The organism is Knoellia sinensis KCTC 19936 (genome assembly GCF_000768705.1).
Classification (GTDB): domain Bacteria; phylum Actinomycetota; class Actinomycetes; order Actinomycetales; family Dermatophilaceae; genus Knoellia; species Knoellia sinensis.
Map to the genome: position 1 here is coordinate 172258 of NZ_AVPJ01000006.1, position 86015 is coordinate 258272.

The 86015-nt window shown below is 67.6% G+C and carries 89 protein-coding genes and 1 tRNA gene (1 of these 90 running past the window's edge); 56 read left to right on the forward strand and 34 right to left on the reverse strand.

What is annotated here, in order from left to right; all coding sequences use genetic code 11:
• The 8 genes in view from sufD to N802_RS10050 are tightly spaced (at most 27 nt apart) and all read left to right on the forward strand, a layout consistent with a single transcriptional unit that may run on beyond the window.
• Nucleotides 1-131 carry the final stretch of a Fe-S cluster assembly protein SufD gene (gene sufD / locus N802_RS10015; protein ID WP_035915541.1) on the forward strand. Its footprint begins 1054 nt before the window's first position, so only the last 131 of its 1185 coding nucleotides appear in the window; the start codon falls outside the window, past its left edge; its stop codon occupies nt 129-131.
• Nucleotides 128-484 (forward strand): non-heme iron oxygenase ferredoxin subunit, encoded by a 357-nt coding sequence (locus N802_RS10020; RefSeq protein ID WP_035915544.1) that lies wholly within the window; start codon nt 128-130, stop codon nt 482-484. The genes sufD and N802_RS10020 overlap by 4 nt, the downstream gene beginning before the upstream one ends.
• Before the next feature lie 3 nt (nt 485-487).
• Nucleotides 488-1267, forward strand: coding sequence for a Fe-S cluster assembly ATPase SufC (gene sufC, locus N802_RS10025; protein WP_035915546.1), 780 nt, complete (start codon nt 488-490; stop codon nt 1265-1267).
• A 22-nt stretch (nt 1268-1289) separates the two neighbouring features.
• The gene (locus N802_RS10030; RefSeq protein WP_035915549.1) at nt 1290-2576 is read left to right on the forward strand and encodes a cysteine desulfurase; all 1287 of its coding nucleotides are present in this window, start codon (nt 1290-1292) and stop codon (nt 2574-2576) included.
• Nucleotides 2576-3049 carry a Fe-S cluster assembly sulfur transfer protein SufU gene (gene sufU, locus N802_RS10035; RefSeq protein WP_035915554.1) on the forward strand — a complete coding sequence of 158 codons (474 nt, stop codon included), beginning with the start codon at nt 2576-2578 and terminating at the stop codon, nt 3047-3049. Before N802_RS10030 ends, sufU begins: the two co-directional genes overlap by 1 nt.
• Nucleotides 3046-3375 (forward strand): metal-sulfur cluster assembly factor, encoded by a 330-nt coding sequence (locus tag N802_RS10040; protein WP_035915558.1) that lies wholly within the window; start codon nt 3046-3048, stop codon nt 3373-3375. The genes sufU and N802_RS10040 overlap by 4 nt, the downstream gene beginning before the upstream one ends.
• A gap of 9 nt (nt 3376-3384) precedes the next feature.
• Nucleotides 3385-3918: an acVLRF1 family peptidyl-tRNA hydrolase gene (locus N802_RS10045; protein WP_035915559.1), complete on the forward strand. Its 534-nt coding sequence runs from the start codon at nt 3385-3387 to the stop codon at nt 3916-3918.
• A gap of 27 nt (nt 3919-3945) precedes the next feature.
• On the forward strand, nt 3946-4305 hold the full coding sequence (locus N802_RS10050) for a hypothetical protein (RefSeq protein WP_035915561.1): 360 nt from the start codon (nt 3946-3948) through the stop codon (nt 4303-4305).
• Between the two features lie 49 nt (nt 4306-4354).
• Here the strand turns inward: N802_RS10050 and ypfJ are convergent, their stop codons facing one another.
• A complete protein-coding gene (ypfJ, locus tag N802_RS10055; protein ID WP_035915564.1) occupies nt 4355-5266 on the reverse strand; it encodes a KPN_02809 family neutral zinc metallopeptidase in 912 nt (303 codons plus the stop codon).
• A gap of 133 nt (nt 5267-5399) precedes the next feature.
• Here ypfJ and abc-f point away from each other — a divergent pair, with 133 nt between their 5' ends.
• Entirely contained in the window at nt 5400-6998 is a 1599-nt protein-coding gene (gene abc-f / locus N802_RS10060) for a ribosomal protection-like ABC-F family protein (protein ID WP_035915566.1), read from the forward strand.
• A gap of 2 nt (nt 6999-7000) precedes the next feature.
• On the opposite strand, the gene N802_RS10065 is transcribed toward abc-f, so the two are convergent.
• Nucleotides 7001-8386, reverse strand: a complete 1386-nt coding sequence (locus N802_RS10065) for a TrpB-like pyridoxal phosphate-dependent enzyme (protein ID WP_035915569.1) — start codon at nt 8384-8386, stop codon at nt 7001-7003.
• Nucleotides 8387-8628: 242 nt separating this feature from the next.
• Between N802_RS10065 and N802_RS10070 the strand changes: the two genes are divergently transcribed.
• Both N802_RS10070 and N802_RS19450 read left to right on the forward strand, forming a co-directional pair.
• Complete coding sequence (locus N802_RS10070) at nt 8629-10515, forward strand: ABC transporter ATP-binding protein (protein ID WP_035915810.1); 1887 nt, start codon at nt 8629-8631, stop codon at nt 10513-10515.
• A 111-nt stretch (nt 10516-10626) separates the two neighbouring features.
• Nucleotides 10627-11271: a hypothetical protein gene (locus tag N802_RS19450; RefSeq protein ID WP_052109762.1), complete on the forward strand. Its 645-nt coding sequence runs from the start codon at nt 10627-10629 to the stop codon at nt 11269-11271.
• Between the two features lie 129 nt (nt 11272-11400).
• Here N802_RS19450 and N802_RS10080 read toward each other — a convergent pair whose 3' ends face one another.
• Nucleotides 11401-12186, reverse strand: a complete 786-nt coding sequence (locus N802_RS10080; protein WP_035915814.1) for an SURF1 family cytochrome oxidase biogenesis protein — start codon at nt 12184-12186, stop codon at nt 11401-11403.
• A 32-nt stretch (nt 12187-12218) separates the two neighbouring features.
• Here N802_RS10080 and moaA point away from each other — a divergent pair, with 32 nt between their 5' ends.
• Nucleotides 12219-13229: a GTP 3',8-cyclase MoaA gene (gene moaA, locus N802_RS10085; protein ID WP_035915573.1), complete on the forward strand. Its 1011-nt coding sequence runs from the start codon at nt 12219-12221 to the stop codon at nt 13227-13229.
• An 8-nt stretch (nt 13230-13237) separates the two neighbouring features.
• On the opposite strand, the gene N802_RS10090 is transcribed toward moaA, so the two are convergent.
• Complete coding sequence (locus tag N802_RS10090) at nt 13238-13453, reverse strand: hypothetical protein (protein ID WP_425402474.1); 216 nt, start codon at nt 13451-13453, stop codon at nt 13238-13240.
• Nucleotides 13450-13746: a DUF3099 domain-containing protein gene (locus tag N802_RS10095; protein WP_035915578.1), complete on the reverse strand. Its 297-nt coding sequence runs from the start codon at nt 13744-13746 to the stop codon at nt 13450-13452. Before N802_RS10095 ends, N802_RS10090 begins: the two co-directional genes overlap by 4 nt.
• Nucleotides 13747-13833: 87 nt before the next feature.
• On the opposite strand from N802_RS10095, the gene fabG reads away from it, so the two are divergent.
• The 5 genes from fabG (at nt 13834) to N802_RS10120 (ending at nt 20018) form a co-directional block, all read left to right on the forward strand.
• Entirely contained in the window at nt 13834-14547 is a 714-nt protein-coding gene (fabG, locus tag N802_RS10100) for a 3-oxoacyl-ACP reductase FabG (RefSeq protein ID WP_035915582.1), read from the forward strand.
• A gap of 47 nt (nt 14548-14594) precedes the next feature.
• On the forward strand, nt 14595-15353 hold the full coding sequence (gene fabI / locus N802_RS10105; RefSeq protein WP_035915584.1) for an enoyl-ACP reductase FabI: 759 nt from the start codon (nt 14595-14597) through the stop codon (nt 15351-15353).
• Between the two features lie 28 nt (nt 15354-15381).
• The gene (locus N802_RS10110; RefSeq protein ID WP_052109764.1) at nt 15382-17580 is read left to right on the forward strand and encodes a tetratricopeptide repeat protein; all 2199 of its coding nucleotides are present in this window, start codon (nt 15382-15384) and stop codon (nt 17578-17580) included.
• Between the two features lie 90 nt (nt 17581-17670).
• Entirely contained in the window at nt 17671-19131 is a 1461-nt protein-coding gene (locus tag N802_RS10115; protein ID WP_035915588.1) for an APC family permease, read from the forward strand.
• Nucleotides 19128-20018 (forward strand): universal stress protein, encoded by an 891-nt coding sequence (locus N802_RS10120; protein ID WP_035915591.1) that lies wholly within the window; start codon nt 19128-19130, stop codon nt 20016-20018. Before N802_RS10115 ends, N802_RS10120 begins: the two co-directional genes overlap by 4 nt.
• A 38-nt stretch (nt 20019-20056) precedes the next feature.
• Here the strand turns inward: N802_RS10120 and cphA are convergent, their stop codons facing one another.
• From cphA to glgC, 5 genes are all read right to left on the reverse strand, one after another.
• Nucleotides 20057-22984, reverse strand: a complete 2928-nt coding sequence (gene cphA, locus N802_RS10125; RefSeq protein ID WP_245613904.1) for a cyanophycin synthetase — start codon at nt 22982-22984, stop codon at nt 20057-20059.
• A 109-nt stretch (nt 22985-23093) separates the two neighbouring features.
• On the reverse strand, nt 23094-23951 hold the full coding sequence (locus N802_RS10130; RefSeq protein WP_035915593.1) for a cyanophycinase: 858 nt from the start codon (nt 23949-23951) through the stop codon (nt 23094-23096).
• A gap of 19 nt (nt 23952-23970) precedes the next feature.
• Nucleotides 23971-25206, reverse strand: coding sequence for a phosphoserine phosphatase SerB (gene serB / locus N802_RS10135; RefSeq protein ID WP_035915597.1), 1236 nt, complete (start codon nt 25204-25206; stop codon nt 23971-23973).
• A gap of 9 nt (nt 25207-25215) precedes the next feature.
• A complete protein-coding gene (locus N802_RS10140) occupies nt 25216-26031 on the reverse strand; it encodes an LLM class F420-dependent oxidoreductase (RefSeq protein WP_035915600.1) in 816 nt (271 codons plus the stop codon).
• Nucleotides 26028-27281 carry a glucose-1-phosphate adenylyltransferase gene (gene glgC / locus N802_RS10145; protein ID WP_035915602.1) on the reverse strand — a complete coding sequence of 418 codons (1254 nt, stop codon included), beginning with the start codon at nt 27279-27281 and terminating at the stop codon, nt 26028-26030. Before glgC ends, N802_RS10140 begins: the two co-directional genes overlap by 4 nt.
• Nucleotides 27282-27359: 78 nt before the next feature.
• Between glgC and glgA the strand changes: the two genes are divergently transcribed.
• Entirely contained in the window at nt 27360-28550 is a 1191-nt protein-coding gene (gene glgA, locus N802_RS10150) for a glycogen synthase (RefSeq protein ID WP_035915603.1), read from the forward strand.
• Here glgA and N802_RS10155 read toward each other — a convergent pair.
• On the reverse strand, nt 28529-29305 hold the full coding sequence (locus N802_RS10155) for a hypothetical protein (RefSeq protein WP_035915604.1): 777 nt from the start codon (nt 29303-29305) through the stop codon (nt 28529-28531). The two genes, glgA and N802_RS10155, sit on opposite strands and share 22 nt — an antisense overlap.
• A gap of 42 nt (nt 29306-29347) precedes the next feature.
• On the opposite strand from N802_RS10155, the gene N802_RS10160 reads away from it, so the two are divergent.
• From N802_RS10160 to N802_RS10185, 6 genes are all read left to right on the forward strand, one after another.
• Entirely contained in the window at nt 29348-30130 is a 783-nt protein-coding gene (locus tag N802_RS10160; RefSeq protein WP_035915606.1) for an ABC transporter ATP-binding protein, read from the forward strand.
• 73 nt (nt 30131-30203) lie between these two features.
• On the forward strand, nt 30204-30656 hold the full coding sequence (locus tag N802_RS10165; protein ID WP_035915608.1) for an NfeD family protein: 453 nt from the start codon (nt 30204-30206) through the stop codon (nt 30654-30656).
• Between the two features lie 15 nt (nt 30657-30671).
• Complete coding sequence (locus tag N802_RS10170; RefSeq protein WP_052109766.1) at nt 30672-31766, forward strand: SPFH domain-containing protein; 1095 nt, start codon at nt 30672-30674, stop codon at nt 31764-31766.
• Nucleotide 31767: 1 nt separating this feature from the next.
• Nucleotides 31768-32559, forward strand: a complete 792-nt coding sequence (locus N802_RS10175) for a sulfite exporter TauE/SafE family protein (protein WP_035915610.1) — start codon at nt 31768-31770, stop codon at nt 32557-32559.
• Entirely contained in the window at nt 32556-33278 is a 723-nt protein-coding gene (locus tag N802_RS10180; protein WP_052109768.1) for a sulfite exporter TauE/SafE family protein, read from the forward strand. Before N802_RS10175 ends, N802_RS10180 begins: the two co-directional genes overlap by 4 nt.
• 24 nt (nt 33279-33302) lie before the next feature.
• Nucleotides 33303-34112 carry a TrmH family RNA methyltransferase gene (locus N802_RS10185; RefSeq protein ID WP_035915617.1) on the forward strand — a complete coding sequence of 270 codons (810 nt, stop codon included), beginning with the start codon at nt 33303-33305 and terminating at the stop codon, nt 34110-34112.
• A 14-nt stretch (nt 34113-34126) separates the two neighbouring features.
• Here the strand turns inward: N802_RS10185 and N802_RS10190 are convergent, their stop codons facing one another.
• Genes N802_RS10190 through N802_RS10205 form a run of 4 tightly spaced genes read right to left on the reverse strand, consistent with a single transcriptional unit; the run spans nt 34127 to nt 36273 of the window.
• Nucleotides 34127-34606: an NUDIX hydrolase gene (locus tag N802_RS10190; RefSeq protein ID WP_035915619.1), complete on the reverse strand. Its 480-nt coding sequence runs from the start codon at nt 34604-34606 to the stop codon at nt 34127-34129.
• A complete protein-coding gene (locus N802_RS10195) occupies nt 34603-35118 on the reverse strand; it encodes a pyridoxamine 5'-phosphate oxidase family protein (protein WP_035915621.1) in 516 nt (171 codons plus the stop codon). Before N802_RS10195 ends, N802_RS10190 begins: the two co-directional genes overlap by 4 nt.
• Before the next feature lie 16 nt (nt 35119-35134).
• Entirely contained in the window at nt 35135-35512 is a 378-nt protein-coding gene (locus N802_RS10200; protein WP_035915824.1) for a DUF3037 domain-containing protein, read from the reverse strand.
• Nucleotides 35512-36273: a HipA family kinase gene (locus tag N802_RS10205; protein ID WP_035915827.1), complete on the reverse strand. Its 762-nt coding sequence runs from the start codon at nt 36271-36273 to the stop codon at nt 35512-35514. Before N802_RS10205 ends, N802_RS10200 begins: the two co-directional genes overlap by 1 nt.
• A gap of 56 nt (nt 36274-36329) precedes the next feature.
• Between N802_RS10205 and N802_RS10210 the strand changes: the two genes are divergently transcribed.
• Both N802_RS10210 and N802_RS10215 read left to right on the forward strand, forming a co-directional pair.
• Entirely contained in the window at nt 36330-37856 is a 1527-nt protein-coding gene (locus N802_RS10210) for a protein kinase domain-containing protein (RefSeq protein WP_052109770.1), read from the forward strand.
• A gap of 29 nt (nt 37857-37885) precedes the next feature.
• Nucleotides 37886-38776 (forward strand): bile acid:sodium symporter family protein, encoded by an 891-nt coding sequence (locus N802_RS10215; RefSeq protein WP_035915624.1) that lies wholly within the window; start codon nt 37886-37888, stop codon nt 38774-38776.
• A gap of 59 nt (nt 38777-38835) precedes the next feature.
• Here N802_RS10215 and N802_RS10220 read toward each other — a convergent pair.
• A tRNA-Leu gene (locus tag N802_RS10220) sits at nt 38836-38920 on the reverse strand.
• A gap of 103 nt (nt 38921-39023) precedes the next feature.
• Between N802_RS10220 and N802_RS10225 the strand changes: the two genes are divergently transcribed.
• Nucleotides 39024-40352 carry a M20/M25/M40 family metallo-hydrolase gene (locus N802_RS10225; protein ID WP_035915626.1) on the forward strand — a complete coding sequence of 443 codons (1329 nt, stop codon included), beginning with the start codon at nt 39024-39026 and terminating at the stop codon, nt 40350-40352.
• A gap of 20 nt (nt 40353-40372) precedes the next feature.
• Here the strand turns inward: N802_RS10225 and N802_RS10230 are convergent, their stop codons facing one another.
• Entirely contained in the window at nt 40373-40558 is a 186-nt protein-coding gene (locus tag N802_RS10230; RefSeq protein ID WP_035915628.1) for a DUF5703 family protein, read from the reverse strand.
• Nucleotides 40559-40596: 38 nt separating this feature from the next.
• Between N802_RS10230 and N802_RS10235 the strand changes: the two genes are divergently transcribed.
• The 3 genes from N802_RS10235 to N802_RS10245 are packed head-to-tail and all read left to right on the forward strand — an operon-like array spanning nt 40597 to nt 42976.
• On the forward strand, nt 40597-40980 hold the full coding sequence (locus N802_RS10235) for a hypothetical protein (protein ID WP_035915630.1): 384 nt from the start codon (nt 40597-40599) through the stop codon (nt 40978-40980).
• Nucleotides 40981-41027: 47 nt separating this feature from the next.
• Nucleotides 41028-42098, forward strand: a complete 1071-nt coding sequence (locus N802_RS10240; RefSeq protein ID WP_035915632.1) for an LLM class F420-dependent oxidoreductase — start codon at nt 41028-41030, stop codon at nt 42096-42098.
• Nucleotides 42095-42976: an undecaprenyl-diphosphate phosphatase gene (locus N802_RS10245; RefSeq protein WP_084072111.1), complete on the forward strand. Its 882-nt coding sequence runs from the start codon at nt 42095-42097 to the stop codon at nt 42974-42976. The genes N802_RS10240 and N802_RS10245 overlap by 4 nt, the downstream gene beginning before the upstream one ends.
• Before the next feature lie 37 nt (nt 42977-43013).
• Here N802_RS10245 and N802_RS10250 read toward each other — a convergent pair whose 3' ends face one another.
• Nucleotides 43014-43997 carry a magnesium and cobalt transport protein CorA gene (locus N802_RS10250; RefSeq protein ID WP_035915835.1) on the reverse strand — a complete coding sequence of 328 codons (984 nt, stop codon included), beginning with the start codon at nt 43995-43997 and terminating at the stop codon, nt 43014-43016.
• Nucleotides 43998-44026: 29 nt separating this feature from the next.
• Between N802_RS10250 and N802_RS10255 the strand changes: the two genes are divergently transcribed.
• Genes N802_RS10255 through mshC form a run of 8 tightly spaced genes read left to right on the forward strand, consistent with a single transcriptional unit; the run spans nt 44027 to nt 49854 of the window.
• Entirely contained in the window at nt 44027-44719 is a 693-nt protein-coding gene (locus N802_RS10255) for an MSMEG_4193 family putative phosphomutase (protein WP_035915837.1), read from the forward strand.
• Nucleotides 44720-44761: 42 nt separating this feature from the next.
• A complete protein-coding gene (locus N802_RS10260; RefSeq protein ID WP_035915634.1) occupies nt 44762-45454 on the forward strand; it encodes an energy-coupling factor ABC transporter permease in 693 nt (230 codons plus the stop codon).
• Nucleotides 45451-45780: a PDGLE domain-containing protein gene (locus N802_RS10265; protein WP_035915636.1), complete on the forward strand. Its 330-nt coding sequence runs from the start codon at nt 45451-45453 to the stop codon at nt 45778-45780. The genes N802_RS10260 and N802_RS10265 overlap by 4 nt, the downstream gene beginning before the upstream one ends.
• Before the next feature lies 1 nt (nt 45781).
• The gene (gene cbiQ, locus N802_RS10270) at nt 45782-46543 is read left to right on the forward strand and encodes a cobalt ECF transporter T component CbiQ (protein WP_035915639.1); all 762 of its coding nucleotides are present in this window, start codon (nt 45782-45784) and stop codon (nt 46541-46543) included.
• Entirely contained in the window at nt 46540-47271 is a 732-nt protein-coding gene (locus N802_RS10275; RefSeq protein WP_035915641.1) for an energy-coupling factor ABC transporter ATP-binding protein, read from the forward strand. Before cbiQ ends, N802_RS10275 begins: the two co-directional genes overlap by 4 nt.
• Nucleotides 47272-47281: 10 nt before the next feature.
• A complete protein-coding gene (locus N802_RS10280; RefSeq protein ID WP_035915643.1) occupies nt 47282-47791 on the forward strand; it encodes a DUF3090 domain-containing protein in 510 nt (169 codons plus the stop codon).
• 7 nt (nt 47792-47798) lie between these two features.
• A complete protein-coding gene (locus tag N802_RS10285) occupies nt 47799-48587 on the forward strand; it encodes an SCO1664 family protein (RefSeq protein WP_035915646.1) in 789 nt (262 codons plus the stop codon).
• A 22-nt stretch (nt 48588-48609) separates the two neighbouring features.
• Nucleotides 48610-49854: a cysteine--1-D-myo-inosityl 2-amino-2-deoxy-alpha-D-glucopyranoside ligase gene (gene mshC, locus N802_RS10290; protein WP_035915650.1), complete on the forward strand. Its 1245-nt coding sequence runs from the start codon at nt 48610-48612 to the stop codon at nt 49852-49854.
• 61 nt (nt 49855-49915) lie between these two features.
• Here mshC and N802_RS10295 read toward each other — a convergent pair whose 3' ends face one another.
• Nucleotides 49916-50761, reverse strand: a complete 846-nt coding sequence (locus N802_RS10295; RefSeq protein WP_035915652.1) for a PAC2 family protein — start codon at nt 50759-50761, stop codon at nt 49916-49918.
• A 47-nt stretch (nt 50762-50808) separates the two neighbouring features.
• On the opposite strand from N802_RS10295, the gene N802_RS10300 reads away from it, so the two are divergent.
• A complete protein-coding gene (locus tag N802_RS10300) occupies nt 50809-51516 on the forward strand; it encodes an HAD family hydrolase (protein WP_035915653.1) in 708 nt (235 codons plus the stop codon).
• Here N802_RS10300 and N802_RS10305 read toward each other — a convergent pair.
• From N802_RS10305 to N802_RS10315, 3 genes are all read right to left on the reverse strand, one after another.
• The gene (locus N802_RS10305) at nt 51445-52290 is read right to left on the reverse strand and encodes a RecB family exonuclease (RefSeq protein WP_035915656.1); all 846 of its coding nucleotides are present in this window, start codon (nt 52288-52290) and stop codon (nt 51445-51447) included. The two genes, N802_RS10300 and N802_RS10305, sit on opposite strands and share 72 nt — an antisense overlap.
• A gap of 131 nt (nt 52291-52421) precedes the next feature.
• Nucleotides 52422-53225: a MerR family transcriptional regulator gene (locus N802_RS10310; RefSeq protein ID WP_035915658.1), complete on the reverse strand. Its 804-nt coding sequence runs from the start codon at nt 53223-53225 to the stop codon at nt 52422-52424.
• A gap of 117 nt (nt 53226-53342) precedes the next feature.
• Complete coding sequence (locus N802_RS10315; protein ID WP_052109771.1) at nt 53343-54602, reverse strand: MFS transporter; 1260 nt, start codon at nt 54600-54602, stop codon at nt 53343-53345.
• A 141-nt stretch (nt 54603-54743) separates the two neighbouring features.
• Here N802_RS10315 and N802_RS10320 point away from each other — a divergent pair, with 141 nt between their 5' ends.
• Complete coding sequence (locus N802_RS10320) at nt 54744-55253, forward strand: MarR family winged helix-turn-helix transcriptional regulator (RefSeq protein WP_052109804.1); 510 nt, start codon at nt 54744-54746, stop codon at nt 55251-55253.
• A 5-nt stretch (nt 55254-55258) separates the two neighbouring features.
• Here N802_RS10320 and N802_RS10325 read toward each other — a convergent pair whose 3' ends face one another.
• From N802_RS10325 to metH, 3 genes are all read right to left on the reverse strand, one after another.
• Nucleotides 55259-55591, reverse strand: coding sequence for a hypothetical protein (locus tag N802_RS10325; protein WP_052109773.1), 333 nt, complete (start codon nt 55589-55591; stop codon nt 55259-55261).
• A 161-nt stretch (nt 55592-55752) separates the two neighbouring features.
• Complete coding sequence (locus N802_RS10330) at nt 55753-57387, reverse strand: helix-turn-helix transcriptional regulator (RefSeq protein ID WP_035915660.1); 1635 nt, start codon at nt 57385-57387, stop codon at nt 55753-55755.
• Nucleotides 57388-57506: 119 nt separating this feature from the next.
• Nucleotides 57507-61370 (reverse strand): methionine synthase, encoded by a 3864-nt coding sequence (gene metH / locus N802_RS10335; protein WP_245613905.1) that lies wholly within the window; start codon nt 61368-61370, stop codon nt 57507-57509.
• Between metH and N802_RS10340 the strand changes: the two genes are divergently transcribed.
• Genes N802_RS10340 through arc form a run of 3 tightly spaced genes read left to right on the forward strand, consistent with a single transcriptional unit; the run spans nt 61369 to nt 65189 of the window.
• Nucleotides 61369-62469, forward strand: coding sequence for a site-2 protease family protein (locus tag N802_RS10340; RefSeq protein ID WP_035915661.1), 1101 nt, complete (start codon nt 61369-61371; stop codon nt 62467-62469). The two genes, metH and N802_RS10340, sit on opposite strands and share 2 nt — an antisense overlap.
• 11 nt (nt 62470-62480) lie before the next feature.
• Complete coding sequence (locus tag N802_RS10345; RefSeq protein ID WP_035915663.1) at nt 62481-63491, forward strand: tRNA (adenine-N1)-methyltransferase; 1011 nt, start codon at nt 62481-62483, stop codon at nt 63489-63491.
• Nucleotides 63492-63524: 33 nt separating this feature from the next.
• Nucleotides 63525-65189 carry a proteasome ATPase gene (gene arc, locus N802_RS10350; RefSeq protein WP_035915666.1) on the forward strand — a complete coding sequence of 555 codons (1665 nt, stop codon included), beginning with the start codon at nt 63525-63527 and terminating at the stop codon, nt 65187-65189.
• Between the two features lie 105 nt (nt 65190-65294).
• Here arc and N802_RS10355 read toward each other — a convergent pair whose 3' ends face one another.
• The 4 genes from N802_RS10355 to N802_RS10370 form a co-directional block, all read right to left on the reverse strand.
• Nucleotides 65295-66365: a hypothetical protein gene (locus N802_RS10355; RefSeq protein ID WP_035915668.1), complete on the reverse strand. Its 1071-nt coding sequence runs from the start codon at nt 66363-66365 to the stop codon at nt 65295-65297.
• Nucleotides 66366-66514: 149 nt separating this feature from the next.
• Nucleotides 66515-66862 carry a DUF3054 domain-containing protein gene (locus tag N802_RS10360; RefSeq protein ID WP_035915670.1) on the reverse strand — a complete coding sequence of 116 codons (348 nt, stop codon included), beginning with the start codon at nt 66860-66862 and terminating at the stop codon, nt 66515-66517.
• Between the two features lie 7 nt (nt 66863-66869).
• Complete coding sequence (locus tag N802_RS10365; RefSeq protein ID WP_035915673.1) at nt 66870-67859, reverse strand: ribose-phosphate diphosphokinase; 990 nt, start codon at nt 67857-67859, stop codon at nt 66870-66872.
• A gap of 9 nt (nt 67860-67868) precedes the next feature.
• Nucleotides 67869-68849 (reverse strand): alpha/beta hydrolase, encoded by a 981-nt coding sequence (locus N802_RS10370; protein ID WP_035915677.1) that lies wholly within the window; start codon nt 68847-68849, stop codon nt 67869-67871.
• Between the two features lie 61 nt (nt 68850-68910).
• Between N802_RS10370 and dop the strand changes: the two genes are divergently transcribed.
• Genes dop through prcA form a run of 4 tightly spaced genes read left to right on the forward strand, consistent with a single transcriptional unit; the run spans nt 68911 to nt 72327 of the window.
• A complete protein-coding gene (dop, locus tag N802_RS10375; RefSeq protein WP_035915680.1) occupies nt 68911-70437 on the forward strand; it encodes a depupylase/deamidase Dop in 1527 nt (508 codons plus the stop codon).
• Between the two features lie 53 nt (nt 70438-70490).
• Nucleotides 70491-70682 carry a ubiquitin-like protein Pup gene (locus N802_RS10380; protein ID WP_035915683.1) on the forward strand — a complete coding sequence of 64 codons (192 nt, stop codon included), beginning with the start codon at nt 70491-70493 and terminating at the stop codon, nt 70680-70682.
• Nucleotides 70679-71521 carry a proteasome subunit beta gene (prcB, locus tag N802_RS10385; protein ID WP_035915685.1) on the forward strand — a complete coding sequence of 281 codons (843 nt, stop codon included), beginning with the start codon at nt 70679-70681 and terminating at the stop codon, nt 71519-71521. Before N802_RS10380 ends, prcB begins: the two co-directional genes overlap by 4 nt.
• Complete coding sequence (gene prcA / locus N802_RS10390) at nt 71518-72327, forward strand: proteasome subunit alpha (protein WP_035915689.1); 810 nt, start codon at nt 71518-71520, stop codon at nt 72325-72327. Before prcB ends, prcA begins: the two co-directional genes overlap by 4 nt.
• A gap of 4 nt (nt 72328-72331) precedes the next feature.
• Here prcA and N802_RS10395 read toward each other — a convergent pair whose 3' ends face one another.
• Entirely contained in the window at nt 72332-73021 is a 690-nt protein-coding gene (locus N802_RS10395; RefSeq protein ID WP_035915690.1) for a dienelactone hydrolase family protein, read from the reverse strand.
• Nucleotides 73022-73085: 64 nt separating this feature from the next.
• Entirely contained in the window at nt 73086-73721 is a 636-nt protein-coding gene (locus N802_RS10400) for a peroxiredoxin (RefSeq protein WP_035915692.1), read from the reverse strand.
• Between the two features lie 150 nt (nt 73722-73871).
• On the opposite strand from N802_RS10400, the gene pafA reads away from it, so the two are divergent.
• Genes pafA through N802_RS10415 form a run of 3 tightly spaced genes read left to right on the forward strand, consistent with a single transcriptional unit; the run spans nt 73872 to nt 76664 of the window.
• The gene (gene pafA / locus N802_RS10405; RefSeq protein WP_035915694.1) at nt 73872-75233 is read left to right on the forward strand and encodes a Pup--protein ligase; all 1362 of its coding nucleotides are present in this window, start codon (nt 73872-73874) and stop codon (nt 75231-75233) included.
• Nucleotides 75234-75290: 57 nt separating this feature from the next.
• Nucleotides 75291-76235 carry an FKBP-type peptidyl-prolyl cis-trans isomerase gene (locus N802_RS10410; protein ID WP_035915697.1) on the forward strand — a complete coding sequence of 315 codons (945 nt, stop codon included), beginning with the start codon at nt 75291-75293 and terminating at the stop codon, nt 76233-76235.
• Between the two features lie 42 nt (nt 76236-76277).
• On the forward strand, nt 76278-76664 hold the full coding sequence (locus tag N802_RS10415; protein ID WP_035915699.1) for an FKBP-type peptidyl-prolyl cis-trans isomerase: 387 nt from the start codon (nt 76278-76280) through the stop codon (nt 76662-76664).
• Here the strand turns inward: N802_RS10415 and N802_RS10420 are convergent.
• Nucleotides 76651-77754, reverse strand: a complete 1104-nt coding sequence (locus tag N802_RS10420) for a DUF3866 family protein (RefSeq protein ID WP_425402476.1) — start codon at nt 77752-77754, stop codon at nt 76651-76653. The two genes, N802_RS10415 and N802_RS10420, sit on opposite strands and share 14 nt — an antisense overlap.
• Nucleotides 77755-77786: 32 nt before the next feature.
• On the opposite strand from N802_RS10420, the gene N802_RS10425 reads away from it, so the two are divergent.
• The 6 genes from N802_RS10425 to N802_RS10450 are packed head-to-tail and all read left to right on the forward strand — an operon-like array spanning nt 77787 to nt 84667.
• The gene (locus tag N802_RS10425; RefSeq protein WP_035915702.1) at nt 77787-78776 is read left to right on the forward strand and encodes a helix-turn-helix transcriptional regulator; all 990 of its coding nucleotides are present in this window, start codon (nt 77787-77789) and stop codon (nt 78774-78776) included.
• Entirely contained in the window at nt 78776-79747 is a 972-nt protein-coding gene (locus N802_RS10430) for a helix-turn-helix transcriptional regulator (RefSeq protein ID WP_035915705.1), read from the forward strand. Before N802_RS10425 ends, N802_RS10430 begins: the two co-directional genes overlap by 1 nt.
• Nucleotides 79748-79781: 34 nt before the next feature.
• The gene (tatA, locus tag N802_RS10435; protein ID WP_035915708.1) at nt 79782-80081 is read left to right on the forward strand and encodes a Sec-independent protein translocase subunit TatA; all 300 of its coding nucleotides are present in this window, start codon (nt 79782-79784) and stop codon (nt 80079-80081) included.
• 11 nt (nt 80082-80092) lie between these two features.
• Nucleotides 80093-80932: a twin-arginine translocase subunit TatC gene (tatC, locus tag N802_RS10440; RefSeq protein ID WP_245613906.1), complete on the forward strand. Its 840-nt coding sequence runs from the start codon at nt 80093-80095 to the stop codon at nt 80930-80932.
• Nucleotides 80929-81831, forward strand: a complete 903-nt coding sequence (locus tag N802_RS10445; protein ID WP_084072117.1) for a diacylglycerol/lipid kinase family protein — start codon at nt 80929-80931, stop codon at nt 81829-81831. Before tatC ends, N802_RS10445 begins: the two co-directional genes overlap by 4 nt.
• A gap of 10 nt (nt 81832-81841) precedes the next feature.
• Nucleotides 81842-84667, forward strand: coding sequence for a DEAD/DEAH box helicase (locus N802_RS10450; RefSeq protein ID WP_035915716.1), 2826 nt, complete (start codon nt 81842-81844; stop codon nt 84665-84667).
• A gap of 27 nt (nt 84668-84694) precedes the next feature.
• Here N802_RS10450 and N802_RS10455 read toward each other — a convergent pair whose 3' ends face one another.
• Both N802_RS10455 and N802_RS10460 read right to left on the reverse strand, forming a co-directional pair.
• Nucleotides 84695-85687 (reverse strand): 5'-3' exonuclease, encoded by a 993-nt coding sequence (locus N802_RS10455; RefSeq protein ID WP_035915719.1) that lies wholly within the window; start codon nt 85685-85687, stop codon nt 84695-84697.
• Nucleotide 85688: 1 nt separating this feature from the next.
• Nucleotides 85689-85949, reverse strand: a complete 261-nt coding sequence (locus N802_RS10460) for a hypothetical protein (protein ID WP_035915721.1) — start codon at nt 85947-85949, stop codon at nt 85689-85691.
• Nucleotides 85950-86015 lie beyond the last annotated feature (66 nt).

Below are 86015 nucleotides of genomic sequence, written 5' to 3' on the forward strand. Positions count from 1 at the left end.
TCGACGAGGACACCGCCCGTCGTCTTGTCGTGCGCGGCTTCTTCGCCTCGATCGTCGGCCGGATCGGTGTGCCCGAGGTCGAGGAGCACCTCATGGAGGCGATCGACCGCGAGTTGGAGGCGACCGCATGAGTGAGGTCACCGAGTCGACGGCCGGGACGACCGCGGACTTCGTGAAGGTCTGCACCCTCGACGAGCTCCCCACCGTGGGGGCGGCAGCAGCCGACATCCACGGTCGCATCGTGGCCATCGTCCGCACCGAGGACGGCGACGTCCACGCAGTCGATGACACCTGCAGCCATGCCAACGTCTCGCTCTCCGAGGGCGAGCTCGACGGCTGCACCTTGGAGTGCTGGCTGCACGGCTCCCGTTTCGACATCCGCACCGGCGACCCGTCCGGCCCACCTGCCACGGCGCCCATCGCCGTCCACACCGTCAAGATCGAGGGCGACGACGTCTATGTCGCCCTGAACCAGGAGAACTGATTCATGAGCACCGTTGAGAGCAGCACCCTCGAAATCCGTGACCTTCACGTCACCGTCGAGACCGAGCAGGGCACCAAGGAGATCCTCCGTGGCGTCACGCTCACCATCAACTCCGGTGAGACGCACGCGATCATGGGCCCCAATGGCTCGGGCAAGTCCACGCTGGCCTACTCCATCGCCGGCCACCCCAAGTACACGATCACCAGCGGCACCGTGACGCTCAACGGCGAGGACGTCCTCGAGATGAGTGTCGACGAGCGCGCCCGCGCCGGGCTCTTCCTCGCCATGCAGTACCCCGTCGAGGTTCCCGGCGTCACGGTGAGCAACTTCCTGCGGACGGCCAAGACCGCCATCGACGGTGAGGCGCCCAAGCTCCGCACGTGGGTCAAGGACCTCAAGCAGTCGATGAGCGACCTCAAGATGGACGCAGCCGTCGCCGAGCGTGGTGTCAACGAAGGCTTCTCCGGTGGTGAGAAGAAGCGCCACGAGATTCTCCAGATGGAGCTGCTCAAGCCCAAGATCGCGATCCTCGACGAGACCGACTCCGGTCTCGACGTCGACGCCCTGCGCATCGTCTCCGAGGGTGTCAACCGCGCCAAGGAGTCAACCGGCGCCGGTGTCCTGCTGATCACGCACTACACGCGGATCCTGCGCTACATCAAGCCCGACTTCGTGCACGTCTTCGTCGACGGCAAGATCGCCGAGGAGGGTGGCCCCGAGCTCGCCGACCGCCTCGAGGCCGAGGGCTACGACCGCTTCCAGAGCGCCAACGCCACGTCCTGAGCTGAGAACCGAGGCTGTTCGTATGACCGCTGAGCCGTTCACCACAGAGGAAGTCGCCCGCATCCGGGCGGACTTCCCGATCCTCGCGCGCACAGTGCGCGCCGGGGCGCCGCTCGTCTACCTCGACTCGGGTGCGACCTCGCACAAGCCGGTCCAGGTCCTCGACGCGGAGCGAGACTTCTACGAGCGCCTGAACTCCGCACCACACCGCGGGGCGCACGCGCTCTCGGAAGAGGCGACGGCAGCATACGAAGGTGCGCGCGAGCGCATCGCCGCGTTCATCGGTGCGCAGGCTCAGGACGTCGTCTTCACCAAGAACGCGACGGAGGCACTCAACCTGGCCGCCTACGCGTTCTCCAACTCGCCGCACCCGGGCATCCCGGGCAGCGAGCGGTTCACGCTCGGTGCGGGAGACGAAGTGCTCGTCACCGAAATGGAGCACCACGCGAACCTCGTCCCGTGGCAGGAACTGTGCCGGCGCACGGGCGCGACGTTGCGCTGGATCCCCGTCACCGACGAGGGACGACTCGATCTGGCGACCCTGGATGAGCTCGTCACCGAGCGCACCAAGGTCGTCGCGGTCGTCCACGCGTCAAACGTCCTCGGCACCCTGAACCCGATCGAGACCATCGTCGAGCGCGCCCACGAGGTCGGCGCCCTGGTCGTCCTCGACGCCTGCCAGTCCGTGCCACACCTGGCCATCGACGTCGCCGACCTGGGCGTGGACCTGCTGGCCTTCTCGGGCCACAAGATGTTCGGGCCCAGCGGAATCGGTGTCCTCTGGGGCCGACGTGAACTCCTCGAGGCCATGCCGCCGTTCCTCACCGGCGGTTCGATGATCGAGACCGTCCGCATGGAGGGCAGCACCTATGCGCCCCCGCCGCAGCGGTTCGAGGCGGGTGTGCCGATGACGGCCCAGGCCATCGGTCTGGCTGCCGCAGTCGACTACATCAACGAGCTCGACATCAAGCGCATCCACGCGCACGAGTTGGCTCTCGTGGACCGACTGCTGGCCGGTCTCGCGACGCGGCCCTGGGTCACCGTCGTCGGCCCGACCGACCTCGAGAGCCGTGGCGGCACGGTCGCGTTCGTCGTCGATGGCGTCCACGCTCACGACGTCGGTCAGGTGCTCGACAACGCCGGCGTCGCCGTCCGCGTCGGTCACCACTGTGCTTGGCCGCTGCACCGTCGGTTCAAGGTGGCGGCGACGACGCGAGCCAGCTTTGCGGCATACAACACCGTCGACGAAGTCGACGCCCTCCTCGAGGCGCTCGACCGCGTCCCGCAGATCTTTGGAGTGGCCAGCTGATGGACCTGTACCAAGAGCTCATCCTCGAGCACTCGAAGCGCCCGCAGCACGCGGGCCTGCGAGAGCCGTTCGAGGCCGAGGTGCACCACGTCAACCCCACCTGTGGCGACGAGGTGACGATGCGCATCCACGTCACCGGCGAAGGCTCCGAGGCCATCGTCGAGGACATCTCCTACGACGCCCTCGGGTGTTCGATCAGCATGGCGTCGACGTCGATCCTTGCCGAGGAGAGCATCGGCCGTCCGCTGACCGAGGTCCTCACGACCTACGAGGCGATGAAGGCCATGCTCACCTCCAAGGGTGAGGACCCGGGCGACGAGGAGGTCATCGGTGACGGGGTCGCCCTCTCCGGTGTCGCCCAGTACCCCGCACGCGTCAAGTGCGCCCTCCTGGGATGGATGGCGTTCACCGATGCGTTGCACCAGAGCGGTCGCCAGGCCGCATTGACCCAGCTTGAGGAAGGAACGTCATGAGCGAGACCACCAACGCACCGGCCAACGTGGCCGACGTCGAGGAGGCCATGCGCGACGTCGTCGACCCCGAGCTCGGCATCAACGTCGTCGACCTCGGCCTCGTCTACGGCATCACCGTCGACGGCCAGAACCACGCCGTCATCGACATGACCCTGACGTCCGCGGCCTGCCCGCTCACCGACGTCATCGAGGACCAGACCGCGCAGTCGCTCGAGGGTCTCGTGTCGTCCTACCGCGTCAACTGGGTCTGGATGCCACCGTGGGGCCCGGACAAGATCACCGACGACGGTCGCGAGCAATTGCGAGCCCTCGGCTTCAACATCTGACCAAGGGCGATGAGCCGCACGGCCCGTCTTGTTGAAGTCGCGCCCGAGCGGTATGCCGCGTGGCGCGAGCGCTTCGACGCCGCCAATCCCGACGGCCCCCAGCGGGTCGTCGGGATCTCGCGTTTCGACGACCCCCACCTCGCCGTCGTGCTCATCAGGCGCGGCGGGTATGCCGTCGCGCACGTTCACGAGTCGTCTCTCGTCGCGCACAAGGTCGGGACCCGTCACGTCCAGTCGCGCACGGCCGCCGGGGGGTGGTCGCAACAGCGGTTCGCCCGTCGCCGCGGCAATCAGGCCGACGAACTCGTTCGAGCGGTTGCGGAGCACACCACGAGAATCGTGCCGGACGGCATACCGACTGCTCTGGTCGTCGGTGGGGACAAGTCACTGGTGAGGGACGTGCTCAGCGACCCGCGTCTGTCGTGGCTGGGGGAGTTGCCGCGCCGGGAGTTCCATGACATCGGTGACCCGCGCCGGGCCGTGCTCGACGAGGTCGTGCGGCGCGCGCGAGCCGTGCAGGTCGCCATCGACGACGGCCCGTGACCCGGGCGCTGGGGACATGATGGGGTGATGGCGAAATACACCGTGAATCGCAAGGCGGTGCGTCACTGCCGCGACCTCATCGCCGAGGGCAAGGTGGAGCTCGACAGCGACTGGGGTCGAGTCCAACCCGATGCCGACACCCAGAACGCCTTCCTCGAGGAACATGGCTGGTCTGACTACTCCGTCTGGCACCTCGGACTCACCGAGGGCGCTCACGACGAGACCAAGGCGCGCCACGCGTTCGTCTTCGGGGACTTCCGGAAGGTTCACCGCAGCGCCCTCATCGCCTGCGTCTACCGGGCCTCGGAGTGGCGGCACAAGGACGTGGAACTCGCGGCGCACCGATTGCTCCAGGAACTCGACAAGGCCTTTCCGGGCGACGACTGAGCCGCCGCGTCCGAGGACGCAGCGGCTCAGTGGGGACGAGTTGACCTGGTCAGGAGACCCGGTCGACGTTGAAGGTGTTGCACTGGTTGAGGTCACCCTTGCTGTAGCCCTGAAGGAACCACCGCTGGCGGGCCTCGGCCGAGCCGTGGGTCCAGGCCTCGGGGCTGACCTGACCCTGGGTCTTCTCCTGAATGCGATCGTCTCCGACCGCAGCAGCGGCGGAGAGGGCGCTCTTGATGTCCTCTTCGGTGAGCTCCTTGAGGAACGGCTTGCCATCGGCACCGGGGGTGGTCGAGGCGTGCTTGGCCCAGACACCGGCCAGGCAATCGGCCATGAGTTCAATCCGGACGGCGCCACTGTTCGGCCCTGACGGGTCCTGCTGCGCGCGTCCGAGGAGGCCGAGCTGGTCCTGGAGCGCGTGACCGTACTCGTGCGCGACGACGTACTCCTGAGCCAGCGCACCGCTGTCCGCACCGAACTGCTGGGTCAGGATCGAGAAGAAGTCGGCGTCGATGAAGACCCTCTGATCCAGCGGGCAGTAGAAGGGCCCGACCTGGTTGCTCGCCGTGCCGCACTGCGACTGCGTCGAGCCCGTGTAGAGCACGGTCTTGGTCGGCTGCCACTGCTTCTGGTAGCGGGGGAGTTCAGCGGTCCAGAAGGCCTGCACCGAGTTCACCGTGCCGATGACGCGGCATTGGACATCGGCGTTGGCGTCGGCGCCCGTCTTGCACTTCTCGAACTCCTCGCCGCTGGCCGTGGTGCCGTCGACCTGCTCCTGGCTGGTTCCCGTGGTGCCGCCGCCCGAGGGCAGGTCCGAAGGATTGATCCCGAAGATGAGCGCGATGATCAGCATGATGATGCCGCCGATTCCGCCACCGACGGCAATCCCTCCGGGTGCGCCACCGCCGCCACCGGACTCGACCTGTGAGGTATCGAGGCTGACGTCGTCGTTGAAGCTCATCTGTGGGCCTCCCGGTGGTGGGCGATTTTTCGTGCCTGACGCGGCGCAACCTAGACTAAACGTCCGAAGGCCCGCGGTGCGTCAGCGGTGCGCCTCTCTCCACCCGAAGTTCCCCCACCCACGAAGGACACCTGTGCTGACTGCTGCCTCGATCGAGCTGCGGGCGGGGTCGCGCCTCCTCCTCGACGGAGCGACCTTCAGGGTCGCAGCAGGCGACCGGATCGGCCTCGTGGGTCGCAACGGCGCGGGCAAGACCACGCTCACCAAGGTGCTGGCCGGCGTGGGCCAGCCGGCAGCGGGCAGCGTGCAGAGCACGGGCGAGGTCGGCTACCTGCCCCAGGACCCTCGCACTGGCGACCTGCACGTCACGGCCCGCGACCGCATCCTCTCGGCGAGAGGCCTCGACCGCATCGTCCGCGACCTGCGCGCAGCAGAGAGGGCGATGTCGGAGGAGACGGGCGAAAAGCTCGACAAGGCGATGCGTCGCTATGCCCGCCTCGACGCCGAGTTCGAGTCCGCCGGGGGCTATGCCGCCGAGTCCGAAGCTGCGTCGATCGCTTCCGCGCTGTCCCTGGAGGAGCGGCACCTCGACCAGACCTTGGCCACCCTGTCGGGTGGTCAGCGCCGACGCATCGAACTCTCCCGCATCCTCTTCTCAGGTGCGGAGACGCTGCTCCTCGATGAGCCGACGAACCACCTCGACGCAGACTCCATCGTGTGGTTGCGCGACCACCTCAAGGGCTACAAGGGCGGGCTCATCGTCATCTCGCACGACGTCGACCTGCTCGACACGGTCGTCAACAAGGTGTTCCACCTCGATGCCAACCGATCCGAGCTCGACATCTACAACCTCGGGTGGAAGGCCTACCTGCAGCAGCGCGAGACGGATGAGCGACGCCGGAAGCGCGAGCGCATGAACGCCGAGAAGAAGGCGTCGGTGCTCATGGCGCAGGCGGACAAGATGCGCGCCAAGGCGACCAAGACCGTTGCGGCGCAGAACATGGCCCGTCGTGCCGAACGACTGCTTGCCGGTCTGGAGTCCGAGCGGGCGAGCGACCGTGTGGCCAAGCTCCGGTTCCCGGATCCTTCACCGTGTGGCAAGACCCCTCTTCGGGCCAGTGGGCTCTCGCGTTCGTACGGATCACTGGAGATCTTCACGGACGTCGACCTCGCCATCGACCGTGGCTCCCGCGTCGTCGTGCTCGGGCTCAACGGCGCCGGCAAGACCACCTTGCTGCGGATGCTCGCGGGCGTCGATGCCCCTGACACGGGGCAGGTCGAGCCGGGCCATGGCCTGAAGATCGGCTACTACGCCCAGGAGCACGAGAATCTCGACGTCGACCGGTCGGTGCTCGACAACATGAAGTCCGCAGCTCCTGCGCTCGGCGAGACCGAGGTCCGCAAGGTCCTGGGTTCATTCCTTTTCACCGGCGATGACGTCGACAAGCCTGCGGGGGTGCTCTCGGGCGGTGAGAAGACTCGTCTGTCGCTCGCGCTCCTCGTCGTCTCGTCCGCCAACGTGCTCCTGCTCGACGAGCCCACCAACAACCTCGACCCGGCCTCACGTGAGGAGATCCTCGGCGCGCTGCGCACCTACAAGGGTGCCGTCGTCCTCGTGACCCACGACGAGGGCGCGGTCGACGCACTCGAACCGGAGCGGATCCTGCTGCTGCCAGACGGTGTGGAGGACCTCTGGGGTCCCGACTACAAGGACCTTGTCACCCTCGCCTGATCTCAGACGAGGACCTGCGGCAGTCGGCTCAGAGCCTGCGCCACGGACTCCTGGAGCTCGGAGTCCTCCCAGGTGTGGTCGGTGAGGGATCCCGTGAGGTAGGCGTCGTAAGCAGCCATGTCCACGTGACCATGACCCGACAGGGCTGTGAGGATGACCGGCGACTCACCGGCCTCCGTCGCCGCGTTGGCGGCGTCGACGGTGGCGGCGAGCGCGTGCGTGGCCTCCGGCGCCGGGATGATGCCTTCGCTGCGCGCGAAGAGGACTCCGGCAGCGAAACAGTCCTGTTGTCCCTTGGCGACCGCCTCCATGAGGCCCTCCTCCACGAGGTGGGAGATGAGCGGGCTCATGCCGTGGTAGCGCAACCCACCGGCGTGGATGGGGTCGGGAATGAAGTCGTGGCCGAGGGTGTGCATCTTCATCATGGGGGTGAGTCCGGCCACATCGCCGAAGTCATAGGCGTAGACACCTTGGGTCAGGGTCGGACAGGAGGCGGGTTCGACCGCGCGGATGACCGGTCCGGCACCTCCAGCCGCCAACGTCTCGCGAATGAAGGGGAACGTGAGGCCACCGAAGTTCGACCCGCCGCCGGTGCAGCCGACAATGAGGTCGACCGACTCGTCGATCTTGGCCAGCTGGAGCAGGGCTTCCTCACCGATGATCGTCTGGTGCAGCAGGACGTGATTGAGGACTGATCCCAATGCGTAGTTGGCGTTGGGGTCACCAGCGGCCGCCTCAACCGCCTCGCTGATGGCCACCCCCAGAGACCCGGGGGAGTCCGGGTGCTCGGCCAGTACCGCCCGCCCGGCCTCGGTGAGGTCCGACGGGCTGGGATGGATCGTGCCGCCGAAGGTCTCGATCATCATCTTGCGGTAGGGCTTCCCGTCGTAGGAAGCACGTACCTGCCACACCTCGCACTCAAGACCGAACTGAGCGCAGGCGAACGCCAGGGACGTGCCCCACTGGCCGGCCCCCGTCTCGGTCGTGAGCTTCTTGATGCCGGCCTTGGCGTTGTAGTAGGCCTGCGGCACAGCGGTGTTCGGCTTGTGTGACCCCGCAGGCGAAACGCCCTCGTACTTGTAGTAGATGCGCGCCGTGGTGCCGAGCGCCCGCTCCAGGCGGTGCGCCCGGAAGAGCGGCGACGGCCGCCAGAGGCGGTAGACGTCCTGGACCTCCTCGGGAATGTCGATGTAGCGCTCGGTGGAGACCTCCTGGAGGATGAGGTCCATCGGGAAGATCGGGGTGAGGTCGGCGGGTCCTATGGGTTGTCCGGTCCCCGGGTGCAGCGGGGGAGGTGGAGGTGTGGGGAGATCCGCCAAGATGTTGTACCAACGCGTCGGCATCTCGCTCTCGTCGAGCACGACCTTGTGTTGCGGGACCTGAGCCACGGCATTCCCCTTCGTCCTGGGTCGCGCCAGTGCGACCAGAGGTCATCGTCGCTGGCTGACCTGCGGGCGGCGAGAGGCGTCCCACATCGCGGAGACATCGAGGACGGTCTCGGGAATGCGGTGTCGGTGGGGAGTGGTTGAGTCGAGATGGCGCGAGGTGAGTGATTTGACCTCACGCGCACTTGAGGATCGAGGATGACGGACATGACGAGACCCCACGAGTCGACGACGGCGGCGGCACGATGAGCATGGCCGGATGGCAGGCGATGCAGAGTCTGAGCAAGGACTCCAGTGTCAAGACCAAGGACCTGGCACCGGGGACGGCTCGCCGAGTGCTGACGTATGCCCGCCCCTATCGAGGGATCATCACCGGATTCCTCACCCTCGTGGTGATCGACGCCATGCTGATCGTCGCGACGCCGCTGCTGCTCAAGAGCCTCATCGACGACGGGATCTATCCCCAGGACAGGGGCGTCGTGATCCGGCTGTCACTGATGGTCGCCGGTATCGCCGTGGTCAGCGCCCTGGTGACCCTGGTGTCACGATGGCTGTCGTCTCGCATCGGTGAGGGTCTCATCGTCGACCTCCGGACCCAGGTCTTCTCCCATGTGCTGCGTCAGCCGATCGCCTTCTTCACTCGCGCGCAGACCGGGGCGCTGGTGTCGCGCCTCAACAGTGACGTCATCGGAGCCCAGCAGGCGTTCACCTCCGTTCTGTCGAGCGTCGTGAGCAACGCTGTCTCCCTCGTGCTCATTATCGGCGCCATGCTCGTCCTTTCCTGGCAGCTCACCCTCGCCTCGCTCATCCTCGTCCCGCTCTTCCTCCTCCCGGCCCGCACGATGGGCGGTCGGCTCGCGTCTCTTGCGCATGATCAGATGGGTCTCAATGCCGACCTTGGCACTCGGATGACGGAGCGCTTCAACGTTGCCGGCGCCCTGCTCGTCAAGATCTACGGCAACCCGGAGGTCGAGAACAGCGAGTATGCCCAGCGAGCCACGAGGGTCCGGGACATCGGCGTCCGGATCGCCGTCAACCGATCCATCTTCTTCGTCGGGCTCACCCTCGTCGCGGCGTTGGCTACCGCCCTGGTCTATGGCTTCGGTGGTGTCATGGCGGTCGAGGGTGCCCTGTCGGTCGGGACGTTGATCGCGCTCACAGCTCTCCTGGCCCGGCTCTACGGCCCCCTCACGACCATCTCCAACGCTCGGGTCGACGTCATGACCGCGCTCGTCTCCTTCGAGCGGGTCTTCGAGATCATCGACCTCGAGCCACTCGTCGCGGAGGCACCCGACGCAACGCCCATCCCGGCCGGCCCGGTGCGGGTGGACCTCGACCACGTGGGCTTCGCCTACCCGTCGGCCGACGCCATCTCCCTGAGTTCGCTCGAGTCCTCGGCCACAGGTGATCGGTCCGCGGGCGACACGGTCCTGGAGGACATCGACGCGACCATCGAGCCGGGGCAGTTGGTCGCTCTCGTCGGACCCAGCGGTGCTGGCAAATCCACTCTCACCTCACTCGTCGCGCGCCTCTACGATCCCACCAGCGGAGCTGTTCGTCTCAATGGCTCCGATCTGCGCACCGTCACCCTCGAGTCGCTGCGCGACACCGTCAGCGTGGTGACCCAGGAAGCCCACTTGTTCCACGACACGATTCGGGCGAACCTCCTGTATGCCGCGCCCGCGGCCACCGAGGCCGAGATGGAGGCTGCACTGCGCGCCGCTCGTGTGTGGGACCTCGTGGACCGACTTCCGGCGGGTCTGGACACCGTCGTCGGTGATCGGGGCCATCGCCTCAGTGGGGGAGAGAAGCAACGGATCGCCATCGCGCGGCTGCTGCTCAAGGGCCCTCGCCTCGTCGTTCTCGACGAGGCGACCGCACACCTCGACAGTGAGAGCGAGGTGGCCGTCCAGCGAGCCCTGGATGCCGCTCTCGCGGGTCGCACGGCGCTTGTCATCGCGCACCGCCTTTCGACGGTCCGACACGCCGACGTCATCCTCGTCCTTGATGGCGGTCGCATCGTGGAGCGTGGCACGCACGCCGAACTGTTGGCCTCCGGAGGGCTCTACTCCGACCTCTACACAACACAGTTCGCCGAAGGCCCGACCGTCTCGGTCAGGTCCGGGACCTGAACTCACCAGCGACCCATCCACGCACACGCCCCGACCAAGGTGGCAGGATTCCGGTTCGGGTGGCGCGGCCTGCGCCGCCGTCTGGGGAATCATCTTGGGAGGAAGTCACACATGCCACGTCACATCGCGCGTCGTCTGTCCGGCGCAGCCGCCGGGTTGGCGCTCGTGGGTGCCTCGGGGATCGCCTTTGCCACCGCGGCGCAGGCAGACCCGAACGCGAACATCACCATCTGTCACGCCACGGGGTCCGCATCGAACCCGTTCGTCGTCATCAAGGTCGACGCCGCGTCGATCGTCAAGCAGGGGCACGACCAGCACCAGAACCGGCGCGACGTCATCCCTCCGTTCACCTATGTGGCGGAGAACAGCGGTGCCACGGTGTCGTACCCCGGCCTGAACTGGCACGACAACTGGGAGACCAACGGCGAGGGCGTCGCCATCACGAAGCCGAAGAAGACTGACTGTGTCGCCCCGGGTGGCACGACGCCTCCGGGTGGCACGACGCCTCCGGGTGGGACGACGCCTCCGGGTGGGACGACGCCTCCCGGTGGCACAACCCCTCCGGGTGGGACGACGCCTCCGGGTGGCACAACCCCTCCCGGTGGCACGCCAGCTCCCACCGGCCCGATCGTCGAGACCGACATCGTTGACGACTCCGGGGTGAGCCTCGGTCTTGTCGGAGGCGGGGCTGCGCTCCTGCTCGCTGGTGCCGGCGCGGCAGCCGCGGTGGCGCGTCGTCAGGGTATGCACTCCTGATCCTGCATTGACCCCTGCGGGGGCCATCGGATCGCTGCCCTCGTCCCGGATGCAGATCCGGGACGAGGGCAGCCCCGTCCCGGATCTGCACACGCGAGGGGGATGTTCACGCGGGGGGGGCGACGACGCCTAGAAGTCCTCCTCGTCCCAGATGCGCACCTTCTTGGGCTTCGCGGGACGGTCAGGATCGGCTTCGCGCTGCTCACGGCGCAGCCCGAGCCAGATGAGGATGAGGCCCACGGGCATCGAGAGCCACCACTGGAAGGCGTAGGCCTGGTGCGGCCCCAGACTGCGGTCGGGCTCCGCGAGCCGTTCCGGTCGAGGAGGCGTGGAGCCATCGGGGAGTCGTTCGGCGTCGAGAGTGACATAACCGTTCAGCAGTTCTCGGTCCCAGGCGCGCTCGAGGTCGGGAAGGGCGATGCTCGCCACCTGCCCTGCCGGGAGGGACTTGTCCTGGGTGCTCTCCAGTGGACGTACCCACCCCACCACCGTGACGTCCCCCTCGGGTGGCGGAGCCACTTCAGGGACAACCGCGGCCCCGCGGTCCGAGTTTGCGACCCAGCCGCGGTCGACCACCACGGTCTGCCCGTCCGCGAGTTCGAGGGGTGCCAGCACCTCGTATCCGAAGACACTGTGGTTCGGTCGGTTGCGCACGAGCACCTGTGGTCCGGCATACCGACCCGTCGTCGTCACACGCGTCCAGTCGTCCGACCCGCGGTCCACTGGACGGTCGGTGAGGATGCTGGTCGCCGGCACGGGGTCCGCGCGGTAGTGCGCGTCGAGCAGGGCGTTGCGCTCCACCTTGAACTCGTGGCGGCCGTACTGCCAGTGGCCCAACTGGTAGGCCGCGAAGGCAAAGACGATGGAGAGTGCGAGAGCGCCCAGCCAACGCGGGGTGAGCAGACGCCGTAACACGGACGTCACGGTACCCGGCATACGCTGGGGTCATGTCCACAGCCCTGCCTGCGCCACGACTGGTCGACCGTTTCGGTCGAGTCGCGCGTGACCTGCGGGTCTCGGTGACGGACAGGTGCAACCTCCGGTGTCGCTACTGCATGCCGGCCGAGGGACTGCCGTGGATGGCCAAGCCCGAGATGCTCACCGATGACGAGCTCGTCCGCCTCGTCGGCATCTTCGTGGGTCTCGGTGTCGAGCAGGTCCGTCTCACGGGCGGCGAACCCCTTCTGCGGCGTTCTCTCACTGATGTGGTGGCACGCATCGCCCAACTCCAGCCGAGGCCGCGCATCGCCATGACGACGAACGGTGTCGGTCTGGTGCGACTCGCCGCACCCCTGGCAGCAGCCGGCCTGGACCGGGTCAATGTCAGCCTCGACACGGTCGACCCCGTCGAGTTCGCCGACCTCACACGCCGAGACCGGCTGGCCGACGTCGAGGCAGGACTGAGCGCGGCTCGCGATGCAGGACTGGTGCCCGTCAAGGTCAATGCCGTCGCGATGCGCGGCATCAACGACCACTCTGTGGCCGACCTGCTCGCGTGGTGCCTGGAGCGCGGATACGAGCTCCGCTTCATCGAGCAGATGCCGCTGGACGCCCAGCATGGGTGGGATGCTTCCGACATGGTCGGTGGCGACGAGGTCCGGGCCCGACTGTCCGAGCGCTTCGCCCTGACTCCGCTCCCAGCCACTGACCGGGGGAGCGCGCCTGCCGAGCGGTTCCTCGTGGACGGCGGTCCGGCCACCGTCGGCATCATCGCCAGCGTCACCGCGCCCTTCTGCGGGGCCTGCGACAGGACGAGGCTCACGGCAGACGGTCAAGTCCGCAACTGCCTGTTCTCGCAGCGCGAGACCGACCTGCGTGGCCCCATGCGTGACGGGGCCTCGGACGACGAGCTGGCGGCCCTGATCACGGGGGAGATGTGGCGCAAGGCCAAGGGCCATGGCATCGGGACGCAGGGCTTCGTCCAGCCTCTCCGCCCCATGAGCGCGATCGGCGGCTGAAAGGCGGATCAGCCGGCGTCGGGCGGAATGGCGTCGACAGACACCGTGTCGCACAGGAAGCCGCGGAGCGAGAGGAAGTCGCCGAGGCTGACCCGGTGATCCTCACAGGCCAGCCACACCTTGCGTCGGTCCTGCGTGTGCAGCTTCGGGTTGTTCCAGAGGAGTGCCCACAGCGCCTCCTGGCGGCAGGCTTTCGCACTGCAGACCATGTCTGAGCGGGTCACTTCTCGAGCTGCTCACGGTGGGGTGTTCGAGGAGTCACGGGCGACAGTCGCCCGGCTGTGCGTGGGGCGCGTGCGTTGGCGAAAACCACGGCGATGTAGGGCAGCACCACGGCCAGGAAGACACACGTCCATCGCACCCAGCCCTGTGTGACGACGGCGAGGAAGAAGCAGGTCGTGCGGATCCCCATGGTGACGAGGTAGTGCTTCATCCTCGCGTTGATGTCGTCGTCAGCCTTCGACCGCACACTCGTCACCGACTGCACCGCCGGCTCACCTCGCCGCGTCGTGCTCACACCCCCACTGTACGTCCGGTTCCTGAGCGTCCAGGAGGGACATGGCGATGCTGGCTACCCACGGGTAGTCCACTAGCGTCAGGCGCCATGAGCCAGCCACGCAACGTCCTCGTCACCGGCGGCAACAGGGGCATCGGTCAGGCCATCGCAGAGGCGTTCGTCGCGGCTGGAGACACCGTCGTCGTCACCTCCCGAAGCGGCGAGGCACCCGACGGACTCACTGCAGTCACCTGTGACGTCACTGACACCGCGTCCGTTGATGCGGCGTTCGGCGCGGCGGAGGAGATCTTCGGGGGTCCTGTCCACGTGCTCGTCGCCAACGCGGGGATCACCAAGGACGGCCTCCTCATGCGCATGAGCGACGACGACTTCGACTCCGTCATCGATACCAACCTCGCGGGCGCCTTCCGGTGCGTCCGGCGTGCCAGCACCGGGATGATCAAGGCCCGCAACGGCCGGATCATCCTCATCTCCAGTGTGGTCGGCCTGTATGGAGGCCCCGGTCAGTCCAACTACTCCGCGAGCAAGGCTGGACTCGTCGGCCTGGCTCGCTCGGTGACCCGAGAACTCGGCGGTCGAGGAATCACCGCCAACGTCGTGGCACCCGGATTCATCGAGACGGACATGACCGCAGCGCTCCCGGAGGAGACCCAGAAGGCCTACAAGGCCGGCATACCGGCTGGTCGTTTTGCGCAGGCCACCGAAGTGGCGGCTGCGGTGCGCTTCCTCGCGTCCGATGACGCGGCCTACATCTCGGGTGCCGTCATCCCGGTTGACGGCGGCCTCGGCATGGGCCACTGACACTTCCCATTACATCCCGCGTCACCACTCGAAGGAGAACGACCCCGATGCTGCTCGAGGGCAAGAAACTGCTCATCACGGGAGTCCTCATGGACTCCTCGATCGCCTTTCACGTTGCCAAGCTGGCGCAGGAGCAGGGGGCCGAGGTCGTGCTCACCTCCTTCGGCCGCACCATGAAGATCACGTCGACGATCGCGAAGCGGCTGCCGTCCACGCCACCCGTGGTCGAGCTCGACGTCACGGACACGGAGCACTTGGCCAGCCTCGCCGAGCGCCTCGGCGAACACGTCGACCATCTCGATGGGGTCCTGCACTCCATCGGCTTCGCCCCGCAGGGTGCCTTCAACTTCCTCGAAGGCACCTTCGAGGACGTCTCGACAGCGATGCACGCATCGGCGTACTCGCTCAAGTCCCTGGCCGTGGCGGCGCTCCCGCTGATGAGTCCTGGAGCATCGGTGGTCGGGCTGACGTTCGACGCCAAGTTCGCCTGGCCCGTCTACGACTGGATGGGCGTTGCCAAGGCAGCCTTCGAGTCCACCAACCGCTACCTCGCACGCGACCTGGGGCCGAAGGGCGTGCGGTGCAACCTCGTGGCGGCCGGGCCGATCAGGACGACCGCGGCGAAGTCGATCCCGGGCTTCCAGACCTTCGAGGATTCCTGGGGCGAACGTGCACCCCTGGGTTGGGACGTGAACGACGCAGTCCCCGCCGCAAAGGCATGTGCCGCGTTGCTGTCCGACTGGTTCCCCGCGACGACGGGCGAGATTGTCCACGTCGACGGCGGCGTACACGCGATGGGCTTCTGAGCCCGTCTCGACGAACTAGGCTCGGCGAGTGACCAGCGACACCCGCGCCCGCCCTGCCGTGACCGCCACGGAGGTCCGCGTCCTCGAAGGGCCGAACCTCTACTTCCCGAAGCCGGCCGTCAAGGTCACCCTGGACCTCACGGCATACCTCGACGCCGACAAGGACGAGGTCCGTCGTGTCGCCCGGACAGCCGGGCTCGGTGCCATCCAAGCAGGAGGGCCGGGCACTGAACAGCGGCAGCGAGTGCTCGCCCGCCTGGCCGAGAGGGCAGTGCGCCACGTCTCGCGAGGATCAGGAACGAAGAGACTTGGCGTGCGGGCGCGCCCCGGCTCCGAGCGCTCCGTCGTCGTCGTGTCCTTCGTGTGGCGGCGCAGAGGATCCGCACAGGCTCTGGGGGAGTCGGTGGCCCCGGTCCTCGACGCCTGGCTCGCAGGACACGACATCGTGGCGGATCGGGCCGAGATGGTCCGGAACGCGCCGGACGGACCCCCGCCGCGCATCGTCACCCCCCACATCCCGGTGGCCTCGATCACGGGGACCAACGGCAAGACGACCACGACACGTCTTCTGGCACACATCGCCATGACGGCCGGGAAGCACACCGCCTGGAGTTCCACCGACGGTGTCGTCGACCACGGCACCATGATCGAGTCGGGCGACTACTCCGGCCCAGCCGGCGCACGAGGTGTGCTTGGTGCGCCTGGCGTCGAGATCGGCATCCTCGAGACCGCCCGCGGCGGCATGCTGCTCAAGGGGCTCGGGGTCTCGCACAACGACGTCTCGGTCGTGACCAACGTGACGGCCGATCACCTGGGACTGCAGGGCGTCGACACGGTGGATCAGCTCGCCGAGGTCAAGGCGATCATCACCCGCGCGACTCGCCCCGAGGGATGGACGGTGCTCAACGGTGACGACCCGCGGGTGTGGGCCATGCGCACAGGCGCACCTGCCAAGCCTTGGGTCTTCACCCTGGACGCCAACTCACCCGCGATCCGTGAGGCCCTTCGTGACGGGGGGCGTGGGATCACGGTCGTCGACGACAAGATCACGGTCATCACCGACGGCGCGCCGGACCAGTTGGTGCGCGTCGTGGACGTGCCGATGACGATCAGCGGTCTCTCCCGGCACAACGTCGCCAACGCCCTCGCGGCGGCGGCTGCGGCTCTGGGGCTGGGCCTCGACCGGAGCGCGGTCATCGACGGGTTGCGGACGTTCCGTCCGGACGCGGCTCTCAACCCCGGCCGGATGAACACCTACACGGCTCGCACTTCAGACGGCGAATGCACGGTCGTGATCGACCTCGCACACAACGAAGCCGGACTCGAGGCACTCATGGATGTCACGGACGGGCTCAGGCAGCCCGGATCCCGAGTGCACCTGGGTCTGGGGGCCAGTGGGGACCGCACGGACGAGATCCTCGACAACCTGGGCGAGATCGCCGGGCATCGTTCGGACCACGTGGTCCTGCTCTACAAGCCCCACTATCTCCGGGGTCGGACACGGGAGGACATCGAGGCCCGTTTCCGGATCGGTCTCCAGCGGGCCGGCGTGGCAGAGGTCGCGTCGTTCGACACCGAGCTGAGCGGCCTCCAGGCGCTCGTGGGGCAGGCACGCGACGGGGACGTCGTGGCCCTCATGTGCCATTCAGAACGCCAGGAGGTCTACGACTGGCTGGCGGAGATCGGGGCTGTCGCCGATGACGCCCGTGCGATCCGTCGCAAGGTGGTGGCGGCGCGGGGCGAGCACGAGGCCGAGGAGGAGATCACGGCCCTCTGGGAGGACGACGACGAGGAGCAGCGGATCCGCACGGCCGCCGCGTTGTCTGCCAAGTATCCGGGAGACGCACGGATCACCTACGAATATGCCGGGACGTTCGACTCGGCGGGGCAGGAGCCGCGGGCCATTGCGTTGTATCGCGATGCGCTGAACAGTGGTCTGCGCGAACCGTTTCGGCATCGGGCCGTGATTCAGCTCGCGTCCTCGCTGCGCAATGTCGGTGAGGCCGACGAAGCCGTGCGGCTCCTCCGAGACCTCTCCGCGGATCGGCCCGAGTCCGTCGGCATCGCCGGTTTCCTGGCGCTGGCACTGCACTCCGCCGGTGACTCCGGAGAGGCCCTCGGGCAGCTCCTGTCGGTCGTGGCACAGGGCAGCACCGACGACGACGTGCTGCGCTATCGGCGTTCGCTCACGGCCTACGCCGCCGAGCTCAGCGCCGGTCGCGACTGACAGAGTTCGGCTCGGTACTGGGCGAGACGGCGTCCATGGGTCTAGGTTCACAAGGGCAGACCTGCGTTCCGTCGAACAGGGGAGAGCCTCATGGCCGTCTCGTTGTCGCAGCAGCTCACGCGCAAGAAGCCGATCGCGCTCGCCACCGATCCGGAGCATCCCGAGCACCACCACGCCGGGCCGGAGCTCAACCGCACGATCGGGACGTTCGCCCTGACGATGTTCGGCGTGGGTGCCACGGTCGGCACGGGCATCTTCTTCGTCCTGCAGGAAGCCGTCCCAGACGCCGGCCCCGCCGTGATCGTCTCGTTCCTCATCGCCGGCCTCGCTGCTGGGCTGTCCGCCCTGTGCTACGCCGAGTTGGCCAGCGCGATCCCCGTGAGCGGCTCCACCTATTCGTACGCGTACCACGCGCTCGGGGAACTGGTCGCGATGATCATCGCGGCGTGTGTGCTGCTCGAATACGGCGTCGCGGCATCGGCTGTTGCCGTTGGCTGGAGCGGCTATCTCAACGAGTTCCTGGACAAGACGATCGGTATGCCGTTCCCGGACGCGTTGTCCTACAGTCCAATTCCGTTCGAGGAGAACACCACCGGCATCATCAACCTCCCGGCGGTGATCCTTGTCGGACTCTGCACCCTGCTCCTCATCCGCGGGGCGAGTGAGTCGGCACGGGCCAACACGATCATGGTCCTGATCAAGCTTGCCGTCCTGGTGATGTTCATCGTCATCGGCTTCACGGCGTTCCAAGGCGACCGGTTCGACAACTTCTGGGCCTCCGGTTCGGCAGGCATCAGCGCCGCTGCGGGCACAATCTTCTTCTCGTTCATCGGCCTGGATGCCGTCTCCACCGCGGGGGAGGAGGTCAAGGATCCGCAGCGAGCGCTGCCGCGTGCCCTCATGGCCGCCCTCGTCATCGTCATTTCGATCTACGTTCTCGTGGCCATCGCTGGGGTCGGTGCTCAGTCGATTGAGGCCTTCGAGGACGAGGAGCAGCAGAGCGCGGGTCTTTCCGTCATCCTGGAGAACATCACGGGCAACTCCGTCGCAGGAACCGTGCTCGCCGCCGGGGCTGTCATCTCGATCTTCTCCGTGACGCTCGTGACGCTGTACGGCCAGACGCGCATCCTCTTCGCGATGGGCCGTGACCGCATGCTTCCCGATCGCTTCGCGGCCGTGAGCTCGCGGACCTTGACCCCCGTCTACAACACGGTCGTCGTCGGGATCGTCGTCGCTCTCATTGCTGGGTTCGTGCCATCGGACTACCTCTGGGACACCGTGTCGATCGGGACTCTGATGGCGTTCTCGATGGTCGCGCTGGGCGTCCTCGTGCTCCGTCGAACCCGCCCAGATCTCCACCGCCCGTTCAAGGTCCCTGGCTACCCCGTGACGCCCGTCCTCACGATCCTCGTGTGCGCCTACGTTCTCTCCGGCCTGGCTGCCACCACCTGGATCGTCTTCGGCGTCTGGCTGTTCATCGTGCTGGCCTTCTACTTCGTGTGGGGTCGCAGGCACTCGCGGCTCGAAGCGCCCGAGGAGGAGGAATCGTGACCCTGGTCGTCGGCTTCAGGGGCGGGGTGGATGACCGCTCCGGACTGAGGCTCGCGGTCACGCTGGCCCGATCGAGAGGCATCGACCTCGAGGTCGTCACGGTCGTTCCTGCCTCGTGGCCCACCCCCGTCATGGGGGCGGCTGACCGTGACTTCAGGCGCTGGGCTGCAGAGCAGGGAGAGGCAGCCCGAGCCGAGGCCCAGCAGATCATTGACGAGATCGCCTCAGACCTCAGCGTGACGACGCGGTGGGTCACTGCGCGATCCGTGGCCAGTGGTCTTCTTGAAGCCGCCACGACCTCCGGCGCAGTCCTGATCGTCATCGGCTCGTCCGCCGAAGCCGGGCACGGTCAGATCAACCTGGGATCCACGGCCAGCCGCCTGCTTCACTCGTCACCCGTTCCGGTCGCACTGGCCCCGCGGGGCTACCAACAGCCGGAGGGCGCCCGAATCGGCCGCGCGACCTGCGCCTTCCGAGGTGATGTCGCATCGCGCTCCACGCTGGAACGGACCGCCGTGATCTGCGCGGAGGTCGGCGCCAGTCTGCGGATTGCCACCTTTGCCGTGCGTGGACGGACCATGTATCCGCCCGAAGTGAGCCCCCAGACAGAAGACGATGTGCTGAGCAGCTGGGTGGAGCAGGCCACCCGAGCGCAGGAGGCGGCAGTCGGTTCGCTCAAGCAACCGGACGGCATACCGGGCGATGTCTCAACGGTCGTCGGTGCGGGCCGGACGTGGGCGGGTGCCCTCGACTCCATCGGCTGGGAACGCGACGACGTCCTCGTCGTGGGGTCGACTCGGGAGAACCTCGTGGAGCGGATCTTCCTGGGAACCAGCGCCACGAAGATCGTGCGGCATGCACCGGTTCCCGTCATCGTCGTGCCCTGAGACGACCCCCGAAGGAGCGGGTGGCCAGACCCCGCCGCTCAGGGGCGGGTCACCGTCGGCACCTGAGCGGCGGGGTCGGCCACGTCGTCGGGGTGCTCCACCACAGGCGATGAGGGTTCCTCGGCGTCGTGCTCGGCGAGATCCTGCCCGGTGGCTTCCTCACCACTGACGTGGGCTTCGGCCGTGATGGTCGAGGGGTCGAGGTCGGGGTCGACGATCGAGTCCGCGGTGTGGGTTCCCGGCTGCGCCTGCTTCGTCATGGTCTCGAGCTCGTTCATGACGACTCCATGCTGGTCGACGCACACGACGACGATGTCGCCGGGGTTCGCCCGGGCCATGACGTTGCGCACAGCGGACAGTTCGTCGGTGACGATGTCGACCTGACGGCACCGGGCACCGTCGGCCATGGCGGCCCTGGCGCCTTCGGCGACGAGCCCGGCCGTCTCGCCAGACCTGCGACCCCGGAGGCGTTCGTCCTCGCGCACGACGAGCACGTCGAAGTGCTGGGCCGCAATGGCGCCCAGTTCGCGCATGTCCTCGTCGCGCCGGTCGCCAGCAGTGGCGATGACGCCGAGACGTGAAAGCTTGCCCAGTTCGGAGGCACCGGACTTCGCCGCGGCATAGCGCTCGACGAACTCGCCCAGGACCTTCATTCCGGGCGCGTTGTGGCAGTAGTCGACGATGACGTCGACGTTGTTGACGTTCACCTGGTTCATGCGCCCCGGGGAGAGGTAGTAGCTCGTCGAGAAGGTGCGCAGGCCCTGCCGGATCTCGTGCAGGCCCGTGCCCACGGCGAAGGCCGCGCCCGCGGCTGCCATCGCATTGGCGACGTTGAACATCGCGGTGCCACCGAAGGTGGAGGGCAGCAGGTGCGTCCAAGCGAGCTGCATGGAGCGCCGACCGTGCCTGATGACGATCATGTCGCCCTTCTCGGACGGCTCGAGGACGATCGCGCGTCCGCCGCGGCGGCAGTGCTCGTCGACGAAATCCCGGATGCTGGATCCGGGAGCAGACGTCGTGAACCAGACGATCGAGCCGGAGCACCGTCGTCGCATCTTCCGGACCAGCGCATCGTCGGCGTTGAGAACTGCGAACCCGTTGCGCGGGACGGCTTCGACGACTACTGCCTTGACGTCAGCGAGCTGTTCGACGGTGTCGATCCCGCGCAGGCCCAGGTGATCGGGGGCCACGTTGGTGACCACTGCCACGTCGTTGCGGTCGTAGCCCAGTCCCTCGCGCAGGATGCCGCCGCGCGCAACCTCCATCACCGCGAAGTCCACGCGCGGGTTCTGCAGGACCATTCGAGCGGACTTCGGTCCCGACGCGTCAGCCTTGAACACGAGCCGCTCGTCGACGACGATGCCGTCGGTCGAGGTCATGCCGACCTTGTGACCGACACCCTTCATGATGTGAGCGATCATCCGCGAGGTGGTGGTCTTGCCGTTGGTCCCGGTGACGGCCACGATCGGCACCCGCGAGGGGGCTCCCGGGGGGAAGAGCAGGTCGACGACGGGCTTGGCGATGAACTGGGGCTCGCCGATCGTCGGGTGTGTGTGCATGCGGAAGCCCGGCGCCGCGTTGACCTCGCAGATGGCGCCACCGGACTCGCGGACAGGGGATGCGATGTCCGGGCAGATGAAGTCGATGCCGGCGACATCGAGCCCAACCATGCGGGCAGCCTCCTCCGCGATCTCGACGTTGTCGGGGTGGGCGTCGAAGGTGCGATCGACGGAGATGCCACCCGTCGACATGTTCCCGGTGAGCGCGAGTTTGACCATCGTCCCCTGCGGCGGGATCTCGTCCATGGCGAAGCCCTGCTCGCGGACAAGGTCCTCGGCTGCCTTGTCGACCTTGATGCGGGTCAGGACCTTCTCGTGGCCGACGCCTCGACGCGGGTCGGAGTTCGTGATGTCGACCAGCTCGGACACGGTGTGCTCACCATCCCCGATGACATGAGCCGGCACGCGCTCGGCAATGGCCTGCATGCGTCCGCCGACGATGAGGCACCGATAGTCCTTGCCGGTGATGAAGGACTCGACGATGACGTTGCCGCGCCGAGACTGCTCGCGCGCGATGGCGAACGCCTCACGAACCTCATCATCGGTCTTCAGGTCGAGACAGACGCCGCGTCCATGGTTGCCGTCCAGCGGCTTGAGGACGACGGGGTAGCCGACCCGACGTGCCGCCGCGACAGCATCATTGGGGCCGCGCACCGTCTCCTGCTTGGGCACGGGCAGCCCTGCCGAACCGAGCAGCTTGGTGGTGAGGTCCTTGTCCGAGGCGATGTCGACCGCGAGAGCGCCCGTCTTCGACGTCATGGTCGCACGGATGCGTTGGGCGTGGACGCCCTGCCCGAGTTGCACGAGGCTGGCGCTGTTGAGGCGGATGTAGGGAATGTCCCTGCTCACGGCCTCCTCGAGGATCGCGTTCGTCGAGGGACCGAAGGCCGTGCGATCGGCCCGCCGGAGGAACGTGTCCAACTCCTCGCGGAAGTCGAAATCCTCCTCAGCCTTGACGAGGTGGTTGACGAGTCGCACCGCGAGCCTTCCGGCAGCCATGCCCACGCCCTCGTCCGAGTAGCCATAGATGACGTTGTAGCGGCCCGGCTGGCCCTTGACCATGCGGGTCTTGCCGCGCCGCTGGTCGTGGCCGGCCTCCTGCTGCAACTGGAGGGCGACGTGCTCGCTGACATGGCCGAGCCACGTGCCCTCGCGCAGTCGCTGCACGAAGCCACCCTTGACCCCGCGTGAGCACGTGTGGTTCTCGATGCCCGGCAGGAGTTCGAGGAGGTGGTCGGTGAACCCGTCGAGGACGTCGCTGGGGTACTGCTCGAGAATGCCGAGATCGACGACGAGATGAATGGCCGGGTCATAGGACCAGACGTTGCCGCCGCGATAGACACGGGACTCCACGATGGTGAGCTCGGGCGCGGCGGGGCCGGTGGGGGTCGGGCGATCCTGGGACATCGGACTCCTCGAGGCTGACAGTGGCGGTTCGGAGGTGGTGCCGGGCGCTTCGGTGAGCGCGGGTGTTGCTGGTGGAGAGGGTGGTGCGTGGTGTGCTGGGCAGTGAGGATCAGTGCTTCGCGGTGGCCAGGGTGACCTCGACATCGGGGTGCTGCTCCACGAAATCCACGAGACTGGCCGTGGCGAGATCGAAGGTTGCCCCGGCCGGGAGCGTGTGGATCACGGCACCGGACACGAGGAGGGGCGCGCCCCTCCGGGCGTCCGGGGCGTCGGTGGTGACGTCGCGACAGTCCATGACGATGACGCCGCCGCGACCGTGGACCGTGAAGCGAGAACCGTCGACCACCTCGATGGCGGTGTCCTCGTCGATCCCGATGCCGAGGAGATTCGGCGAGGCGGCCACGACGGAGAGGAGGCGACCGTAGCGCGATCGCTGGGCGAAGTGTTGGTCGACGATGACTCCCTTGAGGAGTCCAATGCCTGCACTCACCTGACTCCCGCGCTGGACCGGTGTGATGCCCTCGTCACCCATCGAGATCATGAACTCACTCATGATCGAGGCACCCGCTGAGGTGCCTGCGACGACCGTGCCTCGTGCGTGCGCCCGGTGAAGGGCCTCGCCCAAGGGCGTGCCGGGGAAGAACTGTGACAGGCGCAGCTGTGAACCGCCGCTCATGAAGATGCCGGTGGCACGGTCGAGCAGTTCGACGGCCTCGGGGTCGTGCGCTGCTCGCCGTGAATCCGGATTGACGACGTCCACGGTCTCGACCCCGAACCGCGTGAAGACCTCCCGGTAGGAGGCGACGACCTCGTCCTGGAAGGACGACGCAGTGGGGATGACGACGATGCGCGAACGACGGCCCCCGCTGATTCGGACGAAGCGCCGCAACAGCGCAGCCCGGCCAACACGATCTTCCGCACCACCGATGATGAAGAGCGTCGGGGTCGTGGAGGGATAGCGGGGCATTGGACCAGCCTAGAAGGTGTCAGCCGTGCTCAACGGCAGGTGCGGGGGTCGGTGTGCCGTCAGCGTCGTCGGCCTCCTCGATCTCTTCGCGGGTGATGCCCAAAAGGTGGAGTACTGCGTCAAGATAGGGGACGTTGACCGCTGTGTCAGCCTGTTCTCGCACGACGGGTTTGGCGTTGAATGCGATCCCCAAGCCAGCTGTCGCCAACATGTCGAGGTCGTTGGCGCCGTCACCGATGGCGACTGTGCGAGCAAGGGGAAGCCCTGCCAACTCGGCGAACTCCCGCAGGGCGCTTGCCTTGCCGGCACGATCGACGACGTCGCCGACGACCCTTCCGGTGAGCCGCCCGTCGACCACCTCGAGGCGATTGGCCCGGGCATGGTCGATTCCGAGGTCGTCCGCGATGGGCTGGACGATCTCGATGAATCCGCCGGAAACCAGGGCCACGGTGAATCCCAGTCGTTTGAGGGTGCGGACAAGGGTGCGCGCACCCGGCGTGAGCCGGACCGCGGCGCGGACCTCTTCGAGGACTGCAGCGTCCAGGCCCTCCAGCGTGGCGACGCGGGCGTGAAGGCTTTGCGCGAAGTCGAGGGCACCGGCCATGGCCTGTTCGGTGACTGCCGCCACCTCTGCCTCGCGTCCCGCATGCCGTGCCAGCAGTTCGATGACCTCGTCCTGGATGAGCGTGGAATCCACGTCCATGACGACCAGGCGCCGCCCCCGCCGCGCCAGACCCGCGGGGGAGACGGCGATGTCAACGGACTGCTCGGCAGCCACCAGTGACAACTCGCGGCGGAGCGAGTCGAGGTTGGCACCGCTGACGTCCAGTTCGAGCGTGGTGACGGGGTATCGCGAGAGCCGTCGGATCCGGTCGATGTTGGCTCCGTGTGTGGCCACGGAGCGTGACACTGCCGCGACTGCCTGTGCCCGCAGGGGCGCCCCCAGGACCACGACCGCGGCTCGACCGGTGCGCCGATGCCGGTTGTCGCCCCGCCCGTCCACCACGGTCACCGTGAGGTCGAGGTCCTCGGCCACCCTTCCCACGGCCTCTCGGACGTCCGAGACGTGACCCACCGGCTGCAGCAGCGCCGCCAACGTGAGCTGACCGCGCACGACGACCTGCTCGAGGTCCAGGACCAGGGTCCCGGTGGGTGCGACGGCATCGAACAGGGCACTGGTCACACCCGGTCGGTCGTCGCCGGTGAGGCTCACCAGCAGGGTGGGCGGCTGGTCTGGCGAGTTCGTCGTGGTCACTCGCTCAGGTTAGGAGTTCACGGTGTCACGCCACGCGAGGAGGTCACGGACCGGACCGAGGTCGTAGTGCGGACCACCCAGGCCCACGGTGAAGAGTCGGGTGCCCACGGCATACAGGGCCTGCGCCCCGGCCGCGTAGTCCCGGACATCCTCGGGGAAACGACCCGGCCGGGGACTGACCCCAGCGGATCGTTCGATGGTCGCCGGATCACGACCGACGCGCGCGCACCACTCGTCGAGGACGGCGTGCTTGTGGGCGATTTTCTCGGGACCGCCGAAGCCGTGCCAGATGTCGGCCTGCTCGGCGACGATCTTCAGTGTCTTGCGTTCTCCGCCACCCCCGACGAGGACGGGGATGCGTCGGGTCGGGGTCGGGTTCAGCTGCTCCCAACGACTCCTGATCAGCGGCAGGTCGCGATCGAGTGCCCGTAGCCGGCCCCCGGCAGTCCCGAATTCGTACCCGTACTCGGCGTAGTCGCGCTCGAACCATCCCGAACCCAGACCGAGGACGAGCCGCCCCTCGCCACTGCGGGCGGAGATGTGATCGACCGTGCGAGCCATGTCGGCGAGGAGTTGCGGGTTCCGGTAGGAGTTGCACGTCACGAGCGCGCCGATCTCGACCTGCTCGGTCGCCTCGGCCCAGGCCGCGAGCATGGTCCAGCACTCGAAGTGGGCGCCGTCGGGGTCACCGTTCAGAGGGAAGAAGTGATCCCAGTTGAAGAGCACGTCGATGCCGAGTTCCTCGAGCGCCGCGCACGTTCGACGGATGTCTGCGTATGCCGCGTGCTGGGGTTGGATCTGTACGCCGACACGCGCTCGGGTCATGGTGTGACGACCGTGCCCTTGCCGACGACGGTGATTCCTGAGTCGGTGACGGTGAATCCGCGCGCGCGGTCGTGCTCCGCGTCGAATCCGACGGAGGTGCCTTCCGGGAGGTGGACGAACTTGTCGATGATGGCGCGACGGACGCGGCAGTTGCGGCCGATGTCGACCCCGTCGAGGAGCACCGAGTCGTCGATCTCGGTGTAGCTGTGGACGCGCACGTCGGGGGAGACCACCGACGAGTTGACCCTCGCGCCACTGATGATGACTCCGGGCGACACCATGGAGCTCAGTGCCTCACCAAAGCGCCCCGAAGCGCCGTGCACGAACTTTGCCGGCGGGTACGGGCCATAGCTGGTGAACAGCGGCCAGTCGTAGTTGTAGAGGTTGAAGATCGGGTGGATCGAGATGAGGTCCATGTGCGCGTCGAAGTACGAGTCGAGCGTTCCCACGTCGCGCCAATAACCCTGGTCCCGCTCTGTGCCGCCGGGGATGACGTTCTTCTTGAAGTCGTAGGTGTAGGCAGATCCCTCCTTGACCAGGGCCGGCACGATGTCGCCACCCATGTCGTGAGTGCTGTCGGCATCCTCGGAGTCGCGGGTCACCGCCTCCTGCAGGACGTCCGCGTCGAAGACGTAGTTGCCCATCGACGCGAGGATCTCGTCGGGGGAGTCGGGCAGCCCGTCGGGGTCGGTGGGCTTTTCGCGGAAGGCCTTGATCCTGGTGTGGTCGTCGGCCTCGACCTCGATGACACCGAACTGGTCGGCCATGGCGATGGGCTGCCGAATCGCGGCGACGGTGACGCCCGCGCCTGACTCCACGTGCTGGTCGACCATCTGGGAGAAGTCCATGCGGTAGACGTGGTCGGCACCGACGACGACGACGATGTCCGGCCGCTCGTCGGTGATGGTGTTGAGGCTCTGGAAGATCGCGTCGGCGCTGCCTTGGTACCAGGACTTGTCGATGCGCTGCTGGGCGGGGATGGGCGCCACGTAGTTGCCGAGCATCGTCGACATGCGCCACGTCTTGGTGACGTGCCGGTCGAGGCTGTGTGACTTGTACTGCGTCAGGACCACGATTTTGAGATAGCCCGAGTTCACGACGTTGCTCAGCGCGAAGTCGATGAGCCGGTAGATCCCACCGAAGGGAACGGCGGGCTTGGCCCGTTCGGCAGTGAGCGGCATGAGGCGTTTGCCCTCTCCACCTGCGAGAACGATGACGAGCACCTTGGGTCCACCGCTGCGGTATGCCATGACCTCAACCTAGCGAAGGTCACCTCGGAATGTGACCGGCGTCTCGCCACGGTGGCACCACGTGGCTAGGGTCGAGACGTGCGCGTCGACATCCTCAGCAAGGAGTACCCACCCACGATCTACGGCGGGGCGGGGGTGCACGTCGCCGAACTCACCAGGGCGCTGCGTGAGCGCGGCGACATCGATGTCCGGGTGCGCGCCTTCGGACCACCTCGCGATGAGGACGGCACCACTGGGTATGCCGACCTCCCAGCACTCGAGGGTGCGAACGCGGCGCTCGTGACCATGGGGGTGGATCTCGCCATCGCGGCGGACTGCTCCGGCGCGGACCTCGTGCACTCGCACACGTGGTACGCCAACTTCGCTGGCCACACCGCGTCACTCCTCGAGGGCGTTCCGCATGTCGTGAGCGCGCACAGCCTCGAGCCGATGCGCCCCTGGAAGGCCGAGCAGTTGGGCGGCGGCTACCGGCTGTCGTCGTGGATCGAGCGGACGGCATACGAAGGAGCCTCGGCCGTGATCGCGGTGAGCGACGGCATGCGCAAGGACGTCCTGCGCAGCTATCCGTCCATCGACCCGGCCAAGGTCAAGGTGGTGCACAACGGCATCGACAGCGACCTCTGGAAGCGGGCAGAGGATCACGACATCGTGCGGCGGCATGGCGTCGATCCCGATCGACCCAGCGTCATCTTCGTGGGGCGGATCACGCGCCAGAAGGGCCTGCCATACCTCTTGCGCGCCGCGGCCGCGCTTCCTCCCGAGGTGCAACTCGTTCTCCTCGCGGGGGCGCCTGACACCCCTGAGATCAAGACCGAAGTCGAGGAACTCATCGCAGACCTGCGACGCAGTCGTGATGGCGTGGTGTGGGTGCCCGAGATGCTGCCCCGCCATGAGGTCATCGCATTGCTCTCTGCCGCAACGGTGTTCGTGTGTCCGTCGGTCTATGAGCCGCTCGGGATCGTCAACCTGGAGGCGATGGCGTGCGAACTCCCTGTGGTCGCGACCGCAACGGGCGGGATCCCCGAGGTCGTCGTCGACGGAGAGACCGGGTGGCTCGTCCCGATCGAGCAGGTCCAGGACGGCTCGGGGACACCTGTCGACTCGGAACGCTTCGTAGCCGACCTCGCCGGCGCGCTCAGGGACGCAGTCTCGGACGTGGATCGAGCAGGGCGGTTCGGGCAGGCAGGTCGACGTCGAGCCGTGGAGTCCTTCTCATGGGCGCGCATCGGCGACGAGACGCTCGCGGTCTATCGGGACGTCCTGCGGTGAGCCACGGCGGTGACGCCGGCATTGGTGGCGTCGGCCAGTGCGCGCTCGGCGACACGGCGTAGTTCTCGCAGGAGATCGACGCGGCGCTGCTGGGTCCAGCCGTCCGGTCCGTCATGCGGTCCGTCGAGTCCCGCAGCGGCGGCGTTGCTGATGGCCGCCGCGAAGGTGATGGCCCGCAGCGCCTGTCCGGGCAGGGCGTCGGGGAGTGCCCACTGCCCTGCGCGGGGGAGTGCGCCCCGGGCCGAGGCGGCGTCGAACGGCTGGCCGCCGAGCTCGTCGAGTTGCGTTGTCATCTCGAGGACCGTCGTGGTGAGGCTGCGCGTCGTCTCGCGCGGATCGAGCGCCTCGACCTTGTGGATCGGCACCGGATCGCAGTCGTATGCCGTCCAGTCCAGTCGCGTTCCCGCGTCGGCTCCGGTGGCCCCCGGGGCGCCGAAAGTCGACCACGACGGCACCAGGAGCGCGCCGAGTCCGGGTGCCACGAGGCACTCCTCGGCCTCCACTGCCGCAGCCAGTGCGTCACCGCCGCAGCGGGGGAGACTGCTCGGATCTCCACTTGAGGGCAGGGCCACCCACACGGTCTTCTCGCCGAGGTCGTGCCACAGATCGAGAGTGCGCACCCCAGCGCCGACGGCATCCACATCGGGAAGGGCCGACTCGATCGCGGCTTCAAGGCCGGAGGTGGCGCTGCCGGCATCAGCCCACGCCGACGTGACCCACAGGGCGATCCGAACCGACGCAGGCAACTCGGGCATGCCGTCATCGTAGGCACCTGCCGTTCAACTAGGGTTCCCGTCATGAGTGATGTGCTGGCGCTGGCGGGGGTGGGCGTCGTCCGTGACGGCGCAACACTGCTCGACGACGTCGACTGGGAGGTCGAGGAGGGCCAGCGGTGGGTCATCCTGGGCCCGAACGGTGCCGGCAAGACGACGCTCCTGCAATTGGCCTCGGGGCGCATGCACCCCACCCGGGGCGTGGTGGGTGTCCTCGGTGAAGTCCTCGGGGCAGTGGATGTCTTCGAGTTGCGTCCTCGGATCGGTCTGGCATCAGCGTCCCTGGCCGACCGGATCCCCGGGTCCGAGCGGGTCGCCGACGTCGTCGTCACTGCCTCCTACGGCGTGGTGGGGCGTTGGCGCGAGAACTACGACTCCCTGGACCACTCCCGAGCGCTCGAACTTCTGGAGGCACTCGGTGCGGCGCACCTCGTCGACCGGACGTTCGGCACGCTGTCCGAGGGTGAGCGCAAGCGCGTCCAGATCGCGAGGGCGCTCATGACGGATCCCGAGCTCATGCTGCTCGACGAGCCGGCGGCGGGGCTCGACCTGGGGGGACGCGAAGACCTCGTGGCGCGGCTCGGCGTCATTGCAGCGGACGTCATGGCGCCCGCCCTGGTGCTGGTGACGCACCACGTCGAGGAGATCCCGCCCCACTTCACCGATGTCCTGCTGCTCCGCGAGGGGCGCGTCGTGGCTCAGGGCCCGATCGAGATCACGCTCACTGCAGAGAACCTCAGCGCGACCTTCGGGCTTCCGCTCGAGCTCGAGCAGCGAGGCTCCCGCTACACCGCCTGGTCCCGGTGACGGGCACGGTTCGGACCATGGGATCGTTGTCCACACACACCGTCATGGGCGACGGGGACGAAAGGGGAATGTCATGGAATGGCTGACCGACAATCCATGGGTCGCGTGGGTGGGCGTCGCGCTGATCCTGGCCGCCATCGAGGCGGCCACAGTCGATTTCGTCTTCCTCATGCTGGCGGGCGGGGCGCTGGCTGGCGGTCTGGCGGCCGCTCTGGGTGGCAATGCGCCGGTCCAGGTCATCGTCGCCGTGCTCGTGGCCGGGCTTCTCCTGTTCGTCGTGCGCCCGATCATCAAGCGCAAGTTCACCGAGGGCGATCACGACGAGACGATCGGGGCCTCCGGCCTCGTCGGTCGTGAAGCACGAGTCCTCCAGACCGTCACCGACACCGATGGGCGCATCAAGCTCGCGGGGGAGACGTGGTCGGCCCGGGTCGCCGAGGGCACCGAGCCCCTGCGCCCCGGCGACGACGTCCGAGTCATCGCCATCCACGGAGCGACGGCCATCGTCGCCGCCGACCGTCACTGACCCGAGGGAATCACCATGATCGAGCTCATCATCCTGGCGCTGCTGCTGCTGTTCGCCGTCATCGTTCTCTATCGCACGGTGCGGATCGTGCCTCAGCAGACGGCGCTGATCATCGAGCGACTCGGTCGCTACCACAGCACCCTCGAGGGCGGCATTCACTTCCTCGTCCCCTTCGTCGACAAGGTTCGCGCCAACATCGACCTGCGTGAGCAAGTCGTCTCCTTCCCGCCGCAGCCGGTGATCACGAGCGACAACCTCGTCGTCAACATCGACACGGTCATCTACTACACGGTGATCGACGCGAAGTCGGCGGTCTACGAGATCGCCAACTTCATCCAGGGCATCGAGCAGCTCACCGTCACGACACTCCGCAACGTCATCGGCTCGCTCGACCTCGAGCAGACCCTCACGAGTCGCGACCAGATCAACGCCCAGCTGCGCGGCGCCCTCGACGAGGCGACGGGCAAGTGGGGCATCCGCGTCAACCGCGTCGAGCTCAAGGCCATCGACCCGCCCATGTCGATCCAGGAGTCGATGGAGAAGCAGATGAAGGCCGAGCGTGAGCGGCGTGCGCAGATCCTCAACGCCGAGGGTGTCAAGCAGTCCAACATCCTCACGGCCGAGGGTGAGAAGCAGAGCCAGATCCTGCGTGCTGAGGGTTCGGCGCAGGCGCGGGTTCTCGAGGCTCAGGGTCAGGCACGCGCCATTCAGCAGGTCTTCGACGCGATCCACCGGGGCAAGCCCACCCAGAAGCTCCTCGCCTACCAGTACCTCCAGGTCCTGCCCCAGATCGCGCGGGGTGACTCCAACAAGATGTGGATCATCCCGAGCGAGCTCACCGACGCCCTCAAGGGCATCGGCGGTGCACTGGGACGTGGGGACGGTGGCGGCGGCTTCAGTGACGGCGACAACGACGAGTGGGAGCCGGCCGAAGAGATGAAGACGCCCTTCGACGAGACGGCCCTCGTCGACCCGGCCCAGGCCCTCGCCGAGGCCCGCGACCAGGCCGGTGAGGCGCAGCGCGAGGCCAAGGACCACGCCACTCCGCCGGCCCGTCAGCAGCCCCCGCTGACCCCGCCGGCAGACGCAGTCCCGCCGCGCGAGAGCTGAGGTGGGTCCGGCCGAGGCTGCGCTGATCTTCGCGGCCGGCATTGCCGCCGGCACGATCAACACGGTCGTCGGATCGGGCACCCTCGTGACGTTCCCAACCCTGCTGTTCTTCGGGTACGCACCAGTCACGGCGAACGTGTCCAACTCCGTGGGACTCGTGGCCGGTGGCCTCACAGGATCGTGGGGCTACCGGCACGAGCTGCGCGGGGCGTGGCACACCCTCCTGCGCTGGATGCCGATGTCCCTCCTCGGAGGCGTCGTGGGCGCCGTGCTGCTCCTCGTCCTCGATCCGAGTGCCTTCGAGGCCATCGTCCCGGTCCTCATCGGACTCGGTGTCGCCCTCGTCATGGTCGGGCCCCGGCTCAGTGCGTGGACGGCTGCCCATCGCGGTGGCACGGCTGCCTCGGGGGCCTTGGGTGAGCACTCGCCCCAGCGTGCGGCAGCCCTTTTGGTTGGCATCTTCGCGACCGCCGTCTACGGGGGCTACTTCGGCGCTGCCCAGGGCGTCATCCTCATGGGAGTCCTCACGACGCTGACGAGTGAGGGCGTGCAGCGACTCAATGGCATCAAGAACGTCCTCTCGACGATCGTCAACGCCGTGGCTGCCCTGACCTTCATCATCGTCGCGCCGGAACACGTCAACTGGGCGGTGGCGGGGCTCATTGGGGCTGGCGCCTTGATCGGTGGCGTCATCGGGGCACGTGTCGGTCGCTGGTTGCCGCCAAACGTCCTGCGCGCCGTCATCGTGGTCATCGGAGTCGTGGCGATCGTGCGGATGATCTGGTTCTCGTGATCGACTGGTCCATCGTTCTCTGGCTCGGCGTCACGCTGGGTGTGGGCGCATTCGTCCAGTCGTCGATCGGCTTCGGCCTGGCCGTGGTGGCCGCCCCCTTCATCGTCGTGTTCGCGCCAGAGCTGGTCCCCGGGGCCCTGCTCGTCACGAGCTTCACTCTGCCGATCGTCCAACTCGCGCTGGCCCCGATCGACATCGCCTGGCGATCCCTGTCGTGGGCGTTGTTGGGGCGGCTCCTGTTGACGCCCGTCGGTGTCGCCGTCGTGGCTCTGCTCTCGGTGCGCTCGATCTCCATCATCGTCGCCGTCCTCATCCTGCTGACGGTCGCCACATCGCTCACGACCATCCGGATCCGCAACACGCCCATCACCGCCGCAGCAGCCGGGGGGATCGCCGGGGTGACCGGAACCGCCACCAGCATTGGTGGGCCGTTCCTGGCACTCGTCCTTCAACACGAGAAGCCTGACCGTGTGCGAGCGACCCTGGCGGCGTTCTTCCTCGTGGGCGCGGTGCTTTCGTCTGCCGCTCTGGCCATCGCGGGGGAGTTCTCACGCGTCCAACTGCTGGCGGGACTCATGTGGGTCCCGTTTCTTCTCCTCGGGTATGCCGCGGCGTCGCCGTTGCGCGCACGTCTCGACACGGCTCGGCTGCGCAGGGCCGTCCTCGCCTTCTGCGTCTTGGCCGGGGTGAGCATCCTGGTGCGGGCATTCGTGTTCTGAGCCCGCACCTTCTAGCCTCTGCACGTGCCGATCCGCATCACCGACCCCAGCGACGACCGTGTCCACGACTACGTCGGACTCACGGACGTTGCCCTGCGACGCCGCACCGAGCCGGAGCGTGGGCTCTACATCGCCGAGTCCGAGAAGGTCATCCGGCGGGCGCTCGCCGCGGGTCACCAGCCCCGCTCCTACCTCATGGCCGAGCGGTGGCTCACCGACCTCGATGACCTTGTCGCCGATGCCGAGCAGGGTGGCATCCCCGTTTTCGTGGCCGACCACGAAGTGATCGAGAACTTCACCGGCTTCCACCTGCACCGCGGTGCTCTGGCCTCGATGGAACGACCCGCGATGCGCTCGGTCGCGGACGTGGTCTCGGACGCGCGACGTGTGCTCGTCATCGAGGACGTCGTCGACCACACCAACGTCGGCGCGGTGTTCCGCAGCGCAGCAGCCCTCGGCATGGACGCGGTGCTGGTGACGCCGCGGTGTGCCGATCCGCTCTATCGCCGGGCGATACGGGTGTCGATGGGCACGGTGTTCCAAGTGCCCTGGACCCGAATCGACCCCTGGCCCGGCGGAATGGACCTGTTGCGGGACAACGGGTTTCATGTCGCTGCGCTCGCACTGTCCGACGACGCCATCGGTCTGGATGCACTCGCGGCCGACCCGCCCGACCGGCTGGCGCTGGTCCTCGGAACCGAGGGTGACGGGCTGGGCCGTCGCACGGTGGAGGGGGCTGACGTCGTCGTGACCATCCCCATGGCCGGGGGAGTGGACTCCCTCAACGTCGCTGCCGCGGGGGCTGTCGCTGCGTGGGCACTGCGCGCCCGCTGACCCACAACTGATCGTCAGCCGAGCTCGTCGCCGAATCCGTGGGAGGTCACGGGACCGAGCGGAGGGCTGCCGAGCCCGCGCAGGATCCGATGCTCGTAGTCGGGGATGGGCGCCGGCAACTGGCCCAGGTCGAACCACTCGAGCCCCGAGCACTTGGCCGGTTCCATGATCCGCGGCTCGCCCTCCCAGGAACGCGCGGTCCAGAACCAGTCGACCCGCTGCTCGATGGGCTCGTCGGAGCCGTTGGTGCGCTGCATCACCGTGACGAACGTGAGGTCCTGAGGTCGGACGCCCACCCCGAGTTCCTCCTCGACTTCACGGATCGCTGCCTCGAGGGCGGTCTCGCCGGGCTCGACATGTCCCGCGGCCCCGGCCACCCAGTGCCCGTCCATGTAGCCGGTGTTGGCGCGACACTGGAGCAGGACCTCGTCGCCGCGCCTCAGGTAGACGTAGGACGCGGGAACCAGAGCGAATGGGGCGTTCGGCGCGCTCATGAGGGCCGCCAGGTCTGGCGTGGTCGGAAGCCGCTGCGACGCAACCAGTGCTCGGTGTAGAGGATGCGACGCGGGGTGATGATGGTCAGCGGGTCGCGGGGAGGATCGTCGAGTGCAAGGCCCCGTTCGACGTGATCGGACTGCCAGCGCATGGCTTCCCAGTAGGCATCGACCTCAGGGTCGTCACGCTCGAGTGTTCGTGCGGTCCCGAAGATCTGCAGCCCGCGGCTGCTCGCCTGCCCGACGAGCGGTGCCACGATGCCGGCCGAGACCCGGGGATCGCGCCTCAGGTTGCGTGACTTCGCCGAGGCGTTCCAACTCGTGTAGAAGATCTCGAAGCCGAGGCTCGAATATCGCACCGGAGTGGCGGCTGGGCTGCCATCAAGGTTCACCGTGGCGATGACCGCGAGGTTGTGGCTCGACAACAGGTTGAGGATGCGCTCCTCAAGTTGCTCCCGTGGAAGGTCCACGTCCGGAGCGGGACCGGACAACCAAGGGTTCGTCAACGGCATACGAGATCGTCGTGCGTCAGCGGACGAGACGGTCGAGGAGGGTGGCGAGCTCGGCCTCGGGGTCCTCGGCGGTGCCGCCGTGGACACCGGACGGTTGGATGACCGTGCTGCGCGGCGCGCTGAGCCAGCCGAAGCGCTTGCCCGGGGTGCTCAGGTTCGGGCGCCCTCCGCCGCTGGTGCCGGCACAGACGTCGTCCACGACGGCCAGCGACGCCGTCACGGCGTCAAGGTCGAGATCGGGTGCGAAGGCCCGGAGACGCTCGGCATCCACGTGACAGGCCGACCGCAGGAATCCGGCTGACTGCGAATACAGGACGACGCCCACGTTGAGGCACTCGCCGCGGTCCACGCGGGGCACGCACTTGAGGACGACGTACTGGTACGGGTGGCTCATCAGGCGGCCTCCCACCAGGCGCTGGCGTTCTCGAGTCGACGGCTGAGGTGTTCGACGTATGCCGTCCGCACCGCTTCCGGGGTATCGAGACCAGGTGCCGGCTCGAGCCACTCGTCGGGGACGAGGGCGACGACCTCGGTCAGCACGGCGGGGGTGAGGGCGGCGGACGCCCGCCGGTGCGCCGCCGCAAGGTCACCGGCGACGTCCTTGAGGACGTGCTCCGAGGTATCGAACGGCTGGACGGCGAAACGTGAGGAGTCCGCCCCACGACTGGGCCAGGAGTGGTGGAACCAGATCGCCGCGCCGTGGTCGATGGCCCAGGCCTCGCGGTGCCAGACGAGGAGATTGGGGTTGGCCCAGGTGCGATCGACGTTCGCGGTGAAGGCGTCGAGCCACACAATGTCGGCAGCCTCGTCGGCCGGCGGCGTCCGCGATCCGTCGTAGCCAAAGGATCCGGGCAGGAAGTCCACGGCGAGGTTGCGGCCCAAACTCGCGTTGAGGAGGTCCTGAACCTCCTCGTCGGCCTCATAGCGGGCGATGGCCGCGGGGAGGTCGATGACGGCCATGGTGGGGACCCGGATGCCCAACCGACGCGCCACCTCGCCGACGATGACCTCGGCCACGAGGACCTTGAGGCCCTGACCGGCGCCGCGGAACTTGATGACGTAGGTGCCGCAGTCCGACGCCTCGACGATTCCGGGGAGGGAGCCGCCCTCGCGCAGAGGCGTGACGAAGCGCGTCGCGGTGATGTGGGGCAGCACGCTCACAGGTTACGGGAGGCACTAGGGTCGACTGAGCGCCCCACACGAGGAGAGGTATGACCCAGACCCACGGGCGGCTGCTCGGCGGCCGCTATCGACTTGGTGCACCCTTGGGGCGCGGCGGCATGGCCGTCGTGTGGCGCGCCGACGACGAGTTGCTCGGCCGCGAGGTGGCCGTCAAGACGTTGGATCTCACAGGCCCGGACAGTGACAACGCTGGCCAGCGCTTCAACCGCGAGGCGCGAGCCACGGCGATGCTCAACCACCCGAACATCGTCACCGTCTATGACACGGGTGTCGAGGACCACACGGCCTACCTCGTCATGGAGCTCCTTCCCGGCCCGACGCTCGCCGAGCGCGTCCGGGAGGAGGGGACACTTCCCGTGGAGGACGTGCGCACGATCGGTCATCAGGTCGCCGTCGCGCTCCAGGCCGCTCATGACGCGGGGATCGTCCACCGGGACATCAAGCCGGGCAACATTGCCTACGGCGCGGACGGCACCGTCAAGGTTCTCGACTTCGGCATCACGCAGATCGTCGACGAGGCGTTGGGCCATCACCATCAGCTGACGATGACCAACACGATCGTGGGGACCGCCGAGTACCTCGCGCCGGAGCAGGCGACGGGTCAGCGCGTCGACGCGCGAGCGGATCTGTACGCGCTCGGGTGCGTCCTGACGACCCTGCTGACCGGTTATCCGCCGTTCACGGCGCCCACGCCGGTGGCCATCCTCATGAAGCACGCGAACGAGCCGGCCAGGGATGTGCGCGAACTGCGTCCCGACACGCCGCAGGACCTGGCAGACCTCATCGCCGGATTGTTGGCCAAGGACCCGGCTCACCGCCCTCAGACGGGTCGCGACGTGGCCGAGATGCTGCGCTCCAGGTGGGCTCCGGCCCCCACGGAGGTGCTCGCTCCAGCGGTTCCGGCGGCAGCCACGACGCAGTTCCCGGCGACGGGACCGGTGCCGTCAGGTTCGGGTCCTGTCGACGAGCCGTACTACGAGGAGGACTACTACCCTCAGCGGCAGTCGCGGGGGTGGATGTGGCTCTTCGTGTTCCTGGCCGCGGCGATCGCTGCGGTCGGGCTGTACTTGCTCCTGGGCAATGGATCCGACGACCCGACCGATTCTCCGACGGGGTCGACGACGCCCACGACAACTCCGACTCAGACCACAGAGCCCTCGACCCCGACCCCGACACCGTCGGAGACCACGTCGACGCCGGCGCCGATCGTGACCATCACCGAAACCCCACCGCGCAGTGAGACGCCGACCCCGTCGGAGACCGTCGACACGGGCCAAGCAGTCACTGACGCATCCGCCGCCATGGGAGATGCGGTCCGCCGGGCGCAGGGGCAGGCCCTGGACCCGGAGGTTGCAGAGACAGTCCTCGGGTGGCTCGAGGATGTCGACCAGGCGGTTCAGGACGGCGACGGCCCGGCGGCCCGGTCCAAGGTGGACGACATCCAGAACGAGCTGGCGCAGGCCCTCGAAGACGGGAAGCTGACGCCGGAGGGCCAGGCGACGTTGGACGGTCCACTCGCGAACCTTCAGTCGGCAGCTGAGGCATTCCGGCCCTGAGGGTCACCTTCCGGGGGTAGCGTCCGCGCATGGACTCCGCCCTCATCACCATCGGCCTGCCCGTCGCGCTCGCCGTCATCATGTTCGGTCTCGGCCTCGCTCTCACGCCGGCAGACTTCACCCGGGTGGGTCGCCACCCTCGAGCCGTGGCGATCGCACTGGCCTGCCAGCTGGTGCTCCTGCCCCTCGTGGCCTTCGGGCTCGTGAAGTTCTGGGGGCTCGACCCACTGCTTGCCGTGGGCTTCATGATTCTGGCTGCGTCACCGGGCGGGACGACGGCCAACCTCATGAGCCACCTCTTCCGGGGCGACGTGGCGCTCAACATCACCCTGACCGCGATCAACTCGATCATCGCGATCGTCACGCTGCCCCTCGTCACGAACTGGGCCCTGGGGCACTTCCTCGACGATGGGAGCCAGATCGGGCTTCAGTTCGACAAGATGGCCCAGGTCTTCGCGATCGTCCTTGTGCCGGTGGTCATCGGCATGCTGGTGCGACGAGCGTCGCCGACCTTCGCCGCACGGATGGACCGGCCGGTCCGCATCGCCTCGGCGGTGCTGCTGTTCCTCGTGATCATCGGCGCGATGATCGGCGAGAAGGACAACATCATGGGCTACCTCGCCGACGTCGGGTTCGTTGCGGCGCTGTTCTGTGTCATCTCCCTCAGCGTCGGCTACGCCGTGCCGCGACTGCTCGGTGTCACCGAGGACCAGGCCATCGCCAGCGGGTTCGAGATCGGCATCCACAACAGCACCCTGGCGATCGCGATGGCGATCACCGTTCTCGAAAGCACGGAGATGTCCATTCCGCCTGCGGTCTACGGGATCCTCATGTTCCCGATCGCGGCGGCATTCGGTGTGGTCGTGCGCAACCGCGCGGTGCTGACGCCGTCCGAGAAGGTCGATGCACCGGTTTCCTGACGCTGCAGAAACGCTGATGCCCCGAGCCTCTGACCTGCAGAGACTCGGGGCATCTTCGGTGTCCGAGGGGGGACTTGAACCCCCACCCTCTATACGAGGACTAGCACCTCAAGCTAGCGCGTCTGCCAATTCCGCCACCCGGACGGGGTGATTGCCGGCCCCTGTGGGCGGTGCCTGCAACGCGTCGGAACATTACACGGCATACCGCCCGAACGAGAAATCGGCCCCGCCGCCTACGCTGGATCGCATGACGGAGACCACGAGCCTGCGCCCCGAGGACGAGGTCGTCGGCATCTGCCGGGACCTGATCCGGATCGATACGTCGAACTATGGCGATGGTTCAGGCCCAGGGGAACGAGCCGCCGCCGACCATGTCGCGGGACTGTTCCGTGAGGTCGGACTCGACCCAGAGATCATCGAGTCCGACCCCGGCCGAGCCTCGGTCGTGGTGCGCATCCCGGGCACCGACCGCGAGCGCGGAGCGCTCTGCATTCACGGACACCTCGACGTCGTCCCGGCGAACGCCGCTGACTGGGAAGTCGACCCCTTCGAGGGCGTCGAGAAGGACGGCTGCCTCTGGGGGCGCGGAGCCGTCGATATGAAGGACATGGACGCGATGATCATCGCCTGTGTCCGGCACCTCGCCCGCGGGGGCATCGTCCCGCCACGCGACCTCGTCATCGCCCTGTTCGCCGACGAGGAGGCGGGCGGGAAGAAGGGATCGCACCACCTTGTGGAGCACCGCCCGGACCTCTTCGCCGGCGTCACCGAGGCCATCAGCGAGGTCGGTGGCTACAGCGTGACCGTGCCGACCGCCGACGGAGGTGAGAAGCGCGCCTACCTGCTCCAGACCGCAGAGAAGGGCATCGCCTGGATCCGCCTCACCGCGACGGGGCGCGCCGGCCACGGGTCGGTCCCGAACGACGAGAACCCCATCGCGCGACTGGCCGAGGCGCTCACTCGCCTGGCCGCGCACAAGTGGCCTCGCGAGTTCATCCCGTCGGTGCGCACCCTGCTCGACGGGCTGAGCGAGCTCACGGGCGTGAACTATTCGGACGAGGACCTCGATGAACTCCTAGGCCACCTCGGAGGTGCCCAGGGCTTCGTGCGCGGCACCCTGCAGGACACGAGCAACGTGACGATGCTCGACGCCGGCTACAAGCACAACGTCATCCCGCAGCAGGCGCATGCGAATGTCGACTGCCGCTTTCTCCCGGGGCATGAGGATGACCTCATGCAGACGATCCGGGATCTCGTGGGTGAGCATGTCGAGGTCGAGGTCCTGCACCGCGACATCGCTCTCGACGCACCCTTCGAGGGGCCGCTCGTCGAGGCCATGGTGGCGGCCCTGCGTGCCGAGGACCCGGACGCAGAGGTGTTGCCCTACTGCCTGTCCGGCGGTACGGACAATAAGGCATTGTCGCTGTTGGGCATCACGGGCTACGGTTTTGCGCCGCTGCGCCTGCCCGCGGACCTCGACTTCGCGCCCATGTTCCACGGCATCAACGAGCGCGTGCCCACCGAATCACTGCGCTTCGGTGCGCGTGTCCTGCAGCGCCTGATCGAGACCTGCTGATCGGCGTCGGTTGGCAGGCGTCAGGACGCCCGCCGGACGCGAATGATCTTGCGTCGCAACCAGGTTCGCGTGATCCCGCCGATGTAGACACGGGTGCGGTGCAACTCCCAGTGGCCGTACTCAGCCTGCTCCGTGAGCGCCCGGCGAATGTCTCCGCGGCGGGTGTCGCGCCCAAAGGTCAGGACCCGATACTCATACTCCACCATCGACCCATTGTGCGGCACGAGGCGCTACGGTTCTGAACATGAGCGCCGACCCGCGTGCCGCCCTGTCCCTCCTCGTGTCCGCCTTCGAACGCCACCTTGAGGCGTGCTCATCTCGCCGAGGCGAGGACGACCCCACCGTGGCGGCGGCATACGACGACCTGCTCGACGCCTTCGAGACCTACGACAACGCGCTCTACGAGGCCTTCGGCGAGATGACTCCGCTCGACGTCTACACCGGCGACGACGAGGGTGACGACGCTGACGCTGACGCTGACGAGGACGAGGACGAGGACCAGGATCTCGACGAGGACGACGACGATGACGACGGCGTCTACTCGGGTCTCGATGACGAGGACTTCGACGACGAGTCGGACGAGTCCGACGACGACGGTGACCAGAGCGGCGGCGCACGCAGCCGCTGACCGACCTCGATGCGGAGCCCGATGGTCCCGCCACTACCGTGGGCGCCATGCGACTTGCGGTGAACCTCGGCTACATGGGCCTGTCCTCAAGCGACGACATGCTGGCTCTGGCCCGGGAAGCGGACCGGCTGGGCTACGACTCGGCATGGGTTGCCGAGGCCTACGGCAGCGACACCGTCACGTTCCTCTCGTGGATCGGCGCGACCACTCAGCAGATCGGCCTCGGTTCGGCTGTCATGCAGATCCCGGCTCGCACACCGGCGATGACCGCCATGACCGCCGCGAGTCTGGACCACCTCTCCGGCGGGCGCTTCCGGTTGGGCCTGGGAGTGTCGGGCCCGCAGGTGAGCGAGGGATGGCACGGCGTTCGCTTCGGCAAGCCTCTGGCGCGGACTCGTGAGTACGTCGAGATCGTCCGCAAGGCGCTGGCGCGCGAACGCGTGTCGTATGCCGGTGAGCACTACGCCCTGCCTCTCCCGGACGGTCCTGGCAAAGCACTCAAACTGACCATCGCGCCGACCCAGGACAGCTTGCCGATCTACCTCGCGGCGGTCGGCCCCAAGAACCTTGAGCTCACCGGCGAGGTGGCGGACGGGTGGCTCGCCATCTTCTTTTCGCCCGAGCATTCTGGGGAGATTCTGGGGTCCATCTCCACCGGCCGCCAGCGGGCTGGTCAGGGCTCCGAGGACGACCCGTTGCGTGGGTTCGACATCGTCCCCACGGTCCCCGTTGTCGTCACGGACGACATCGAGGCAGGCGCTGCAGCGGTCGCCGCCTACTCCGCCCTCTACATCGGCGGAATGGGCTCCAAGGAGAAGAACTTCTACAATCAACTCGCATGCCGCATGGGCTTCGAGGATGAGGCCGCACGCGTCCAGGAACTCTTCCTGGCCGGCCAGCACCGAGACGCCGCCGAGGCGGTTCCGTTCGAGTTCATCGACGCCACAGCCCTGATCGGCCCGGCGGAGCGCATCGGAGCGCGTGTGACGCGCTACGCCGATGCCGGTGTCACCACGCTTGGAGTGTCCCCGTTCGCCTTGACCATTGAGGAGCGACTCGAGACCCTCCGCGTCATGTCCGAGATCGTTCCGTCCACCCAGCCGAAAGCCACCACGTGATCCTCGCTGTCGACGCTCCTGTCGAACTGTCCTATTTCCAGGCCGTCGTTCTCGGCATCGTCGAAGGACTCACGGAATACCTCCCGGTGTCATCGACAGGTCACCTCACCATCGCCGAGAAGTTGCTCGGTCTGCCGGTCGACGCACCGGCCGTGACGGCATACACGGCTCTGATCCAGATCGGAGCGATCCTCGCGACGTTCACGTACTTCGGCAAGAAGATCCTGCGACTGTTTCTTGCGTGGATCCGTGGGCTGGGCAACGCGGAGGCGCGGGAGTCGCACGACTACCAACTTGCCTGGGCCGTCATCGTGGGGTCCATCCCGGTGGTGGTCGTTGCCCTGCTCCTCAAGGACCTCATCTCAGGGCCGTTGCGCAGTCTGTGGGTGGTCGCGGCGGCGCTCATCCTGTGGAGTGTGGTCATGTGGTTCGCCGAGCGACGCCACGACGTCCTCGAGTCACAGGGCGTTCAGCGTGGTGAGGATGCCCTGACGGTCAAGGATGGCCTCGTCATCGGCCTCGTGCAGTGCTTCTCGCTCATCCCGGGTGTCTCGCGCTCGGGCGCGACGATCTCCGCAGGGCTCATGCGGGGGATTGACCGCGTGACGTCGACGGAGCTGTCCTTCTTCCTCGCCATCCCGGCGCTCACGGGCGCCGGGATCTACCAAACGTTCGAGAATGGCGATGCGCTCCAGGCGCTGGGTGTTGGCCCCATCATCACTGGTTGTGTCGTGGCGTTCGTCGTGGCCTATGCCTCCATTGCGTGGCTGCTCAAGTTCGTCCAGAGCAACTCGCTCATGTCGTTCATCGCCTACCGAGTCGTGCTCGGCGCGATCATGTTCCTGGCGCTCGGCGCAGGCTGGATCAGCGCGACCTGATCGAGCCCTCAGGGTTGGCTCGAGGGCCGCACACGCTCTAGAGCCACTTGACCTTCTTGAAGGTCACATAGAGCCCGATGCATGCGGCGGCCATGACCCCGAGCACGATGAAGTAGCCGTAGCGCCAGTGGAGTTCTGGCATGTGGTCGAAGTTCATGCCATAGATGCCGGCGATCATCGTGGACACCGCAGCGATCGCAACCCAGGCTGAGATCTTGCGCATGTCGGCGTTCTGCTGGACCGAGATCTTCGCGAGGTTGGCGCTGAGCACGTCGCTCAGGAGCCTGTCGTAGGACTCGATCCGGTCGGCGACGAAGTGCAGGTGGTCGTCGATGTCGCGAAACAGCAAGCGCAGCTCGGGGTCGTGCACGGGACTGCGTGGACTCGTGTGCAGCAGTCGCAACGGCGCGCCCAGCGGCGTGATGGCCCGGCGGAACTCCAGCACCTCACGCTTGAGCCGATAGATCGTGTCCGAGGCCACAAGGCCTTCGGAGAAGACCGCGCTCTCGATCTCGTCGATGTCCCGGGCCACCTCGCCGTCGATGTCGCGGTACTGGTCGACGACACGGTCGACGACAGCGTGGAGAGCCGCCAAGGGTCCGAGGGCAAGCTTGTCGGGGTCGTCCTCGAGACCCTTGCGGACGCCGGCGAGGGGGCTCAGTTCTCCGCGGCGGATCGTGAGCACGAAGTGCGCGCCGACGTGCACCATCAGCTGCCCGGTCTCGACGTCAGAGGTCTCCTCGATGTAGCTCAACGTCTTGAGGACGACGAAGACGTTGGACCCGTAGAGCTCGATCTTGGCGCGCTGTCGCCCGCTGACCGCATCCTCGATGGCGAGGGGGTGGAGTCCCAGACCGAGTTCCTCGTTGACGTTCTCGAGCTCGGCCATCGAGGGGTCCTTGAGCCCGATCCACAGGAACGCTGCGGCATCGCCGGCTGCCCTGAGCGCGTCCAGCTCGTCGCTGAGGTCTCCGCAGACCTCACGCCGTCCATCCCGGTAGAGCGCCTTGTCGATGATCACGCGCGCCATTGTTGCCTAGAGTGGGCGCCGTGGCTCTGCTCCTGCTCGTCCGACACGGGCACTCGACCGCCAACGCCGAGGCCGTGCTTGCGGGGTGGGCCGAGGGTGTGGGTCTCACCGACCGTGGGCGCGAGGACGTCGCGCGACTGGCCGATCGACTGTCGGGTCTCGACGTGGCTCGTCTCGTGACCAGTCCGCTGCAGCGCTGTCGGGAGACTGCCGAACTGCTCTTCCCGGGAGCTCGCCCCGAGATCGTGGACGACTTGGGGGAGTGCCACTACGGCGCGTGGACCGGTCGGCCGATTGCCGAGCTCACGTCGGAACCGCTGTGGCGCACCGTCCAGGACGACCCCGCACATGCCCGCTTCCCGTCGAGCGACCGATTCGCCTCCGAGTCCCTCGCCGAGATGGCCGACCGGATCAACGGAGCGATCCGGCGCATCGACGCCGAGGTCGATGCCGAGAGCGGCCCGGGCGCCGTCTGGGTGGCAGTGAGCCACGGTGACCCGATCAAGGCGGCGATCGTCGATGCGGTCGGGGCGGGGCTGGCCGGGCTGCAGCGGGTTCACGTCGATCCCGCGTCGGTGTCGATCATTCGACGCTCGGGGGGGAAGGCGATGGTCATGGCCGTGAACTCGGCAGGGGACGGGGTACCTCGACACCGGAGCGGGCCAGCCGTCGTGCCGGAGGGTGACGCGACCGTTGGTGGGGGCACGGGCTAGAGTCGTTGTTGCGAACAATAAGCAACAAGCGAGAGGTCTGGCATGCATGTCCCGGATGGGTTCCTCGACGCGCCCACGTCCCTCGGCACGGCTGTCATCGCCGTCGGTGGCGTAGCGCTCGCGCTGAGCCGTGCCCGCCGTGAACTCGACGACCGTACGGCCCCCCTCGCGGGTTTGGTCGCCGTCTTCGTCTTCGCGGCGCAGATGCTGAACTTCCCCGTGGGGGCTGGCACGTCGGGCCATCTCCTCGGCGGAACCCTCGCCGCTGTGCTCGTGGGTCCGTGGACCGCCACCCTGTGCCTCACAGTGGTTCTCGCGGTCCAGGCCCTGCTCTTCGCCGACGGCGGGATCAGCGCCCTGGGGACCAACATCACGCTGATGGCGCTGGTCGGGGTCTGGGCCGGTTGGCTCGTCTTCGTGGGTCTGCGCCGGCTCGCTCGCTCGGCTGGATCGAAGGTCGTGCCAGCCCTCGCTGGTGTGGCTGCCTTCGCCTCGGTGCCTCTGGTGGCGCTGACCTTCACGGCGATGTATGCCGTGGGTGGGCGGGCGCCGATCCCGCTGGGCGACCTCGTCACGGCCATGGTCGGGTGGCACGCCCTCATCGGTGTGGGAGAAGGCCTCATCACCTTGCTCGCCGTCGGCAGCATCATCGCGACGCGGCCGGACCTCGTGCACGGAGCGCGAGGCCTCATCGAGCGGCGGGACCTCGAGATCCGGACGGAGGTCCCGGCATGAGCACCACCACGGGTCCGCAGATCTCGACGAGGCGACTGGTCATCGCCGGCCTCGTCATCTCGCTCATCCTTGCCGGAGTCGTCTCCCTCTGGGCGTCGGGCAACCCCGATGGCCTTGAGTTCGTTGCCGAGAAGCTGGGCTTTGTCGATACCGCCGGTGAGCACGCCACCGGCGAGTCGCCGCTGGCCGACTACGGCGTGGCCGGCGTCGCCAACGAACGGCTGTCCGGTGGCCTGGCCGGCATCCTCGGGGTGGTCGCCGTCGCCGTGATCGCCTTCGGGCTCATGTTCGTGCTGCGCAAGCGCGGCACCCGCAACGAAGGCTGAGATGGGCGCCGGACTCGGCATCCACCTCCACGTCGAGGGTGAATCGGTCGTCCACAAACTCCCTGCCCACGCCAAGCTGGTCGGGCTGGTGACCTTCGTCCTGCTGGTCGTGGCGCTCCCGCGTGACGCACACTCCGCGCGCGCGGCCCTTCTGCTCGTGGCGGGTGCAGTCGTCGTGTCGACGCGGGTGCCACTCAGGCACGTGGTGTCCCGGCTGGTGGTCGAGGTTCCGTTCGTGGTGTTCGCCCTCGTCCTTCCTTTCGTCGCCACAGGTCCGGCGATGAGGCTCGGGCCGTTCACCGTGTCGCGCGACGGCGTGGAGGCGAGCATCGCCCTGCTCCTGACAGCCACGACCAGCGTGCTGATGGCCGTCGCCTTCGCGACGACCACGTCGAGCCGGGACCTCGTGCGTGCGCTGCAGCACCTTCGCCTCCCGGACAGACTCGTCCAGATTCTCGCGTTCATGGTTCGGTACCTCGGTGTCGTCGGATCTCAGGCCCAGAGGATGAAGGTCGCCCGCGACTCGCGTGCCTTCCGGGCTCGGTCGCTGGGATCCTGGCCCGTGATCGCCTCCAGCGCTGGCGCGCTGTTCATCCGGAGCTATGAGCGCGGCGAACGCGTCCATCTGGCGATGATGTCTCGTGGCTACACCGGACGTATGCCGGTCACCGACCCCCTTTCGGCGACCGGACGCGATTGGGCAGTGGCCCACGTACCGGCGGTCCTCGCCCTCGCAGCGCTCACTGCGGTGTATGCCGCGTGAGCACTGCGGTTCTTGACGTGCGTGGCCTGGCCTTCGCCTATCCCGACGGCCACCAGGCCCTCTTCGGTGTTGACCTGCACGTGCACCGCGGCGAACGGGTCGCACTGCTCGGCCCCAATGGTGCCGGCAAGACCACCCTGGTCCTCCACCTCAACGGCATTCTCGAAGCGGGCGCGGGTGCTGTCGCGATCTCCGGTCTGCCGGTCACGCGTGAGAACCACCTGGAGATCAGGCGTCGTGTGGGGATCGTCTTCCAGGACCCGGATGACCAGTTGTTCATGCCGACCGTGCGCGACGACGTCGCATTCGGACCGGCAAACCTCGGGCTGCGTGGTGACGACCTGAACACCCGAGTGGAGGCGGCCCTGTCCGCGGTGGGCATGCAGGACCTCGCCGATCGGGCGCCGCACCACCTGTCGTTCGGCCAGCGGCGGCGCGTCGCCATTGCCACGGTGCTGGCGATGGAGCCCGAGATTCTCGTCCTCGACGAACCGTCCTCCAACCTTGATCCGGCGTCCCGGCGCGAGTTGGGCGAACTCATCGAGACGCTCGACGTCACGGTCCTCATGGTCACCCACGACTTGCCGTTCGCCCTGCAACTCTGTGAGCGCGCCGTCGTCCTGTCTGGGGGAATCGTCGCCGCGGACCGTCCGACGCGAGATGTCCTCGAGGATGCCGAACTGCTGCGGACCCATCGCCTCGAACTGCCCTGGGGCTTCACGGGTTAGTCTGCGAAGCATGGCGATCAGTGACTTCGACCCGCCAGAGCGCTTCGTCGCCGGCACCGTCGGGCCCCCGGGCGGGCGAACCTTCTTCCTTCAGGCTCGCGGACAGGGCCGACTCGTCTCCGTGTCCATCGAGAAGGTGCAGGTCAGCATCCTCGCGGAGCGGATCTCCGACCTCCTTGACAGCGTCGGTGGGATCGCGGCCTCGGATGCTGTCGCCGAGCACGTCGCCGACACCGAGGCTCTCGAGACGCCGATCGAGGACGAGTTCCGCGTCGACACCGTGAGCCTTGCCTGGGATGAATCCCGCTCGTCGGTGATCATCGAGTGCCATGACAGGGACCCAGAGCAGGACGCCGAGGGTGAGGCGGTGCGGGTGGTGCTCGACCCGACGCACGCCAGAGCCTTCGCGCGGCGATGCCAGGCCATCGTCGCCGCGGGCCGCCCGCCCTGCCCCTTCTGTGGGCAACCCCTCGACCCTGAGGGGCACATCTGTCCACGCGCCAACGGCTACAAGCGATAGGTGGGTGATGAACGACGTTGTGGACCTGCTCACTGCGGGCGAGGTCGAACTGCTCGGTCGGCTCGTGGAGTCGTCCAACGGCGCCGTCCTCGTGAGGGTCACCCATCACGATGACTCCCGACTGGCGATCCACAAGCCGGTGGCGCTTGAGAGGCCCCTCTGGGACTACCCGGACGGGACCCTCGCCGGCCGCGAGCGGGCGGCCTACCTCATCAGTGAGGCGGGAGGTTTCGACGTTGTCCCGCCCACAGTGCTCCACGAGGGCCCGTGGGGAACGGCGATGACTCAGGAATGGGTGGGCGAGCCGGACGCGTCCCCTGAGCCCGTCGTGGACGTCGTGGCGCCGAGTGCCGTTCCAGACGGTTGGCGCGAGGTTCTCCGGGGCGAGACTCCCGACGGCGACCCGGTGGTCGTCGCGCACTCGCTGGATCAGAGGGTGCGTACGGCTGCCGTGTTCGACGCCCTCATCAACAACTCCGATCGCAAGGGAGGGCACCTCCTGCTCGTCGACGACAGGCTCTGGGGCGTTGACCACGGCGTGAGTCTCGGTGTCGAACCGAAGTTGCGCACCGTGTTGTGGGGATGGGCCGGTGAGGTTCTCGACGACGCAGACAGGGCACGCCTCGATCAGGTGAGGGAGGCCCTCGACTCGGGGGTTCTTCGGGACGAGTTGACCGGTCTCCTCACCCACGAGGAAATCGAGGCGCTGCTCAGCCGAGCGGAGGACCTCTTGGCGCAGGGCCGTCACCCAGTGCCGTTGCCCGGGTGGCCCGCCATCCCGTGGCCAGCGATGTGAACGCCCGCCGTAGGCTTCGACCGTGATCTCGTGGCCGCCCCCGTTCCTGCCCGCCGTCCCCGGTGAGGGCACTCCGCTTCAGCTGCACGACACGAGCTCGGGCGAACTCCGGAGCATCGCTCCGGGTCCCGCCGCCCGCCTCTACGTCTGTGGGATCACTCCCTACGACGCCACGCATCTCGGTCACGCGGCGACCTATGTCGCGTTCGACCTGGTGGGTCGCGTGCTTCGAGACAACGGCCATGACGTCCACTTCACCCAGAACGTCACCGACATCGACGACCCGCTCCTCGAGCGGGCTGAGCGCGATGGGATTGAGTGGCGGGATCTTGCCGCCAAGGAGGGTGACCTCTTCCGCGAGGACATGACCGCACTCCAGGTCGTCCCGCCGCAGAACTACGTGGGCGTGGTCGAGGCGATGCCGACCATCGCGGACCTGGTGCGGCGCACCATCGAGAGCGGCACGGCATACGAGCTTGCGAACGACGACGCGGAAGGTCCGGATCTCTACGTCGACCTGTCCAAGGTGCCCGGGTTCGGGCAGGTCTCCGGCTGGAGCCGCGACGAGATGCTCGCGGTGTTTGCCGAGCGTGGGGGAGACCCTGACCGGGTGGGCAAGCGTGACGCCCTGGACCCGCTGCTCTGGCGTGCCGCGCGAGAGGGGGAGCCGTCCTGGGAGTTCGACGGCATCCCGGCGGGTCGTCCGGGATGGCACGTCGAGTGCACAGCCATCGCCCTGGATCGACTCGGGCTGCCGATCGACGTCAACGGCGGCGGCTCTGACCTGATCTTCCCGCACCACGAGATGACGGTTGCGCAGGCGAGCGCGATCGGCGTGGGGGAGTACGCCCGGGTCCACGCTCATGCCGGAATGGTCGGTCTCGACGGACACAAGATGAGCAAGTCCCGCGGCAACCTCGTCCTCGTGTCGCGGCTGCGCGCCGACGGTGTCGACCCCATGGCCATCCGGCTGCTGCTGCTCGCGCAGCACTACCGCACCGACTGGGACTACACCCCGGAGTTGCTGGAGGCCGCTCAGGCACGACTTGAGCAGTGGCGCGAGGCATTGTCCGTCAACGCCGCACCCTCGACTGACGAGGTTGTCGCCGCGATCAGGGCCGGACTGTCGAACGACCTTGATGCTCCGTTCGCCCTCAGTGCCGTCGACGACTGGGCGGTCCGCACTCTGACCGAAGGCGGCGACGACCCGAGCGCTCCGGGCGTCTTGGCGCGCGTGCTCGACGCTCTCCTCGGCGTCCGCATCTGATCCCGGTGGCAGTCGTCGGCTGGGTCGGCCCCTCGCGCTCTGCCTGAGGCGCTAGCGGACCTCAGTCGTCGAGCCCGCGCTTGCGCAGGTAGCGCTCGAACTCCTTGGCGATGGCGTCGCCCGTGGCCTCGGGGAGTTCGGCGGCGTCCTGGGCTTCTTCGAGTGATTCGACGTACTCGGCCACCTCCGAGTCCTCCGACGCCAGGGCGTCGAGCCCGTGCTCCCAGGCACGCGCATCGTCGTCGAGACCCGCGTGGTCGATGGCGGCGTCAAAGAGCCCCTCGAGGGTCGAGACCATGGCGCGGGTCGCCTTGGGCGATGGCGTGTGGTGCGCGTAGTGGGGGACCGCCGCCCAGATCGAAATGGAACTCACGCCCATCTGGACGGCCGCGTCGGCGATGACACCGACGATGCCGGTGGGGCCCTCGTAGGTGCTGGACTCGATGTCGTGCCGGTGGCGCGTGTCCTCATGGTCGGACGTCGCCGTGACCTGGATGGGTCGCGTGTGGGCTACGTCTGCCAGCAGGGCGCCCAGGGTGATGACCGTAGTGACGTCGGCCGCCTGGGCCAGCTCCATGAGCTCGATGGCGAAGGCACGCCATCGGAAGGAGGGCTCCACGCCCTGGACGAGGATGACATCACGACCGATCGGGGTGTCGGTCGCCACGAGGATCCGGGTTGTGCGCCAACTGATACGGCGTCGCCCGCCCTCGGACACCACACGCGGCCGGTTGACCTGGAAGTCGTAGTAGTCCTCCGGGTCCAGAGCGGCGACGGGCTCTGCGTCCCAGATCTGCGCCAGGTGTTCGATCACGCCGCTCGCGGCCTCACCAGCATCGTTCCAGCCCTCGAACGCCGCGATCATGACGGCGTTCTCCATCTCGGGCAGGTCGTCCAGCTCGATCACGCATCCTCCTCGGGTGTCACTGTCCACCCTATTCGTAGACTCGCGGCATGACGTTGCCTGCTGCGGTTCTCTGGGACATGGACGGGACCCTCGTCGACACCGAGCCCTACTGGATCGCTGCCGAGCACGACATCGTGGAGGAGCACGGGGGTGTCTGGTCCGATGAATTCGCCCATCAGCTCGTCGGCAATGACCTCATGGTGAGTGCCGAGTTCATCCGCGAGAACTCGCCCATCACCTGGTCCCCCGAACGGATCATCGACGAGTTGCTGGTGCGGGTCACCGCGCAAGTGCGTGAGCATGTCCCGTGGCGCCCGGGAGCCCGCGAGTTGCTCGCGTCGCTCATCGAGGCCGGGGTTCCCAATGCCCTCGTGACGATGTCGTGGCGCTCGCTGGCCACTGCAGTGGTCGATGCCCTGCCCGACGGAACCTTTGCCGTGCTCGTCACCGGCGACGAGGTCGAGCACGGCAAGCCGCACCCAGAGCCGTATCACGCCGCAGCGCGCCTGCTCGGCGTCGAGGCCAGGGACTGCATCGCCATCGAGGACTCGCCGACTGGAGTGCGCTCGGCCGTGGCGGCGGGCGTGCCGACGATCGCGGTGCCCCACGTCGTGCCCGTGCCGATCCTGCGCGGGGCCGTGCAGCTGCCAAGCCTGCGCGGCCTGACTCCGCACGATTTGGTGTCAGTCGTCGCCGACGAGCGCCTCGCCCGTGACGCTCGGGTCGAGGACGAGGCGACCGGCGTCGGCAGGTAGGGGAGGGGGGGTGCCGCCCCATTCGGGACACAACTCCCTGAAGTCGCACCAGTCGCACAACTTGGAGGTGCGGGGCCGCCAGTCACCGGTCTCACTGGCACGCACGATGGCCTGCCACACTGCCTTGACGTTGCGCTCGAGCCCGACGAGGTCGTGCTCGTCCGGCTCGTAGCGGACGATCTCACCGTTGCCGAGATAGACGAGCTGGAGTTGCTTCGGGATGACGCCACGTTGGCGCCACAGCACCAGCGCATAGAACTTCATCTGGAAGAGGGCTTTGCCCTCGAACGCCTCGTGGGGTGACCGTCCGGTCTTGTAGTCCACGACGCGCATGGCGCCGTCAGGGGCGATGTCGAGCCGGTCGACATAGCCACGCAATGTGAGCCCGTCGACCTCGGTCTCGACATAGAGTTCGCGCTCGGCCGGCTCCAGCCACTGAGGGTTCTCGAGCGTGAACCAACGCTCCACGAGTGCCCCGGCCGCCTTGAACCAGCCGTCCTCGTCGAGGCTCTCGTCGTCCTCGATCATGGTCGCGAGTTCCGGGCGCTCCTCGACGAGGCTCGCCCACCGCGGCTCCAGAAGGGCGAGGGCTGCATCGGGTGTGCGTTCCGCTGCGGGCAACTCGAAGAGGTGCTCAAGCACCTCGTGGACCAGGGTCCCGCGTGCGGCAGCCGGCGACGGGGGGCCATCGAGCTTGTCGATCGTCCGGAAGCGGAAGAGCAGCGGGCACTGTTTGAAGTCCGCTGCGCGGCTCGGGGACAGGGCGGGGACCATGGACGACACCGTATGCCGTCGCACTGACACGCACGCGCCTCACCTCAACACCCCGACTGCTTGCCCCGGACTGCACTGAGATGAGGGCGTCGGCCGAAGAACCGTGCAGTGCGGGGCAATCAGTCGGCCTTTCAGCTGACGGGCTGCTGCAGCTCGGTGACCCAGGAGTCCGGGTCGTCCTGCGGCGTCGAGATGTAGACCTCCCGGCAACGATCCGTGGGGGAGAGTCCTGCCGCCCCGATGTATTGCATCAGGGCCTGCCACGTGTCGCCGATCGTCTCCATCGACCCGTGGTGGACGACGGTCACGGCCCGTGCGGAGGCGGGCAACGTCTCCACCTCGTAACCGGGGATGGACTCGTTGGCCGCGAGCGGCATACCGGCCGCGAAGCGGAGCGTGTCCGCATCGCCGTCATACCAGGCGACAGTGGGCTGCTCGACGTCGAGGCCGGCGCGGCCCGCGTCGGTGAGCAACGCCGCGAAGAGCGGTCCGATGGCAGGACCGATCTGGGACTGGTCGGTGGCTGTCCCAGTGCGTTGCGCGAGCGTGAGCTCTGGCAGCGGCTTGGTGATGAACTTGAGGTCAGTCATGGTGTGCTCCTTCTCGATGGTCCGAAGGCGACGCTCGATCTCGGCGAGGCGGGTCTGGTCCTCCTCGATGCGTGCAGCGACCTGGCTGCGGCGCAGCGCCAGCATGGCTCGGAGCTCGTCCGCCGAGACATCGGCGTCGAGGATCGGTCCGATCTCGGAGAGACCGAACCCGAGGTCCTTGAGAGCCACGAGCCGGTTGAGCCGACTGAGCTGCTCAGCCGTGTAGCGCCGGTAGCCGCTGTGCCCATCGACCGCAGCGGGCACGAGCAGCCCGAGCGCGTCGTAGTGGCGCAGCATCCTCACGGATACCTGGCCATGGAGGGCGAACTCACCGATGCCGAGCACGAGGGTCCCTTCGTTCCTGGTCTCGTCCCCGGGTCCAGCGCCCGGGCGACACCGTCAGCAGACAGCCTGACACCGTGTGAGGGTCAAGCCTCTTTCACCGTATGCCGTCCGCTCGCCTCAGGCGGCGAGGACTGTCTCGTCGTCCAAAGCGGTCGACGGCGCGTTGCGCGCCATGTCGCTGGAGCGCATCACGGCCCGGAGCCGCCACGCGGCGTACACCGCGAGGAGACTGATCGCGAGATGGAGTCCGAGGAACCCGTTGGCGAGGCCCGCCCCCAGGAGAGCACCGGCAACGAGCGGGCCGAGGGCCGAGAACGTCGTCTGCAGTGCGGCGAAGATCCCGAGGGTCTGGCCGACCATTCCTGCCGGGGCAAGTGAGGCGGTCAGCGGGTTGAGGACAGGGCTGTACATCGTCTCGCCCACGGCGAAGATTCCGAACGTCGTGACGAAGAGCGCGGCGGCGATACCGGGTGCGAACTGTGCGGTCGAGAGGACGAGCCACGACACGACCCAGATGCCGCCGACAGCCATGAGCAGGGTGGGTGCACTGCGGTTCGCGGTGAGCCTGACGACGACGACCTGCAGGGCGACGATGACGATCGAGTTGACGGCTGCCGCAGTGCCGACCCCGGCTGGGTCGACATTGAGCTCCGTGAGCGCATAGGCGGGCAGCCCGGATTCGAACTGCGCATAGAACCCGAGGGCGAGAGTGACGGTGATGACCGCCGTCCAGCGCAGCGCCGGTGTGGCGAAGATCGCTCGCAGGGACTCGCGAGGGCTGGCGGCGGAAGGTGCCTCGGTCAGGGCGTCACTGCCCGCGTGGAGATCCGCGCCCCGGCCTGCCAGCCCGATGATGAGTGAGGAGATCGCGAATCCTGCTGCGGCGGTGAGGAATCCGAGGTCGAGTCCCTGAGGGTTCTTCAGATCCACCAGATGTCCGGCGATGTACGCGCCTGCGGCCATGCCGAGGGCCTCACCCGTGAACTTGTAGGCGAAGATCTTGCGGCGGTCGTTGCTCGGAACCCAGCGGAGCACGAGGACCTGCTTGGCGGGAACCGCCGCGGTGAGCCCGAGGCCGAAGACGAACATGCCGGCGAGGAACGCCTCGCGAGTGTCGACGAGGACAAGTGTGCCCACGCCGACCGCACCGACGAGTTGTGCCAGAACCGCGACGGTGACCGGGTTGAAGCGATCGCTGAGGCGTCCGGCGATCGGGGCCGCCACGAGCGCGCCGATGGAGAACAGGGAAGAAGCCGCGGCGGCGACGAAGGCACCCCACGCACGAGTCTCCGCGGCGTACGCGTACTGGAAGGGCAGGACGGCTCCCCAGCCGAGCATTCCGATGGATGACGCGAGGACGAGGAGTTTTGCGCGCATGACGAGTTCACACCCTTCAGGTGGTGGAGGTTGGGGGTTCGGAACGAGCCTTCCCGTGGAGGCTTCGATGCCAAGATATTCGAACTCGAAGGTTCGACATCGAAAGATTAGCATTCGAAGCTCGTTATGCAACACTGGGCCATGGCCCGACGCACGAAGTCCGCTGCACAACAGCACGCCGACGCCGTGGCGGCCTATGTCGCGGCCGGTGGTGAAGAGTCCGTGCAGCGCGTCATCACCGCGCTCTACGGTGTGACGAAGAAGCTCGACCAGTGGTACGCCCGTCAGCTCGCGGACCTAGACCTGACCCAGGGGGAGTGGGCCGTCGTCGCCGCGTTGGCCAAGGCGGGTGAAGAGAGCCTGACGCCGAGTCAGCTCGCCGAGCACACAAGCGTGGCCCCGTCGTCGATGACGCATCGGCTCGACAAGATGGCGCAGCGCGGCTTGGTCCTCCGCCGACCGGACGCGGACAACCGCACCCGCACCTTCGTGTCCCTCACGCCGGAGGGCTGGGACCTGTTCATCCAGTCCATTCGTGAGTCGGACGTCGTCGAGAGCGACGTGCTCCGCGGCCTGACTGCAAGGGAGCGCAACGAACTGGCGCGGCTCCTCGAAGGTGTCATCGCGCACCTGGACGACGTCGAGGACTGAGTGCTTCACGCAATGACGTCAGGTCGAGGGGCTCCTACCGGCTGATTCCCGCCAGAAGGGTGCGTCTCCTTGTCGCACGCCAGGCGCCTCGCCCGTAGGCACAGGACGAGCATGATGCCGCACGATACGACGTAGAACGCATGCAGCGCCCAGATCGGCCCGAACGGCAGGCTGAACACATACAACGAGTAGGCCGCGTTGGCGCAGTTGATCATCAGCAGGCTCGACACGCTGTACGACGCGACATCCCGAGTTCGCAGGGCCTTTCGCAGCATCGGCAGGTTGCTGACCGCGAAGACCACGGTCGAAAGCGTGCCTGCGAGGAGCGGGATGTCCATACCTCGAACAGTAGGAGCGGTAGGGAGTCGCCGCGTCGACCGAACAACGCAACCTCGTTGGCCGACCCCCGTGGGTAGAAGTGTGCAGACGCGCGGATCGGGATCCAACCCACGGCGGCACATGGACCCGCTGGCCGGGTCGAGTTCGGATCAAGATCCGATCAGGCGCGAGGTTGCACGAGTCCGTTCTCGTATGCGTACGCGGTGGCTGCGGCCCGGTTCGGGAGTCTGAGCTTGCCGAAGATGTTGCTGACGTGACGGGCAACCGTCTTCTCGCTGACCGAGAGCCGCTCGCCGATCGCACGGTTGGTGAGACCCGTCGACACGAGTCGCAGCACCTCGATCTCGCGTGGTGTGAGCACGCCGGTGCGGCGTTCTGCGCTTAGGTCATCAACCTCGGCGATTGCCGGGTTGGAGCCCAGTGCGACAAAGACCTCTCGTGCCAGGGCGAACTGAGCGAGTGCATCGTCGCGGTTTCCCAGATCCAGCAGCGCGCGTCCGGCCAGGACCGTGCTCCTCGCGCGTTCATACCGGGCGCCCAGGCTCCGCCACGCCTTGGACGCGGTGCGCGCGGCGACGAGCGCCGATGGTGCGTCACCTTCGGCGAGCAACACCTGCGCTTCGGCCGCCGCGACGATCGCGGTGAGCCACGACGAGGGCGTCGCACGGCTCGCCTCAAGAAGCTCGTTGAGCGCACGGCGGGCGGCCTCGGCGTCGCCGGCGGCCACCTCGATCTCGACGACGGCGGGGAGGAGAGAGGTCCGGGTGAACGGGTCTGTGCCCGCGACGGTACGCCGGATCTCGTCCTGGGCGACCCGCTGGCGCCCGAGGGCGAGGTGCAACAGGGCGAGTCCTGGTTGCGGCTCCCAGCCCGAGTCACCGGCGCGCCGGTAGGACTCCTCGGCCGAGTGGAATGCGCCCCGGAGCCGAGAGAGTTCGGCGGACTGGTACGGAGCGCCCCAAACGGCCCGATAGTCGCCGGAGCGGAAGCGCGACAGCGCGAGCTCGGCCGCGGTCGACGCCTCGGCCCATGCTCCCCTAAGCAGCAACAGCCCGGCCTCCAGTGCATGACGCTGACCGCTGAACGTGATGAGGTCTGGCTGGTGCCGGCACCAACGATCCAGAACATCCAGCCATTCGGTGGCCCGTTCCAGATCGAACGCCATGACCGCGTCGGAGATTGCCGAGCACGAGATCACGCCCGCCGCCACCGGACGGACCTCCCCGGTTGCCACCGCTTCCATGCACCGGTCGAAGCACGCGAAGCCCTCCGCCGTGGCGCCGAGCTCGATCAGGGCCTTGCCGAGGCCGATCATGGTGAAGGACGCGAGTTCGCTGTCGCCGTGGCGCTCGGCGATCGCAAGGACGGCCTCGAACTCGTGTCGCGCCTCGACCGGATTGCCACTGCCGAGTTGCGCCACCGCCGGTGCCAACCGCACGAAACCCGCGAGCGAGCCCGGCTCGGGCATCGTGCTCACGAGCCGCATTGCCCGGGCCCCCCAAGCGACGGATCGCGTGAAGTCGCCGAGTTCGATCAGGTTGAGAGCGAGCCAACCCGCCGTACGCGCGGCGCCCACCGTTTCGTCGTCAGCGAGGTACGCGTTGTACGCCCGCGAGAGCGCGTCAACCGACTCGGGAGATTTGCCTCTGAGCAGCGCGACCGTGCCCAGCAACTCGAGATCTGAAGCCTCGAGCCCGTGAGCGGCATCGACGCCCGCCAAGTGCTCGTACGCGTCCGCCCAGCGCCGATCAGCCGCGGAAGCACGGCCAACGTCGACTGAGCTGTACTCGGCCATGTCGCCCCCAACGGGTCGTGACCGTCCGGACCTCGGCGCCCGGCGTGCGGGAAAAGTATCGCCAAACCAGCAGACCGGACAAGGCCCGTGTCACAGGCGACACGAGGCAAGGCGACAGCTCAGTCCTCGGGCTGGTAGCCGAGGTTCGGGCCAAGCCAGCGCTCCGCCTCGGCGAGGGTCCATCCCTTCCGTGCCGCATAGTCCTCGACCTGGTCCCGGCCGAGCCGTCCGACGACGAAGTACTGGCTCTGCGGGTGGGAGAAGTACCAACCGCTCACGGCCGCGCCCGGCTGCATGGCCATCGACTCGGTGAGTTCGATGCCGGCCCGCTCCGTCGCGCCGAGGAGGCTGAACAGTGTCTCCTTCTCGGTGTGGTCGGGGCAGGCGGGGTAGCCCGGCGCGGGCCGGATGCCGGAGTACTTCTCCGCGATGAGGTCGTCGTTGGACAGGTGCTCGTCGGTCACGTGACCCCAGAACTCACGTCGCACGCGCTCATGCATGCGCTCGGCGAAGGCCTCGGCAAGTCGGTCGGCGAGGGCCTCGAGGAGGATCGCGCTGTAGTCGTCGAGCTCGTCCTTGAACGCCATGATTCGCTCGTGCGCACCGAGCCCGGCGGTCACCGCGAACGCCCCCACGTAGTCGCGCAGACCTGTCTCCTTGGGAGCCACGAAGTCGGACAGGTTGCGGTTGGGAACGCCCTCGCGGTGCTGCCCCTGCTGACGCAGGCCGTGGATCGTCGTGAGCACGGTCTCGCGGGACTCGTCGGCGTAGACCTCGATGTCGTCGCCGACACCGTTGGCGGGGAAGAGCCCGATGACGCCGTTGGCGGTGAGCCACTTCTCGTCGCAGATCCGGTCCAGCATCGCATTGGCGTCGTCGAAGAGCTTGCGGGCGGTCTCGCCGGTCGCCGGGTTGGCGAGGATGTCGGGGTAGCGCCCCTTCATCTCCCAGGCCTGGAAGAACGGCGTCCAGTCGATGTAGCGACGGAGCTCGTCGATGGAGTAGCCCGTGAACACCTTGGTGAACTGGGCCGCCGCGCGGTGCCACTTGGTGTCGGTCCGTCCCGACCACACGTCCTTGCTCTGCTGGGCGAGCAAGTGCGGACGAACCGGCCGGTATGCCGTCCAGTCGATGGGGGTGCGCGCCTTGCGGGCCGCGTCGATCGAGACGAGCGGCCGTTCGGTCGACTTCGCCGCGTGCCGCGCCCGCATGGAGTCGTAGTCGGCCTTGATGGTCTCGAGCAGCGGCCCGCGCTGGGTCTCGGACAACAACTGGCTCGCGACGGGGACCGACCGCGAGGCGTCCTTGACCCAGACCACGGGGCCGCTGTACTGGCCGTCGACCTTCACCGCGGTGTGGGCACGGGAGGTCGTGGCGCCGCCGATCAGCAGCGGGATGGTGAAGCCCTGACGCTCCATCTCGCTCGCGACACGCACCATCTCGTCGAGGGACGGCGTGATGAGTCCCGACAGCCCGATGATGTCGGCACCCTTCTCCTTGGCCGTGTCGAGGATCGTCTGTGCCGGGACCATGACTCCGAGGTCGACGACGTCGTAGTTGTTGCACTGCAGGACGACGCCGACGATGTTCTTGCCGATGTCGTGGACGTCGCCCTTGACGGTGGCCATGACGATGAGGCCCTTGCTGCTCTGGGTCGAGACGCCGGAACGCTCCTTCTCCGCCTCGATGAAGGGGATGAGGTGGGCGACCGCCTTCTTCATGACGCGGGCCGACTTCACGACCTGCGGGAGGAACATCTTGCCGGCGCCGAAGAGGTCCCCGACGACGTTCATGCCGTCCATGAGCGGGCCTTCGATGACCTCGATCGGCTGCCCGCCGGCAGCCTCGATCTCCTGGCGCAGTTCCTCGGTGTCGTCGACGACGTGGTCGTCGATGCCCTTGACCAAGGAGTGCGTGATGCGCTCGCGGACAGGGAGACCGCGCCACTCCGACTGGGTCGCCTCCGGTGCCGACTCTCCTGTGGAGTTGAAGCGATCGGCGATCTCGAGGAGACGTTCGGTCGAGTCGGGCCGGCGGTTGAGGACGACGTCCTCGATGCGTTCACGGAGCTCGGGGTCGATGTCGTCGAGGACGACGAGGGCTCCGGCGTTGACGATGCCCATGTCCATCCCGGCCTCGATGGCGTGGAACAGGAAGACCGCGTGGATCGCCTCACGGACTGGGTTGTTGCCGCGGAACGAGAACGACACGTTCGACACGCCGCCGGACACGAGGGCGCCGGGGAGGTTCTGCTTGATCCAGCGGGTCGCCTCGATGAAGTCGGTTCCGTAGGCCGCGTGTTCCTCGATACCGGTGGCCACGGCGAAGATGTTGGGGTCGAAGATGATGTCGTGCGGGTCCATGCCGACTTCGCCCACCAACAGGTCGTAGGCGCGTTTGCAGATCTCCTTGCGGCGCTCGAGTGAGTCGGCCTGACCGTCCTCGTCGAAGGCCATGACGACGACGGCAGCGCCGTACTTGCGGCAGAGCCGGGCCTGCTCCAGGAAGGGCTCGACGCCCTCCTTCATCGAGATCGAGTTGACGATCGGCTTTCCCTGGGAGCACTTGAGGCCGGTCTCGATGACCTCCCACTTGCTCGAGTCGATCATGAGCGGCACGCGGCAGATGTCGGGCTCGCTTGCCACGAGCTTGACGAACCGGTCCATCGCGGCGACGCCGTCGATCATCCCTTCGTCCATGTTGATGTCGATGATCTGGGCGCCGGCCTCGACCTGCTGACGGGCGACGGAGAGGGCTGTGGGGTAGTCCTCTTCCTTGATGAGTCGCCGGAAGCGGGCTGACCCCGTGATGTTGGTGCGCTCGCCGACATTGACGAAGAGCGAGTCCTCGTCGACCGTGACGGGCTCGAGCCCGCTGAGGCGCAGGGCGCCCGGGACCTCGGCCGGTGTGCGAGCGGTGCCCCGTGCCGCCGCCTCGGCGATGGCGCCGATGTGTTCTGGCGTGGTGCCACAGCACCCACCGAGGATGTTGACGAGGCCGCTCGAGGCGAACTCCCCGACGACCGACGCCATCTGGTCGGGCGTCTCGTCGTACTCGCCGAAGGCGTTGGGCAGGCCGGCGTTGGGGTAGGCCGAGACGAAGCAGTCGGCGATGCGGGAGAGCTCAGCGATGTAGGGACGGAGCTCGTCGGCGCCCAGTGCGCAGTTGAGGCCGATGACGAGCGGTCGGGCGTGGCGGACGGAGTTCCAGAACGCCTCGGTCACCTGTCCCGACAATGTTCGGCCCGAAGCATCGGTGATGGTCCCGGAGATGAGCACAGGCCAGCGGCGCCCCAGCTCGTCGAAGAGCGTCTCGAGGGCGAAGATCGCCGCCTTGGCGTTGAGGGTGTCGAAGATCGTCTCGACGAGAAGTGCGTCGGCGCCCCCGTCGACCAGCCCACGTGCCTGCTCGAGATAGGCCTCGACGAGGTCGTCGAAGCCGATGTTGCGAGCCCCGGGGTCGTTGACGTCGGGGGAGATCGACGCGGTGCGAGTCGTCGGTCCGAGGGCTCCCATGACCCAGCGCGGGCGGCCCGTCTGCTCGGAAACTGTGTCGCACGCTCGGCGCGCCAGGCGCGCCGCCTCGAGGTTGATCTCGTAGGCGAGGTCGGCCATGTCGTAGTCCGCCAGCGAGATGCGCTGGGCGTTGAACGTGTTGGTTTCCACGAGGTCGGCGCCCGCCTCGAGGTAGGCCCGGTGGATGCCCTCGATGATCGTCGGGTTGGTCAGGCTGAGCAGGTCGTTGTTGCCCCGTAGGTCGCTGGGCCAGTCGGCGAACCGCTCGCCCCGGTAGTCCTCCTCGGACAGTCCCTCACGCTGGATCATCGTGCCCATGGCCCCGTCGAGCACCAGCACGCGCTCGCTCAGCGCGGCAGTGAGGTCGGCAGTCGCGTCCGGGCGGTGGTCGATCAGGGTGTCGGTCGAGGTCGTGGTGGGAGCGCTCACCCGCTTGAGTATGCCGTCGTCCTTGTAGGGTCGCGCCATGGCTGCACCCACTGAGACGAAGTCCACGGGTCTCGTGATCGCGCGCATCGGGGGCGTGCCGGTGCAGATCGGCGCCAGTTGGTTCGTCCTCGCTGCCGTCATCACCGTCTTCGTGGGATCGCAGAACCCGCAGTTCGGTGCGGCGGCGTACCTCGTCGGTGTCGCGTGGGCCGTCTCACTGCTGATTTCTGTGCTGGTCCACGAGGGCGCCCATGCGGCCACGGCTCGGGCCCTCGGACTGCCGGTTCACAGAGTGGTCGCAGACGTCTGGGGTGGGCACACGGCATACGATCCGCGTCTGTCCACGCCGGGCAAGGCGGCGGCCATCGCGATCGTCGGCCCACTGTCCAATCTCGTCCTGGCCGCTGGCGCGTGGGCAGTGTCCCTGGCGCTTGGAACCGGCGTGTTCGGCGAGATGGTGTTCGGCCTGGCGTTCATCAACTTCCTTCTCGCGGTGTTCAACCTCCTGCCCGGGCTGCCACTGGACGGTGGCCAGCTCGTCGACGCGCTCGTGTGGCGCCTCACCGGGCGCCGTGAATCCGGACTCATCGCGGCAGGCTGGACGGGGAGGATCGTGACCGTCGGTGTCCTGCTGTGGTTCATCGCGAGACCGCTTCTTGCCGGCCAACAGCCATCGTTGTTCTCCATCGTGTGGATCGGTCTCATCGCGATGTTCATGTGGCAGGGCGCCACGGCCGCCATCCGCACAGGACAGGCGAGGCAGATGCTGGGTCGTGGCACGGTGGCCCAGGTCGTCCAGGCCGTCCCCGTCCTTCGGGCCGCCGACACCCTGGCTGCGGCAGCCGCCACCGCCGGTCTTGCGGTCGTGGTGGGCGAGGACGGGCGCCCGACGTCGCTCGTGCTGCCGCAGGACGCGTCGTCTGTTCCGCGTGAGCGGTGGTCGAGCACGCCGGTGTCGGCGCTTGCGCGGATTCAGCCGGAGGGCTGGGTGGCCGACACCCGAGGGAGCGACGACCTCACCGCAGTGGTCACCGCGATCCAGGAGTCGGAGAGCACTGTGGTCGTCGCACTCGAGGGAGACAAGGTGCTCGGCATCGTCACCGTCGAGGCGGTCAACCGCGCCATCGGCGGCAACTAGACTCACGCCCCATGAGTGCGACCGGTGCCGACCTTCGACGTGGACCCCTTGCCGAAGGTGAGCGGGTGCAACTCACGGACTCCAAGGGGCGACTCCACACCATCACCCTCGCCCCGGGCAAGCAGTTCCACACCCACCGCGGATTTCTCCAGCACGACGACCTCATCGGGGCCCCCGACGGGTCCACCGTGAAGAACACCGCCGGGTTCGAGTACCTCGCCCTTCGGCCCCTGCTGTCCGACTACGTCATGTCCATGCCCCGTGGGGCCGCAGTGGTCTACCCCAAGGACGCCGGTCAGATCGTGACGATGGCCGATATCTTCCCGGGTGCCGTCGTCGTCGAGGCCGGCGTGGGATCCGGCGCCCTGTCGATGTCGCTCCTGCGCGCGGTCGGGGACACCGGACGCGTCCACTCGTTCGAACGCCGCGAGGACTTTGCGGACATCGCCAAGGCGAACGCGCGGGCCTACTTCGGCGCCGACCACCCCGCATGGACCGTCACGGTGGGAGACCTCGTCGAGGCCCTGCCTGCTCACGTCGAGCCGGGGACGGTCGACCGTGTCGTCCTCGACATGCTCGCACCGTGGGAGTGCCTCGACGTCGTGGGAGAGGCGCTCGCCCCCGGTGGCGTCCTCATCTGCTACGTCGCCACCGCCACACAGTTGTCCAAGGTTGCCGAGGCCATGCGCGACGCGGGGAACTGGACCGAGCCCTCTGCGTGGGAGTCCCTCGTCCGCGGCTGGCACCTCGAGGGGCTGGCCGTCCGGCCGCAGCACCGCATGCACGGGCACACCGGCTTCCTCATCACCACGCGCCGCCTGGCGCCTGGTGTCACCCCGCCCCTTCGCAAGCGTCGCCCAGGCAAGGGATACGAGGGAGTCGACAGCGCCGGAGATGGTGACGTGACCGTGCCCGAGCCGATGCCCGGCGCCGACGATGCCGAATGGACCCCCGAGGCCATCGGAGAACGCATTCCGTCCGACAAGCGAGTCAGGAAGGTGCGTCGCAGCGTCACGGGTTAGCGTGGAGGTGTACGCCGAGCCCAGGAGGCCACGATGACCGAATCCACTTCTCCCTCCGACAGCGCCGCGCTGCGCCGCCTCGAAGGCACGGTCACGGACCTGCGCTCGCAGGTCAACACCGTCTCGGCCCAGAACGAACGCCTCGTGCGCACCCTGCGCGACGCCCGCGAACAGATCGTCACGCTCAAGACCGAGGTTGACCGGCTGGGTCAGCCGCCGTCGGGCTACGGCATCGTCGTCGAGACCTTCGACGACAAGACCGTCGATGTCCTCACCGGTGGTCGCAAGATGCACGTTGCGGTCAGCCCGACGATCGAGCCCGGTGAGATCGAGGTCGGTCGCGAGGTCATGCTCAACGAGGCCATGAACGTCGTTGCCGTGCACGGCTTCGAGCGCGCCGGGGAGGTCGTCCTGCTCAAGGAGCTGCTCGACGACGACCGTGTGCTCGTCCTGTCGCGCGCTGACGAGGAGCGCGTATGCCGGGTGGCCGCCTCGCTCGCGAACGTCAAGCTCCGTGTCGGCGACGCGCTCCTGCTCGAGCCGCGCAGCGCCTTCGTCTACGAGCAGATCCCCAAGGCCGAGGTCGCTGACCTGGTCCTCGAGGAGGTGCCCGACATCGCCTACGACGACATCGGTGGTCTCGGTAGCCAGATCGAACTCATCCGCGACGCCGTGGAGCTGCCGTACCTCCACCCGGACCTCTTCACCGAGCACCACCTCAAGGCTCCGAAGGGTGTGCTGCTCTACGGTCCGCCCGGGTGCGGCAAGACGATGATCGCCAAGGCGGTGGCCGCCTCGCTGTCGCGCAAGGTCGCCGAGAAGGAGGGGCGCGACCCGAGCAAGAGCTACTTCCTCAACATCAAGGGTCCTGAGCTGCTCAACAAGTACGTCGGTGAGACCGAGCGGCACATCAGGCTCATCTTCCAGCGGGCGCGTGAGAAGTCGTCCGAGGGCTTCCCGGTCGTGGTCTTCTTCGACGAGATGGACAGCCTCTTCCGCACCCGTGGTTCGGGCGTCTCCAGCGACGTCGAGACGACGATCGTGCCGCAGCTCCTCAGTGAGATCGACGGCGTCGAGGGTCTCGAGAACGTCATCGTCATCGGGGCGAGCAACCGCGAGGACATGATCGACCCGGCCATCCTGCGCCCGGGTCGCCTGGACGTGAAGATCAAGATCGAGCGCCCCGACGCCGAGAGCGCGACCGAAATCTTCAGCAAGTACCTCACCCCGGACCTGCCGCTGCACGCCGATGACCTGGCAATCAACGGTGGGTCACCGGAGGCCACGGTCGTCGCCATGCGCGAGGCGGTCGTGACGCGCATGTACGCCGAGGACGAGGAGAACGAGTTCCTCGAGGTCACCTATGCCGGTGGCGACAAGGAGGTCCTCTACTTCAAGGACTTCAACAGCGGCGCGATGATCCAGAACATCGTCGACCGGGCCAAGAAGATGGCGATCAAGGACTTCCTCACCACTGGTCAGCGAGGCCTGCGCGTCGACCACCTGCTCCGCAGCTGTATCGACGAGTTCAAGGAGAACGAGGACCTGCCCAACACGACCAACCCGGACGACTGGGCGCGAATCTCGGGCAAGAAGGGCGAGCGGATCGTCTACATCCGCACGCTCATCAAGACCAAGGAAGGGAACGAGCCTGGCCGCTCGATCTCGACGATCGCCAACACGGGCCAGTACCTCTGACCCAGATCCACCCACTGATTGCCCGTTCAGCCGTTGAAATGCACCACTGATTGCCCGTTCGGCCAGTCAGCAACAGCCAGGACGGGCCATCAATGGTGAGAGCGCTCACCAGACCTTGCGTTCGAACTCCTTGGCTAGCTTGCGTCGCCAGACTGCAAGCTCCGCCTCCACTTGGCACTCTGTCAGCGGGCTGTCGCAACACGAGCACCGGAACAATGCGGCGACGTTCTGGTGTCTCACGTCTCTGGCGAGGCTCTGGAATCGGGAGTGGATGGCGGTTCCGTCGATTGCGTCCCGCGGGGTCCACCGCACAAACCGAAGCCCCAGTGCCGCCATCGGCTCCTGCCGCAGCCGCTCGCGCTCGAGTGCCTGCAGAACCGACTGCTCGTCAGTACCCTCGAGGAGATATTTCTCGCTGCCGTCGGCCTCGCCGACAAGGCCGAGATCCGGCCAGAAGGCGTCCGGCCGCCCGAGGAACTCACCCTCCGGTGTGAAGACGTTGACCTGCGGGATTCCGGTTGGCAAACCCCACCGTGCCATCGACCAGGCGGAGACGGACTCGAGCCAGGTCTCGCGCCGACCGTCGGCAAGCAGGAGCACGTCGTTCGACCGGGCCACGTACGGCCATCGTCGTTGGTGCCGTCTCATGTCGAAAAGCTGCTCAAGACTGGTCATCCCGACGCGAAGCGCTCCGTCAGCGATGGCCAGCGCATCGCGAGCATGCACCTCGCGACAGCAATCGAGGACCACGCGTGGGGCAATGAAGCCGGGAACGCCGTGCCGGATCTCGATGTGCTCGGGCGGCGTGGTCCCGCGGTGGAATCGACACCAGGTGCTGCGCCTGCTGGTCCGAACATCGTCGAGAACCGTCATCCTCACACTGTCGGGTGGATGGGAGGGATGCGGAAGCCCGAGGAGGACAGCTTGGCTCGTGTGGCTCACGATGGCGTCCGGGAAGAGCCGCACCGCCGTGTCGATCATGAGCCGATGGCGCTCCCAGGGTGAGGCGGCGTCCCAGGGTTCGCGCACGGCATACAAGCCCCGGGCGGGGGACACGAGGAACGCAACTGACGAAGCGTGTTTGACGGTTGACCGAGGAATGTCGGCGGAGGTCGCCTCCCGTGCGGTGAAGGGCTGGGGCAGGTGCCGCAGAGCGTGGGCAGTGCGCGGATCCATGGCTGGGACCTTTGTGCCTGTTGGGGGTGTGAGGAAGCCCCAAAAGGAAGCCTGTGGATGGCGGTGGACCGCGGCGAGTGCCTGTGGAAACCGGCTGAACGGGCAATCAGTGGATCGGACCCACTGCCTGAACGGGCAATCAGTGGGGTTCAGGCCATGAGTTTTGCGATGAGGCGCCAGCCGAGCATGGTCACGGCGAGGAAGATCGTGGCGACGATGATGAACGACGGCGCGGTGCCGGAGGCAGCAAGACGTCGCAGCAGCATCCCGATGACGACCGTGGCGACAACGACAACGGCGCCGAACTGCCACGTGCGAGGGGAGGCGTCGAGGGTCAGGGAAGCCAGGAGCCAGCCCGCCGCCGTGCCGCACACGAAGGGGGCGGCTGTCTCGAGGACACCGGTCAGGGTGATGCCGTGCGCGTGGGAGCGGCGCCCGACGAGGGCAAAGATCACGACGGCGAGAATGTCGAGAGCGGGGGCGATGAGTCGGCTCATGCGGGGGTCAGCCTCCGACCTTGTCGAAGAGTGACGCCTGCGGTGGGGCATGCGTTGGATCGACGCCGTCGAAGAGGATGCTGACCGACTCACCCTCATGAATACGGGTGATGGCCTCGGCGAAGAGCCCGGAGACGGTGCGGACCTGAAGCGCTGGCCACCCACTGGGGGCCGGGACGGTGTCGGTCGTGACGACCTGGCTCACCATGGGGTGGTGGCGCAGGCGCTCGACGGCGCGGCCGGCGAAGAGTCCGTGCGTGCAGGCGACCGCGGCCTCCGTCACTCCGAACTCCGCGAGCTTGTCGAGCAGTTCGATGATGGAACCTCCGGTGGCGATCTCGTCGTCGAGGACGATGGCGCGCTTGCCGCGGACGTCGCCGACGATCGAGTCGATCACGACCTTGTCATCGCTCTTGCGCTGCTTGCTCCCGGCCGCGACCGGGAGACCGAGGAGCCGTGAGAACTGCGTCGCCTCCTTGGCGTTGCCGAGGTCGGGGGAGATGACGACCGAGTTGGACAGGTCGGTCCCGCGGAAGTGATCGGCGAGGACGCCCAGGGCGGTCAGGTGATCGACCGGGACGGAGAAGAAGCCGTGGACCTGGGGCGCGTGAAGGTTCATCGTGAGAACCCGGTGCGCGCCAGCAGTGGAGATCAAGTCTGCGACGAGACGACCACCGAGCGAGATCCGCGAGGCGTCCTTCTTGTCCGACCGGGCGTAGGCGAAGTGCGGGATCACCGCGGTGATCTGGGCGGCGGACGCGCCCCGGGCCGCGTCGATCATGAGCAGCAATTCCATGAGGTGCTCCTGCGTCGGAGGCACCAACGGCTGGACGATGTAGACGTCACGCTGCCGGCAGTTCGCGAGCAACTGTGCCTGGAGGCAGTCGTTGCTGAACCGCTTGATGTCGCTGCCTGACAGTGGAACGCCGAGCTGGTCGCAGATCTGCGCGGCGAGGGCGGGATGGGCGCTACCGGAGAAGACGACGATCTCGCGCATGGTCCGACCCTAGGCCAGAGCCGACCCGAGGTGGTGCTGCAGTTCATGGACGAGCTCCCACCTTTGCTGCCTTCCGGCGGCGCAGGCTCCGGGGAAGCTGGCGAATCCGTGGGGCACACGCAAATAGTTCGTATGCCGTGTGCTCACCCCCGCGGCCCGGAGCGCCTTGGCATACCGAGCTCCGTCGTCACGAATGGGGTCGAGGTCCGCGGTTTGGATGAGGGTCGGCGGAAGGCCTTCCAACCGGCCGAACAGCGGCGAGTGAAGGGGGTCTTCGAGAGCCTGCCCACCGGCATACAAGCTGCGGAAGGCAAGGATCGACTCCTTGCTGAGGATGGGGGCGTTCGCGTGCTCGTCGATCGACGGCGACTGCATGGTGAGGTCGACCGCGGGGTAGATCAGCGCCTGGTGCCGGATCCAGTCGGCGCCGCTTGAGGCCACGACCTGGGCCACGACCGCGGCCAGGTGTCCACCGGCGGAGTCGCCGCAGACCGCCAAGCGGTGCGTGTCCGCACGAAGGACGTCACCCTGGGCTGCGATCCAGGTCGTGGCGTCGACGGCGTCATGAACTGCCGTGGGGGCCCGGTGTTCGGGCGCCAAGCGGTAGTCGACGCTCACGACCACTGCACCGACCTCGGTAGCGAGGTGCGTGCAGAGCGGGTCGTAGTTGACGACGTTGCCGACGACCCACCCACCGCCGTGGAAATAGACGATCACGGGGACGTCGTCCTGTGTGTCGCGGATCGAGCGTGGGCGGTAGATGCGCAGCGGGATCTCATAGCCGTCTCGTGCCGGGGCGGTGCCGAACGTGATGCCGACAGACGGGTCCACCGGGCCGGTGATCCACGAGTGCGGCGGTGTCAGGCGGTACCTCGTGGCGCGCGCCTCGTGGCGATCCTCCTCGGTCATGCGTTCCACGGGAACCCGCATCCGGTCGATGAGGGCGACGATCGCGGTGGTGCGTGGCGACATTCCGCGGTAGTTGCGCATTCGAGGAGTATGCCGGGGGGCCGGGGCCGTGGAGCGGCCCGTCCGTGATTTCCTTGCACCCATGTCAGTGCGCCGCGTCATGGGGATCGAGACCGAGTACGGCATCTCGGTGCCCGGGCAGCCGGGTGCCAACCCCATGGTGCTCTCCGGTGACGTCGTGACGACGTATGCCGCCAGTCGAGGGATCCGTCCGGCACAGGCGTCGTGGGACTACGCCGACGAAGCTCCTCTGCGCGACGCCCGCGGCTTCGACATGGGCCGCGGAGCGGCACACCCGAGCCAGCTGACGGATGTCGAGGACCCGACGATGGCCAACGTCGTCCTGACCAACGGTGCGCGACTCTACGTCGACCATGCCCATCCGGAGTACTCCTCACCAGAGGTCACGACTCCGCGCGACGCCGTCGTCTGGGACAAGGCCGGTGAGCTCGTGATGCGCGAGGCGGTCCGTCGGCTGGCCACCGTCCCGCCGGGGGTCAACCTCTACAAGAACAACACGGACGGCAAGGGGCAGTCCTACGGAACGCACGAGAACTACCTCATGTCGCGGCGGACCCCGTTTGCGCGGATCATTTCGCAGCTGACGCCGTTCTTCGTCGTGCGCCAGGTGATGTGTGGTTCCGGTCGCGTCGGGATTGGCGTGGACTCCAGGACGCCGGGGTACCAGCTGACCCAACGGAGTGACTTCTTCGAGACCGAGGTCGGGCTCGAGACCACTCTCAAGCGGCCCATCATCAACACGCGCGACGAGCCGCATGCCGTCGCAGATCTCTATCGCCGACTCCACGTGATCCTCGGCGACGCCAACCACTGCGACGTGGCCAACCTCCTCAAGATGGGCTCGACCTCCCTCGTGCTCGCCATGATCGAGGACGACGCCTTCACGACCGACCTGTCGGTGCGGTCCCCAGTACGCACCCTCCAGGCCGTGAGCCACGATCCGACCCTGAAGTCGACGATCGAGCTCATGGACGGCCGCAGCATTCGGCCCGTGGAGCTCCTGCGCACCTTCCACGAGCTCGCCTCCGCCTTCGTGGAACGGAAGTGGGGAAATGATGTCGACGAGCCGACGGTCGAGGTGCTCGGGTGGTGGGACACGGTCCTCACGGCGCTCGAGGGAGATCCCATGGATGCACGTCGGTGGGTGGACTGGGTCGCCAAGCTCTCCGTGCTCGAGGGCTATCGCTCGCGCGACTCGCTGGGCTGGGGCGATCCGCGCCTCAAGGCGGTCGACATCCAATGGTCGGACGTGCGGGCGGACCGGGGGTTGGCACACCGCCTTGCCGCGACTGGGCGGCTCGAGGTGCTCGTGCACGAGGAGGAAGCCGCCCGCGCCATGGACGAAGCGCCCGAGGACACACGGGCCTGGTTCCGCGGCGCGTGCCTACGACGCTTCCCCGACGCCGTGGTTGCGGCGTCGTGGGATTCGGTCGTCGTCGAAGTGCCGGGGGAGCGAGCGCTGCAGCGCATCCCCATCATGGAACCGTTGCGCGGCACCAAGGACGCGGTCGGTGACCTCATCGACGGGGCGCCCGACATCCGATCACTTCTCGAGTCGCTCGCGGCGGCGGACAGGGGCTCGGACTAGGCTCGGTGGTGAGGGCACTGTCACGGTGCCGACGGCGACACGAGGAGGAGCCCATGGCCGGCCAGGAGCAGATCAAGCCAGGGCGACGCGACGACGGACCGGACGACACTCCCGAGCCCGCAGCCGCGCCCGCAGCGCAGACCGCTGATACCGACATCGACGACATCCTTGACGAGATCGACGGCGTCCTCGAGACCAACGCCGAGGAGTTCGTCCGCGGGTTCGTCCAGAAGGGTGGCCAGTGAGTCCGGTCGCTGACGGCGGGGGTCTCCCCGCGGCATACCTGCGCACCGGGTCGTCGTCGTTCACGGACTTCGTCGCCGAGCACGAGCCGCACCTGATCCCGTCGCGTCGTGGGCTTCCGCCCGGGGCGACGATCGACGCCCCCCACGGCACGACGATCGTGACGGTGACATTCGACGGTGGTGTCCTCATGGCCGGCGACCGGCGGGCGACGATGGGCAACATCATCGCCAACCGCGACATGGAAAAGGTCTTCGCCACCGACGAGTTCTCCGTCGTCGGGATCGCCGGAACTGCTGGTCTGGCGATCGAGCTCGTCCGGCTGTTCCAGGTCGAGCTGGAGCACTACGAGAAGATCGAGGGGACGCTCATGTCCCTCGAGGGCAAGGCCAACCGCCTCGCGTCGATGATCCGCGGCAACCTCGGGATGGCCATGCAGGGCCTCAGCGTGGTGCCGGTCTTTGCGGGCTACGACCATCAGCACGGCCTCGGGCGGATCTTCTCCTACGACGTGACCGGCGGGTGCTACGAGGAGCATGACCACCACAGCGTGGGGTCGGGATCCCTCTTCGCCCGGGGAGCCATGAAGAAGCTCTACCGCCCGGACATGACGTCCGACGAGGCCGTGCGGGTGGCGGTCGAGGCTCTTTGGGACGCCGCCGATGACGACTCCGCCACCGGTGGGCCCGACGTCGGTCGGCGGATCTGGCCGACGGTCGCCCTGGTCACCGCCGACGGTGCCCGGTTCATCCCCGACGACACGGTCGCGCCGGTCGTCGACGCCATCATCACCCACCGCCACGGCAACGCCGGCGGCCGACGCGACGGAGCTGACGCATGACCGCCGGGATGCCGTTCTACGTCTCGCCCGAGCAGCTCATGAAGGACCGCGCGGACTTCGCGCGCAAGGGCATCGCACGCGGCCGCTCGGTCGTCGTCCTGGGTTATGACCACGGCATCGCGTTCGTCGCGGAGAACCCATCGCGCAGCCTCCACAAGATCGGTGAGATCTACGACCGCATCGCCTTCGCCGCTGTGGGCAAATACAACGAGTTCGAGAATCTGCGGGTCGCAGGTGTGCGTTATGCCGATCTGCGCGGCTACTCCTATGACCGAAGTGACGTCACCGCGCGGGGCCTCGCCAATGCCTATGCCCAGACCTTGGGGACCGTGTTCACGCAGGAGTCGAAGCCCTACGAGGTGGAGATCGTCGTCGCTGAGGTGGGGCAGGACTCCGAGGCGGACCAGATCTATCGCCTCACCTATGACGGCTCCGTCGCCGACGAGCGTGGGCTCGTGGCCATGGGTGGCGCCTCCGACCAGATCGAGGAGCGGCTGACCGAGCAGTGGCGTCCGGGCCTCACGCTCGCCCAGGCGTTGCAGCTCGCCGTCGCTGGGCTGGCGCACGATCCGTCGGGCGGCCCGGACAGGAATCTGGGTGCCGATTCGCTCGAGGTGGCTGTCCTCGACCGCACGAGGTCACGGCGCACGTTCCGGCGGATCAACGGGGACATCCTGGGCTCGCTGCTGTCCGACGAGGACCCCACCGACGACGTGCCGCCGGTCGACCATGACAGCCCCCGGCAGGCCGCGAGCAACCCGCAGACGCAGCGGCACGGCGACGAGCCGACCCCGGACGCCGACTAGGACGTCACCTCACAGGGAGGTGCGTGGCGAGCCACTCAACGGTCGCCGTCCACGCCTCCGCGGAAGCCTCTGCGTGGTGGAAGAGCGGCGACGGGTTGTCGAACGCGTGCCCGGCTTCGGGATACGTCAGGAAGGTCACGTCCGAGTGGCCGTCCGTGACCGCGTGCTCGATCTCGCGGACGGTCTCCATCGAGATGTAGGTGTCGCTCTCCCCGAAGTGGTGCAGGCTCGGTGAGGTCACTTCCGGCGCCAGAGCGAGCAGGGACGGGAGAGCCGATCCGTAGTAGTTGACGAGCGCGTCCGGCTTCTGGTCGGCCGCGGCCGCGACGTTGAAGGCGAGCCCGCCGCCGAAGCAGAAGCCCAGTGCACCGACCCGGCCTGAGACCGCCGGGTGCTCACGCAGCGCTCCCAGTGCCGCCACGCCGTCTTCCACTGCGACCTGCCAGTCGAGTTCTTGCAGCAGCGCCATGGCCCGGGGGAGTCCGCCCTCATCCTCGTCGACGGCAGGGTCGCCGAGGCGCCCGTAGAAGTGGGGGATGAGTACGACGTAGCCCAGGTCGACGAGGTCCTGGGCGCGTGACCGGACGTATCCGGTGACTCCGAAGATCTCCTGGAACAGGACGAGGCCCGGTCCCGACCCCGACCCGGGGATCAGCAGGTCAGCGGGGATGTCGAGCGAGATGTCGTCAGCCATGGGGCAAACGTATGCCGTGCGATCCCGGGAACGGGACCACACGGCATACGTGACGCGGTGTGTCTCAGGCCGTGGGGGCCGCGGCGTAGCGGAGGTAGGGCTTGACCTCTTCGACGTCCTTGAACTTCTCGCGCGCGTCCTCGGTGGAGACAGTCGGGGCGACGATGATGCGGTCGCCCTTCTTCCAGTCCGCAGGGGTCGAGAACGGACCCGCGTCGTTGACCTGGAGGGCGTCGAGCGCACGCAGGATCTCGTCGAAGTTGCGGCCGGCGCTCTTGGGGTAGGTGAGCGAGAGGCGCACCTTGCCCTTGGGGTCGATGAGGAAGACGGAGCGGACGCTGGAGGTGTCGCCCTCGCCGGGGTGGATCATGTCGTAGAGCTCGGCGACCTTGCGGTCCTGGTCGGCGACGATCGGGTAGGTCAGGGCCGACCCACCGACCTCCTCGATGTCGGACTTCCACGCGTTGTGGTCGGCCAGGCCGTCCACGGAGACTGCCAGGACCTTGGCGTTGCGCTGGGCCCACTCGTCCTTGAGGGCGGCCACGCGACCGAGCTCGGTCGTGCAGACGGGGGTGAAGTCAGCCGGGTGGCTGAAGAGGACGGCCCAGCCGTCGCCCTTCCAGTCGTGGAAGCTGATCTCACCCTCGGTGGTCTCAGCGGTGAAGTCCGGGGCGTTGTCGCCGAGACGCAGCGTGGCCATCGGGCAATCCTCTCATCGGTAACACAGAGTTGTTGGAGTCCAAACATGCCGTTAGGTTCCGTATGGTGACACCTCCATCCCGGATGCTGGACGTCCGGCGAACTCTCGTGGCGCTGCGATCGAAGCCATGAGCGCGACTAGTGTGACTCCATGGAGCGACGGATCTTCGGGATCGAGAACGAGTACGGCATCACCGCCTCGTCCGAGGGTCAGCGCACGCTCACGCCGGACGAAGTCGCCCGCTACCTCTTCCGCAAGGTCGTCGCCTGGGGACGGTCCAGCAACGTCTTCCTCGCCAACGGCTCACGCCTCTACCTGGACGTGGGAAGCCACCCCGAGTACGCGACGGCCGAGTGCGACTCCCTGCGGCAGCTGGTGGCGCACGACCGGGCGGGGGAGCGCATCGTCGAGGGCCTCGTGGCCGACGCACAGGCACGACTCCACGAGGACGGCGTGAGTGGCGACATCTACGTCTTCAAGAACAACACCGACTCGGCCGGCAACTCCTACGGCTGCCACGAGAACTACCTCGTGCGGCGCGCGGGAGACTTCCAGGTCTTCTCGGACACGCTGCTTCCCTTCCTCATCAGCCGCCAGATCACCTGTGGCGCAGGCAAACTCGTCCGCACGTCCAAGGGCGTGGAGTTCGCCGTGAGTCAGCGCGCGGACCACATCTGGGAGGGCGTGTCCTCGGCGACCACACGGAGCCGCCCGATCATCAACACCCGCGATGAACCGCACGCGGACGCGGAGCACTATCGCCGACTGCACGTCATCGTCGGCGACTCCAACATGAGCGAGACGACGACGTTGCTCAAGGTCGGCTCCTGCGACCTCGTGCTGCGGATGATCGAGGACGGCGTCGTCATGCGCGACCTCACACTGGAGAACCCGATCCGGGCGATCCGTGAGATCAGCCATGACATGACCGGTCGTCGGCTCGTCCGCCTCGCCAACGGTCGTGAACTCAGCGCCCTCGATCTGCAGCGTGAATACCTCACTGCCGCAACGGCATACGTGGATCGCGAAGGTGCCAAGGATCCCGACCACAAGACCGTCCTCGATCTCTGGGAGCGCACGCTCGAGGCCGTCGAAACGGGCAACCACGCGCTCGTCGACACCGAGATCGACTGGGTCATCAAGCACAAGTTGCTCGACAACTACGCGGCCAAGCACGGGCTCACGCTGGACAGCCCCCGGTTGGCCCAGATCGATCTCGCCTACCACGACATCAACCGGCGCCGCGGCCTCTTCTACCTCCTGCAGGCCCGCGGGCGGGCTGCTCGGGCGGTGAGCGATCCGGAGATCTTCGAGGCCAAGGTCCGACCACCACAGACCACGAGGGCCAAGCTCAGGGGCGACTTCATCCGCGCTGCCCAGGAGCATCGTCGGGACTTCACCGTCGACTGGGTCCACCTCAAGCTCAACGACCAGGCGCAGCGCACCGTGCTGTGCAAGGACCCGTTCCGCAACGAGGACCCCCGGGTCGAGAGGCTCATCTCAGGGATGTGACAGGTTCGGTGGTTATGGTGGGCGCCATCCCACCACCGCTCGATCTGAGGTATCTCTGTGTTCCGCGCCCGTTTCACCCCTCTCGCCGCAGCCCTGACAGTCGCTGCCGTCGCCCTCGTCGGGTGTGGCGAGTCCACCGACTCCGCCGACTCGAAGGCCGGCTCCGGCCCGCTCGCGCAGATCACCGTCAAGGGTGATGCCGGTGCCGAGCCCACGGTCACCGTGGCTCCGAAGCCCCTCAAGCTCACGGGCGAGACCAAGCGCGTCGTGACCGACGGCAAGGGAGAGGCCCTCAGCAAGACCGACCTCGCGTCAGTCCACATTCAGGTGCTCAACGGCACCGACGGCAAAGTCGTGACGAGCACGTGGCAGGGGAAGCAGACGCTCGGCGTGGACCTCTCCAGTCAGGAGATGTTGCCGATCCTGGTGAACCAGATCCCCGGCAGCAAGCCCGGCGGGCGACTGTTGCTCGGCGCGCCCGCATCCGACGTCTGGGGCCCCGAGGGCAACCCCAACATGAACCTCAAGGCCGCAGACCCCGTGCTCTTCGTGGTCGATGTCATCAACGGTGGACCGTCCCTCAAGGAGGCCGAGGGCACCGCCGTGGCTCCCAAGGCCGGTCTGCCCACCGTGAAGTGGAACCCGGGCAAGGCGGCCACCATCACGATGCCCAAGACTGCCGCGCCGGCGAAGCTCGTCACCCAGCCACTCATCGCAGGCAAGGGCGCCAAGGTCGAGTCCGGCCAGACCGTGCGCGTGTCCTACACCGGTGCCCTGTGGCGTGACGGCAAGGTCTTCGACTCCAACGCTGACGGCTTCACCACCGCCATCGGTGTCGGGCAGGTTGTCCCCGGGTGGGACAAGTCGATCGTCGGCCAGCCGGTCGGCAGCCGCCTCCTGCTCGTCGTGCCGCCGGCGGACGGGTACGGCGAGAAGGGTCAGGGCGAGATCAAGGGCACTGACACCATGGTCTTCGTCGTGGACATTCTCGCCGCAGTGTGACCTCGACACCCATCCACGTACGACTCTCCGAAAGGACCTGTCATGGGTTTTGACCCCGCCACCACCAAGCCCGAGATCGACTTCCCGGGCGACGCGGCTCCTACCGAGCTCGTCATCGAGGACATCACCGTCGGCGACGGCGCGGAGGCCACGGTCGGCTCGACCATCTCGGCGCACTACGTCGGCGTCGCCCACTCGACGGGCGAGGAGTTCGACGCCTCCTGGAACCGCGGTGCGCCGCTGGACTTCCGCCTCGGCGTCGGCCAGGTCATCCGCGGTTGGGACGAAGGCATCGTCGGCATGAAGGAGGGCGGCCGTCGTCGCCTTCTCATCCCGCCGACCTACGGCTACGGCGACCGCGGCGCCGGCGCCGTGATCAAGCCGGGCGAAAGCCTGATCTTCGTCGTGGACCTCGTCAGCGTGCGCTGATCCGCTCCGCCGCGCAGACCCCTGCGACGGCGCTGACGACGAACCCGGCGAGGTCCTCCTCGAGGCCACGACCCATCGTGGAGAGCTTCACCGGACTCTGACGCAGTGCGTCCAGCAGACCTTCCGTGCCGATCTCGACGATGTCGAGATCAGCACGGCTGGTTTCGGAGAGTTTCGCCGCCTGGGTGCGGACCAGTGCGGCCATCTCGCCGCCGCTGGCCGGGACCGGCACGATCGCGGGGGAGAGCAAGGCCTTCCCGTATGCCGTCGTGCTGTGGTGCGAGATCCCGCGGTGCCGCGATCTCGGGTCGGCTCCCGAGACGCGGAGAGCCGCGATGCTCGTGCCACCCAGGACGTGTGTGGCGTGGAGGACGTCGGCCACCGCCACGCCGGAGTAGCCCCACGGTGTTCCCGTCCCGACGTTGCCGGGGCCCTGGACGACAACAGTGACGTCGGCACCCACGACGTGGCGCGCCGCGAGCAGACCGCTGTGCAGGGACACCGCTTCATGGTCACCACCGAAGGCCTGGCCGACCGTGATGGACGCCGCGATCCAGCCGGCCTCCTTGAGTCCGGCCACGGCACGGGAGAAGGCGAGGGGGAGTGCGCCGCCGTCGGTCATGACGTAGGCCACCTGCGCGTCTGGCTGCGTGCGTCGGACACCGGCGATGATCGCGGGGAGTGCGGAATGCAGGTCAGCCACGACGACGGGCATGGCCTCCAGCGACTCGGCGTCCCGCAGCACGTGATGGTGGAGGCTGTCCTGCTCGTCGACGGCGAGGAACATCTGTTGCTGAGGGGTATAGCGCGCCTTGACGATGTGCCCGGGCGAGTCGGGTGCGTCCGCTGGGAGTCGGTCCGGCACCGCGACGATGAACGCAAGGCCGCCAGTTCCCAAACCCTTGAGGAGCGCCGAGGCGTTGAGGACGACCCGATCCCCGGGCTCGGGACGCCCGACCATGCCCGTGTAGGCGAGGGCCCTCACCTCGGAACTGGTGTCCTCAGCGGAAGTCAGCCTCACGGCATACTCCACCGCCCCCGGCCACTCACGAATCTGTCGGTCGACCACACCCTCGCGCCACTGCATCACGAGAGGCAGGCTATCGAGTAGCGTCGGACCTCATGAGTGCAGCGACGGGACCGGCGGCCAAGACGGAGCGCCTCCTCAACCTCGTCCTGGTCCTCCTCTACACCCGACGGCCCCTGTCGAAGGCGCAGATCCGCGGTCTCGTGCCGCAATACGGCGAAACCGCGTCGACGGAGTCCTTCGACCGGATGTTCGAGCGGGACAAGGATGAGTTGCGCGCCCTCGGCGTGCCCTTGGTGACCGAAGAGATCGACGTCCTCCACGAGGACGAGCCGGGCTACCGCATCCACCAGCGTGACTATGCGCTGCCCGACCTCGAGTTCGAGCCGGACGAGCTCGCCGTCCTGGGACTGGCGAGCCGAAGCTGGGCCCAGGCCTCCATGGCCGGTCCGGCGGCGCAGGCATTGCGCAAGCTCCGCGCAGCGGGGGTCGAGCGGGACGAGGGCGCACTCATCGGGATCGAACCGCGGTTGCGGACGACGGAGCCGGCATTCGAGGCCGTCAAGGACGCCGTCCTGAGTCGCACGCCGATCACCTTCGCCTATCGCCGGCCCGAGCGTGGGGAGGCCCAGGTGCGCAAGGTCCAGCCGTGGTCGCTCGTGCAGTGGCACGGCCGCTGGTACCTCGCGGCGTTCGACCTCGACCGCGAGGACACTCGGGTCTTCCGCCTGTCTCGCATCGACGGAGCCGTGCGCAGCGCTGGCAAACCCGGTTCGTTCGAGGTGCCCGCTGGACACCAGGCCCGCGTCATGGTGGAGCGGTCGGCTCCTCGTGGCGAGGCACGCCCTGTGCGACTCGCAGTGAGGCCCGGAGCTGCCCATAGCCTCAGGCGGCGTGCGACGTCCTGCGAGGAGGCTGACAGCGGCTGGAGTGAGTTGACGCTCGATTTCCACGATGTCGATGGCTTTGCGGCCGAGGTTGCGGGTCACGCTGACGACGTCCGGGTGCTTGAGCCCGTCGACCTGCTCGAGCAGGTCCAGACCAACCTCAGAGCCACGCTCGCCGCCCACGAGGCAGGCCTCTGATGGCGACCGAAACCGCGACGAACCGGCTCGCGCGCCTGCTCACGATGGTTCCGTGGTTGGTCAACCGGCAGGGGATCGAGCTCGAGGAGGCAGCCCGCGGACTCGATGTCACGGTCGAGCAACTCGAGTCCGACCTGAACCTCCTCTTCCTCTGCGGCTACGGCCAAATGCCCGACGAACTCATCGAGGCGGATTGGGAGGAGGGCCGGGTCTTCGTCGGCAACGCCGAAACCATCTCGCGCCCACTGCGGCTCGGCGTCGACGAGGCAGTCACACTCATCGTCGGGCTCAAGACCCTTCTGGAGGTCCCGGGACTCACCGAACGCGACGCCATCGAGCGGGCCCTGGGCAAGCTCGAGGCCGCGGCGGGAAGCGCGGCAGAGCCGGCGACACGGGTGTCCGTCGACCTGGGTGATGGGGGAGTGGACAGTGAGCTACTGGCCCGCGCGCGTGCGGGTGTGCAGGAGCACCGACGCCTGCACCTGACCTACCACGTGCCCGGGCGGGACGAATCGACCGAGCGGGACGTCGATCCCATGCGGGTCATCGCAGCCGAGGGCCACTGGTACCTCGAGGGCTGGTGCCACCGTGCCGAAGGCGTCCGCGTGTTCCGCCTGGACCGCGTGGAGGCTCTCGACCTGCTCGACGAGGACGGCACCCCGCCCGAGGGAGTGGCGCCTCGCGAGCTGGGAGAGAGCATCTTCAGCCCAACGGAAGACGACCTTCTCGTGACAGTGCGCCTGCTCCCGGGCGCCCTGTGGGTGAGCGACTACTACCCGGTCGAGTCCTCGGTCGACGAGGAGGACGGCTCGCGCACCATCACCTTGCGCACCGCCGACACCGCCTGGATCGAGCGCCTCGTGCTCCGTATGAGCGGCCATGCCGTCGTCGTCGCACCGCGTGATCTCACCGAACGCATCGCCGCCAGAGCGCTCGCGGCACTGGCACCTCAGACCCACGACGTAGACTGACCACAGACCTCTCATCGGAAGAAGGCAACTCACCATGCTCCGGAACTTCGGCGCTCCCGAGATCATCATCATCGCGGTCCTCCTCATCGTCATCTTCGGGTGGAAGCGCCTGCCGGATGCGGCGCGCAGCCTCGGGCGTTCGGCTCGTGTCTTCAAGTCCGAGGTTGACGAGATGAAGGCTGACGGCAAGGCCAAGAAGCCGTCCGAAACAGTGCCTGGTGAGACGGTCCGTCGTGAGGCTGACGACGCCGCTCCGCGCGCCACGTCGCCGATCGACGAGAACGCCCCCCGCACGGACAACCAGTCGGGTCCCACGTCCGGCAACGTCGTCTGACGCACTCGTCGATGGCCCGAGTTGCCAAGTCCGGTCGGCCTCGCCTGCCCCGACGCCGCGAGCGTGACCCCGAGGGTCGCATGTCGCTCGGCGACCATCTGCGCGAGTTCCGCCGTCGTGTCCTCGTCGCGGCCGTCGCCGTCTTCGTTGCCGCAGTGGCTGCGGCGCTGAACTACGAGCGCATCTTCGACTTCCTCGCAGCCCCCTTCAATCACTACAAGACGACGAACCCGCAGAGCACGATCAGCCTCAACTTCGGCGAGGCGACCTCAGCGTTCTCCAACCTCATCTCCCTGTCGGTCTTCGTCGGTGTCATCGCAGCAAGCCCGATCTGGCTGTACCAGCTGTGGGCATTCATCGTTCCCGGGCTGACCAAGAAGGAGAAGCGGGTCTCTCTGGCGTTCATTGCGGCGACGGTGCCGCTCTTCCTGGGAGGGTGCTTCCTGGGCTACCTGGTGCTGCCGCAGTCCCTGCAACTCTTGTATGGCTTCTCACCGATGGGAACGTCGAACATCCAGCAGGTGTCGGCCTACTTCTCGTTCGTGACGCGATTCATCCTCGTGTTCGGCGCAGGCTTCCTCTTCCCGGTCTTCCTCGTGGCCTTCAACGCTGTCGGGATCCTCCCGGCGGAGAAGATGATTCGCGGCTGGCGTCCAGCCGTCGTGATGATCTTCCTCTTCTCGGCGGTCGCGACCCCGACGGCTGACCCGATGACGATGTTCCTCCTGGCGGGGCCTCTCATCCTTCTGTACTTCCTGGCCTACGGCATCGCCCGTCTGCTCGACCGTCGTCGCGAGTCCCAGCGCCCCGACTGGCTTGAAGCGGCCGACGACGAGGCCTCGGCCCTGTGACCGGGGGAGAGCGTCTGCGGATCGGTCTCGTCATCAATCCGACCGCGGGCAAGAACACCGGCGCCAGGATCGGACGTGAGGCTGCATCGCTCCTTGCCGCCGGAGGTCATGACATCGTCGACCTGTCGGCCATGGACGGGGCACACGCCCTCGAGCGTGGTCGCGACGCCATCGTGGGTCAGTCGGTCGACTGCGTCGTCGTCGCTGGCGGTGATGGCATGGTCCACCTCGGCGTGAACCTCGTCGCCGGGACCGACATCCCGCTCGGCATCATCGCCGCCGGCACCGGCAACGACAACGCCCGTGAGCTCGGACTACCGGTGCGTGACGCGGCCAAGGCCGTCGAGCGGATCACTCATGGTGCGACCCGTCGGATCGACGCCGTCCGCCACGTCACTCCACACGGCGACGAGCGATGGTTCGTCGGCGTGCTCGCTGCGGGCTTCGACGCCGTGGTCAACGAGCGCGCCAACGGGTGGAACTGGCCCAAGGGAAGGATGCGCTACAACTTGGCGATCGCCCGCGAACTGGGTGTCTTCAAGCCGATTCCGTACGTCGTCGAAATCGACGGCAGCCGACACGAAACGAAGGCGATGCTTGTCGCGGTCGCCAACGGGCCGGCATACGGCGGAGGCATGAAAGTCGTCCCTTCGGCGGAATTCGACGACGGACTTCTCGACGTCCTCATCGTGCACGAACTCTCGATCCCGACGCTGCTGCGCGTCTTCCCGAGAATCTTCAAGGGCACGCACGTGACCCACCCAGCGGTGGAGATCCTGCGTGGCGGACACGTCCGTCTGGAGGCCAAGGGCATCGTGGCCTATGCGGACGGCGAACGGTTCGAGCCGTTGCCACTTGAGTGTGAGGTCGTCCCGGGAGCGGTCACCGTCCTGACGTAGCCTGAGGAGCATGACGACACCGGGGCCGCATCTGGCGGCGTTCGCGGCCTCGAAGACCTTCCCGCTCGACGAGTTCCAGGTGCAGGGTTGCACCGCGGTCGAGGCAGGTCAGGGCGTCCTCGTGGCAGCGCCCACGGGTGCAGGCAAGACCATCGTCGGTGAGTTCGCGGTGCACATGGCCCTCGCGACGGGACGCAAGGCGTTCTACACGACCCCGATCAAGGCTCTCTCGAACCAGAAGTACCACGACCTCGTCGCGGCCCACGGCGTCGACAAGGTCGGGCTGCTCACCGGGGACTCATCCGTCAACGGGGAGGCTCCGGTCGTCGTCATGACGACCGAGGTGCTGCGCAACATGGTCTATGCGGGCTCGACCACGTTGGAGGGCCTCGGCTTCGTCGTCATGGACGAAGTGCACTACCTCGCTGACCGCTTCCGGGGTGCCGTGTGGGAAGAGGTCATCATCCACCTGCCCGAGTCAGTGCAGGTCATCTCACTCTCCGCGACCGTGAGCAACGCCGAGGAGTTCGGCGACTGGCTCGCCGAGGTGCGCGGAAACCACGCGGTCGTCGTCTCCGAGCACCGGCCAGTGCCGCTGTGGCAGCACATGCTCGTGGGCAGCTCGCTCTTCGACCTCTTCGTCGATGAGACAGCCGAGCCGCGCGAGGACGGGTCCACGCCACGCGTCAACCCCGACCTCGTCCAGGCGATTCGTGGCGCGGAGCACCGACGGCCCGATGACGGCTGGGTGCGTGGCAGCACCCGGGACCGGGGACGTGGCCGGGCACCGGGTGGAGCCCGCGAGCACCATCGTGATCACCACCGCGATCGTGGCCGTGGTGGTCGCGCCGAGGGGCGTCCAGCCGGGCGGGACGACCGAGCGTTCACCCGGGGGAGCCGGCCCGGCGGGGGAGCGACCCGTGCGGAGGTCATCGCGCAGCTCGACCGCGATGGACTCCTGCCAGCGATCACCTTCATCTTCAGCCGGATGGGCTGTGAGGCCGCGGTCGGCCAACTGCTCTCTGCCGACACGCGCCTCATCCCGCAGCGTGAGGGGGAGCGCATCCGCCGGTTCGTCGAGGAGCGGATGGACTCACTGGCCGACGAGGATCTTGGAGTGCTCGGCTACTTCGACTTCGTCGAGGGACTGTCTCGAGGTTTCGCGTGCCACCACGCCGGCATGCTGCCGCTCTTCCGGGAGATCGTCGAGGAACTCTTCACCGCGGGACGGATTCGTGCAGTCTTCGCGACGGAGACGTTGGCCCTGGGTATCAACATGCCGGCGCGCACGGTGGTCCTCGAGAAGCTCGTGAAGTTCAACGGTGAGACGCACGCCGACATCACGCCGGCCGAATACACCCAGCTCACCGGCCGCGCTGGCCGGCGCGGTATCGACATCGAGGGCCACGCCGTGGTGCAGTGGAGCAGGGGCCTCGATCCACTCGCTGTGGGCGGTCTGGCGTCGACCCGCACCTATCCTTTGCGTTCGAGCTTCAAGCCGACCTACAACATGGCTGTCAACCTCGTCGCCCAGGTCGGCCGTCAGGTCGCCCGCGAGATCCTCGAGACGTCGTTCGCCCAGTTCCAGGCCGATCGGGCCGTGGTGGGCCTCGCGACCAAGGTGCGGCGCAACGAGGAGGCGCTTGAGGGCTACGCCGAGTCGATGCACTGCCACCTGGGGGACTTCCGGGAGTACGCCGGGCTGCGTCGGGCGATCGCCGACGCGGAGAAGGACGGCGCCAGGCAGCGCTCCGCCAGCCGCCGCGCCGAGGCAGCCGTCAGTCTCGAGACCCTCAAGGTCGGCGACGTGATCAAGGTTCCTGCGGGTCGCCGCGCGGGATGGGCCGTCGTCGTGCAGTCAGCCAGGACCGGCAAGGGCGCACCCAGCGGTCCCGGTGTCGTCACGGAGGACCGCCAGTTCCGCAGGTTGACCCTCACGGACGTGCCCGTCCCCGTGGAGCCGGCCACCCGGATCACCGTTCCCAAGCACTTCAATCCCAAGTCGCCGAAATCGCGGCGGGACCTCGCAACCACCATGCGCATCGCCGTGCCCCACGACCCGCCACCGAAGTCGGCCAAGGAGGCAGGACGCGAGGCGGCCCAGGAGAACGACCGGGTCGCACACCTGCGAGCCGAGCTCAAGGCCCACCCGTGCCACCAGTGCCCGGACCGTGAGAATCACGCCCGTTGGGCCGAGCGTTGGTACCGCCTCAAGCGCGAGACCAGCGGCCTGCAGCGCAAGGTGGAGGGGCGCACGAACAGCGTGGCACGCACGTTCGATCGGATCTGCGTCGTCCTGACGCAGCTGGGCTACCTCGACGACGACAAGGTCACCGATCGTGGGGAGCGGCTTCGTCGGCTCTATACCGAGCGCGATCTCCTGGCGGCCGAGTGTCTTCGGCGAGATGTGTGGAAGCGCCTTGACGCCGCCGGCCTCGCCGCGTGCGTGTCGACGCTCGTGCACGAGCCGCGACACGAGCAGGCCGACCCGTCGCCCAAGATGCCTACGGACGAGGTGGCGACCGCCATCACGGAGATGCAACGACTGTGGAGCGAGCTCGACGACATCGAGGACGAACACGGACTCGAGACGACGGACGCCCCGGACGGCGGAATGGCATGGATGGTGCACCGGTGGGCCAGCGGCGAGAGGCTCGACGCCGTCCTGCGGGGCCATGACATGGCCGCCGGTGACTTCGTCCGTCGATGCAAGCAGATCGTCGACCTGCTCGGTCAGATCGCTGATGCCGCGCCCGACACGGAATTGCGTCGCACGGCGCGCAAGGCGATCGACGGGGTCATGCGCGGAGTGGTCGCGGCAGACCGCCTCGACTGACGCGATTCGAGCTGGATCCGTTGGAGCTCAGGGGATCTGGAGGGCCGCCAAGACTCGGTTGATCGGATTCGTGACGCCGTAGGTGGAGGCGAGTTCGCTCAGGAGTCGAGTGTCCGCCACTGCCGTGGGCACACTGATGTCGACGTCGGCGACAGGAGCGTCGCGAGCCACTCTCACGACGCGTGGTGCGACGTCGAGATAGTCGGCGGCCGCTTCGAGATTCGCGCGTCGCGCCCCCTTGATCGCCGGATCGCCATCGTCGACTGCCTTGCGCAGACCGTCCAGCGAGCCGTATGCCGCGATGAGCTGTGCCGCGGTCTTGTCGCCGATTCCCTTGACTCCGGGGAGGCCGTCACTCGTGTCACCGCGCAGGATCGACATGTCGAGGTACGCCTCACCGGACGACACGGCATACCGTTCTTGGAGGTACGCCTCCGTCCCCTGATCCGGTTCTCGCACACCGCCTTTGCCCGTGTAGAGCACGCGGACGCCGTTCGCGTCATCGATGAGCTGAAGCAGGTCGCGGTCACCCGTGACGACGTCGATGGGCATCGTGCCCCTGTGGCGTTCGACGAGGGTACCGATCACGTCGTCGGCCTCGAATCCGTCTGCACCGAGTCGGGCGAGACCGAGGGCCTTGAGTGCGTCAGCAATGAGCGGCACCTGAGGTGCGAGGTCGTCGGGTACCTCCTCGGCGGCGGTGTCGTCTGATGCCGGGTGGGCTTGGTCGGGAGCGTCGCCCACGGCAGGAACCGTTGCGGCAACTGCGGGCTCGGCGACTCGGTGAGCCTTGTAGCTCGGGATGAGCTCGACCCGGAACTGCGGGCGCCAGTCGTTGTCCCAGCAGGCCACGAGATGCGTGGGCTTCTGCGCGGTCACGAGCGTGGCGATCATGTCGAGGAAGCCGCGGAGCGCGTTGGTCGGTGGTTCGGTCGGTGAACTCCTTTGGTCCGGAACGCCATAGAACGCGCGGAAGTACAGCGAGGCGGAGTCGAGCAAAAGTAGCTTCTGATTGGTCATCTCAACGATTCTCGTAGGGGTTCGTGATCCATGCATTCGATCCTTGCGCATGAAGCAGGTCCGCCTGCGACTGCCAGTCCCAAGAATCGGTGGTGTGGATACCGCCCTTGGACACGAGGACGGTGGTTGGAGCGGTTGTGACCCCTTGGAACAGAACGCGACCGTCGCGCCCGATGACGACCTCGTATGCCGGCCGGTTGCGGAGAAGCAGCCCCCGGCGGCGGGTGCCCACACGGCGCATCTTGATCATCGCGTCGCTCACTGGACCGCCCTGTTCCCAGTCATGCGCGCAACGATAGTATGAGTCCCGTGGAGTGGTGGGCTTTGA

What these genes read in the sequence shown, in the direction of transcription:
- N802_RS10360 (WP_035915670.1), bottom strand. Translation starts at nt 66,862, where the DNA reads ATGAGCCGACTCATCGCCCCCGCTCTCGACATTCTCGCCGTCGTGATC.
- sufU (WP_035915554.1), top strand. Translation starts at nt 2,576, where the DNA reads ATGGACCTGTACCAAGAGCTCATCCTCGAGCACTCGAAGCGCCCGCAG.
- N802_RS19450 (WP_052109762.1), top strand. Translation starts at nt 10,627, where the DNA reads ATGCCACGTCACATCGCGCGTCGTCTGTCCGGCGCAGCCGCCGGGTTG.
- N802_RS10330 (WP_035915660.1), bottom strand. Translation starts at nt 57,387, where the DNA reads ATGGCCGAGTACAGCTCAGTCGACGTTGGCCGTGCTTCCGCGGCTGAT.
- prcA (WP_035915689.1), top strand. Translation starts at nt 71,518, where the DNA reads ATGACCGCCGGGATGCCGTTCTACGTCTCGCCCGAGCAGCTCATGAAG.
- N802_RS10030 (WP_035915549.1), top strand. Translation starts at nt 1,290, where the DNA reads ATGACCGCTGAGCCGTTCACCACAGAGGAAGTCGCCCGCATCCGGGCG.
- N802_RS10380 (WP_035915683.1), top strand. Translation starts at nt 70,491, where the DNA reads ATGGCCGGCCAGGAGCAGATCAAGCCAGGGCGACGCGACGACGGACCG.
- N802_RS10045 (WP_035915559.1), top strand. Translation starts at nt 3,385, where the DNA reads ATGAGCCGCACGGCCCGTCTTGTTGAAGTCGCGCCCGAGCGGTATGCC.
- N802_RS10190 (WP_035915619.1), bottom strand. Translation starts at nt 34,606, where the DNA reads ATGAGCGCGCCGAACGCCCCATTCGCTCTGGTTCCCGCGTCCTACGTC.
- N802_RS10050 (WP_035915561.1), top strand. Translation starts at nt 3,946, where the DNA reads ATGGCGAAATACACCGTGAATCGCAAGGCGGTGCGTCACTGCCGCGAC.
- N802_RS10370 (WP_035915677.1), bottom strand. Translation starts at nt 68,849, where the DNA reads ATGCGCAACTACCGCGGAATGTCGCCACGCACCACCGCGATCGTCGCC.
- N802_RS10450 (WP_035915716.1), top strand. Translation starts at nt 81,842, where the DNA reads ATGACGACACCGGGGCCGCATCTGGCGGCGTTCGCGGCCTCGAAGACC.
- glgC (WP_035915602.1), bottom strand. Translation starts at nt 27,281, where the DNA reads ATGGCATACCGCAGCGGTGGACCCAAGGTGCTCGTCATCGTTCTCGCA.
- fabI (WP_035915584.1), top strand. Translation starts at nt 14,595, where the DNA reads ATGCTGCTCGAGGGCAAGAAACTGCTCATCACGGGAGTCCTCATGGAC.
- N802_RS10430 (WP_035915705.1), top strand. Translation starts at nt 78,776, where the DNA reads ATGGCGACCGAAACCGCGACGAACCGGCTCGCGCGCCTGCTCACGATG.
- cphA (WP_245613904.1), bottom strand. Translation starts at nt 22,984, where the DNA reads ATGTCCCAGGATCGCCCGACCCCCACCGGCCCCGCCGCGCCCGAGCTC.
- N802_RS10165 (WP_035915608.1), top strand. Translation starts at nt 30,204, where the DNA reads ATGGAATGGCTGACCGACAATCCATGGGTCGCGTGGGTGGGCGTCGCG.
- N802_RS10315 (WP_052109771.1), bottom strand. Translation starts at nt 54,602, where the DNA reads ATGCGCGCAAAACTCCTCGTCCTCGCGTCATCCATCGGAATGCTCGGC.
- N802_RS10395 (WP_035915690.1), bottom strand. Translation starts at nt 73,021, where the DNA reads ATGGCTGACGACATCTCGCTCGACATCCCCGCTGACCTGCTGATCCCC.
- N802_RS10265 (WP_035915636.1), top strand. Translation starts at nt 45,451, where the DNA reads ATGAGCACCACCACGGGTCCGCAGATCTCGACGAGGCGACTGGTCATC.
- N802_RS10040 (WP_035915558.1), top strand. Translation starts at nt 3,046, where the DNA reads ATGAGCGAGACCACCAACGCACCGGCCAACGTGGCCGACGTCGAGGAG.
- N802_RS10115 (WP_035915588.1), top strand. Translation starts at nt 17,671, where the DNA reads ATGGCCGTCTCGTTGTCGCAGCAGCTCACGCGCAAGAAGCCGATCGCG.
- N802_RS10070 (WP_035915810.1), top strand. Translation starts at nt 8,629, where the DNA reads ATGAGCATGGCCGGATGGCAGGCGATGCAGAGTCTGAGCAAGGACTCC.
- N802_RS10020 (WP_035915544.1), top strand. Translation starts at nt 128, where the DNA reads ATGAGTGAGGTCACCGAGTCGACGGCCGGGACGACCGCGGACTTCGTG.
- tatC (WP_245613906.1), top strand. Translation starts at nt 80,093, where the DNA reads ATGGCCCGAGTTGCCAAGTCCGGTCGGCCTCGCCTGCCCCGACGCCGC.
- cbiQ (WP_035915639.1), top strand. Translation starts at nt 45,782, where the DNA reads ATGGGCGCCGGACTCGGCATCCACCTCCACGTCGAGGGTGAATCGGTC.
- fabG (WP_035915582.1), top strand. Translation starts at nt 13,834, where the DNA reads ATGAGCCAGCCACGCAACGTCCTCGTCACCGGCGGCAACAGGGGCATC.
- N802_RS10195 (WP_035915621.1), bottom strand. Translation starts at nt 35,118, where the DNA reads ATGCCGTTGACGAACCCTTGGTTGTCCGGTCCCGCTCCGGACGTGGAC.
- N802_RS10230 (WP_035915628.1), bottom strand. Translation starts at nt 40,558, where the DNA reads ATGGTGGAGTATGAGTATCGGGTCCTGACCTTTGGGCGCGACACCCGC.
- N802_RS10170 (WP_052109766.1), top strand. Translation starts at nt 30,672, where the DNA reads ATGATCGAGCTCATCATCCTGGCGCTGCTGCTGCTGTTCGCCGTCATC.
- N802_RS10225 (WP_035915626.1), top strand. Translation starts at nt 39,024, where the DNA reads ATGACGGAGACCACGAGCCTGCGCCCCGAGGACGAGGTCGTCGGCATC.
- N802_RS10155 (WP_035915604.1), bottom strand. Translation starts at nt 29,305, where the DNA reads ATGCCCGAGTTGCCTGCGTCGGTTCGGATCGCCCTGTGGGTCACGTCG.
- N802_RS10365 (WP_035915673.1), bottom strand. Translation starts at nt 67,859, where the DNA reads ATGCGCGAGATCGTCGTCTTCTCCGGTAGCGCCCATCCCGCCCTCGCC.
- sufC (WP_035915546.1), top strand. Translation starts at nt 488, where the DNA reads ATGAGCACCGTTGAGAGCAGCACCCTCGAAATCCGTGACCTTCACGTC.
- N802_RS10355 (WP_035915668.1), bottom strand. Translation starts at nt 66,365, where the DNA reads ATGGATCCGCGCACTGCCCACGCTCTGCGGCACCTGCCCCAGCCCTTC.
- N802_RS10305 (WP_035915656.1), bottom strand. Translation starts at nt 52,290, where the DNA reads ATGGTCCCCGCCCTGTCCCCGAGCCGCGCAGCGGACTTCAAACAGTGC.
- N802_RS10425 (WP_035915702.1), top strand. Translation starts at nt 77,787, where the DNA reads ATGAGTGCAGCGACGGGACCGGCGGCCAAGACGGAGCGCCTCCTCAAC.
- ypfJ (WP_035915564.1), bottom strand. Translation starts at nt 5,266, where the DNA reads ATGAGCTTCAACGACGACGTCAGCCTCGATACCTCACAGGTCGAGTCC.
- N802_RS10320 (WP_052109804.1), top strand. Translation starts at nt 54,744, where the DNA reads ATGGCCCGACGCACGAAGTCCGCTGCACAACAGCACGCCGACGCCGTG.
- N802_RS10345 (WP_035915663.1), top strand. Translation starts at nt 62,481, where the DNA reads ATGAGTGCGACCGGTGCCGACCTTCGACGTGGACCCCTTGCCGAAGGT.
- N802_RS10240 (WP_035915632.1), top strand. Translation starts at nt 41,028, where the DNA reads ATGCGACTTGCGGTGAACCTCGGCTACATGGGCCTGTCCTCAAGCGAC.
- pafA (WP_035915694.1), top strand. Translation starts at nt 73,872, where the DNA reads ATGGAGCGACGGATCTTCGGGATCGAGAACGAGTACGGCATCACCGCC.
- N802_RS10200 (WP_035915824.1), bottom strand. Translation starts at nt 35,512, where the DNA reads ATGAGCCACCCGTACCAGTACGTCGTCCTCAAGTGCGTGCCCCGCGTG.
- arc (WP_035915666.1), top strand. Translation starts at nt 63,525, where the DNA reads ATGACCGAATCCACTTCTCCCTCCGACAGCGCCGCGCTGCGCCGCCTC.
- N802_RS10130 (WP_035915593.1), bottom strand. Translation starts at nt 23,951, where the DNA reads ATGCCCCGCTATCCCTCCACGACCCCGACGCTCTTCATCATCGGTGGT.
- N802_RS10280 (WP_035915643.1), top strand. Translation starts at nt 47,282, where the DNA reads ATGGCGATCAGTGACTTCGACCCGCCAGAGCGCTTCGTCGCCGGCACC.
- N802_RS10415 (WP_035915699.1), top strand. Translation starts at nt 76,278, where the DNA reads ATGGGTTTTGACCCCGCCACCACCAAGCCCGAGATCGACTTCCCGGGC.
- N802_RS10300 (WP_035915653.1), top strand. Translation starts at nt 50,809, where the DNA reads ATGACGTTGCCTGCTGCGGTTCTCTGGGACATGGACGGGACCCTCGTC.
- N802_RS10160 (WP_035915606.1), top strand. Translation starts at nt 29,348, where the DNA reads ATGAGTGATGTGCTGGCGCTGGCGGGGGTGGGCGTCGTCCGTGACGGC.
- N802_RS10400 (WP_035915692.1), bottom strand. Translation starts at nt 73,721, where the DNA reads ATGGCCACGCTGCGTCTCGGCGACAACGCCCCGGACTTCACCGCTGAG.
- N802_RS10260 (WP_035915634.1), top strand. Translation starts at nt 44,762, where the DNA reads ATGCATGTCCCGGATGGGTTCCTCGACGCGCCCACGTCCCTCGGCACG.
- N802_RS10340 (WP_035915661.1), top strand. Translation starts at nt 61,369, where the DNA reads ATGGCTGCACCCACTGAGACGAAGTCCACGGGTCTCGTGATCGCGCGC.
- N802_RS10210 (WP_052109770.1), top strand. Translation starts at nt 36,330, where the DNA reads ATGACCCAGACCCACGGGCGGCTGCTCGGCGGCCGCTATCGACTTGGT.
- tatA (WP_035915708.1), top strand. Translation starts at nt 79,782, where the DNA reads ATGCTCCGGAACTTCGGCGCTCCCGAGATCATCATCATCGCGGTCCTC.
- moaA (WP_035915573.1), top strand. Translation starts at nt 12,219, where the DNA reads ATGTCCACAGCCCTGCCTGCGCCACGACTGGTCGACCGTTTCGGTCGA.
- N802_RS10215 (WP_035915624.1), top strand. Translation starts at nt 37,886, where the DNA reads ATGGACTCCGCCCTCATCACCATCGGCCTGCCCGTCGCGCTCGCCGTC.
- N802_RS10285 (WP_035915646.1), top strand. Translation starts at nt 47,799, where the DNA reads ATGAACGACGTTGTGGACCTGCTCACTGCGGGCGAGGTCGAACTGCTC.
- N802_RS10140 (WP_035915600.1), bottom strand. Translation starts at nt 26,031, where the DNA reads ATGACCCGAGCGCGTGTCGGCGTACAGATCCAACCCCAGCACGCGGCA.
- metH (WP_245613905.1), bottom strand. Translation starts at nt 61,370, where the DNA reads ATGGCGCGACCCTACAAGGACGACGGCATACTCAAGCGGGTGAGCGCT.
- dop (WP_035915680.1), top strand. Translation starts at nt 68,911, where the DNA reads ATGTCAGTGCGCCGCGTCATGGGGATCGAGACCGAGTACGGCATCTCG.
- N802_RS10455 (WP_035915719.1), bottom strand. Translation starts at nt 85,687, where the DNA reads ATGACCAATCAGAAGCTACTTTTGCTCGACTCCGCCTCGCTGTACTTC.
- N802_RS10325 (WP_052109773.1), bottom strand. Translation starts at nt 55,591, where the DNA reads ATGGACATCCCGCTCCTCGCAGGCACGCTTTCGACCGTGGTCTTCGCG.
- N802_RS10235 (WP_035915630.1), top strand. Translation starts at nt 40,597, where the DNA reads ATGAGCGCCGACCCGCGTGCCGCCCTGTCCCTCCTCGTGTCCGCCTTC.